Consider the following 114,658-nt stretch of genomic DNA (forward strand, 5'->3'; position numbering starts at 1 on the left):
CTCAAGAAGGGGCGGCCCGCCGCTCCATGACCTGCGCCAACTCCCCCTGAACACACCGAAGGCGGGTCATCCTGTGGGATGACCCGCCTTCGACTTCTGTGGAGCTAAGGAGAATTGAACTCCTGACCTCCTGCATGCCATGCAGGCGCTCTACCAACTGAGCTATAGCCCCTTGCGGTGTGCTACCGGGTCTCCCCGGCGGCGACGCCAACATTACCGGTCGACCCGGTGCACCACCAAATCGTTTCCGTCTCCCCTGCCGTGACCGTGATCGCCGGGACCTCCTCGCGGGGTCCCGGCCCGAGTCAAGCCGTGACGAACGAATAGAACCGTTTCAAAGTGCAGTGCTCTTCGAGGAGTCGGCCGTAGATCGGCTCGCCCTCAAGTTCGCGGTACGTCTCGATCGGATCGCCTTTTATGATCAGCGCCCGCGCGCACTCCTCGCACCAGTACTGGTAGTCGGGATTCACCGGTTCCATGTCGCGGACGATCGGTGTCCCACTGCCGCACCAGTCGCACTTTCGCCTGTGTGCACCCATCGATCAGCTCCAGCTGTGGCCGCAGGCCGTGCACACGTAGGAAACTCCGCCGTTGTCACCGAGGACTTGGGCCACGTGGGCGGAACCGCAGGAAGGGCAGCTCAGGCGGGTGATCGTATCCCGTATCAACGCCGCATCGAAGAGGTGGTCGACCTCCTCGATGATGCTCGCAGGCATCGCTACTCCCTCCCGTCGGGCCGCGCCCCCTTCCGGCCGTTTGATTCTGCCACGGCCGGACCAATACGGTCAGCGACGCCTTAGTACCAGTCCGGACACGGCACCCACCGCGGCCGTCCCCGCCAGCGCGAACATGCACGCCAAAAGCGCCTTCGCAGAGGTATACGCCCCCGGGGCCCCAAGTGACTCAAGCCGGTTCAAGAACAGTGTGCCGAAAACCGCGACCCCGAGCAGCTGACCCAGCTGTGCGACCGAGGAGAGCAGACCGCTGGCGTCCGCCGCGTCCTCGGGCCGCACGGTGGCGAGGGCCCGGGTCAGCGTCGGGCTGAAGGCGAGCGCGAGCCCGGCCCCCACGCCGACGTACGCCACGTACAGTACGGCCCCGCCGCGGTCGCCGCCTTCGAACGCCAGGCCGACCCCCAGGACGGACGGCATCGCGATCACGAACCCGAGCGGGGTCAGCGCACGTTGCCAGGCCGCCGGCCACCCGCGCCAGGTGAGGCCGACCACTCCGAAGACGACGGCGGTCGGCGCGAAGGTGAGGCCGGCGCGCAACGCGCTGAATCCGAGGCCGCCTTGGACGTGCAGGGTGAGCGCGAACAGGAAACCGCCGTTGACGGCCATGACCGCCATGATCCGGAAGACGGCGAGCCCCATGCCCGGCCGACGCAGCACACGCGGTGCGATCAGCGGGGCGCCGCCGCGCCGCGCGAGCCGGGACTCGTAGACGCAGAACGACGCGAAGAGCACCGCCGCCGCGACCAGCGACAGCCACGACCACAGCGGCCAGCCCTCCTCCTGCCCCAGCACCAGCGGCACCGTGAGCAGCGACACGGCCGAGGCGAGCAGCACCAGCCCCGGCAGGTCGAGGGGCCGCGCCCGCTCGGGTTGCGACCGGCTGTCCTTCGGCAGCACGCGCCTGCCCACGGCCAGCAGTACGACGCCCACGGGCACGTTGACGAGGAACACCGGCCGCCAGCCGGTGCCGAAGAGGTCGGCGCTGACGAGCACGCCGCCGACGATCTGCCCGGCCGCGGCGCCGACGGCGATGACCGCCGCGTACATGCCGAGCGCGCGTACCCGGGCCTCGCCGATGAAGTTCCGCTGGATCAGGCTGAGCACCTGCGGGATCATCAGCGCCGAGCCGGAGCCCTGGATCAGGCGGAACACGATCAGTGCGGTGGAGCCCTGGGCCAGGCCGCAGGCGAGCGAGGCGGCGGTGAAGACGGCCAGCCCGGTGAGGTGGACCCGGGCGTGGCCGAGCCGGTCGCCGAGCCGTGCGCCGGTGATCAGCAGCACCGAGTACGTGATGGTGTAGCCGGCGATCACCAGCTGCAAGTCGGCGCCGGACGCGTGGAGTTCGGTGCCGATGGTGGGGGCGGCGACGTTCACGATGAACACGTCGAGCAGGGCCATGAACTGGGCCGCGAGCAGGAGCCAGAGCAGCGGTCCGCGGCGATTGTCAGTGCCGGGGGCTTTACTTGTGGCAGGACTTGGAACGGGTGCGGAATCCGGTCCCGTCAAGGGTGTTGTCGTCATGCCGTCGAGCGTGGAGGCGCTCCGGTACGGGTGCCGAGAGCCCGCTGATGCTGGTACCGACAGCACCTGGCAGGGACCAGGTCGGGCGTCGAACATGGGGGATGTGACGATGGGGATGGGGACGACACAGCGCCGCCGACCTGAGCTGGCCGCGTTTCTGCGCACCAGGCGCGCCAGGGTGACACCGCACGACGTCGGCATGCCGCCGGGTTTCCGCCGGCGTACGCCGGGGCTGCGCCGCGAGGAGGTCGCCCAGCTCTCCGGTGTGGGCGTCACCTGGTACACCTGGCTCGAACAGGGGCGCCCGATCAACGCGTCCGCGCAGGTCCTGGACGCCGTGGCGCGCACGCTCCGGCTCGACGCGCCGGAGCGGGAGCATCTGTACCACCTGGCCGAGGTGCCGTACGCGCATCCGCCGGAGGTGATCGCGCAGTCGGTGGGGCCGGAGATCCAGGGCATCCTCGACGCCCTGGAGCCGCGTCCGGCGGTGGTCTACAACGCGCGGTACGACATCCTCGCCACCAACTCCCCCTACCGGACGATGTTCTGGCTGGAGCCGCTGGAGCCGGGCCCGATGCACAACGCGCTGTGGAAGCTGTTCACGGTGCCGGAGGAGGAGTGTCCGCTGCTGTACCGGGAGACGGAGCTGCCGGTGATGGTGGCGACCCTGCGCTCGGCCTACGGCGTCCATACCGGGGAGCCTGCCTGGGAGGAGTTCATACGCGGGCTGTCGGCGGCGAGTCCGCTCTTCGCGCGGCTGTGGAAGAGCGGGGACGTGGCGGAGCCGGGGCGGCGGGTGAAGACGTTCCGGCACGAGGCGGTGGGCGAGCTGCGGATGACGTCGGTGTCGTTGTCGGTCAACGGCATGCCGGAGTGCCGGATCGTGGTCTACACCCCCGCCGACGAGGAGACCCGGCGGCGCACGGAGACGCTGACAGCGACGAAAAAATCCCACCCCTGAAAGGGATGGGATCTCATCGATTTGATCTGTGACGACTCTCGATCCTTGACAACTCAAGAGTGTCGAACTGTGGAGCTAAGGAGAATTGAACTCCTGACCTCCTGCATGCCATGCAGGCGCTCTACCAACTGAGCTATAGCCCCTTGTGTTCTTCCCGCTCGGCGGGCGAACAAGAAGAACTTTAGCCTGCGACCTGCCGGAAAGTGAAATCCGGGGTCGGGGCCCTGGAGGGCCGCTCAGTCGTCGTCGCCGAGCACCGGTTCCGGGAGTGTGCCGGCGTTGTGTTCCAGCAGGCGCCAGCCGCGGGCGCCCTCGCCGAGCACGGACCAGCAGCAGTTGGAGAGGCCGCCGAGACTCTCCCAGTGCGGGGACTCCAGACCGAGGAGCCGTCCGATGGTGGTGCGGATCGTGCCGCCGTGGCTGACCACCACGAGGGTGCCGTCCTCGGGCAGCTTCTCGGCGTGCCGCAGCACGACGGGGGCGGCCCGGTCGGCGACCTCGGTCTCCAGTTCGCCGCCGCCGCGGCGCACCGGCTCCCCGCGCTTCCACGCGGCGTACTCCTCGCCGTGGCGGGCGATGATCTCCTCGTGCGTCAGCCCCTGCCAGACGCCCGCGTAGGTCTCCCGCAGGCCCTCGTCGTGGATGACGTCGAGGTCGGTGAGGGCGGCCAGCTCGGCGGCCGTGTTCGCCGCGCGCTTCAGGTCGGAGGCGACGATCGCGTCGGGCTTGAGGGAGGCCAGCAGCCGGGCGGCCCTGCGGGCCTGGCCGATGCCGGTCTCGGTGAGCTCGACGTCCGTGGTGCCCTGGAAGCGGCGCTCCACGTTCCACGCGGTCTGGCCGTGCCGCCACAGGATGACGCGGCGGCCCCGGCCCGCCTTGCGGCCGTCCGCGCCGGCGCTCACCGCACCTCCCCGAACTCGGAGGCGTCCTCCTCGGCGCGCAGCTTGGCGTGCTCGGCGGCCTTGCCGCGGGTCTCCTTGGCGTCGGCGGGCAGCTCCAGCTCGGGGCAGTCCTTCCACAGCCGCTCCAGGGCGTAGAAGACGCGCTCCTCGCTGTGCTGGACGTGGACGACGATGTCGACGTAGTCGAGCAGGATCCAGCGGGCGTCACGGTCGCCCTCGCGGCGTACCGGCTTGGCGCCGAGTTCCTTGCTGAGCCGCTCCTCGATCTCGTCGACGATCGACTTGACCTGACGGTCGTTGGGAGCGGAGGCCAGCAGGAAGGCATCCGTGATCGACAGCACATCGCTGACGTCGTAGGCGATGATGTCGTGCGCGAGCTTGTCAGCGGCGGCCTGGGCGGCGGCGGTGATGAGCTCGATGGAGCGGTCAGTGGCGGTCACTACGCGGCTTTCGGTCGGCGGTCAACAGACCTCAAGGGTCTCACGGACCGCGGACGGCACCCCACGTGAATAGCGGATCACGCCCCGGACGTCGGCCTGGACACCGGCTCCGGCCTCCGGGGCGTGCTCTCCGTCACAGCGACCGCGCCTTACCGCCACCGCGCCGTCGTCACGAGGACGACGACGGCTTGTAGTCGGTGCCCAGGATCACCGAGACATCCGCGTTCGCGGCGACTGTGCCCTTGGTCACCGTGCTGGTGGGCAGGCCCAGGGTCTTGGCGACCTCGGTGGCGTTCTCCTTGTCGGCCGCGTCGGAGTACGTGATCTTGGACTTGGCCGAGGACGCGGAGGCCGTGCCCGCCTCCAGGAAGGTGAAGCCGCCGTTGAGGAGGACGACGCGGGCCTTCTCGGTGTCGTCCTTGACGCCGGTGGCGTTCTGGACGGCGACCCGGACCGCCGAACCCTCGTCGGGGCTCTTCGCGGTGCCGCCCAGGACGTCCTTGACGACACTGGCGGAGGCCTGCGCGGTCAGGGTGCCGTCGTTCTGGACGGGCAGCAGGGCCGTCTTGTAGTCGCCGCTCTTGGCGAGGTCGGCGAGCTTGGCGAGGAAGGTGCCGAGGTCCTTGTCGGTGAGGGGCGGGTCGAGGATCTGGGCGAGGGTCTGCACGGTGGTGGTCGCCGCCGTCGGGTCCGAGGTCAGCTGCCGCAGCACACCCTGCATGACCTGCCCGAACCGCTCCAGCTGGGCGTCCTGGGCCTCGCCGGAGGCACGGTAGGTGGCGTAGGCGACGGCCATCTTGCCGCTGAGGGTCTGGTCCTTGCCCTTGTGGACGAGGGGCTCGGCGCCCTTCTTCGTCGCGGCCGGGTCGGGCACGTCGGCGTTGGTGTCGATGTCGATGTTGCCGACGAGGTCGACCAGGTTCTGCAAGTAGGGGGTGTCGAGGCGCCAGGTGCCCTCGATGTCGGTGCCGAGGACGGTGTTGAGCTGGTCGACGGTCCCGGAGGTGCCGTCGTCGTCGACCGACTTGGCGAGCGTCGTGGTGTTGCCGTCGTCGTCCGTGAGGGCGAGCGAGTTGGGCAGCAGCACGGTGGTGCCCTGCTTGAGGGTGGTGTTGTCGACGAGCAGTACCGAAGAGGTGCCGCCCTTCGCGGTGTTGTGCAGGTGGACGACGATCACATCGCGGTTCTGGGCGCCCGTGGCCGTCGTGGTGCCGGACTTCGAGGAGGGCGAGGAGACTCCGGGGAGCTTCCCGGCGTACCAGAGGTAGCCGACCCCGCCGGAGACGACCAGTGCCAGGACGACGACGAGGGCGACCATGCGGCCACGGGCGCGGCGCTTGGCCTCCTCGCGGCGCTCGGTGCGGTTCTCGGTGAAGTTCAGCCAGTCGATGACGTCCTCGGAGTCGTCGGTCGGCTCCTCCACGAAGGCGAACTGCTCGGTGCGGTAGTCCCGTTCACCCGCCGCCGGGGTCTTGGGGGCTTCCGTGTCCTCGGCCGGGCCGCCCTGCTGCGGGATGTAGGCGGTCTGCTCGGCGACCCTGGGTTGCTGTCCGCTGGTCGCGGTCTGCCCGTAGGGGTCGTAGGCCGTCGTCGTCCCGGTGGCGTACGGGTCGTAGCCGGCCTGGGGTGCCTGCCGGCCGGTGTCGTAGGACTGTTGGGTGCCCGTGTCGTAGTCGGGCGTCTGCTGCTGGGTGCCGGTCGCGTACGGGTCGTAGGCGTACCCCTGTTGTTGCTGCTGCCCGTACGGGTCGTACGGCTGCTGCTGCGGGGGCTGTTGGGTCGCCTGGGCCGGGACCTGGCGGTAGACAGGCTGGTTGTACTCGTCGTAGCCGACGAGCTCGTACTGGTCGCCGCCGTACCCGGCGTCGTATCGGTCGTTCACCGGTGCCCCTCTCGGCTCACTCGCCGCGGTACAGCTCGCGCTTGTCGATATAGCGCACGACTCCGTCGGGCACCAGGTACCAGACCGGATCCCCCTTGGCGACTCTCGCACGGCAGTCTGTGGAGGAGATGGCCAGCGCGGGAACCTCGACCAGTGAGACACCGCCCTCCGGGAGCCCCGGGTCGGTCAGGGTGTGGCCGGGGCGGGTGACTCCGATGAAGTGCGCGAAGGAGAAGAGTTCCTCCGCGTCGCGCCAGGTGAGGATCGCGCCGAGGGCGTCGGCGCCGGTGATGAAGAAGAGGTCGGCGTCGGGGTTGAGCGCGCGCAGATCGCGCAGGGTGTCCGTGGTGTAGGTGGGGCCGCCGCGGTCGATGTCGATACGACTCACCGAGAACTGGGGGTTCTCCGCAGTCGCGATGACCGTCATCAGGTAGCGGTCCTCGGCCAGTGCGACCTTGCGGTCGGTCTTCTGCCACGGCTGGCCGGTCGGTACGAACACCACCTCGTCCAGGTGGAACTGCGCGGCGACCTCACTGGCCGCCACGAGGTGTCCGTGGTGGATCGGGTCGAACGTTCCGCCCATGACGCCCAGACGGCGCTTGCCGGGGTTCGACGGGCCGTTGTTGCGCGGGCCGTTCACCATTCGGATCTCCGTGCCGCGCGTCGTGTCGTTCGCCGGACCGGTAGGCATGTCCTGCTCTCCCATGCGTGCAGACCCTACCGGCCCGGTGTGAAGGCCCCGTGACCTGTCAGGGGACAGACCCTAGCGATCGCGGTTGAAGCGGGTGGTGATCCACAGCAGGAGCAGCAGGATGATGAACGCGCTGCCACCGGTGACGATCGGCTGGAGGCTCTCGTGGTTGCCCCCGCCCTCCCCCTCGGCGGCAAGAGTGACCAACTGGGCAACAGTGCCGTGGTAGCTCATCTTCAGCAGAACCTATCCAGTGTGGGCGGGATAAAGATGTCGGCCCATGGTATGCGGGCACCCCGGCGGCGATCACGCCGACTCCGCCATTGGGAACCGGACACGCGACACGGACACCGGCAGGGAACTTCGAGGGCGTCTCAGTCGTCCTTCTGTTTGTACCCGCGCAGCAGGAACCACGCGGTCAGGATGCAGCCGAAGAACATGACGATCAGTACGACCTTGAGCAGGTCCCCCGATCCTTGCCGGGGGGCGGCGTTCGCGGCCTCTGCGAGCCAGGCGGCTGCGGAATGGGGCTCCATGCGTTGACTCCTTCGCTGTACTGCCCGTCCACGGTATCTCCGCCTAGGCTGGGCTCTGCTTCGGGGGCACTCAGCGCACACAGACGCACATGGGGGACCACATGTCCGAAGACGGCCACGAGCAGAACGCCCACGAGAACGTGCCGAGCAGGCAGCGCAGGCGCTTCCCGGGGATCTCCTCGCGCGCGTACGAGCACCCGGCGGACCGCTCCGCCCTGGTGGCGCTGCGCAAGCTGAGCGGGTTCGACACGGTGTTCAAGGCGCTCAGCGGGCTGCTGCCCGAGCGCAGTCTGCGCCTGCTGTTCCTGTCCGACTCGGTGCGGGTGTCGGACCAGCAGTTCTCGCACCTCAACGACATGCTGCGGGACGCCTGTTACATCCTGGACCTGGAGAAGGTCCCGCCGATGTACGTCACCCAGGACCCGCAGCCCAACGCGATGTGCATCGGCCTGGACGAGCCGATCATCGTCGTCACCACCGGCCTGGTCGAGTTGCTCGACGAGGAGGAGATGCGCGCGGTCATCGGTCACGAGGTGGGCCACGCGCTGTCCGGCCACTCCGTGTACCGCACGATCCTGCTGTTCCTGACCAGCCTGGCGCTGAAGGTCGCGTGGATCCCGCTCGGCAACCTCGCGATCCTGGCGATCGTGACGGCGCTGCGCGAGTGGTTCCGCAAGTCGGAGCTGTCCGCCGACCGCGCGGGCCTGCTGGTCGGCCAGGACCTGCGGGCCTCGATGCGCGGCCTGATGAAGATCGCGGGCGGCAACCACCTGCACGAGATGAACGTGGACGCGTTCCTCAAGCAGGCCGAGGAGTTCGAGTCGGGCGGCGACCTGCGCGACTCGGTCCTGAAGATCCTGAACGTGCTGCCCCGCTCCCACCCGTTCACCACGGTGCGGGCGGCCGAGCTGAAGAAGTGGGCCGAGTCCCGCGACTACCAGCGGATCATGGACGGGCACTACCCGCGGCGCAGCGAGGACAAGGACACCTCGGTCACGGACTCGTTCCGCGAGTCGGCGGCGAGCTACGCCAGCAACGTCAAGAGCTCCAAGGACCCGCTGATGAAGCTGGTCAGCGACATCGCCGGTGGCGCGGGCGACCTGGGCGGCCGGGTGCGGCGCGGCTTCGGCGGCTTCGCGAGCTCGACCCCGCAGGACGGCCCGCCGACCGAATCGGCCAACGGCACCGAGCAGCCGCCCACGGACGCACCGCCGCGCGACGAGGACTGACCCGACACGAGGACCGGCCCGACACGAGGACCGGCCCGGCCGATACACACCGACCTCACACCTACGGCACACCTACGGCGGCCGACGCACAGCCGCCTCCTGGAGCGCTTCCGGCGGCTCCTCACACCTTGGGCTGTGCGCCCGCCGCCAGTGAGCCGCAGAGGGCCGTGGCGCTGCCCGTGGCGAACGGGTCAGTGCCGGCCGGGCCGCCCGCCTTGGCGGTCTGGCCGGCGAGCAGGGGGCGCAGGTAGGTGACGGAGTCCTCGGCACAGGACAGCGGCCCGGCCTGGACGTAGGACGTGACGATCTGGGCCTGGTCCATGCGCAGGTCGTCGCGGTCGAAGCGGAACTGGAGCTCGCGGCGGACGGTGAACAGGGACGCCTGGGCCTTGTCGCCGGAGCCGGTCGGCCGGAGCGCGTAGACGAAGGTTCCGTCGGCGGTGACCTCAAGGGTGGACGAGTCGATCTCGGTGGCCTGGAGGGTGCCCTGGACGCGGATCTTGCGGTCGGCGAGTTCGGCGCGTGAGGGGTCGAAGCGAACCAGCCATCCGGTGGGCTCGTGCCGGCCGTCGGCGGCCGGGTGCTCGAAGCTCTGGTCGAACTGGTCGAGCTGGTCGGGGTCGACGAGGACGCGCGCGGGGCGGATCTGGCCGCCGGTGAGTACGGCCGGGTAGAGCGAGGACTCCACGATGTAGGCCTTGGCGGTGCTCAGGGCGGCCACGACCTGGCTGTCCGAGAAGTGCGCGGTGCGCCGCGCGGCCGGCAGCGGGATGCCGTCGCCGCCGACGTCGAACTGCGCGGCGGGGCTGTGCGCGAAGAGGTACTCCGCGTCGGTCGCCCCCGGCACCCTGCCCTGGGGGGACAGCGGGATGACGGTCATCCGCAGCGGCTCGGCGGGCTGCTGGGCCGTGGGGGTCGTATAGGGGTGCCGTACGCCCATGTAGATCGCGGTGCCGAAGGCGACGGCGATCAGCATGACCAGGATCAGTGCCTGGCGGGAGAGGCCGCGGCGCAGGGCCGGGCGGCGGCGGACGGCGGGGGCGTGGTCGGCCATGCGCTCCTGCGCGGAGAACTCCTGGAGCCGGGCAGCACGGACGAACGACTCGTCGAATACGACGGATCGGTACTCGTCCTCACCACCCCCGGGAGCGCCCTCGGGCGTCCCCTCGGGTGGGTCTCCTGGACCGCCCATACTTTCAGAGTAGGTCTCTGGAGCCTCAGGTAAACGCCCTGGTACACGACAAGTTCTGACAGGTTCTCACCGAGCCGGTCAGAGCGGCCGCGAGTCGCTCAGGGCGTGCGCGGTACGGCCGACAGCGGTGGCTGGGAGTTGTCCGCGGAGACGGAGGGTGCCGCCGCCGTACCCTGCTCGACACCCGTGGAGGCCGGGGGCGGGACGCGGTCCCTGCTGCCCGAGGATGCGCCGCGGTAGACCGCCGAGAAGGCCAGGGCGACCATGCCGATGCCCATCACCAGGGCGAGCAGCCAGGCGACGGGACGGTGCCAGCGGACCTGTTTGCCGTAGGTTCCCGGGGCGCCGTAACGGCCCTCGACGAGGTCGGTGTCGTCCAGGTCATCGAGTTCCGGATCATGGCCGAATTGGCGTCCGTAGGCGTCCTCGAAGAGGTCGTCGTCGCTACGTCTGCCTCTGCCGCGCTGGGCGCGCCGCGCTTCGGCCTCGGAGGCCTCGGCTCTGGCCTGCGCGGCGGCAAGGAGGCGCTCGACGGCGGTCGGCTCGTGTACTACGGCCGCCCGTACGAAGGCCTCGTCGAAGACCACGGAGTCGAATTCTTCGTCCGACATTCCGCGGTCGTGGTCGTCGTCGGGCTCCCAGCCGTCAGGGAACGGCGTGCCCCCCACGTCCTCCGGCACCTCTCCAGAGTAGACCTGGGGGGTCAATTTGGGCAGGCGGTAGGGAAATTCATCCGCAGGGTGAGATGTCTCTCCCTCCACGAGCCCCTATGCCCGGCGCATATGCCAGCAGCCCTTGGCTCAGCGGCGGATGTGCCCGTCGCCGGTGACGATGTACTTGGTGCTCGTCAGTTCCGGCAGGCCCATCGGGCCCCGTGCGTGCAGCTTCTGGGTGGAGATGCCGATCTCCGCGCCGAAGCCGAACTGGCCGCCGTCCGTGAAGCGCGTGGAGGCGTTCACGGCGACGGTGGTGGAGTCGACCAGCTGGGTGAAGCGGCGGGCGGCCTGCTGGGAGGAGGTGACGATCGCCTCGGTGTGGCCGGAGCTCCACAGCCGGATGTGCTGGACGGCCTTGTCGAGCGAGTCGACGACGGCGGCGGCGATGTCGTAGGAGAGGTACTCGGTGTCCCAGTCCTCGGGGGTGGCCTCGACGACGGTGGCCGCGGACTCCTTGGCGTAGGCGAGGACGCGTTCGTCGGCGTGCACGGTGACGCCGGCCTCGGCGAGGGCGTCCAGGGCGCGCGGCAGGAACTCGGGGGCGATGTCCTGGTGGACGAGGAGGGTCTCGGCGGCGTTGCAGACGCTGGGCCGCTGGGCCTTGGAGTTAATCAGGATGTCGATGGCCATGTCGAGGTCGGCGTGGGCGTCGACGTAGACGTGGCAGTTGCCGACGCCGGTCTCGATCACGGGGACCGTCGACTCGCTGACGACGGTCTGGATCAGGGAGGCGCCGCCGCGCGGGATGAGGACGTCGACCAGACCGCGGGCGCGCATCAGTTCGCGGACGCTCTCGCGGCTCTCGCCGGGCACCAGCTGCACGGCGTCGGCGGGCAGTCCGGCACCGCCGACGGCGTCGCGCAGGACGCGCACGAGGGCGGTGTTGGACTCGTAGGCGGAGGCGGAGCCGCGCAGCAGGACGGCGTTGCCGGACTTGAGGCAGAGGGCGGCGGCGTCGACCGTGACGTTCGGGCGGGCCTCGTAGATGATGCCGACGACGCCGAGGGGGACGCGGACCTGGCGCAGGTCGATGCCGTTCGGGAGGGTCGAGCCGCGGACGACCTCGCCGACCGGGTCGGGCAGGGCGACGACGTCCCGGACGTCGGAGGCGATGGCCCGGACGCGCTCGGGGGTGAGGGTCAGCCGGTCGATGACCGTCTCGCTGGTGCCGGCCGCGCGGGCCTTGGCGATGTCCTTGGCGTTGGCCTCGACGATTTCGCTCGTACGGACCTCCAGCGCGTCCGCGATGGCGAGCAGCGCGTCGTCCTTCTCGGCCCGGGGCAGCGGCGCGAGGTCGGCGGCGGCGGACTTGGCGCGGTAGGCGGCCCGGGTGACCGGGGACATGGAGTCGTACGGCGAGAGCGTGGTCATGAGGGAAGGGTAGTGCGCCGGGCGGAGGCGTCCAGCGGCTATCCCAAACCGCGAGACAAGCGCGGAAGGGCCCGAAGACGGCTCAAAAAGGGTGTACGCCGACCGGGGTGGCGGGCAGCGGGCCGTAGCCCTCGGAGATGCGCTGGTGGTAGGTCTCGCGGTCGATGACCTCCAGGCCGACGATCTCCCACGGCGGCAGCTTGGCGGTCTGGCGGTGCTCGCCCCACAGGCGCAGCGCGACGGCGGCGGCGTCGTGCAGGTCGCGGGCCTCTTCCCAGTAGCGGATCTCCGCGTGGTCGTTGGCGTAGCGGCTGGTCAGCAGAAAGGGGTGGTCGTGGGCGAGCTGTTCCAGACCGCGCCGCACCTCCTTCAGCGGGGCCTCGCCGCCGGAGACGCTGAGGGTGACGTGCCACAGCCGGGGAAGGTCCTTGGGTTCCTCGCCCTCGTACCGGGCGCCGGCGGCGACGCTGGTCAGCGTGCGTTCCTCGCCGGGCGCGCGGGAGGTGGCACCACCGCGGGACGCCGCCGCCCCAGGGCGCACTCGTCTCACGACGGCCTCCTTACGCAAGGGGCGAGCTGCTGTGCTCGCGCGGATGTGTCCCTGAGCAAAGTTGAGCAGGCCCAGGGCGTCCGTGTGGCACTTTTGCGGAACGTCCACCGAGGGAGGCGGACGTTTCGGTTGTTTTACGGGTGCAGGATCACCAGGTCGTCCCTGTGTACGACTTCCCTCTCGTACGACGGCCCAAGCTCCCGCGCCAGTTCCCTGGTGGAGCGGCCGATCAGCTGGGGGATCTCCTTGGCGTCGAAGTTGACGAGCCCCCGCGCGACCGGGTGCCCGGCGCCGTCCCGGAGTTCGACGGGGTCGCCCGCGCTGAACTCGCCCTCGACGGCGGCGATCCCGGCCGGCAGCAGCGACATCCGGCGCTGCACGACCGCGCGCACGGCACCGTCGTCGAGCGTCAACGAGCCCTGGGGCGTGGACGCGTGTTGCAGCCACAGCAGCCGGTCCGCGGAGCGTTTCCCGGTGGCGTGGAAGTAGGTTCCGGTGTCGCCGCCGCTCAGCGCGTCGGTCGCGTGGACCGTGCTGGTGAGCACGACGGGGATGCCGGCGGCGGCGGCGATCCGGGCCGCCTCGACCTTGGTGACCATGCCGCCGGTGCCGACGCCGGCCTTGCCCGCGCTGCCGATCTCGACGTGCGCGAGGTCCTGCGGTCCCCGGACTTCCGCTATCCGCGAGGTGCCCGGCTTGCTGGGGTCGCCGTCGTAGACGCCGTCGATGTCGGACAGCAGGACCAGCAGGTCGGCGTGGACGAGGTGGGCGACAAGAGCGGCGAGCCGGTCGTTGTCGCCGAAGCGGATCTCGTCCGTGGCGACGGTGTCGTTCTCGTTGACGATCGGCAGGGCGCCCATGGCGAGGAGTTTGTCGAGGGTGCGGGAGGCGTTGCGGTGGTGGGAGCGGCGGCTCATGTCGTCGGAGGTGAGCAGGACCTGGCCGACGCGGATGCCGTAGCGGGCGAAGGAGGCGGTGTAGCGGGCCACGAGGAGGCCCTGGCCGACGCTGGCGGCGGCCTGCTGGCGGGCCAGGTCCTTGGGGCGGCGGCGCAGTCCCAGCGGGGCGAGTCCTGCGGCGATGGCGCCGGAGGAGACGAGGACGACCTCTCTCTCGCCTCCGCCGCGACTCTTGGCGAGGACGTCGACGAGGGCGTCGACCCGGTCGGCGTCCAGGCCGCCGGCGGCGGTGGTCAGTGAGGAGGAACCCACTTTGACGACGATCCTGCGGGCCTCGGTCACGGCCTGCCTTGCGGCTGCCACGTGCGCGTTCCTCTCGGGTAGATCGGGCTGGCAATCTACGCGAACCGGGTTGCCCTGTGCACGTTGGTCCAGGTTGCGGACAGGGGGTTGAGTTCAGAGTGCGGGCCGGTGGGGGCTGGTCGCGCAGTTCCCCGCGCCCCTTGAAAGACCTGCGCTGGTCCAGCCTTTAGGGGCGCGGGGAACTGCGCGATCAGCCACGACGAACCCGCACCCGACGCACTCTCCGCGCCACCCTTCGCAAGAGCACCCCCATTCCCCCCTCCCGATACCCCTCCACCCCACGCGCCTCGCGAGGTTCGGCCAGGTAAAGGGAGTCGGGCAAACCCTCGGAGCGGAAGTGCGGATACGCCAGGTACACCCGCCGCCCCCGCCCCTCCACCACCGCTTCGGGGCGTTTCTTCGACTTGAGGAACTGGACGACCTCCAGCAGGAGTTCGGGACGTTCCGCGGCCACCAGATGCAACCGAAGCCGCTCGTCGACCTTGAGACGCAACGCCACCTCGTCCGTCCAGTGGGCCGCCATCAACGGCTTGGCCAGCTCGAACTTGTGGCGCCGTACCTGCTCGCTGTCCCCCGCGTACTTCGGCCCGAACTGCGGGAGCAGGGTCACCAGGAACGGCCGGAGCATCAGCTTGTCGCGCTCCACCCCCGGAGGGACCATCTCCGCGATGAGGTTCATCAGGGCGCGCGCCGAGTCGAAGCGCAGGGTGTAACTCCCGCTCTTCGTCACGTGTTTGCCGTCGTCGCGGCCGACCAGGTAGTAGCAGGTGTGGTCGGCGATCACGGAGACGCCGTCCGCGCGGAGATACGCCTCCATCGTGAACAGCGCGTCCTCGCCGGTGAAGAGCGACTCGTCGAAGCGCATGCTGTGCCGCTCCAGCAGGGCCCGCCGGAACAGTTTCTGGGCGCTGAGCGTGAACTTGATGTTGGAGTGGAAGACGTCGGTGCGCTCCAGCGTCTCGACCCACGCGGCCTTGGGCGGGACCCGGTTGACGCCCTCGACCTTGCCGAGCACCACGTCCGTGGCGTTGCGGTCGGCCATCGCGACCATGCGCTCCAGGGCCTCGGGGGCGAGCCGGTCGTCGGCGTCGAGGAAGAAGACGTAGCGCCCGGCGGCCTTGCCGAGGCCTACGTTGCGCGGGGAGCTGGGGCCGCCGGAGTTCTCCTGGCGGATCACCGTGACGTGGTTCGCGGCGCGGGCCGCGAACTCCTCCAGGTACTCCCCCGTGCCGTCCGTCGAGCCGTCGTCGACGGCGACGACCTCGATCCGGGCCGGGTCCAGGGTCTGTGCCTCGACCGAGCGCAGGCACTCGACGAGGTACGGCATCGCCTCGTACGCCCCGATGACCACGGTCACATCAGGCTGCGTCACGGTCACGCGCTCCCCTTCGTCCATGGAGTGTTTCCCCCGTATCGGCCGGATCGCCATCTGCAAGACGGCCGACCGGACCGATCGGTTGTCCTCCGTCAGCAGGGGATACGCAAAAGAGCCCGGTTTTCGAGGATCACTCCCCAAAAACCGGGCTCTTCTTGACCAAGTACTGACACGGTACTGACACGCGCAGGTCAGCTCGTCAGTTCGGACTCCGTCGCCGTCGCCCGCTCCTGGCCGAGGTTGCGCGCCTCGGACTTCAGCGCGAGGTTCTCGACCGCGGTGTTGAACTGCTCGATGGACGTGGGCTCGTCCGGGCCGAGCAGGTACTCCTTGAGTTCCTTGCGGTCCTCGGCCAGCGGGTCGGTGTCCGGGGCGCGGACCGCCGCGAGCAGCTCGCCCAGTTCGGCGGCCTTGTTGGAGAGGATCACCGCGGCGCGCACCGCGGTGTTCTGCCGCTTGAACTCCTCGACGCCGAGCTGCGCGGAGTCCGTGACCGCGTACGGCTTGCCGCTCGCGATGAAGTCGGAGACCACGCTGGAGATGTCGGAGACCATCGCGTCGGACACGTTGAAGCAGTCGTAGAGGCGCGGTTCGGCGCCGGAGATGACCCGGTGCTCGAAGGTGCCGAAGGACTTCCAGTACGCGTCGTTCCACTCGGCGCGCAGCCGGGCGATCTCCTCGTACTTGGCCAGGTCGACCACGCCGTCGCGGGTGAGTTCGGCCTCGTCGCCCTTGTCGGCGGCGCCGCCGGTCAGTTCGGTGATCCGGGCCTCGATGCGCGCGAGGTCGGCCTTGGCCTTCGTCTGCGCGGCGGCGTCGGCCGTGAAGCGCGGGTCGGTCGCGCGCTGGGCGGCGGCCTTCTCCACCAGGGCGGTGACCTTGCGGTGCGCGGAGCCGGCGGCGGAGCTGACGGTGCCGGTGAAGGGGTGCGGCTTGTACAGGACGCGGACCGGGGGGTCGGCCTTGAGCAGCTTCTTCACGATGTTCTCGCCGGCCAGCAGGAGGGAGGTGTTGCCGGGGTCGTTGTCCCAGCCCTCCCAGGTCGGCGCGTAGAGGACGGTCGGGATACGGCCCTCGGGCACGCCCTGAAGCGTCTCGATCGGGGCCAGCTGCGGGCGGCCGACCTCGACGATGTCGTCGTCGCGGACCCCGACGTCGGCGATGGCGTAGCGGTCGCGGCCCGCGCGGCCGGCGGTCCACACCTCGTCGTAGACCTTGCTGAACGGGTTGACGCTGGCCAGCTTGTCGCTGTCGCCGTGGCCGATGAAGACGTGCTTCATGGTGGGGACGCGCAGCAGGTGGATGTTCTTGCCGACGTTGGCCGCGTAGAGCGCGACGCGCACGCTGGAGAGGTCCATGTTCATCAGGTGCACGCCGCCGGGGACGCAGATGACGGGGACCTTGGTGGGGGCGAGGTTCTGGAGTATGACGCGCTCGCGGAGCAGGACCAGGGGCCGGGACTCCAGCTGCTCCATGGTCTCCAGCCACATGTTGACCTGGTAGGCCGAGTCCTTGGAGCCGGAGAAGCAGAGCACGGTCTGCGGCTGGTACTCGTGCAGCCAGTCGTCGACGGCTTCGAGGATGACCTCGGCGGTCGGCGGGATCTTCGTGCCCCTTATGTACGGCAGGAGCGCGGCGACGTAGAGGGTGCCCAGGAACAGGGTGACGCCGATGCCGATGAAGGCGGCGACGGCCGAGTCGAGCTGTGCGGAGATGAGCAGGCCGACGACGGCGAACAGGTCGAGGTGGAGCATCTTCTCGGCGGAGCGCTCCAGCAGGCCGAACGGCGGGGCGTCCGGGATGTTGATGCGTGAGCCGAGGTCGACGTTGCGGGTGGCGACCGGCATCCGGCGGCGGTTGCGGATCAGCGTGACGACCGCGCCGTGCGGGGCCTGAAGGCCGTAGAACGCGATGAAGCAGGCGATCGCGCCGTAGAAGATCAGGTGATCCGAGAGGTCCATGCGGGCCAGCAGCAGGATCAGCAGGAGCTGGCGGATCAGGAAGCGGATCGAGAGGCCCGCCCTGACCTTGCTGAGGCGGTTGACCAGGTAGCTGCCCTGGCGGTGCAGATAGTGGTCGGCGACGTAGGTCACGACGGCCGCGGCGGCGAAGGCCGGGACACTCGGGACGAGCGCGGCCAGCATGAGGGCGGGGAAGCCCAGCATCATGAGGACGGCCGCGGCGAGCTCGGCCGCGCTGCCCACCCGGGCAACACGGATGGCGGTGGAAATCACTGATAAACCTGCTCTTGGGGGTTTTGAGTAATTTACCGGGAACTCAGAGGCAGGCTTAATTAAACGCCGTCCTGGACGTCCAGCACCGAGGCGAGGGCGGCCTCGAAGCCGGAGGCCTTGGCCGCGCCGGCCGTCGGGTCCTGCTGGCGGACGTCGATGACGTGGCCGGTCAGCTCGGACAGCAGCACGTCGAGGGAGGTGCGGGCCACGGCCTCGGAGGAGAGCAGCGTGCCCGTGGGCTCCTGGCCGAAGGCCTTGGTGCGCATCGGGGTGGCGGTGCGCTCCGGGTTGATGCAGTTGACGCGGATGCCGTCGCCGGCCCACTCGTCGGACAGGGCCTGCGTGAGGTTCACCATCGCGGCCTTGGTCGAGGAGTACAGGCTGTACTCGGCGCGGCCCCGCGTGTAGCTGCTGGAGGTGTACAGGAGCAGCTGGCCCTTGGTCTCGGCCAGGTACTTGTACGCGGAACGGGCGATCTGCACGGGCGCCAGGTAGTTGACCTTCAGCGCTTCCTCGATCGTCGCGTTGTCCGTCTCGGCCAGCTTGCCGATGCGCAGCACGCCCGCGGTGTTGATGACGTGGTCGATGCGCCCGGTCTCGGCGTAGGCCTTGGACAGCGCGTCGTCGACCTCCTCCGGGTTCTCGACGTGCGTGCCGGTGGTGGAGCGGCCGAGCGCGTACACCGTGGCGCCGTAGCCCTGGGCGAGTTCGGCGATGTCCTTGCCGATGCCGTACGAGCCGCCGAAGACGACCAGGGTCTTGCCGGTGAGCAGCTCGCGGTAGGCGGCCTCGTCGACCTGCTCGGGGGCGGCGGTGGAGGCGAGCTGGAAGAGCTTGTCGGCGATGAAGACGTCGACGGGCTGGGTGACCTTCATGTTGTACTCGTCGCCCGCGACGACGTGGATCGGCACGTCCGGCAGGTACTTGAGTACGACCGAACAGTCGTCCGTGGCCTGGAAGTTGGGGTCTCCGGCGGCGACCTCGTAGGCGCGGCGGATCGTGGACAGCTTGAACGCCTGGGGCGTCTGGCCGCGGCGCAGCCGGGAGCGGTCGGGGATCTCGGTGATGAACTCGCCGTCGTCGCCGTGCGTGCGGGTCACGATGATGGTGTCCGCGGACGGAATGGCCACGTCCACGGCCTGGAAGCGCTCCAGGGCGATCACACAGTCGTCGATGACGCGCTGCGAGAGCAGGGGGCGCACGGCGTCGTGGAAGAGGACGTTGGCGTCCTCGCCCTCGGCCAGGCCCTCGCCGAGGGCGGCGATGGCGCGCTCGGTCGTCTCGTTGCGCGTGGAGCCACCCTCGATGATCCGGGTGACCTTCTTGAAACCGGCCTTGGCGACGATCTTCTCGACGTCGGGGACATAGCCCGGCGCCATCAGAACGATGATGTCGTCGATCGACTCGGCGTTCTCGAAAGTGGTCAGGGTGTGCTCGATGACTGCCTTGCCGGCGATCTTCAGCAGCTGCTTGGGGATCGAGAGACCCACGCGCTGGCCGGTACCGCCGGCCAGGATCACTGCGGTGGTGCGGGGCTTGGCTATGTGCGACACAGGCGACCTTGACCTACCTCGGGACAACGGGGGAACTGGCAAATGGTCCCACTCACGGTAACCGCAGTGCAAGGCGAGTGACCTCCGCCGCATAGGTGAGCGACACCTGTCATTCATCTTGCACTGCTGGTGACCGCGCGACGAGACCCCTCAGCGGCGCCGCAGCTTCTTCAGACAACGGTGACCGAGAACTCGTACGAGTTCCTTCGACGTCGTCTGGTGAACCGTCCGCGCCTTCGCCGCGGCGGTGTGCCGGACCGGCGCGGCGGCCACCGCGGCGAGCGCCCCGTACAGCGCCTGCGCGGCCACCTCGGGCGCGATCCGCGGCGCCGCGTGCGCCTGCTCGGACGCCTTCGGTACGGCGGACAGGAGCGCGGTGTCGCCGAGGATCCGTACGCCCGTGGCGGCGATGGTGCCGGCCATCTCGGCGCCGATCTCGCCCGCCGCCTCGACGGCCCACCGCGGTGTCGTGATCTTCACGTCCTGCGGGGTCGGGCTGCACGCATTCTTCATATGCATGACCGCGCCGTTGCGCACGAGCTTGGAATACAGCTCGTCGGGGAGCCCATTGCCGCGGAATTCCACATTGAGCTTTCGCAGCATTTCGGTCTCGGCGAGGGTGAGAGAGCGGTTGGCCGCGTCCGGAACCGGCCGCAGCAGATGCGCGGGCAGTCCCAGCAGCGCCTCGAAGGTGCGCAGCAGCCCGTCCCGGTCACTGTCGTCGACCACGACGACCGTGACCCGCTCGGGGCCCACGGCCCGGGTCCACCGCTCCACCAGCCGGTCGTGCCGGTGGCGGCGCCAGAAGCTGGGGTTGGGCTGCTCGTAGGGCGCCTTGCGGAGCATGTGCTCAAGCCAGTCGCCGTAGCCCATGCGCAGGCCGTTCTGCACGTACTGCTGCCACTGCGAGGGCATGATCCTCGCCAGCGGGCGCAGGGTGATCAGGATATGCACGCGCTCGCCGCCGAGCCGCTCCACGATCCGGGCGATCGTCTCGTCGTCCTCTGCGTCGGCGAAGAACTCGCTGCTGATCACCGAGGTGCGGTCGCCGGTGGCGCGCACGGCGTCGAGGAGGCGGGTCCAGTGCTTGTCGGTGGGCACGGCGTCGCCCATCATCGCGGGCCGGGCGCAGGCGGCGAGGGCCGCTTCCATCGGGTGTCTGCTGTGCGCGGGGAAGTCGACGCCGTGCTCGGGCATCGCGTCCTTCGCGGCGAACAGCGCGCCCTGGATGGCGGTGGTCCCGGTCTTGTGCGGGCCGATGTGCAGCAGCCGGGTCCCGGAGGGCAACGCTTCCTTAATACAGTCCGTCTCCATGGTTAACGGAAGGTAAGAGCTGTTCCTGAGTTTGCCCTGAGAGGAGCCTGGGACACAGATGAGTCCCAGGCTCCGGTCACACAGGGTTCACGAAACTCAGACCACCCGGACCCCGGGATCGCCCGCCTCGACGCGCAGCGAGGCGTAGGTGCTCGGCGTGGCCGTCGGCTTCAGCACGGTGTCCACGACCCGCACCTTCGCGTCGATCCGGTCCTGCCGGATGTCGAACAGGTGGTAGCCGCGGTGGGCGTCGATCACCTTCCAGTGCGGGTTGTCCGCCATCAGCGGGTCCCACTGGGCGTGGAAGGCGGCCTGGTCCTGGTCGCCGTTGCTGGAGATCGACGTACCGACGAACTCGGCGCCGACGACGGCGGAGCCGGGATCGGCGAAGTCCTCCTTGAGGTCGCTGATCATCGTCAGGTGCCGGTCGCCGCTGAGCACCACGGGGTTGCGGACGCTCCTGAAGTCCTCCAGCAAGGCGTTGCGTTCGACCTGGTAGCCGTCCCAGGCGTCGTAGAACCACTGCTTGCCCGCGCCGAGCAGGGTGTCCGTCTCGGCCATCATGATCTGCGAGGCGATGACGTTCCAGCGGGCGGGCGAGTTGCGCAGCCCGTGCAGCAGCCACTTCTTCTGCGCGGCGCCCATCATCGTCATCGCCGGGTCCTCGGCACCGGCCTGCGTGGTCGCCTGGTCGCTGCGGAACTGCCGGGTGTCCAGCACGTTGAGCCGCATCAGGCGGCCGAATTCGAGGCGCCGGTACATCTGGATGTGCGGCCCGTTCGGCACGGCGCTCGCACGCACCGGCATGTGCTCGTAGTACGCCTGGAAGGCCGCCGTCAGCCGCGCCACGAACGCGTCGTGCGACTGCTTGTCGGGGTCCTGCGGGACCTCCCCCGCCCAGTCGTTGTCCACCTCGTGGTCGTCGAAGGTCACCACCCAGGGGGTGTTGGCGTGCATCGCCAGCAGGTCCGGGTCGCTGCGGTACTGCGCGTACCGGTTGCGGTACTGCACCAGGCTGTACGGCTCCCCGGTCCCCTCGTGGCGGCGCGGCCCCGCGTTCGAGGGCGCCGACTCGTAGATGTAGTCGCCGACGAAGAGCACGAAGTCGGGGTCCTGGGCCAGCATGTCGGCATACGGCGTGAAGTAGCCGTTCTGCCAGTTCTGGCAGGAGGCGAGCGCGACGCGGAGCCGGCCGCCGGAGCTGTTCGCGTGCGGGGCGGTGCGGGTGCGGCCGGTGGCGGAGAGCTGGCCGCCGGCGCGGAAGCGGTACCAGTAGTCGCGGCCCGGGCGCAGTCCCCGTACATCCACGTGAACGCTGTGCCCGTACTCGGGCCGGGCGGGGGCGACCCCGCGGCGCACGGTCTTTCTGAAGCGGGCGTCCCCGGCGATCTCCCACTCCACCGGGACCACCTGATCCGGCATACCGCCGCCGTGCAGCGGGTCCGGGGCGAGGCGTGTCCACAGCACGATGCCTTCGGGCAGCGGGTCCCCGGAGGAGACGCCGAGGCTGAACACACCGTCGGGCAGCGGGGTTTCGGCCGCCCGGGCGGAGGTCGGCAGCCACAGCTGGGCAGAGGCGGCGGCCCCGAGCACCGCCGCGCCGGCCGCGAGAAAACGTCGTCGATCGGGTGATACGGCTCCGGTCATCGTGAACTCCCTTGCGACGTTGGCCTCTTGGGTCACTTGGAAGGTTCACAGTGCGCGGAGTCCCACCTGCTGAACAGTAGGTATCGCGTCCATGACAAATGTGCACACAGCAAGAGACCCGTTGCTCCGGGAGCAACGGGTCTCAGCCAGTTCGGGTTACGCCTGACGGTCCGTCAGAGTGAGTGCCGTGCCGACGGTTCAGAAGGGCTTGAACTCCTGGGTTCAGAAGGGCTTGAACTCCTCGAACTCCTGCGTCGCCTCGTCCCGTTCGGCCTGCTTGTCCCTACGACGCTGCGTCGCGGGCCGCGGCTCGTCGAGCCGGTGGTCCTCACCGCGCCTGCCCAGCATCTCCGCGCCGGCCATGACGGTCGGCTCCCAGTCGAAGACGACCGCGTTGTCCTCGGGACCGATCGCGACGCCGTCGCCGGAGCGGGCGCCCACCTTCATCAACGAGGCCTCCACACCGAGGCGGTTGAGCCGGTCGGCGAGATAGCCGACGGCCTCGTCGTTGTTGAAGTCGGTCTGGCGGACCCAGCGTTCGGGCTTCTCGCCGCGCACGCGGAAGAGGCCGTCCTCCTCCTGTACGACGGTGAAGCCGCTGTCGTCGACCGCCTTCGGGCGGATGACGATCCGGGTCGCCTCCTCCTGCGGCTTCGCGGCCCGCGACTCGGCGATCAACTCCGCGAGCGCGAAGGACAGTTCACGCAGCCCCAGGTGGGCGACCGCCGACACCTCGAAGACGCGGTAGCCGCGCGCCTCCAGGTCCGGCCGCACCATCTCGGCCAGGTCCTTGCCGTCCGGTACGTCGATCTTGTTCAGGACGACCATGCGCGGACGGTTGCCGAGGCCGCCGTACTGCTTCAGCTCCTCCTCGATGATGTCGAGGTCGGAGATCGGGTCGCGCTCGGACTCCAGCGTCGCGGTGTCCAGGACGTGCACGAGGACGCTGCACCGCTCGACGTGGCGCAGGAACTCAAGGCCCAGGCCCTTGCCCTGGCTGGCGCCGGGGATGAGTCCGGGGACGTCGGCGATCGTGTAGACGGTCTCGCCGGCCGTCACCACGCCCAGGTTCGGGACGAGGGTCGTGAAGGGGTAGTCGGCGATCTTCGGCTTGGCCGCGCTCAGCACCGAGATCAGCGAGGACTTGCCGGCGCTCGGGTAGCCCACGAGAGCCACGTCGGCGACCGTCTTCAGCTCCAGCACGATGTCCTGGAGGTCGCCGGGAACACCGAGCAGCGCGAAGCCGGGGGCCTTGCGGCGGGCGCTCGCGAGAGCCGCGTTGCCGAGGCCGCCCCGGCCGCCCTGCGCGGCGATGTACGAGGTGCCGTGGCCGACCAGGTCGGCGAGCACATTGCCCGCGCCGTCCAGCACGACCGTGCCGTCCGGCACCGGCAGGATGAGGTCCTGGCCGTCCTTGCCGGAGCGGTTGCCGCCCTCGCCGGGCTTGCCGTTGGTGGCCTTGCGGTGCGGGGAGTGGTGGTAGTCCAGCAGCGTGGTCACGGACTGGTCGACGATGAGGGTGACGTCACCGCCCCTTCCGCCGTTGCCGCCGTCCGGGCCGCCGAGCGGCTTGAACTTCTCACGGTGGACGGAGGCACAGCCGTGGCCTCCGTTACCCGCGGCGACATGCAGCTCGACGCGGTCCACGAAGGTGGTCATGGGATGTGCCTCCAGTTACGTACAACAGTGTTTCTAGGTCAACACGCGAAAGGCGGACCCGCTTCCCGGAAGGGAAGTGAGGTCCGCCTCGCGAAAGCTTCCGATCAGTTGCCCGAATCAGTCACCTGAGTCGGCTACCTGATGTGTCAGGCGACCGGAACGATGTTCACGACCTTGCGGCCACGGTGGGTACCGAACTCCACCGCACCGGCGTTCAGCGCGAACAGCGTGTCGTCGCCGCCACGGCCGACGCCCGAACCGGGGTGGAAGTGGGTGCCACGCTGGCGGACCAGGATCTCACCCGCGTTGACGACCTGACCGCCGAAGCGCTTCACGCCGAGCCGCTGGGCATTGGAGTCGCGACCGTTCCGGGTGGACGATGCGCCCTTCTTGTGTGCCATCTCTCCTCAGTCCCTTACTTCGCAGCCGCGGGGATCTCAGTGACCTTGATCGCCGTGTACTGCTGGCGGTGGCCCTGACGACGGCGGTAACCGGTCTTGTTCTTGTAGCGAAGGATGTCGATCTTGACGCCCTTGTGGTGGTCCACGACCTCGGCCTGGACCTTGATGCCGGCCAGGACCCACGGGTCGCTGGTCACAGCGTCGCCGTCGACAACGAGCAGCGTAGAGAGCTCTACGGTGTCGCCAACCTTGGCAGTGGAAATCTTGTCAACCTCAACGATGTCGCCGACAGCAACCTTGTGCTGGCGACCACCGCTGCGCACGATGGCGTACACGCGGATCTCACTCTCTCGCTCGGGAACGGCACCCCCGCAGTCCAGCCGCCCTGCAAGGCAGACGGCCTCTCCCGGTGGAACGCACCCGGGAGGAAGAGGTTTACGGGGATGTGGCGTGTCACCAGTGGACACGCCGACAGTCAAGGTTACGGGGCCACGGCCGAACGGGTCAAACCGGGCCCGTGGGGAGTGCGGCCGGTCACACGGACCGGCCGCACCCGCCCGGGGTTCAGTCCTCGTCGGTGGAGGCGGTGACCGAGGACGGGCTCGTCTGCTCCGCCGCCGCGGTCTTCTTCGACGTGGTCTTGGCGGCCTTCTTGGCCGTCGTCTTCTTCGCGGCCGTCTTCTTGGCCGCGGTCTTGGTGGCCGCCGCCTTCTTGGCGACCGCCTTCTTCGCCGGGGCCTTCTTGGCGGCCTTGCGCGCGGCCGTCTTCTTGGCCGGAGCGTCGGCCTCGGCATCGGCGGCAACCTCGGTCGCGGCCTCGGCGACCGGCGCTTCCTCCACCACGGCCGACGGTACGACCGTCACGGCCGCCTCCTCGGACGCGGTGGGCGCGGTCGCCTTGCGCACGGCACGACGCCTCGGGCGGGCCGGGGCCGCGCTCTCGGCGGGCGCCTCGGGCTGCTCGACAGCGGCCGGAGCCGGGGCGGGCGCCTCGACGACGACCGGCGCGGCGGCCTCGGTGACCGTCACGACGGCGGCCTCCTCGGACCCCGCCGGAGACCCGGCGGGCGCGGTCGCCTTACGGGTCGCACGACGGCGCGTACGCCCCTTGGGCGCGGCGTCGTCGACAACCGGAGCAACCGGGGCCTCGACCGCGGGAGTCTCGGCCACGGGGGCCGGGGTCTCCTCGACGACCGGCGCCTCGACGACCGGGTCCTCCACGGCGACGGGCGCGGCCTGCGCGACGGACACCGGCTCGGCCTCCTCGCGCGCCTCGTGGACCTCGCGCGGCTGCCGCGACTCACGGGACTCCGCCCTGGGCGCACCGGCCGGAGCCGATGCCCGTCGGCTCGTCCGGCGCCGCGAACGCCCGCCACGGGTGGCCGCGGCCTCCGCCTCGGCGGCGCTGCTGTACAGGTCCTCGTCCGGCCGGAACTCGCTCTCCGCGAACGGCACCGGCATGGCGACCTCGGCCGCCACCTCCGCCTCGGTCTCGACCTCGTCGGAGTCGTGGTCGTGGTCATGCGTCTCGTGGCCGTCGTGCGTGTCGTGGGCGTCCTGCCCGCTCCCGTCGCCACCACGCCCGCGCCGCTTGCGCTTGCCGCCGCCACCGACCGAGGTCGGCTGCTCCATGTGCACGATGACACCGCGGCCGTTGCAGTGGACGCAGGTCTCGGAGAAGGACTCAAGGAGGCCCTGTCCGACGCGCTTGCGGGTCATCTGCACGAGGCCCAGCGAGGTGACCTCGGCCACCTGGTGCTTCGTACGGTCGCGGCCCAGGCACTCCAGGAGCCGCCGCAGGACGAGGTCCCGGTTGGACTCCAGGACCATGTCGATGAAGTCGATGACGACGATGCCGCCCAGGTCGCGCAGCCGCAGCTGGCGCACGATCTCCTCGGCCGCCTCCAGGTTGTTCCTGGTCACGGTCTCTTCGAGGTTGCCGCCCTGACCGGTGAACTTGCCGGTGTTGACGTCGATCACGATCATCGCTTCGGTCTTGTCGATGACCAGCGAACCGCCGCTCGGCAGCCAGACCTTGCGGTCCAGCGCCTTCATCAGCTGCTCGTCGATGCGGTACGTCGCGAAGACGTCGACCTCGGACGTCCACTTGGACAGCCGGTCGGCGAGGTCGGGGGCGACGTGCGAGACGTAGCCGTGGATGGTGTCCCACGCCTCGTCACCGCTGACGATGACCTTGGTGAAGTCCTCGTTGAAGATGTCGCGCACGACGCGGACGGTCATGTCCGGCTCGCCGTACAGCAGCGTCGGGGCGTTCGAGCTGCCGCCGCTCCTCGACTTCTTCTGGATGTCCTCCCACTGCGCCTGGAGGCGTTCGACGTCGCGGCTCAGCTCGTCCTCGCTCGCGCCCTCGGCGGCGGTGCGCACGATGACGCCCGCGTCCTCGGGGACGATCTTCTTGAGGATGGTCTTCAGCCGGGCCCGCTCGGTGTCGGGCAGCTTGCGGCTGATGCCGGTCATCGAGCCCTCGGGGACGTACACGAGGTAGCGCCCGGGGAGGGAGACCTGGCTGGTCAGACGCGCGCCCTTGTGGCCGATCGGGTCCTTGGTGACCTGCACGAGGACCGACTGGCCGGACTTGAGGGCGGACTCGATGCGGCGCGGCCCGTTGGCCATGCCGAGGGCCTCGAAGTTGACCTCACCGGCGTAGAGGACGGCGTTGCGTCCCTTGCCGATGTCGATGAACGCGGCCTCCATGGAGGGCAGCACGTTCTGGACCTTGCCCAGGTAGACGTTGCCGACGTACGAGGTCGACTGCTCCTTGTTGACGTAGTGCTCGACGAGCACGCCGTCCTCCAGGACGCCGATCTGCGTGCGCTCACCGCTCTGCCGGACGACCATCACACGCTCGACGGCCTCGCGGCGGGCGAGGAACTCCGCCTCGGTGATGATCGGGACGCGTCGGCGGCCCTGCTCGCGGCCTTCGCGGCGGCGCTGCTTCTTGGCTTCGAGACGCGTCGAGCCCTTGATGGACTGCACCTCGTCGCTGGGGTGCTCGTCCTTCTTGGCGCGCGGTTCGCGGACCTTGACGACGGTGCGCTCGGGGTCGTCCGAGGACGAGACCGGCTCGCTCTCGCCGCCCGAGTCACCGGCGCGACGACGCCGACGGCGCCGGCGACGGCTGCTGCTCGATCCGGAGCCGCCCTGGTCGTCGTCCGCCTCCTCGGCGTCCTCCTCGACCTGCTCGGCGGTGTCCTCGGCGTCTTCGGCGGCCTGCTCGGCGGCGTACTCCTCGCCGTCCTCGGCCTCGTCCTCACCGGTGGCGGACTCCCCACGGCGACGGCGACGGCCGCCACGGCGACGGCGGCGGCGCGAACCGGTCTCCTCGGTCTCGTCACCGTCGGCGGAGTCCTCGGCGGCCTCGTCGGCCTCCTCCGGCTCCTCCTCGACCACGACGGTCTCGACGACGGCGGCGGCGACGGGCTCGGCCTCGAAGGCGGCACCCCGGCGACGACGCCGACGACGGCCACCGGTCTCTTCCTCGACCACTTCCACGGCCACGGGCTCGGCGACGACGACCTCTTCCTCGTCGTCCTCCACCGCCTCGGCAGCGGCGGCTGCGGCCCGCTCCGGCGTCTGGAACATCGGCTCGGTGAAGACGGGCGCGCGGAACACGGCCACGGCGGGCCGTGCGGGCCGACGCTGCCCCTCGTCCTCTTCAGCCGCGTTGCCGTTCTTGGGCGCGGGCGCGGAGAACCCGCCGGCCGCGGTCCGCACGACCCGGCGCCGACGACGCGGCCCGGAGTCCTCGGCGGGAGCGTCGGCGGTGGTGTTCGGCTCCGCGGCGTCCGCGGTGGTCTCGTCGTTCACAGGGGCCTCCTCGCCCACGGGCGTCCCGGCAGGCGCGGACACACGGCGCGTGGCGCGACGACGGCTCCTGCGCGGCGCGGCATCCTCGTCGGACGCGGCGGGCGCGGCACCTTCGGTCACTTCAGTCACAGCGGCGGCAGCGGGCGCTGCGCTCGCTTCAGTCTCTTCGGCGGCGTCAGCCACTTCGGTGTTCTCGACGGCCTGCGGCGCACCGGCGGGCGCGGAGGCGCGCCGGGTCGCACGACGGCGCGTACGCCCCGCGGGCGCCGCCTCCTCCGCCGGGGCCTCAACAGCCACGGCTTCCTCAGCTGCGGCTTCCTCGACGACGGCCGGTGCGGCAGGCGCCTCGGCCTGCTCCACGACGACCTCGGGAGCAACGGCCTCGGGCGCGGTCACCTTGCGCGTGGCACGACGGCGGGTCCGGCGCGGAGCCGCGTCCTCGTCGGACACGACAGGCGCGGCGGGCGCGGCCTCTTCCGCCACGGTGGTCTCTTCAGGCGCGGCAACGGCAACGGCCGGCACCACGATCTCGGCCGCCTCGGCCACCGCACTCGCCTCGGGCGCACCGGCGGGCGCGGACACCCGCCGGGTCGCACGACGGCGCGTACGCCCCGCGGGCGCGCCCTCTTCCACGGCCTCCACGGCTGCTACGACGACGGGCGCCTCGGGGGTCACCGCGGTGACCTCGACGACGCTCTCGTCGATCCCGTCGGTGTCGTTCTTCTCGTCGCTCACCTCGGCCGGTATGGCCGGAGCGCTGCTTTCGACCGCGCCCTCGGGGGCGGTCGGCGGTCCCGCCGGGCGGGACGCGGCGCGGCGCCTGCGGCGCGGCGGCAGCGTGTCGCTGGGGGTGTTCGGTTCGGAACCCTCGATGGGTTCGGTCGGTTCGAGCATGCGGGCGTTTCTCCCGTCAGGCTCCCGGGCGCCGCGCCTGGTCCGGCTTGGATGCCGGTGACGTCCGCGGCTCGCGCGTTGCGCGGTGCCGCCGTCCGGGGCGCGGGCGCCGCACGGGAGCTCTCTGTGTCCTGTCTCGCCGGTTCCGTACGCCCAGTTGCGGACGGCCTGGCGAAAGTCTTGTGGTCGGTGCGCTGCCCGACCCAGGTGGCTCCCGAGTCCGAGGGCTGCGCTACGACGTCCGTCCTACGCGGAACTTCCCTACGCCGGCGCCTTCGCGGCGGCAGCTTCGGCGACCGTGGGATTCCCGGTCACTGCTGCCTCGCGGTCGGGCGCGAGCGGGTCGGTCACCGTGCCGGTCTCTTCATCGAACAGCCCCTGCGCCAGCCTGGTCACCGCTGCGGCGACCGGCGGCGCCAGGTCGGCCACGGCGCGAAGACCGGACAGGACGTCGTCGGGTCGAACGGCAGGCGTCACGTGCCGAACAACCAGCCGCAGTATCGCACAGGCCTGGTCGGTAGGCCTATCAGCCTGGGGACTGTGCGTCTCGGAAACGGCTTCAAGGCTCGCTACGGCCGAACGGGCGTCGAACGTGCGCATGCCGTTCTTGGCCATGCGCTGGACCTCGACGGTCTCGGCCGCGTTGAACGCGGCCACCGCGCGCTCGACGTCCTCGGGAGCCACCCCGTCCAGCCGCAGCTCCCACACGGAAGCCGTGAGCCGGTCGGCGAGCCCGGAGGTACGGGCCTCGACCGCGTCGACGATGTCGAGCCCGACGGGCATCGACTCGTCGAGCAGCTCGCGCAGCTTGTCGGGGTCGCGCTCGGCGGTGAGCGCGATCTCCAGGTATTCCGCCTCACTGCCCGTGCCGGTGGGTGCGGCATTGGCGTACGACACCTTGGGGTGCGGTGTGAACCCGGCCGAGTACGCCATCGGCACCTCGGCGCGGCGCAGCGCACGCTCGAAGGCGCGCTGGAAGTCACGGTGGCTGGTGAACCGGAGGCGGCCGCGCTTGGTGTAGCACAGTCGGATGCGCTGCACCGCGGGTGCGGGCGGCGGGCCTTCGGGCTGTCGCTTGCCCAGTGTCCTAGTCCTTCGTGAGAACGGTCGTACTTCTACCAAGAGTACGTGTGTCGTCGCCCATCGGTTCCCGTCGTTCCACCGGCCGCGGCTGCCGGGGCTCGCCGAAGACCATGCGCCGGAAGTCGGCCCGCGCCTGCCGGGCGGACTCGCGCGCGGCGGTCAGCGCCTGCCGGGTGACGCGGCCCACGGCACGCGCGGCCTCGGCGGCGGGCCGCAGCACCAGGTCCCGTACGACGTGTCCGACCGGGGTGAGGACGGTCCGGTACACCCAGCTCACCGGCGCCACGAAGATCCACCGGAAGAGGGTCGCGAGGGCCCGCCCCACGGCGAGCGAGATGTGCCCGGCGACGCGCCAGGCGTGCCCGAGGGCGTCCCAGACCTCCCGTCCCACGACGGCGAGGACGCGCCCGACCGGTGCCAGGACCCAGCGCCAGAGCGCGATCGCGGGCAGTACGAGCAGGATCCGGGCCGTCCAGTACAGGACGACACCCACACCGGTACCGACACCCTTGGCCAGCCACAGCAGCCCCCGCCCGCACCAGGCGACCGCGCGCCCGACCGGGGCGAGCACCCAGGCGTACAGCCACCCGGCGGGTACGACGAGCAGATACCGCCCGAGCCAGGCCAAGCCTGCGGCCACCCCGTTGACGACCCACACGCACGCGTGCCCGACGGGAGTGAGCACGCGCGCGTACACCCACGCCAGGCCGCTCCCGATCTGCCGGGCGCTCCAGCCGAGGGCGTGCCCGACCGGGGTCAGCACATACCGGTACAGCCAGACCAGAGGCACCAGGAGAAGCGTGTTCACGAGCCACCCGACCACCTTGGCGCCGGGCACGACGACATACCGCCACAGCGCCACCAACGGCCACACGAGCAACGCCCGCCCCACCGGTCGCAGCACGGTCCGCCACAGGAACCGCCCGCCGACCACCAGCGCGTCCCACACCACCCGCACCGGCACGACCAGCACAAGCACGACGATCCGCACGGGAACACGGATCGCGACGACGAGACACCCCTCGGGCGACTGCGGCGCGGGCTGCGCGGCCGGTTTCTCGAACTTCACAGGGACGTCCATATCAGTCAAGACGCCTCAACACCCCATACGGATGCGGTACGGCACCCTCCTGATGGGTCACGGATAGGTGTCCGCGCGGGAGACCGAGTTCCCGGGCCCGGCCGAGCACCGCCTCCACGAGCCGCCCGCCGACCCCGCCGACCCCACTGTCCCGCGACGGCCTCCGGCACGGGAGTTCAGCGGTCGTCGGCAGGGGGCGTCAGCAGCGCGTCGACGATCTCCCGCAGGGGCGCGGCGAGTTGACCGGCGGTCGCGTCACGCAGGGGCCGCAGACCTACGGCGGACCGTACGACGGCGACGCCTACGCCGAGCGCGACCAGGAGCTGCGCGCGCAGCAGCCGTTCCTCGTCGTCCTCCCCCGCCGGTCCCCCGCCGGACGCCGCGAGGATCTGGCGGCCGAACTCGTCGAGGGCCTTCCGGCGCAGCGCGTCCACGCGCTCGTCGCCGGAACCGCGCAGCAGCATCAGCACGGGGTGTTCGCCGAACTCCGGCCAGGCACCTGCGGAGAGTTGGTGACTGAGTGCCTCGGCGAGGCCTTCGCGGTCCTGCGGGAAGTGCTCATCGCGCCCCAGAAACCGGGGAGTCGACGCCAGGGCCGCCTTGAAGAGCCCTTCCTTCGAGTCGAAGTACCGCTTGATGAGCGCCAGGTTGACCCCGACGTCGGCGGCCACGTCCCGCAGGGTCGTGCGGTCGTACCCGAGCCGGGTGAACCGGCTGCTCGCGGCCTCCAGGAGCGCCTGCCGGGTCGCCGCCGCGTCCCGCCGCCGGGGTCCGTCGGCCTCACTCGTCTCCACCGGCAGCCTCCTCGGGCAGGTCAAGTAATCACTCGTTGACATGACTACAGGGCATGGTTACGTTAAGCAAGTAATCACGTGATGACTTAGCCCGCCCCACCCAGTCGCGCTCACTCAGGCGCGCCCCCTCACGTGCGTCCTCCCCTCCCGTCCGAAAGGACAACGGTGTCCAAGCAAGCCCTTCTCGTCATGGACGTCCAGCGCGTCATCGTCGACCGCTACCCCGACCCTGCCTATCTGCCGCGCCTGCGCAAGGCGATCGACACGGCCCGCACGGACGGCGTCCCCGTGATCTACGTGACCGTCGGCTTCCGCCCCGGCGCCCCCGAGGTCAGCACGCGCAACAAGATGTTCGGCAGGCTCGCGGGCGTCCAGCTGCCGGCCGCCGCCGCCCAGGCCAATGAGATCCACCCGGACGTGGCCCCCGAGCCCGGCGACATCCTCGTCACCAAGCGCCGCGTCAGCGCGTTCGCCGGCAGCGACCTCGACATGGTGCTGCGAGCGGGTGACATCGACCACCTGGTCCTGACGGGCATCGCCACCAGCGGTGTCGTCCTGTCGACACTCCGCCAGGCCTCCGACCTGGACTTCACCCTCACCGTCCTGTCCGACGGCTGCCTCGACAACGACCCCGAGGTACAACGGGTCCTCACGGGGAAGGTGTTCCCGATGCAGGCGGACGTCACGACGGTGGCGGAGTGGGTCGCGGCACACTGAACTCCCTATATCGATCCCCGTACTTGACGCCGGTGCTCGATGTGCCGGAGTCAACACCACGGCTGCGGGACGCAGATGGCCCGTGACACGAACGGCGCGAACGACGCGACGCCGACCGGGTCGACCCCCGGGACCACGACGGAACCCTCCGCGGTCACCGCGACCCAACTCGCCGGGAATCAGCGCACGTTGACCCCGCACGCACGGGTGCCCGACGGCAAGCACCCGTGCGTGCGGGCGCTCCAGGCCGTACTCACCGCCTCCGAGCGGAACATCCCGTGGGTCCAGATCACCTTCAACTGATCGTGGACCAGGACACCCAATTCACCGCCGACGACACCGCGACACTGGCCCCGCTCCCGGCCTCCCCGCACCCGAGTTACCCGCCACCGTCCGCGACCGCCAGCCAACTCCCTTGAACCTCGCGGGACTTCAGCTCTGCGCCGTCGGCCGTACGACGATCTCGTTGACGTCGACCTCGGCGGGCTGGTTGACGGCGTAGACGATCGCCTCGCCGATCGCGGCGGCGGGGATCGCGACGGCCATCATGTCCTCGGCGACCGCGCGCATGCCCAAGTCGCTGATGCCGTCGGTCAGTTCGCTGCGGGTGAGGCCGGGGCTGACCACGGTGACGCGCAGGTCGCGGCTCTCCTGGCGGAGCCCTTCGGAGAGGGCCCGGACGGCGAACTTGGTGGCGCAGTAGACGGCCGCGGTGGGGTCGACGCGGTGTCCGGCGACGGAGGCCACGTTCACGATGTGCCCGGCGCCCTGTTCACGCATCACGGGCAGCACTGCGGCGATGCCGTGCAGCACCCCGCGGATGTTGACGTCGATCATGCGGTTCCACTCGTCGACCTTCAGCGCCTCCAGCAGCGCCAGCGGCATCACGCCCGCGTTGTTCACCAGGACGTCGACACGGCCGTAGGACTCCCGCGCGGCCTCGACGAAGGAGCGCACGCTCTCCAGGTCGGTCACGTCCAACTCGTGGTGGTCGGCCGTGCCCCCGTCCGCCCGGATCTCCTCGGCGACGGCTGCGAGGCGGTCGGCGCGCCGGGCGCCGAGCACCACTCGATGCCCGGCCGCGGCCAGCAGCCGGGCCGTGGCCTCGCCGATACCGCTGCTCGCGCCGGTGACGAGGACGACCTTGCCGGGACGGGAGTCGGACGGGACGGTGGTGGTCATGGGGAGCCCTTCGCAGCAGCGGAAACCGATCCGCGCGGCGGTGCTCCACCGCGCCCTGCGAGCATCGGCGGGATCGCGCCGAAGCGGCAGGACGGGCCTTCCTGGGTGCGCCACTCCCAGGAAGCGGGGGCGCCGTACGCTTTCGGAATGGACGGTACGGACGGATACGCGCTCGGTGAGTTCCTGCGGGCGCGGCGCTCCCGGCTGACGCCCGCCGAGGTGGGTTTCCCCAGTTCCGGGGTGCGCCGGGTGGCCGGGCTGCGCCGCGAGGAGGTCGCCGTCCTGGCCGGGGTGAGCGCCGACTACTACGCCCGGCTGGAGCAGGGCCGGGAACGCAGCCCCTCCGGCCAGGTGGTCGACGCCATCGCCCGCGCCCTGCACCTCGACATGGACGCCCGCTGGCACGCGTACCGGCTGGCCGGCCTGGTCCCGAGGCCGGTCTCCGCCGAGCCGTCCGACGAGGTGGACCCGGCGCTGCTCCGGCTGATGCACGCGTTCCCCACGGCGGCGGCGTACGTCATCAACCGGCGCCTGGAGGTCCTCGCCTCGAACGCGCTGGCCGACGCACTCCTCGCGCCCCTCGGAGACCCCCGCAGAATGGTCCGCACGCTCTTCCTGGACCCCGCCGCCCGCGATCTCTTCGCCGACTGGGAGCACGTGGCCCGCTGCTCGGCCGAGGCACTGCGCCTGGCCACGGGACACGACCCGCACGACCCCGAACTCACCGCGCTCATCACCGAACTCCTCGGCAGCAGCAAGGAGTTCACCGCGCTCTGGGGCAACCACAGCGTCAGCCGCCCGGGGCGCCGGTCCAAGACCTTCAACCATCCGGCCGTGGGCCGCATCACGCTCACGTACCAGACCTTCGACGTCCAGAGCGCCCCCGGCCAGTGCCTGCTGGTCGGTACGGCCGAGCCGGACACGGAGGACGCCACGTCACTGGCGCGGCTCGGCGCCCCGCATCCCGCGGGACACTGAACTCGCTTACAGCAGGCGGGAGTTCTGTCCCGGAGCCCGAGATCTCACTGTGCGCGACCCGTCCAAGCAGGTGTCAGACCATCATCGCCCAGTTCCGCGGAAAGCATGGGCCGAAAAGGATTGGCGAGATCACGCTCTTTTCGACTCACGTTCCAATAGCCCGCCAACAGAGATATCAGAGCCACGGTCAGGGTCACCAAGACAGCTTTCGATCCCACCCAGGCAATCGCAAGCTGAAGAGACAGAAACAGATAGGAAGGAACGAAGAATATACCCACCAAGGAGGCGGTTATCTCTATAGATTCCGACCGATAGTCCAACCTTAGATCCCAGATAGCGAGACCCAAGAGCACGGCCGAAGAGAAAAGAAACACGCCGATCACAAGTCTCACCGCGGCCGCCCAGGAGTCCCTCACCGACGGGACCCATCCCATTTGGTGCGGGAAATCGGTAGTGATCGAGAGTACACGTACAGCAGCTATACCGTACAGCACCAACAGAACGCCGAATGTTGCGAACTTGAGAACTTTTCTCAGCCGAACAGGGGGCCGAGGGGGATGTGTGTACGCAGCTTGCCAAAGATCCTTGCTCAGCGGAGATTCCGGGTCTTTCGCCATGACCAGACGAGCGATTATCAGGCTTTCCACCTCTCTCGGCAGCAGATGCGACAGACGGCGATAGATATTGGGAAGATGCCTGTGCTTGCGGAAGATTTCAGCAAATTCATCCCGCCGGGCCTGTCCGGCCAATGAACTCACCCAGCCATGCATATTCTGCGAGTCGAAGCCAGCGCGCCCTTGGCGAAGATTCCTCGGGATGGAATCCTGGTTGTACCGATGACGCTCAATCCCGAGAGCAGCGATCGGGATGCCGATTCTGCGGTCGATCATCCGTACTTCAATGGGCTCGTCCGCGATGGGCGGACTTGGCGCGCAGCCGTCCAAGTGGTCAACGCACCCTTCCAGGTGGCCACCATCCAGCAGGAACCCTATACGCCCGGCAATCAGTCGAAGCGACTTCGATCTTTCGCTGCCGTCCCAAATCCAGGCATACACCTGCGATATTTCGGATGCTGTACACTCCCGCAAGGCCTCCTCCACATCGGATACCCGAATCAATGAGGAGAGCAGCCATGCCGCACGGCGAGCCGCAGACGAATCGGTCCACAGAAGAGAAGCCAACTCGATGGCCGCTGCTGGAGTACCTACCCTCCCCAAAGCATCGATGGCCCAGATCTCTTGCCGCCCCCGGGCAGAAAGCGCTAGTTGCGGGATCGCGATCTCACCCATGGAGCGCAGAGCGGCACGAGCCCCCGCACGGCGATCTCCGTCCTCCTCAAGGACCGCCAGATGCAACGCCGCTTCCTGGCGATCCGATGCCGCCAAGGAAAGCATGGCCGCGGCTTGACGTTCGGAGTGATCTTCCCATGAAATTCTGTGCAGTAGTTCGAGGATTTCATTACCACGTGGAGTGTTGTTTGCGGCCAGCGCACCGAGCGCGTTGACTATCGCTGCGCCTTCATTTCCGCCCAAGTCCAAGCGCGCCAAGAAGTATTCAACAATTTCCTCCGCCAGGTTCGCATCCACGGAGGTGGTGTCCGAAAGGCTCTCCAGCGCCAGTATCTTGGCGTCGAGGCCTCCACCCCTAAAAACCGAAGAAATCAGCGACGTGCAGTCCACGCTGGCAACCGCACACCAAAACTTGACGACTTCACGCCAAGCATTCGGGTCACTGTGATACTTCCCCATCAGATTGCTCGGCACGTCATGGAGGGCCTGCGCGGTGAGAAATTCTTGCAGCGTCAGGTGCGCAAAGCCATACTGACTCCTCAGCGTATCCAACGGCCGCAACACCTGACTGCGGTCAACGATCTCCTCCATCAAAGGAAGGACATGATCGTTCCCTAAATCAAAATCAGGCAGCATCGCGCGGATGATCGACTCGACATTGACACCCGGTATCGCAAGCCTGTCCTCGCGCTCCATGGGAGCTTCGTGCATGGCAAGTGCAATACGTTGCAGAATCAGCAGTTTACGATTTCCGTGATAGTTCGATATTGCACTGCTACGACCCAGTTGCCTGTCACGATCCAGCAAGTGAGCAATAGCTGCTCGATAGAAACCGGCGCGAGAATTGGGCAGCGGACCGAACGCCTCCACCCGATCGCCCGACTGAAGATAAGCGATAATCGTCAGAAGCAACGGACGCCGAGCGATCCGCATCAGATCCCGGTTGCTCCGCAGCGACGCAATGACGCGGTCGACGTTCAGTGAATCTTCCGCCGTGTTCCAGTTGTTGAGAAGTCGACGCATCGATGCGTCATCAAACTCCGCAATCCGTGTCACGAAGTCAAAATCTGGACTCAACTGGCTGTCGTACACCGCAGTGCGGCAAGTCACGATCATGGGGCATCCGGCGTAAGTCCGCGAAAACTCTCGCAGCTCCAGCTCTATTCGCCCTCGATCTTCTCGACCCACTTCATCGAGACCATCAAAGAATACCTGTAAGTGGCCGGCGGAGAGCATTCTGTCCACAAGCGATGCGGCTCCACCCACACCAGCTTGATTGAACTCTGCAACAATGAGATCCCGGAAGCCATCCCGGGAGAAATTGCATTTATGCAGACCAACGATCACGGGTATGTGAGTATCGTCCCCCTTCTCCAGCCACCGAAGGAATTCGGTCTTCAGGAGCAGCGACTTACCGGCGCCAGGTTCACCCAGCACAACGACGCGCGTGCTATTGAGTAGCGTCTCGCTCATGTCGGCGCGTTCCGTCCCCATAGCAGATTGCAGAGGAACGTAAATACGACGGACGTCGATGTTGGTGGTATCGAAACCCAGCGGATGCTTCGCATGCCACTGTTCAGCTCGCTGACGATAACGGCGCAGCTGTCGGCCCCCGATGTGCCTCACGGCATTCCCACGCCGGAAGACGGCGTCAGCCGAACGCGATGCCAGCCCTTTCACCAACTCATTAGAGAAGAGAATCAGGAAAGCGACGACCACGACAACTACCGCAGGGATACCAACGCCATGCGTGAAAACCTTGCCAAATGGAGACCCCACAGGGGCATCTTAGAGTCCCCTGTGGCCAACTTGCGGCAATACCATAAATATCGCTACAAGTAATCAATCTCCAAGAAACACTGACTCTGCGTACTCACACGGTCCCGTCCAGCCACACAGACCACACAAGCCACACAGGCCACCGAACTCGCTTCACCCGCCTCAGTGCGCGTGCCCGCCACCCGTCCCCGCAGGCTGCTTCACCGTCAACGGCAGCAGCTTCTTGCCCGTGGGGCCGATCTGGATGGACGTGTCCATCTGCGGACACACCCCGCAGTCGAAACAAGGCGTCCACCGGCAGTCCTCGACCTCTGTCTCGTCGAGGGCGTCCTGCCAGTCCTCCCAGAGCCAGTCCTTGTCGAGGCCCGAGTCCAGGTGGTCCCAGGGGAGGACCTCCTCATAGGTCTTCTCGCGGGTGGTGTACCAGTCGACGTCCACGCCGAACGCCGGCAGCGTCTTCTCGGCGCAGCGCATCCAGCGCTCGTAGGAGAAGTGCTCGCGCCAGCCGTCGAAGCGGCCGCCGTCCTCGTAGACCGCGCGGATGACCGCGCCGATGCGGCGGTCGCCGCGCGAGAGGAGGCCCTCGACGATGCCCGGCTTGCCGTCGTGGTAGCGGAAGCCGATCGAGCGGCCGTACTTCTTGTCGGCGCGGATCTTGTCCCGGAGTTTCGTCAGGCGGGCGTCCGTCTCCTCCGCCGAGAGCTGCGGGGCCCACTGGAACGGGGTGTGCGGCTTGGGGACGAAGCCGCCGATCGAGACCGTGCAGCGGATGTCGTTCTGGCCGGAGACCTTGCGGCCCTCGGCGATCACCCTTGTCGCCATGTCGGCGATCTGCATGACGTCCTCGTCGGTCTCGGTCGGGAGGCCGCACATGAAGTACAGCTTCACCTGGCGCCAGCCGTTGCCGTACGCCGTCGAGACCGTGCGGATGAGGTCTTCCTCCGACACCATCTTGTTGATGACCTTGCGGAGGCGCTCCGAGCCGCCCTCCGGGGCGAAGGTGAGGCCCGAGCGGCGGCCGTTGCGCGTCAGTTCGTTCGCCAGGTCGACGTTGAAGGCGTCCACGCGGGTCGACGGGAGGGACAGGCCGATCTTGTCCTCCGTGTACCGGTCCGCCAGGCCCTTCGCGATCTCGCCGATCTCCGAGTGGTCGGCCGACGACAGCGACAGCAGGCCCACCTCCTCGAAGCCCGTGGCCTTCAGGCCCTTCTCGACCATCTCGCCGATGCCCGTGATCGACCGCTCGCGCACCGGGCGCGTGATCATGCCCGCCTGGCAGAAGCGGCAGCCGCGCGTACAGCCGCGGAAGATCTCCACCGACATGCGCTCATGGACCGTCTCCGCGAGGGGGACTAGGGGCTGCTTCGGGTACGGCCATTCGTCGAGGTCCATGACGGTGTGCTTCGACACGCGCCAGGGGACGCCCGACTTATTGGGGACCACGCGCGCGATACGGGCGTCCGGCAGGTACTCGACGTCGTAGAACGCCGGGATGTACACCGAGCCCGTCTTCGCCAGGCGGAAGAGGACCTCCTCGCGCCCGCCCGGGCGGCCCTCCGCCTTCCAGGTGCGGATGATCTTCGTCATGTCGAGGACGGCCTGTTCGCCGTCGCCGATGATCACCGCGTCGATGAAGTCCGCGATCGGCTCGGGGTTGAACGCGGCATGGCCGCCGGCCAGCACGATCGGATCGTCCAACCCACGATCGCGGGACTCCAGCGGGATGCCCGCCAGGTCCAGGGCCGTCAGCATGTTCGTGTAGCCGAGTTCGGTGGAGAAGGACAGGCCGAACACGTCGAAGGCGCCGACCGGGCGGTGGCTGTCGACCGTGAACTGCGGGACGCGGTGCTCCCGCATCAGCGCCTCCAGGTCCGGCCACACGCTGTACGTGCGCTCGGCGAGGACGCCCTCCTGCTCGTTCAGCACCTCGTAGAGGATCATGACGCCCTGGTTGGGCAGGCCGACCTCGTACGCGTCCGGGTACATCAGCGCCCAGCGGACGTCGCACGACTCCCACGGCTTGACCGTGGAGTTGAGTTCGCCTCCGACGTACTGGATCGGCTTCTGCACCTGCGGGAGCAGGGCTTCGAGCTGCGGAAACACGGACTCTGCGGCCGCAGCGACTTCGGCAGGCATCTCGCGAACCTTCGTGAGCGGTACTGAACGGACGGGTGACCATCCAGACTAACGCGATCCCGGACCTCACCCGTAACCCGTGCGCCCCGGCCGTCAGCCCCGCACGGCCCCCTCCGCCACGATCGCCTGCCACTCCTCGGGCAGCGCGGCCTCCACCGCCGCCGCCCGCTGCTCCTCCCGCCCGTACAGCACGCCGTACGTGAACGAGCTCTCCCCCGCCGCGTGCGCCACCGCGGACAGCTCGCGCAGGGTCTCGCGGACCATGACACTGTCCTGATGATCGCCGAGCAGACTGGTCAGCGACTTCATGGACTTGGCGAGCGCGCGGGCCGGGGCACCGAGGGCCGGAGTCGCCGCCTCCGCCGCATAACGCGTCCGCTTCGCCTTCTTGCGGGCCTCGTGCAGCGCGAGGTCGCGGTCCGCGCCGGGCGGGGCCCCGATCGCCTCCTCGACGAGCGCCGAGACCTTCCCGAAGTCCTTGCCTACGGCCTTGCCGATCACCTTCTCCGGTGTGCCGGCCGCGTCCGGCAGCAGGGGCGGCTCGGCCACCAGCGCGTCCAGGGTGTCGAGCAGCGCGAGATACCGCTTGGAGTCCAGGACGCCGATGAGCCGTCGGCGCGAGCCTCCGCGCCGGGCGTTGGCCCAGGTCCGCATCCGGGTGCGGATCGGGCCGGAGACAAGCGTGCGGGGCAGTTCACCGAGGACCTCGGTCAGGCGCTCGGTCATCACTTCCCGATCGCGGTCCACGCCCAACTCGCTTGCCAGCCACTTCAGTTCCTCGCCGACCGGGTCGGTGACCGTACGGTCGAGGACCTTGCCGTAGGAGCGGAACGTGCTGCGCAGCCGGCGGGTGGCGACCCGCATGCGGTGCACGGAGTCGTAGGCGTCCTGCCGTACGGCGGGGTCGAGTTCGAGGATCGTGTCGCGCTGCTCGCGGACGTAGGCGAGGACGTGGTCGCCCGCGGTCAGGGGTTCCTCGGGGGCCGGGGGCGCCTTGCGCTTCTTCGGCTGCTTCGACTGCTTCGACTGCTTCGGAGCGGTCTCCGCCAGCGCCCGCGCCAGCTTCGACGCGGACGACGACGGTCGTACGCCCGCCTTGCGCAACCGCTTCTCCACCTTGTCGAGGAAGGCCGGGTCGCCGTCGTCCGCCAGCTCGACCTCGATCTCGGTCCACTGCGCGGTGCCGCCGCCGTCGGCGAGGCGTTCGGCGTGTACGGCGTCCACGCTGACCTCGGCGAGCAGCGCGCCGGCCGCGTCCACGAGGTGGCGTACGTCACGGTCGGAGCGGAGCCGGACCACGGGCAGCAGTTCGGCCTCGCGGACCCGGGAGCGGACCAGCCCGGCGAGGCTGCGCGGCACGGTGTCGGAGAGCGGCTCGCGGATCTCGTCGCGGACCCCGGGCGCGACCGGCACCTTCAGGTGCCAGCCCGCGTCCGAACCGCCGGTGCGGCGGCGCAGCGTCATCGAGGCCTCGGCCAGGCGCTCGTCGGCCGTGTCGTAGTAGACGGCGTCCAGGTTCGCGACGCCCTTGTCGATGACGGTCTCGACCCCGGCGACGCCGGTCAGGTCGGGCAGACCGCTCTCGTCGGACTCGTACTTACGCTCGATCTCGCGCTTTGTGTCCGCCATGAACCGAATCTAGTTGCTGACGAGCCGGGATGGCAGGGGGCGTCCCAAATGAACCCCAGGGAAACCCTAGCGAATCCGCAGGTAACGCCCGCACGAAGGCGAGGGCTACGCCGACATGGGGCGCTGGACCCTGATCGACTGGAGCAGCCCCACCGCGATCCACACCGCGAACATCGACGTTCCGCCGTAGGACACGAAGGGCAGGGGCAGGCCGGTGACGGGCATGATGCCGAGGGTCATACCGACGTTCTCGAAGGCCTGGAAGGCGAACCAGGCGACGATTCCGGCGGCGACGATCGTGCCGTAGAGCTCGGTCGAGTCGCGGGCGATGCGGCAGGCGCGCCACAGGACCACGCCCAGGAGGACGAGGATCAGGCCCGCGCCGACGAAGCCCAACTCCTCGCCCGCGACCGTGAAGACGAAGTCGGTCTGCTGTTCGGGGACGAATTGCCCGGTCGTCTGCGAGCCGTGGAACAGGCCCGCACCCGTGAGGCCACCCGATCCGATCGCGATGCGGGCCTGGTTGGTGTTGTAGCCGACGCCCGCCGGGTCGAGGCTCGGGTTGGCGAAGGCGGCGAAGCGGGCGATCTGATACTCGTCCAGGATGTGCAGCTGCCAGACCGCGATCGCGCCGATCGCGCCCGCGCCGAGCAGACCGAAGATCCAGCGGTTGGAGGCGCCGGAGGCCAGCAGCACACCGAGCACGATGATGACCATGACCATGACCGACCCGAGGTCGGGCATCAGCATGACGATCATCATCGGGACGGAGGCCAGGCCCAGGGCCTGGAGGACCGTGCGGTGGTCGGGGTAGGGCTTGTCGCCCGCATCGACCCGGGCGGCCAGCACCATCGCCATGCCCAGGATGATCGTGATCTTCACGAACTCCGAGGGCTGGAGCGAGAAGCCGCCGCCGAGCACGATCCAGGAGTGCGCGCCGTTGACCGTGGAGCCCAGCGGGGTGAGCACCAGCAGGATGCCGAACACCGAGGCGCCGTACAGGAACGGGACGACGACGCGCAGGGTGCGGTGGCCGACCCAGATGACGGCGATCATCAGGGCGATGCCGATGCCGGTGTTCATCAGGTGCCGGATCAGGAAGTAGTACTCGTCGCCCTGGTTGATCTCGGTGCGGTTGCGGGTCGCCGAGAAGACCAGCACCGAGCCGATCAGGGACAGCCCGATCGCCGAGAGCAGTATCGGCCAGTCCAGGCGGCGGGCCAGCGAGTCACGGGCGAAGACCCGGGTCCAGCCGGCCCGCTCGGGGCCGTATCCGGAAACGGAGAAGCTGTTGCCGGTCATGTGAGCATCCTCCGGCTTCCCCTTCTGCGCGGGCGCCTGCGGGTGTTGCTGTTGGTGGTGGTCGGTGAGGGCGAGGTGGCGGGCGGCTGGGTATCGTCCGTGGCCGTGACCCCGCCCTGGGTCGCCTTCTCCTGCTGCTTCTCCAGCTCCTTGGCCGGGTCGGCGGTGATCTTCGGGGAGGCGATCGTGCCGTCGGCGCGGACCTTCGGGAGGCTGGTCTGCGGGGTGGGCAGCAGCGCCTTCTTCTTGTCGATGGAGCCGTCGGCCTGGACGCCGTACATCGCGTTGTAGATGTTGCGCACGGCCTCACCGGAGGCGCCCGAACCGGTACCGGCCTGGGCGATCGTCATGACGACCGTGTAGTCCTTGGTGTACGTGGCGAACCAGGAGGTGGTCTGCTTGCCGTAGACCTCGGCCGTACCCGTCTTGGCGTGCAGCGTGATCTTGTCCTGGGGCCAGCCCTGGAACTTCCAGGCGGCGGTACCGCTGGTGACCACGCCCGCGAGGGCCTTGTCGATGCCCTTGTGCGTGGCCGCGCTGATCGGCAGCTTGGCCTTCACCTGGGGCTTGATCTCCTGGACCGTCTTGCCGTCGGCGCTGACGATCGCCTTGCCGATGGTCGGGACGTACTCGGTGCCGCCGTTGGCGAGGGCGCCGTAGATCATGGCCTCCTGGATCGGCGTGACGAGGGTGTCGCCCTGGCCGATGGAGTAGTTGATCGAGTCGCCCTCACGCATCTTGTTGCCTTCGAGGCAGTTCTCGTACGCGATCTGCTGGACGTACGTGCCGCCCTTCTTGCCGGTCTTGCACCAGTAGGCCTTGTTGGCCTCGTAGGTCTCCTGCTTCCACTTGCGGTCCGGGATGCGGCCGGTGACCTCGTTCGGGAGGTCGACGCCGGTGGTCTTGCCGAGGCCGAACTGGTGGGCCGCCTTGTAGAAGTAGTCCTTCGGCTCGCCCTTCTTCGGGTTGATGCCGCCGTCCTTCTTCCACTGGGCGTCGGCGAGACCGTAGAAGACCGTGTCGCAGGAGACCTCAAGCGCGCGGCCCAGCGAGATGGGGCCGAAGTTCTCGCCCTCGAAGTTCTTGAAGACCTGGCCGCCCACCGAGTACGAACTCGTGCACGGGTAGCCGCCGTCCCACGTGTAGCCGGCCTCGACCGCGGCGGCCGTGGAGACCACCTTGAACGTCGAACCGGGCGCCGACTGACCCTGTATGGCCCGATTCAGCAGTGGGTAGTCGGAGTTCTTGCCGGTGAGCTTCTTGTAGTCCTTGGCGGAGATGCCACCGACCCAGACGTTCGGGTCGTACGTCGGCGCGGACGCCATCGCGACGATCCGGCCGGTCTTGGCCTCCATCACGACGACGGCACCGGAGTCGGCCTTGTAGTTCTCGCCGGTGATCTTGTCGAACTGCTCGCGGGCGGTCTTCATCGCCTTGTCGAGCTGGTACTCGGCGACCCGCTGCACCCGGGCGTCGATGCTCGTGACGAGGTTCGAACCGGGCTCCGGGGCATCGGACTTGGCCTTGCCGATCACGCGCCCGAGGTTGTCGACCTCGTAGCGGGTGACGCCGGCCTTGCCGCGCAGTTCCTTGTCGTACTGGCGCTCAAGGCCCGAGCGGCCGACCTGGTCCGAGCGCAGATACGGCGAGTCGGAGTCCTTGGCCTGGGTGATCTCGTCGTCGGTGACCGGCGAGAGATAGCCGAGGACCTGGGCCGCGTTGGCGTCGCCGGGGGCCGCGTAACGGCGGACGGCCTCGGGCTCGGCGGTGATGCCGGGGAAGTCCTCGGAGCGCTCCCGGATCTGGAGGGCCTGCTTGGCGGTGGCCTCGTCGGTGATCGGGATCGGCTGGTACGGCGAGCCGTTCCAGCACGGCTGCGGGGTCTTCGCGTCACACAGCCGGACCTTCTGGATGACGTCCTCGGGCTTCAGACCCAGCACGCCCGCCAGCTTGGTGAGGACGGCCTTGCCGTCGTCGGCCTGCTTCAGCAGGTCGGTGCGGGAGGCGGAGACCACCAGCCGGGTCTCGTTGTCCGCGAGGGGCACACCGCGCGCGTCCAGTATCGAACCGCGCACCGCGGGGTCGACGACCTGCTGGACGTGGTTGCCGGACGCTTCCTTCTGGTAGGCGGCGCCCTCACGGATCTGGAGGTACCAGAGGCGCCCACCGAGGGTGCCGAGGAGGGAGAGGACGAGGATCTGGATGACGACGAGCCTGATCTGAACCCGTGGAGTCCGTCCGGTCTCCGGGATGTTGGTCATTGGTGCTGCCTCCCCCTCTCGGTGTGTGTATGAGTCATATACGACCTACCTGTGTGGCCGTACGCCGACTCCCGTGACGCCAACTCCCGGGCCCTCAAAGCCGCTTGACCCCCTTGATGCGCCCGGCCCGGGCCACCCGCGCGCGAGCCGTCTTCATCCGCAGGCCGCCGCGCTGGCCGCCGATCTTCAGGCCGGTGCCGGAGGAGAGCCAACCCGAGGAGATGTCGGCCGACTTGGCGGCGTTCGTCTCCGCGAGGGGGTCGTTGTCGGCGCGGCGGGCCAGCGCCATGACACCGGGGACGATGAACGGGGCGAGCAGCAGGTCGTACAGGGCGGCCGTGAACAGCAGGCTGGGCAGGCCGACATGGCGGGCGGCGGTGTCGCCGACCAGGGCGCCGACACCGGCGTAGAGGAGGGTGGAGCCGATCGCGGCGGCGACCACGACGGCCATCGGGCCGGTCGCCGACTTGAGGCGGCCGTTCTCCGGCTTCGCGAGGCCCGCGAGGTAGCCGATCACGCAGAGCACGAGGGCGTAGCGGCCGGCCGCGTGGTCGGCGGGCGGGGCGAGGTCGGCGAGCAGGCCCGCGCCGAAGCCGATGAGGGCGCCGGTGACATGGCCGTAGACCATGGCGAGGCCGAGGACCGTGAGGAGGAGCAGGTCGGGGACGGCGCCCGGGAGGTGGAGGCGGGCGAGGACGCTCACCTGGATCACCATGGCGACGACGACCAGCGGCACGGAGAGCAGGATCCGGTTGACACGCATGGGGAAGGGCTCCTAGCTCCTACTGCTGTTGCTGGCCGTCGACCGGCGCGTTCGCGGACGGGGTGACCGTGACGGTCACCGTCGGGATCGGGGTCGGCTTGGGCTTCGCCGGCAGGACCGTGTCGCGCGGGTCCTTCTTCGGGGCCTCCACGACCACGCCGACGATGTCGAGCTTGGTGAAGTTGACGTACGGCGTGACGTAGAGCGTGCGGGTCAGGCCGCCGCCGGAGGGGTCGACGCGGGAGACGACACCGACCGGGACACCGGGCACGAACGGCTTGTCGGCCTGCGAGCCGAAGGTGACCAGACGGTCGCCCTTCTGCACCTCCGCCTTGCCGTTGAGGAGTTCGACGCGCAGCGGGCCGTCGCCCTCACCGGAGGCGAAGCCGAGTTCGTCGTTGCCCTCCATGCGGGTGCCGACGGTGAAGTCGGGGTCGTTGGCGAGCAGGACGGTCGAGGCGTCCGGCCCGACGGTCGTGACGCGCCCGACCAGCCCATCCCCGTTCAGTACGGTCATGTCGCGCTTGATGCCGTCGTTGGCGCCGACGTCGATGGTGATCGTCCAGGAGAAGCTCTGCGCGGCTCCTATGGCGATGACCTGGGCGCCCTTGATGCCGTACTGGCCCTCGCCGGCCACCTTCATCATCTTGTCGAGCTGGTTGAGGCGGCTGCGGTTGCGGTCGTCGCTGCCGAGCTTCGCCTTGAGAGCCGCGTTCTCCTTCTCCAGGAGCGCGAGCCGGTCGTGCCGCTCACCGGAGTCGCGGACCGCGGAGATCGCGTCGCCCACCGGGTTCACGGCGGACGACACGCCGTTCTCGATCGGGCCGAACACGGTGGCCGCGGCCCGGCGGGCACCCTCGACCGGCGAGTCCTGCCCTCCCCGGATGTCCACCGTGATCAACGCGAACGCGACGGCGATCAGCAGCACCAGGAGCAGCCGGCTCTCTCGTGTGTCCCTCACGTGCGGCGGCCGTGCCTTCCTCATAGAAATGTGCGGAGGTTCGGATATGCAGATGTGCGGGTGTGCGGGTGTGTACGAGGGCCCGTCAGATGTGAATGGAGGCCCATGACGGAGCCTATGCCTCCGTATCAACGATCCGCCGCACGAGAAGAGATCATCCCGTACGGCGGAATCGAAGCGTTACGTCATCTGCGCGGCTGGGCGTCCAGAACCTGCTGGAGCGCCTCGAACTCCTCGACGCATTTGCCGGAGCCGAGCGCCACGCTGTCCAGCGGGTCCTCGGCGATGTGGATCGGCATTCCGGTCTCCCGGCGCAGCCGCTCGTCGAGACCCTTCAGCAGGGCTCCGCCGCCGGTCAGAACGATTCCGCGGTCCATGATGTCGCCGGACAGCTCCGGCGGGCACTTGTCGAGGGTCGTCTTCACCGCGTCGACGATCGCGTTGACGGGCTCTTCGATCGCCTTGCGGACTTCGCCGGCGGAGATGACGACGGTCTTGGGCAGGCCGGAGACCAGGTCCCGGCCGCGGATTTCGGTGTGCTGGTCGTCGTCGAGGTCATAAGCGGAACCGATCGTGATCTTGATCTGCTCAGCCGTCCGCTCACCCAGAAGGAGCGAGTACTCCTTCTTGATGTGCTGGATGATCGCGTTGTCCAACTCGTCGCCCGCGACGCGGATGGACTGGGCGGTGACGATGCCACCGAGCGAGATGACCGCGACCTCCGTGGTGCCGCCGCCGATGTCCACCACCATGTTGCCCGTCGCCTCGTGGACCGGCAGGCCGGAACCGATGGCCGCGGCCATGGGCTCCTCGATGATGTGCACCTGGCGCGCCCCGGCCTGGGACGACGCCTCGATGACGGCACGGCGCTCGACGCCCGTGATGCCCGAGGGCACACAGACGACGACACGGGGACGGGCCAGATAGCGCCGCTTGTGGATCTTCAGGATGAAGTAGCGGAGCATGCGCTCGGTGATCTCGAAGTCGGCGATGACACCGTCCTTCAGCGGACGCACGGCAACGATGTTGCCCGGTGTCCGCCCGATCATCTTCTTGGCTTCGGAGCCGACCGCGAGAATGCCACCGGTGTTGGTGTTGATCGCGACGACGGACGGCTCGTTGAGTACGATCCCGCGACCCCTGACGTACACCAGCGTGTTGGCGGTCCCGAGGTCGACAGCCATGTCACGGCCGATGAACGACATTGAGTTCCCCATCAGGATTCGTCTGGCCTTCCCGGGAGCTTTTGAGGGCTTTTCAGGTCGGCGAAGTGGGTGCAGTGACGTGAAGGCTTCCATCGTAGACGCGCCATCACGAACACTGCGCGAGGGTCTTCGCCATTGTCAGCATGTGAGGCACCGCCTCGCTTGTGGAGACGGCCCAACGGGGGCACTCGTTCCCCCGATCGGCACGCATATGCCAAGAGACGGCCGGAAAATCGCGGCCGTCCCTGGTCAGGCATGTGGGTTACTGATGGAGATTCAGGAACGCCCCGGGAAGAAGATCTTCACCTCGCGTTCGGCGGACTCCTCCGAGTCCGAGGCGTGGATCAGGTTCTCCCGCACGATGACACCGAAGTCCCCGCGGATCGAGCCCGGCGCGGCGGCGATCGGGTCCGTCGGACCGGCCAGCCCGCGTACGCCCTCGATGACCCGCTCGCCCTCGACGATCAGGGCGACGACCGGGCCGGAGGCCATGAACTCCACGAGCGGCTCGTAGAAGGGCTTGCCCTTGTGCTCGCCGTAGTGCTGTTCCAGGGTGTCCTGGTCCAGGGTGCGCAGCTCCAGCGCGGTGATCTGCCAGCCGTCCTTGCGCTCGATGCGGCTGATGATCTCGCCGGTCAGGCCACGACGTACGGCGTCGGGCTTGAGCAGGACGAGGGTGCGCTGGGTCACGACGGGACTCCTTCTGATCATGATGGTGCGGGTCGGCTCACAACAAACCCGAGGCTACAGGGCGTGTCCATGCGCCCGTTACGCAGCGTCAGGTGTAGTGGGGTCGGCCTGCACGGCCTGTGCCGCGAACCGTGCCTTCGCCTCGTCGATCTTCCGGCCGTAGTGCACCGACGCCCACCACAGAGCCGCGAAGATCACTCCGAGGAAGAACATCGACGGGACCACGAAGCCCGCCGCGATCAGCGCGATCTGGAGCGCCCAGCCGAGCGCGATGCCGGCCGGCCGGGTCACCACGCCGCACAGCGCGACCGACAGGAACATCGCGATCCCGCACACCGTCCACACCGTGGACGTGGTCAGATCCGGGTCCTTCATGGCGACCAGACCGGCGAACCCGATCACGAAGAACTCGCCGAGCAGAGTCGAAGAACAGAGCGTACGCACGGAAACTCAGCCCCTCACGAGAAGCAGTCGGGCCTCACCCACGGTGATGACGGAACCGGTGACCAGCACACCGCCGCCCGCGAACTCGCCGTCCTCCTCGGCCAGCGTGATCGCCGCCTCCAGCGCGTCCGGCAACCGCGGCTCGACCTGCACGCGCTCGTCGCCGAACACCTCGACGGCGATCGCGGCCAGGTCGTCCACGTCCATCGCGCGGTGACTGGAGTTCTGCGTGACGACGACCTCGGCGAACATCGGCTCGAAGGCTTCGAGCAGCCCGCGCACGTTCTTGTCCCCGCTGGCCCCGACGACTCCGATCAGCCGACTGAAGTCGAAGGCCTCGGCCACGGCCTCGGCGGTCGCACGGGCGCCCGCGGGGTTGTGCGCCGCGTCCAGCACGACGGTCGGCGACCGCCGCACCACCTCCAGCCGCCCCGGCGAGGTGACGGACGCGAAGGCCTTCCGCACGGTGTCGATCGAGAGCGGATCGGGCCGCTGGGCCCCGACCCCGAAGAACGCTTCTACGGCCGCCAGGGCGACGGCCGCGTTGTGCGCCTGGTACGGCCCGTGCAGCGGGAGGTAGATCTCCTCGTACTCGCCGCCGAGCCCGCGCAGGTTGATCAGCTGTCCGCCGACGGCGACATGCCGCGACACGACCCCGAATTCGAGACCCTCCCGGGCCACGGTCGCATCGACTTCGACGGCCTTCTTCAGCAGCACCTGCGCCGCGTCCACCGGCTGCTGCGCCAGGATCACGGTCGCGTCCTGCTTGACGATGCCGGCCTTCTCGGTGGCGATCTCACCGGTCGTCCCGCCGAGGCGGTCGGTGTGGTCGAGATCGATCGGGGTGACGACGGCGACATCGGCGTCGATGACGTTGGTGGCGTCCCAGGTGCCGCCCATCCCCACCTCGACCACGGCCACATCGACGGGCGCGTCCGCGAACGCGGCGTACGCCATCCCCGTCAGCACCTCGAAGAACGACAGCCTGAACTCCTGCTGTGCGTCCACCATTTCGACGTACGGCTTGATGTCGTTGTACGTCTCGATGAACCGCTCGGCGGAGATCGGGGCGCCGTCGAGGCTGATGCGCTCGGTGATCGACTGGACGTGGGGCGAGGTGTAGCGGCCGGTGCGGAGTTCGAAGGCGCCGAGGAGGGCCTCGATCATGCGGGCCGTGGAGGTCTTGCCGTTGGTCCCCGTGATGTGGATCGAGGGGTACGAGCGCTGCGGGTCCCCCAGGACGTCCATCAGCGCGGCGATACGGGTGACCGAGGGCTCCAGCTTGGTCTCGCCCCAGCGGGTGGCCAGCTCTGCCTCCACCTCGCGGAGGGCGGCGTCCAGCCGGGGGTCTTCGGGGCGACCGGGTACGTCGGCCTGCGGGGCGCCGGTGCCCTGGGTACGGAGGGTTCGGCTGCCGGCCTCGATGACCGCGAGGTCGGGGTCGCGGTCTGTCTCGGCCTCGATGATCTCGTCGAACGGGTCGCTGTCAGTCACAGGGCCAGTTTAGGGGTGCGCCGAAGGATGGGCGTGGCTGGTCCTGGTTGGCGGGCGCGGGGAACGTTGTGGCTGGTCGCGCTCACGCGGCGGTAGCCGCAAATCGAGCACTGCCCCGCGCCCCTGGTGGGCTACTGCGGAGGCAAGCCGTCCAGCTGGGCCTTGATGCGGTCGATGTCCTCGTCGGCCTTGGACAGGCGGCCGCGGATCTTGTCGACCACGTTGTCCGGGGCCTTGGCCAGGAACGCCTCGTTGCCGAGCTTGGCCGTCGCCTGGGCCTTCTCCTTCTCCGCGGCGGCCAGGTCCTTGGCCAGGCGCTTCCGCTCCGCCGCCACGTCGATCGTGCCGGAGAGGTCGAGGGCGACCGTGGCGCCACCGACCGGGAGGGTGGCCGTCGCCGCGAAGGCGTCGCCCTCCGGCTGGAGGCGGAGGAGCTGGCGGATGGCGGCCTCGTGCGGGGCGAGGGCCGTGCCGGTCAGCGTGAGGCGGGCCGGGACGCGCTGGCCGGGCTGGAGGCCCTGGTCGGCGCGGAAGCGGCGGACCTCGGTGATGACCTGCTGGATGGTCTCGATCTCGCGCTCGGCGGCCTCGTCGCGGAAGCCCGAGTCCTTCGGCCAGTCCGCGACGACGATCGACTCGCCGCCCGTGAGGGTCGTCCAGAGGGTCTCCGTGACGAACGGGACGATCGGGTGCAGCAACTTCAGGGTGACGTCGAGGACTTCACCGAGAACGCGGCCGGAGACCTTCGCGGGCTCGCCGCCCGCCATGAACGTGGTCTTCGACAACTCGACGTACCAGTCGAAGACTTCGTCCCACGCGAAGTGGTAGAGCGCGTCGGAGAGCTTGGCGAACTGGAAGTCGTCGTAGAGCGCGTCGACTTGGGAGACCGTCTTGTTGAGCCGGGAGAGGATCCAGCGGTCCGTGGCCGACAGCCGCTCGGCGGGCGGGAGTTCGCCCTCGATCGTCGCGCCGTTCATGAGCGCGAAGCGGGTGGCGTTCCAGATCTTGTTGGCGAAGTTCCGGGAGGCCTGGACCCAGTCCTCGCCGATCGGCACGTCCGTACCGGGGTTGGCGCCGCGGGCCAGGGTGAAGCGGACGGCGTCGGAGCCGTACGCGTTCATCCAGTCCAGCGGATCGACCGCCGTGCCCGAGGACTTGGACATCTTCTTGCCGAACTGGTCGCGGACCAGACCCGTCAACGCGATGGTCTTGAAGGGGACTTCGCCGTCCATCGCGTACAGGCCGAACATCATCATCCGGGCGACCCAGAAGAAGATGATGTCGTGGCCGGTGAGCAGGACGTCGGTCGGATAGAACTTCTTGAGATCCGGGGTCTGTTCGGGCCAGCCGAGGGTCGAGAAGGGCCACAGGCCGGAGGAGAACCAGGTGTCCAGGACGTCGGAGTCCTGCGTCCAGCCCTCGCCGGTCGGCGGCTCGTCGTCGGGTCCGACGCAGACGACCTCGCCCTCCGGGCCGTACCAGACCGGGATGCGGTGTCCCCACCACAACTGCCGTGAGATGCACCAGTCGTGGAGGTTGTCGACCCAGTCGAAGTAGCGCTTCTCCATCTCCTGGGGGTGGATCTTGACGCGGCCGTCGCGGACCGCGTCGCCGGCCGCCTTCGCGAGGGGGGCGACCTTGACCCACCACTGCATGGAGAGGCGCGGCTCGATGGTCGTCTTGCAGCGGGAGCAGTGGCCGACGGAGTGGACGTAGGGCCGCTTCTCGGCGACGATCCGGCCGTCGGCACGGAGCGCGGCGACGATCGCGGAACGGGCCTCGAAACGGTCCAGGCCCTCGAAGGGGCCGTGGACGGTGATGACACCGCGCTCGTCCATGACGGTCAGCGACTCCAGGTCGTGCCGCTGGCCGATGGCGAAGTCGTTCGGGTCGTGGGCCGGTGTCACCTTGACGGCGCCGGTGCCGAACTCCGGGTCGACGTGCGTGTCCGCGACGACCGGGATGGTGCGGTCGGTGAGCGGCAGCTTGATGTGCCGGCCGACGAGGTGCTTGTAGCGCTCGTCGTCGGGGTGGACGGCGACGGCGGTGTCGCCGAGCATCGTCTCGGCGCGGGTCGTGGCGACGACGATGGTGTCGTCCCCCTCGCCGTACTTCATGGAGACGAGCTCGCCGTCGTCGTCCTGGTACTCGACCTCGATGTCGGAGATCGCGGTGAGACAGCGCGGGCACCAGTTGATGATGCGCTCGGCGCGGTAGATCAACTCGTCGTCGTAGAGCCGCTTGAAGATGGTCTGGACGGCCTGGGAGAGGCCCTCGTCCATGGTGAAGCGCTCGCGGGTCCAGTCGACGCCGTCGCCGAGGCGGCGCATCTGGCCGAGGATCCTGCCGCCGTACTCGTCCTTCCACTGCCAGACGCGCTCGACGAAGGCCTCACGGCCCAGGTCGTGGCGGGACTTGCCCTCCTTGCCGAGCTCGCGCTCGACGACGTTCTGCGTGGCGATGCCCGCGTGGTCCATGCCGGGCAGCCACAGCGACTCGAAACCCTGCATGCGCTTACGACGGGTCAGCGCGTCCATCAGCGTGTGCTGGAAGGCGTGCCCGAGGTGCAGGCTGCCGGTGACGTTCGGCGGCGGGATGACGATCGTGTACGGCGGCTTCTCGCTCTTCGCGTCCGCCTCGAAGTAACCCCGCTCCACCCAGCGCTCGTACAGCGGCCCCTCTACGTCGGCCGGCGCGTACTGGGTCGGCAGTTCGGAGTCGGGCGCTGATGGCTGCTGCTGAGCGTTCTCGGTCACGGAGCCAGTTTAGGGGTGTCGCGGGGGTGTCCCGAAACGCGTTTGTTCTGTAACGGTGCGGCCCCCGATGCCGTGTGGTTCCTGTGACTGAGCCAGGATGTCGGGAACACATAAGTATCTGGAGGGGAACCCAGAATGAGCTACAACCAGCCGGGCCCGTACGACGGGCAGCCTCAGCAGCCCGGGCCGTACGGTCAGCCGGGTCCCTACGGTCCGCCTCCGCAGCAGGCGCCGCAGGGCGCCCCTCAGCCCGGCTACGGCTACCCCCAGCAACCGCCCGCCCAGCCCGGTTACGGCTACCCGCAGCAGCCCCCGCAGGGCGTCCCGCCGCAGCCGGACCCCTACGGGCAGCAGCCCTACGGTCAGCAACCGCCTTACGGGCAGCCGCCGTACGGCGTTCCGCAGCCCCCGGCGCCCGGTGGCGGGAAGAAGAAGACGGGGCTGATCATCGGCGCGGTGGCGGTCGTGGCCGCCGTCGCGGTCGGGGCGTACTTCGTGATCGGTGGCGGCGGCGGAAACGGCGGTGTCGCCGACGACGGGGCGCACAAGCTGACGGCTCCGGCGACGGTCCTCAGCGGGACGTACAAGAAGTCCGGCAGCGCCGACTCCGAGGACTCGCTGACCAAGGACGACAAGGCCGACTTCGAGAAGTGGGGCGTGAAGAACCCGGTGGAGGTCGGCGCCGGCTACGAGAACGGCACGGGCCTGTCCCAGAAGTCCCTTTCCTTCGACGGTGTGTACGGCACGATCGACGACCCGGAGGCCGTCGTGGACGCCATGTTCGCCAAGGTCAAGACGGAGTCCGAGACGGACAAGACCACCGAGGGCAAGATGATCGGCAGCCCGGAGAAGGTCACTCCCGCGGGCTTCTCCAACGGCATCATGAAGTGCCAGATCGCCGAGATCCAGAACACCGACACGTCGAGCACCGGCGCGGGCGCCGCGAAGACCATCAAGATGCCGATGTGCATCTGGGGTGACCACAGCACCGTCGCCGTCGTCAGCGCGTTCGGGATCGCCGAACTCGCCGCGGGCAACGGCGGCACCGTCGAGAGCACGGCGTCCCTCGCCGCGAAACTCCGCGACGACGTCCGCGTCAAGGCCTGACAACCCGCCCAACCACGAAGGGGCCCCGGTCAGTTGGACTGACCGGGGCCCCTTCGCCGTAGAACGGGTTGTCGCTACGCCGTCTTCTGCTCGCCCGGGCCCCGGCCGCGCGCGTCGCGCGGGATGAGGGTCGGGTTGACGTTCGAGAGGACGACGTCCGCGGTGATGACGACGCGGGCCACGTCCTTGCGGGACGGGACCTCGTACATGACGCCCTGGAGGACTTCCTCCATGATGGCGCGCAGGCCGCGCGCGCCGGTCTGGCGGAGGATGGCCTGGTCGGCGATGGCTTCGAGGGCCTCGCGCTCGAAGTCCAGCTCCACACCGTCGAGTTCGAAGAGGCGCTGGTACTGCTTCACCAGTGCGTTGCGCGGCTCGATGAGGATCTGGAGCAGGGCCTCGCGGTCCAGGTTGTGGACCGAGGTGATGACGGGGAGGCGGCCGATGAACTCGGGGATCATGCCGAACTTGACCAGGTCCTCGGGCATGACGTCCTCGAACTGGTCCTTGGCCTGCAACTCCCGCTTCGAGCGGATCGTCGCCCCGAAACCGATGCCCTTGGCGCCGGCCCTGGACTCGATGAGCTTCTCCAGGCCCGAGAAGGCGCCGCCCACGATGAACAGGACGTTCGTCGTGTCGATCTGGATGAACTCCTGGTGGGGGTGTTTGCGGCCGCCCTGCGGCGGGACCGAGGCGGTGGTGCCCTCCAGGATCTTCAACAGGGCCTGCTGGACGCCCTCGCCGGAGACGTCGCGGGTGATCGAGGGGTTCTCGCTCTTGCGAGCCACCTTGTCGATCTCGTCGATGTAGATGATGCCCGTCTCGGCCTTCTTGACGTCGTAGTCAGCGGCCTGGATGAGCTTCAGCAGGATGTTCTCGACGTCCTCGCCGACGTAGCCCGCCTCCGTGAGCGCGGTCGCGTCGGCGATCGCGAACGGCACGTTCAGCATGCGGGCCAGGGTCTGGGCGAGGAGGGTCTTGCCCGAGCCCGTGGGGCCGAGCAGCAGGATGTTGGACTTCGCCAGCTCGATGGCGTCCTCGCGGCTCTGGCCGCCGCCGTTCTCACCGGCCTGGACGCGCTTGTAGTGGTTGTACACCGCGACCGAGAGTGCCTTCTTCGCCGACTCCTGGCCGACGACGTAACCCTCAAGGAACTCGTAGATCTCGCGGGGCTTGGGGAGTTCCTCCCAGCGCACCTCGCTCGTCTCCGCGAGTTCTTCCTCGATGATCTCGTTGCAGAGGTCGATGCACTCGTCGCAGATGTACACACCGGGCCCTGCGATGAGCTTCTTGACCTGCTTCTGGCTCTTGCCGCAGAACGAGCACTTGAGCAGATCGCCGCCGTCACCGATGCGTGCCACGGTGTGCTTCCCCTTCGCCTGGGAGCCGCCTGGGTACAGCGACTCCTGGTGCTGCCTTATGTCCGACGGTACCTTGCCGGGCCCCCCGTTCGGGCCCCCCTTGGCACGGTTCACTTCCACGTGGACCGTGCCGAGGGGTGGTGGACGATACAGGGTCCGCGTCAGCGGACGTCGGCGTTGTTCATCTTCCGGGTGGAGATGATCTGGTCGATCAGGCCGTACGCCAGGGCGTCCTCGGCCGTGAGGATCTTGTCGCGCTCGATGTCCTCGCGGATCTTTTCGAGCGGCGTGGTCGAGTGCTTGGCCAGCATGTCCTCCAGCTGACCACGCATGCGGAGGATCTCGTTGGCCGCGATCTCCAGGTCGGAGACCTGACCCCGGCCCGTCTCGCTGTAGGGCTGGTGGATCAGCACGCGCGCGTTCGGCAGCGCCATGCGCTTGCCCGGCGTACCGGCGGCCAGCAGGACGGCGGCGGCGGAAGCGGCCTGGCCCATGCAGACGGTCTGGACGTCCGGCTTCACGAACTGCATCGTGTCGTAGATCGCGGTCAGCGCCGTGAAGGAGCCGCCGGGGCTGTTGATGTAGATCGAAATGTCGCGGTCGGGGTCCATCGACTCCAGGCACAGCAGCTGCGCCATGACGTCGTTGGCGGACGCGTCGTCGATCTGGACGCCGAGGAAGATCACGCGCTCCTCGAAGAGCTTCGCGTACGGGTCGTACTCACGGACGCCCTGCGAGGTGCGCTCCACGAAGCGCGGGATCACGTAACGGGACTCGGCGGCGGGGGCCGTGTATTCGGCGCGTGCGTGGTCGTACAGGCCGTTGCCGGGGAAGTTGTTCACTGTCTCTCTCCTGGGGGCTGTGGCGGTCGGCTGGGGGCTGTCCTGGGGCCTCAGGCTGCCCCGGTGCCGCCGCCGCCCGGCATACCTGCGGCCGTGGGCATGATGTCGTCGATGAGGCCGTACTCCTTGGCCTCGATCGGGTCGAACCAGCGGTCGCGGTCCGAGTCGCGGGTGACCTGCTCGACCGTCTGGCCGGTGTGGAAGGAGGTCAGCTCCGCCATGCGCCGCTTGGTGTGCAGCAGCCGCTCGGCGTGGATCTTGATGTCCGACGCGGAACCGGCGAGGCCGGCGGAGGGCTGGTGGATCAGGATCTCGGCGTTCGGCAGCGCGAAGCGCTTGCCGGGGGTGCCCGCGCTGAGCAGGAACTGGCCCATCGAGGCCGCCATGCCCATGGCGATGGTCACCACGTCGTTCTTGATGTACTGCATGGTGTCGTAGATCGCCATGCCCGCCGTGATCGAACCACCGGGGCTGTTGATGTACAGAAAGATGTCCTTCTCCGGGTCGGAGGCAAGGAGGAGGAGCTGTGCGGTGATCTTGTTCGCGATGTCGTCGTCGACCGCCTGGCCGAGGAAGATGATCCGCTCACCGAGCAGTCGGTTGTAGACCTGGTCGCCGAGGCCACCGAAAGAGGGCTCGCCGGCGGCTGTAGGCATCAGATTCGTCACGTATCCACCTGCTCGTCTTTACGACGGCGCCGGGCCGTCTCACGTGTACTGCCGGGGGCAACGGGGACTCCCCTGCCCTCGTATTCATGGACCCTAACGCGCGGGTCCCTTCGGAGAATCCCGCAAAGGGAACTGTTCGCTGTGAGCGCATGTGCGGCGCTGGTGAGACCCCGGGTAAGGACGGCCGGTGAGACCCGGGTAAGGGCAGGGGCCCCGGGGAGCGATGTCCCCGGGGCCCCTGTGTGCCTGCTTACGCCTTGGTGGGCTCCTCGGCGGGCTCCTCGGCGGCGGCCTCGACGGCCTCGACGGTCTCGACCGTCTCCGTGGCCGTCTCGTCCTCGTCCTCGTCGTCCAGGTCGACGATCTCGCCGTTGGTGTCCTTCACCGTGGCGGCCTCGACCACGACGGCCAGGGCCTTGCCGCGGGCCACCTCGCCGACCAGGAGCTGAACCTGGTTGCCCTCGACGACCGCCTGGGCGAACTGGTCGGGGGACATGCCGGAGGAGGCCGCGCGCCGCATGAGGTGCTCGGTGAGCTCCTCCTGGTTGACGTTCAGCTTCTCCTTGTTGACCAGCTCGTCGAGGACGAACTGCGTCTTGATGCCCTTGACCGCGGCTTCCTTGGTCTCGGCGTCGAACTCCTCGGCCGTCTTGCCCTGGATCTCCAGGTACTTCTCCAGGTCGAGGCCCATCTGACCGAGCTGGTGGTGCTCCAGGTTGTGCTTGCGGGTGTTGATCTCGTCCTCAAGGAGCTTCTCGGGGACGGGCACCTCGACAAGCTCCAGCAGCTTGTCCAGGACGCGCTCCTGGGCCTGCGTGGCCTGGTCGTACTGCTTCATGTTCTCAAGGCGCTTGCGGCTGTCGGCGCGCAGCTCCTCCAGAGTGTCGAACTCGGAGGCGAGCTGGGCGAACTCGTCGTCCAGCGCGGGCAGTTCGCGGGCGGCGACCTGGCTCACCTTGACGGTGACCTGGGCCTCCTGGCCGGCCGCGGAGCCGCCCTTGAGCTCGGAGGCGAAGGTGGCCTCGCCACCGGCCTCCAGGCCGGTCACGGCCTCGTCGATGCCGTCGAGAAGCTCGCCGGAGCCGATGGTGTACGAGACGCCCTCGGCGACCCCGTCCTCCAGGACCTCGCCGTCGACCTTGGCCTCCAGGTCGAGGGTGACGACGTCACCGTCGACGGCGGCACGCTCGACCGGGGAGGTCGAGGCGAAGCGCTCGCGGAGCTGCTCGACGGACTTGTCGATGTCCTCTTCGCTGACCTCGACGGCGTCGACCTCGACCTCGATGCCCGAGTAGTCCGGGATCTCGATGGCCGGGCGGATGTCGACCTCGGCGGTGAAGTTCAGCGTCTCGCCGTCCTTCAGGTCCGTGATGTCGACCTCGGGCTGGCCCAGGACGTTGAGCTCGGCCTCGTTGACCGCCTCGGTGTAGAACTTCGGAAGCGCGTCGTTGACGGCCTCCTCCAGGACCGCACCGCGGCCGAACCGCTGGTCGATGACGCGCGCCGGGATCTTGCCCTTCCGGAAGCCCTTCACCGTGACCTGCTGGTTGATCTTCTTGTACGCCGCGTCGAGGCTGTCCTTGAGCTCCTCGAAGGGCACCTCGATGCTGAGCCGAACCCGGGTCGGGTTCAGGGTCTCCACGGCGCTCTTCACGGTTCGGTCTCCTTGGGGGCTGACTTCTTGGGTTGCGGACCCAGACAGGTCCGGCGGTTTCTGGTCGCCCGGAGGACTTCAGAGTGTGAGAGACACACGGGCGCGCAGCTTGCATAGTAGCCGCAGCGGCTGGACGCCCCAAAAGGCGATCGCGCGAGGTACTGGTGTGGTACCGGTCCCGAAGGTCCGGCAGGTGGTCGGGGTGGCGGGATTTGAACCCACGGCCTTCCGCTCCCAAAGCGGACGCGCTACCAAGCTGCGCCACACCCCGTCTGGTGCGACACGTAGGGTACATGGCCGCAGGCAGTGGAGCCGCCGCATTTCACGAGCGCCGGGGTACGGGGCGAGTCGAAGGGCGGGGCACGGAAAAGGCGGTGTGCGCCGAGGGCACCCGACCCGCTACGATGCCTTCTGTGCCGCGGTCGTCTGACCTGCGGTGCGTCATGTGCGGGCGTAGCTCAATGGTAGAGCACTAGTCTTCCAAACTAGCTACGCGGGTTCGATTCCCGTCGCCCGCTCCATGCATCTCAGGGCCAGGCCGGAGGATCGCTCCTCCGCCTGGCCCTGATCGTTTCCAGGGACTTCCGCACAGCAGGGACGGGGGCTCGATGTCGCAGCGGTGGGGTCTGATCGTCGAAGAGACGCGCGGGGTCTACAACCACAGCTATACGGCGACGGTGCTGGAGCACTTCGACGGCACCCGCGAGGAGGCCCTGTCCCGCCTGGAGGTGCTCGCCCGCTCCCATGAGCCGCGGTTTCTGTCGAACCCCCGGAGGTCCCGGCTGTTCCGGACCGGTGAGGGCTTCCTGCTGGTCAACGACGGTGACCTGAACGGCCTCGGCTGCCGCTTCACGGTCGCCGAACTGTTGCGGGACAGCGCCGAGGAGAAGGCGGCGGAGGAGGCGTCCCGTGCGGCGGAGCGGGAGCAGCGGGCGGCCCTGAAGCAGGCGGAGAAGGAAGCGAAGCGGGCCCGGCGCAAGCCTCGCGGGGACGCGTGAGGTCGGCGGCGCAGTCGACGCGTGCGACCGGTCAGGGCAGGCGGCGGAGCCAGAGCGTGGCGAGGCCGTAGGCGACGGCAGCCGCGGCGAGGCCGGTGAGTGTCGTGGCCCGGTACGCCCAGTAGGGCAGCGCGTGCCGGAAGTAGCCGAACGTGGCGTCGCGAGTGAGCAGGAACGCGGCGACGGCCGCGAACATGGCGCCCGCCGACTGTCTCGTGAAGCGGTGACCCATCAGAGACCGCGATCCATCAGAAGCTGATCTGGTTGATCGTCTCCGCTATCGAATTCATGAACCGGTTGATGGACGGTGCCATGCCGGTCGAGGCGAGGAAGAAGCCGAAGAGGATGGCGACTATGGCTGGGCCGGTCTTGATCGATCCCCCTCGGATCAACACCACCAGGATGATCGCCAACAGCAGCACCACAGACAGTGAAATGGCCACAACTGATCACACCCTCGGTCGGTCCGCTCTCCCGGCCCGGGGACGCGACCCCGCGCACCCCGCCAGAACCATCGTGCCACCAACCCGGCCCATCTATGCGGCGGGTGACGCATCGTTGGTCGCAAAGATTCGGAAGAGAAAGTGTTCACCGCCAGTTCGAATGATTGGCAGGAGCACACGAACGGGTGTTCTCGACATGGACTTTTGCGCCTTTTGTTCGGTATGAATCATGACATCTCAGAAACTTTTCGGACGCGCGTCCGATGGTTTCACTGATTCCCAGGGGCAACGCTAGGGTGCCTCAGATGTTCCACGCTCCCACGCCCTCCGGCCAGAACGAACAGAGCAAAAAGAACGAACAGACCGAACAGACCGAACGGCGCGAACAGGCCAGACAGCGCGACCCGTTCTTCGACAACGCGAAGTACCTGGCGATCCTGCTGGTCGCCATCGGGCACTCCTGGGAGCCCCTCAAGGGCGACAACAGGGTGCTTCAGGGCCTGTACATGGTCGTGTACAGCTTCCACATGCCGGCCTTCATCATCATCTCCGGCTACTTCTCCCGGAGTTTCGACCTCCGCCCCGACCGCCTGAAGCGGCTCATCACCGGCGTCGCGGTGCCGTACGTCGTCTTCGAGATCGCCTACTCGCTCTTCAGCCGGTACGCGAACGACGACCCGCACCAGAAGATCACCCTCCTCGACCCGCTGTATCTCACCTGGTTCCTCTGCGCGTTGTTCATCTGGCGGCTGACCACCCCGATCTGGAAACTGGTCCGCCACCCGCTGCCGTTCGCGCTCGGCATCGCCATGCTCGCCTCCTGCACCCAGGACATGACCGACGACTTCGACCTCCAGCGGCTGGCGCAGTTCCTGCCGTACTTCGTGCTCGGTCTGGTCCTCAGGCCCGAGCACTTCCAGTGGGTGCGCCGGCGTGCGGTACGCGTGCTGGCGGTGCCGGTGTTCGCGGGTGCCGCGCTGTTCGGCTGGTGGGCGGTGCCGCGGATGAACGCCGGCTGGTTCTACCACCACGACTCCGCGCAGGAGTTCGGCGCGCCCTGGTGGGCGGGGCCGGTGATGACACTCCTGATGTTCGGCTGCTCGCTGCTGCTGACCGCCGGCTTCTACTCCTGGGTGCCGAGCCGGAAGACCTGGTTCACGGCGCTCGGCGCGGGCACGCTGTACGGCTATCTGCTGCACGGGTTCCTGGTCAAGGGCGCCGGTTACGCGGGCCTGTTCCACCACGCCTGGCTGCACGGGCCGTACGGCGTGCTCCTCGTGAGCGCCCTCGCGGCCACCGCCGTCACCCTGCTGTGCACCCCGCCCGTACGGCGGGTGTTCCGCTTCGCGGTCGAGCCGCGCATGGAGTGGGCGTTCCGCCGCGACGCGACCGAACTGGCCCGAGGACGCGAGCAGTTCGAGCAGCGCCCAGCCGTACGCCAGAAGGTCGGCGTCTAGCCCGGGATCTCCAGGCCGAGAAGCGCGCGCATCCGTGCGTACTTCTCGGTCAGCCGGGTCCGGGTCGCCTCGTCGAGGACGGCGAGGCGGGCCGGGTCCGCGTTGTGCGCCAGGTCCGCTTCCTTGACGAGGAGCGCGCCGGGGGTCGCGAGCACGCGCCCGGCGTACACCTCCGGGGTCTCCCCCGCCCGCTTGGTGACCGCGAGCACGATGTCCTTCGTACGACGGCTCAACTCGGCCTCGCGCAGCCACCGTTCGGTGAGCGCGTCGTCCTCCACGGAGTCGTGCAGCCAAGCCGCCGCGATCTGTTCCGTGTCCCCGCCCCGCACCCGCACACCCTCCGCTACGGCCCTCAGGTGCTCGGCGTAGGGGCGGCCCGCCTTGTCGGTCTGGCCCTCGTGCGCGGCGCGGGCGAGAGCCTCGACCTCGGTCAGTGTGAGGAGCGGGGTCACCGGGTCAGTCCCTGTGCGGACGCCGAGGCCGACGCCGTAGGACCCTCCCGGCAGACCAGCAGCAGGGCGCGGTCGTCGTTGACGTCCTTGGCGACCGCCTCGATGAGGTGCCAGGCGGCGCCGTGGAAGCCGCCGGCGACATAGCGGTCGGCCTCGCCGGTGAGGCGGTCGATGCCCTCGACGATGTCCCGGTCGGAGGTCTCGACCAGGCCGTCCGTGAAGAGCATGAGCACGTCTCCGGGGCGCAGCGAGCCCTTCACGGGGTCGAACTGGGCGCCGTCGTAGACCCCCAGCAGGGGCCCTTCGGCCGCCTTCTCCTCCCAGCGGCCGCTGCCCGCGCTGAGCTGGAGGCCCGGCGGGTGGCCCGCGGAGAAGAGTTCGTAGTCGCCGGAGTCGAGGTCCAGGACGAGGTGGATCGAGGTGGCGAAGCCCTCGTCCCAGTCCTGGCGGAGGAGATAGCCGTTGGCGGCGGGCAGGAAGGCGTGCGGGGGCAGGGAGCCGAGCAGGCCGCCGAAGGCACCCGACAGCAGCAGGGCGCGCGAGCCGGCGTCCATGCCCTTGCCGGAGACGTCGGTGAGGACGACCTCCATGGTCCGACCACCGTTCGTACGGGCGGCCACGACGAAGTCACCGGAGAACGACTGGCCGCCCGCCGGGCGCAGCGCCATCTCCCGGTGCCAGCCCTGCGGCAGCTGCGGGAGCTTGCTCTGCACCCGGATGCGTTCGCGCAGGTCGAACAGCATGGTGCCGCCGCGCCGCCAGGGCACGCCCACCCGGCTGCGGAACTGGGCGATCAGCAGCCCGAAGAAGCCGCACGCGGCCACCACGAGCACCACGCCCGGGGTCACCCGCGCCGGGCCCTCGGTGTACGGGCCGAGCTTCACCGACTCCACGATCAGACCGGTGGCCGCCGCCGCGTACAGCCCGAGCAGGCTCGCGGGCCGCAGCAGCAGGCCGCCCGCGACGATCGGCAGGACCAGCGCGGCCGGTGAGAACCACACCGCGTTGGCGAGAGTCATGGCCGCGATCACCGGGATCGTGATCAGCAGTCCGGCCAGCGCGACCCAGTCCGAGCCGTCCCCGCGGAAGTAGTCGACGGCACTTCTGCGCAGGCCGGTGCGGACCCGGTGAACCAGCTTCCTCAACCGGGCCATGAACGTGTCGGCCTCCGCGCGCCGCTCTCGTCCTGCTGCCATTAGTTCGGGACCCTATCCATCCGACCAGCCGCTTGGCACGGGAGGTCCCACTTGTCCCCCCTGCGAGGTTCAACTTCACAGTGAACTTCACCAGAGGCTCCTGTGCGGGCGTGGAGTGGAAATTCCCTGGCTCGTCCCGCAATGCGCTGATAGGCATGGTCCATGGGGACAGACGCGAGAGACACACGGGCCGACCGGATCGAGCCGCGGGTGCTGCGGCGGGACGAGTGGAACACCTGGTACGACACCCTGATCACCGCGTTCGGCGGGACTCCGGAGGCGCCCGAGGAGCGTGAGCTGTGGGACGGGCTCACCGAGGTCGACCGCTCCCTCGGCATCTGGGACGGCGACGCGTGCGTGGGGACGGCGGGCGCGTTCAGCTTCCGGATCACGGTTCCCGGCGGCGCCTCCGTGCCGGTCGCGGGCATCACGATGGTCAGCGTGGCCGCCACCCATCGGCGCCGCGGCCTCCTGACGTCCATGATGCGGCGGCAGTTGGACGACGTACGGTCCTGGGGCGAGCCGTTCGCCGTGCTGACGGCCTCCGAGCCGGCGATCTACGGCCGGTTCGGGTACGGCGTCGCGACGATGCGGACGACCGCCGAGATCGACACCGACCGGGTCCGGCTCTCGGTGCCGCCGGGCACGGACGACGTACGACTGCGCTACGCCGAACCCGGCGCCGTACGCGAGCAGTGCGAGGCGGTGTACGCGCGGCAGGTGGCCGGGCGGCCGGGGATGCTGGCGCGGCGGCCCGGGTGGGAGAACCTGCCGCTGCTGGACCCGGAGAGCGAGCGGCAGGGCGGCTCCCCGCTCCAGTGCGTGGTCGCCGAACGGGACGGCGAAGTCGTGGGCTACACGCGGTACTTCGTCAAGTCCGAGTGGGACACCCAGGGCCCCAAGGGGACGGTGATGCTGCGGGATCTGGAGGCGCTGGACCCGGCGTCGTACGCGGCGCTGTGGCGGTTCCTCTTCGGCATCGACCTGACCCGGAAGGTGGCGCTGCGCAGCCGTCCCGTCGACGACTCATGGCAGCATCTGGTCTCCGACATCCGCCGGTGTTCGATCCGGCAGGTGGACTCGCTGCACGTACGGCTGGTGGACCTCGGCGCCTCGCTGGAGGCGCGCACCTATCAGACGCCCGTGGACGTGGTGTTCGAGGTCGAGGACGCCTTCTGCCCCTGGAACGAGGGGCGTTGGCGGATCACCGGTGACGCGAAGGGCGCGTCCTGCAAACGCACCGAGGAGCCGGCCGATCTCGCGCTGTCCGTACGGGAGTTGGGGTCCGCGTATCTCGGCGGGGTGTCCCTCGCGTCACTCGCGGGCGCCGGTCGGGTACGGGAGCTGCGGGCGGGCGCGTTGGCGGAGGCCTCGCAGGCCTTCGGCTCGGCGGTCGCGCCCTGGCTGCCGCACGGGTTCTAGAACGGCCTTACGCCCGCTGGCAGTTGGGGCACCAGAAGAGGTTGCGGGCGGCGAGGTCGGCGGTGCGGATCTCGCTGCCGCAGATGTGGCAGGGGCGGTTGGCGCGGCGGTAGACGTAGACCTCGCCGCCGTGGTCGTCGACGCGCGGCGGGCGGCCCATCGCCTCGGGGGTGTGTTCGGGGCGGACGGTGTCGATGCGGTTGTTGCGGACGCCCTCCCGCATCAGACCGACGAGGTCGGCCCAGATCGCGTCCCACTCGGCGGGGGTGATGTCCCGGCCCGCGCGGTACGGATCGATGCCGTGCCGGAAGAGGACCTCGGCGCGGTAGACGTTGCCGACGCCTGCGATGACCTTCTGGTCCATGAGCAGGGCCGCGACGGTCGTACGGCTGCGGGAGACCCGCCGGTACGCGGGAGTCGGATCGGAGTCCGGGCGCAGGGGGTCGGGGCCGAGGCGGTCGTGTATGGCCCGCTTCTCGGTGTCCGTGATCAGGGCGCAGGTGGTGGGGCCGCGGAGATCGACGTACGACGTGTCGTTGGCGAGGCGCAGGCGGACGGTGTCCGTGGGCGGGGGCGCGGGGGCGTCGCCGAAGTTCACCTTGCCGAACAGCCCCAGGTGGACGTGGACCCAGTCGGCGTCCCGGAACCCGAGGAACAGGTGCTTGCCGTGGGCTTCGGTGCGGGTGAGTTCCGTACCGTTCAGCAGCGCGGCGGAGTCACTGAACTTGCCCTGGGGACTGGTCACTTGTGCGGGTCGGCCACCGAACCGACCGCCGTAGTCCAGCGCAAGCCGATGAATCGTGTGCCCCTCTGGCACTACCGCATTTCCTTTCCCACCCGCCCACCCGTCTCGGTCACTTGACGGGTGGGCCTCGAAAAACCTTCTACCGCTGCGGGTGGTGCGCCGGGATCTCCGGCAGCTCACCCGTCGTCTCGTAGTCCGTCAGCATGTCGATGCGGCGCTGGTGCCGCGGGTCCTCGGAGAACGGCGTCGACACGAACGTCTCCACGAACTTCGTCGCCTCGTCCCGCGAGTGCATCCGCGCACCGACCGCGACGACGTTCGCGTTGTTGTGCTGGCGGCCGAGCGACGCGGTCTCCTCGCTCCAGGCGAGGGCCGCACGGACACCCTTGACCTTGTTCGCCGCGATCTGCTCGCCGTTGCCGGAGCCGCCGATCACGATGCCGAGGGCCTCGGGGTCGGCGGCCGTACGCTCGGCGGCGCGGAGGCAGAAGGGCGGGTAGTCGTCCTGTGCGTCGAAGATGTGCGGCCCGCAGTCGACGGGCTCATGCCCCGCCTCCTTCAGCCACTCGACGAGGTGGTTCTTGAGTTCGAAGCCCGCATGGTCGGAGCCGAGATACACGCGCATGGGTCGAGTGTGACACGGCTGTTTCGGGGCAGCAGCCCGGGGGCACCGCCTCCGCTCACAGCTCACAGCACCACAAAGCTGTTCTTGACCTTGTCGTAGGTCTTCAGGGCCCGAGGCTCGACGTCCGGCCGATACCAGGTGTTGATCTGGTACGACTTCCCGTCCGCGTCGAAGCCGAGCAGCCGGGCGTGCCAGGGGACGCCCTTGAGGGTGAACGTGTACTCCCAGACCACCGCCGGGTACCCGCGGAACGTCGTACTGACGAGGCGGATCTTCCGGTAGTCCTGCCCCTGGTGGGCGTTCCGCTCCGAGGCCTCCCACGTCTGCATCAGATCGCCGCGGGCGAGGGAGGACTTGCCCACGAGCTCCTGGCTGCCGTCCGGGGACGTGTAGTGGACCTCGGCCCCCGTCTTCAGATCCCGCCGCCAGCCGCTGGGCGTCGCCCACGCGAACCCGCCGGCCTCCTGGTGCGTACCCGGGGGCAGGCTCGGGGGGCGGGAGGTGCCTTCGACGGTGGGAGAGGGGGACGGGGATGGAGATGGAGATGGGGAGGGGGAAGCGGACGGGGAAGCGGAGGATGTCGACGATGCGGTGGTCGACCCCGTCGATGCCGTTGACGCCTTCGACGCCGAGCCCGTGGCACTCCTGTCGGCGGAGGAGCCGTTCCCGTTCACGAGGATCGCCGCGACCACCGCGCCCACCACGGCCACGACCGCGGCGGCGATCAGTCCGGCACGGCGGTGGGTGCGGGAGCGGGTGTGGGCGCTGAACGGCTCCGCGGGGCCGGGCAGACGGGCGGGGTGGGGGCCCAGGTCCGGGCGAGGGCTGTGAGCGGGTCGCGGTGGTGCCGGGCGCTCGGCGCGCGCAAGGGAGACGCCTGCCGCCGCCGGACGCTGAGTCGGTATCACGTCCTCGACGGCCGGGACAGGATCGGGATCCGGGTGGGGATGGGGTTCGGGATCCGGATCGTGCACACGGGGATCGCGTGCCGCCCGGACCACCGACGGTTCCAGGAAGACGGGGGTGGGCGACTCCTCGTAGGCTTCGGGCGGCGGCCCCTCCACCAACTCCGTTTCCACTGACCCCAGTTCCTCGGCCTCCGTCGGGAACGCGACCGGGCTCAACGCCTCCCCCACCTCCTCCAACCCCGGCCGGACCGAGGGCTCCTTCTCCAGCAGCGCGGCCAGTACCCCACGCAACGGGCCCGCCGCGGACGGGAGTTCGGGCTCCTCGTAGAGCACCGCGTGCAGGGTCGCGAGGGTGGTGTCGCGGGCGAACGGGGAGCGGCCGCCGAGGGCCGCGCACAGCGTCGCGCCCAGTGACCAGACGTCCGAGGGCGGTCCCTGCGGGCGGCCCGAGATCCGCTCGGGTGCCATGTAGTCGGGCGAGCCGACGAGCATGCCGACCATGGTGAGCGCCTTGGCGTCCTGGATCGCGGCGATACCGAAGTCGGTGAGTACGACGCGCTGCGCACGGCTCTCGACCAGTACGTTGCCGGGCTTGATGTCCCGGTGCAGGACGCCTCCCGCGTGCACCTGCCGTAGCGCCGCCACCAGGCCCAGCCCGATGCGGGCGGCCTCGCGCGGGCCGATCGGACCGTCCTCCGCCATGATCCGCTCCAGCGAGCGGCCGGCCACCAACTCCATGACGATCCACAGGCGTTCGCCCTCGTCCACGACGTCGTAGACCCGTACGACGTTGGGATGGTCGATCCGGGCGGTGGCCCTGGCCTCGCGCAGGGTGCGCTCGCGGCGGGTGCGGGTGTCCTCCGCGTCGAGGCCGTCGATGCGCATCTCCTTGACCGCGACCTGCCGGTCGAGCATTTCGTCGGCGGCCCGCCACACCCGCCCCATTCCCCCCTGCCCGATGCTTTCGACCAGTCGATAACGTCCGGTCACCAATAGCCCCGGAGTTCCGCCACTGCTCAAGCTCCCCGTATTCCCCGGCAATCCGCTGCACCCCCACAATGGTCACACTTCATGCCGTACCAGCATAGTGCGGAGAAATCTTGTGGTACCTCTTCAAGTACTGCGAATTCAGGCGCAGTCCCAGGGGGACACAGGGGAACGCAAGGGGGACGAACATGAGTTCTCGTCGCGCGACGGCCATCGCGACGGCCATCACAGGATCGCTGCTCACCGCATCTTTCTCGGCGGTGATGATCCTTTCCTACACCGCCTCGGCGGACGATCAGGGACCGGGAAGCGGCAAAGGCGGAAAGGCGATGGACGCGGCACCGGCGGGTGTGAAACTGACCACGCTCCTGCCGGAGAAAATTTCTGTCGACAACAGTTCGAAAAAGACGGCCATCACCGCCACGGTGAAGAACGAGGGGACCAAGGAGAGCGGCGAGCTCAATCTCCTGGTCGTCGGTTTCGACGGCCTCAAGGTCAATGGCGTGCAGGGTTGTTCGGCGATCGCCGAAAAGGATCTGCCGCCCGGTTCGAACAGTGGATTCACCTGCCCCGTCGGCACGCTCGCCGCGGGGAAGTCGAAGTCGTACGCCGTCGACGCGACGTACGACCTGAGCAAGGCCGGGAAGATCTGCCTGCCGGTGATGTCGGCCGACGGCAAGAAGACGTTCTGGCAGCAAGGCCCGGTCCCGTTCGGTACGACGAACCCGTCGCCGAACGCCCCGGCCACCCCGCTGCTGCTCGGCACCGACAACAAGCCGGTCGCGCCGGGCGGCGACACCCTGCCCAAGACCGGCGTCGGCAGTGACGTACTGCCGCTGGGCGCGGCCGGTGCGGCACTGATCGCGGCGGGCGCGGCGGGCCTGTACTGGTCGCAGCGACCGCCGAGGCGGCAGACCCAGCGGGGCTGAGCGGAGCCCGGACAAGGGAGGGCCGGGTCGCGGGAGCACCCGGCCCTTCCTGTTGGTCTTCCGGAGTAACTACGGCCCTACCGCTGCTTGTTGACGAACTTCCACGCGGTCGGCGTCGCGCCCATCGCCAGGGCCGCCTTGAGGGCGTCGCCGAGGAGGAAGGGGGTGAGGCCGGCGGCGATCGCGGCGCTCGTCGACAGGTCGAGGCTGACCGCGAGGTACGGGACGCCGACGGCGTAGATGATCGCCTCGCCCAGGATCATCGTGCCCGCCATGCGCGGGACCGAGCGGTCGGCGCCGCGGCGGGCCAGGGCGCCGACGGCGGCGGAGGCGAGCAGCATGCCGATGATGTAGCCGAAGGAGGCGCCGCTCCCGTGGGTGCCGCCGGCGAACCACGGCACGCCGGCCAGGCCGAGCAGCGCGTACAGCACGAGCGAGAGGAAGCCGCGGCCGGCGCCGAGGGAGGTGCCGACGAGGAGCGCGGCGAAGGTCTGGCCGGTGACCGGGACCGGGGAGCCGGGTACGGGCACGGAGAGCTGGGCGGCGAGGCCGGTGAGCGCGGCGCCGCCGAGCACGAGGGCGATGTCCCGGACGCGGGAGGCGGGCAGCAGATCGGCGAGGACCTGTCCGGGGCGGGCGGTGGCGACGGCGGTACTCAAGGGGAACTCCGCAGGTTGACGGGGGTACGGCGGGGACTCCGTGACGCTATCCCAGGCTCCTTCGGCCGATCACCGTCAGCGCTCGACAAAGGCTTCGGCGCGGACTTGGTGGGCTCCGCACAAAGGATGCCCGTTACACGCGCTCGGGGGTGATGCCTGTCACGCGCACCCCGTGCCGTCTCGCACACCGGTCACCGTCTGGGCAGCGCCGCACCGTTTTGCTAGCTTCGACCGCATGGTTGCCCAGGCCCGGAACTTCGCGTCGCGTCGCTATGTCGACCTGCGACGCCAGGCCGCGGCGACCTGTTACCGCCCCTGAGGCGGGCGGAGCGGATCCGGTGCGCCTCGACGTGTCTCTCATGCGAGACACACAAGACGACGGCGCACTGTCGGACCCGTTCCCGAGGAAGATCCCCATGCCCCGTAACGCGGCACCTCTTCTCCGTTCCCCCGTACCCCGCGCCGCCGACAGTGACCGGCGGCGCACCAACGCGAGTGTCATCCTGCGGTCCGTGCTGGAGCACGGGCCGGTGGCGCGTTCCACCATCGCCCGGCTGACCGGGCTGTCCCCGGCGTCGGTGACCGACTACTGCGCCCACTTCGCCGGACTCGGCCTGATCCATGAGTCGGCCACACCCGAACGGTCGGGAGGTGTGGGCCGCCCCCATGTGCCCGTCGACCTGGACGACTCACGGTTCATCGTGGCCGGGGTCCATGTGGCCGTGCCCTATACGACCGTCGCGCTGCTCGATCTGCGCGGGCGGGTGCTGGCCGAACGGCGCATCGGACACGCCACCACCGACCCCTCACACGTGCTGGCGCGGGCGGCCGAAGGGCTGGACGCGCTGCTCGCGAAGACGGCGGCCGGAGTCGCACCTCTCGGTGTCGGGGTCGCCGCCGGCGGCTGGGTCGACCGGGACTCCGGGACCATCGTCGACCACCCCCTGCTCGGCTGGCGGGAGGTGCCCGTGCGCGAGATCCTCGGCTCCCGCACCGGACTTCCGGTCCATGTGGACGGCCACGCAAGGGCGTTGGTGAACGGGGAGCGCCTCTTCGGGCGGGCCCGGGGCAGCCGCAGCGTGCTGCATCTCTTCGTCGGCAATGTGGTCGACGCGGCCTTCGCCACCAACGACGAGGTGCACCACGGGCCGCGCTCGCAGGCCGGTGCGATCGCCCATCTGCCGTTGCGCGGCGGCACCGAGCCGTGCGACTGCGGCCGGGTCGGCTGCCTCCAAGTGGAGCTGAGCGAACGGACCTTGTGCCGGCGGGCCCGGGAGGCGGGGATCGTCGACGGGGTGAACCCGACCCACGTGGTGGCCGCGGCCGAACGCGGAAACCCGGTCGCCGTACGGCTGTTGACGCAACGGGCGCGGATGACCGGGCGGGCGGCCGGGCTGCTGCTCGACATCCTCAACCCGGAGACGGTGGTCGTCACCGAACTCGGCGTCATCCACCGTGAGGACTGCCTGCGCGCGCTGCGCGAGGAGGTCGGTGACGCGCGGGCGTCGGCCGTCGTGCCGACGAGTTTCCCGGATTCCGTGCTGGCCGTGGCGGGCGGTTCGGTGATGCTGGACGTGCTGTTCCGGGATCCGCTGAGCGTGTCGCCAAGCGTTTCACCGGCGGCTATTTAATTCAGAAACTCGGAATATTGACAGGAGGCGCTCATGACCGAGAACATCCTGTTCATGAGCCTGCGGATGAGTTGTCGCACTTCTTGTTGCTGACCCGTTGACGCGCCCCCGGCGCCGGTCTCATCCTGCCCGCATTCCATTCTCCGGCTTTCCTCCGCCGTGAATCCCGCGCGCATTCCCGCGTTCCCGCGACTTTTGATCAGGGAGTACTCCCATGCCCAATTCCCGTGCGCCCGGCCTCGACCGGCGGCTTTTCCTCACCTCCGTGCTCGGTGCCGCCGCGGGCATCGCCGGCCTCAGTGGCTGCGCCACGAGCAGTGCCGCTGCCTCGAAGTCGGGGGCAGGTCTGTCCGCCCCGCTCGCCGAGAAGGTACCGACCGGCACGAGTCTGAAGATCTCCTCGTATCTCAACACCCAGCAACTCCAGTTCAAGCTGGCGAAGTTGCCCAAGTTTCCGTTCACCGTGTCGAGTTGGGTGAACATCGGGGCCGGTCCCGATGTCATCAACGCGTTCCGCGCCAAGTCCCTGGACCTGGCCAACAACGCGGGTATCCCGCCGATCCAGGCGCACTACCAGGGCTTCGACGCGAAGATCGTCGCGATCGACATCACCCGCAAGCCCAACTACCTCTTCGCCACCAAGCCCGGCAGCGACATCCACACGGTCGCGGACTTCAAGGGCAAGAAGCTGGCGTTCTCCCAGGGCCAGGCCCAAGGCGTCGTACTGCTGCGGGCGTTGAAGGAGGCGGGCCTGAAGTACGACGAGGTGAAGCTCGTCCCGCTGACCAGCAACCAGTTCTTCACGGCCCTCCAGTCGGGCCAGGTCGACATCGCCCCGCTCGCCAACAGCCAGGCACCGGCATACCTCAAGCAGTACGAGGCGAAGGGCGCCCGCGGGATCGCCACCGACGTCGTGGACCTGCTCAGCCTGCTGTGGGCGCCGTCCGCCGTGCTGGCCGACTCCGCGAAGGCCGCCGCGATCGCCGCGTACATCCCGCAGTGGGCGCAGGGCCAGGTCTGGCAGTACGAGAACCCGGACACCTGGAACGAGGAGTTCTACGTCAAGACCCAGAACCTGACTCTCCCCCAGGCCCAGTCGGTCACCGCACTCGCCAACAAGCCCTTGTTCCCGCCGAGTTGGGACGAGGCGATCAAGTGGGAGCAGGAGACCGCCGATCTGCTGGCCGAGGGCGGCTTCGTGAAGGAGTTCAGGGTGGACTCGCTCTTCGACCGGCGCTTCGAGGACATCGCGGCGAAGGCCGTACCGGCGGAGTACCGGAAGTGACGGCCATGACGACTACGACGACCACGACGACCACCGCAACCGCCGTGCCGGTGAAGGCCGTTGAGGCGAAAGCGGCCGTACGGCGGCGCGGGCGGCGCCGCGGTCTCGCCCCCGGCAAACGCCTCCCCGCCTCCCGGATCATCGGCCCCGCGCTCTTCTTCGCCCTGTGGGCCGTCGCCTCCGCCGCCGGACAGCTGGACCCGGCCGCGATCCCGGCACCCTGGACGGTGCTGAAGACCGCCGGCCGGCTGTGGACGTCCGGCACCCTGCCCACCGACGTGCTGACCTCCCTGGAACGCGCCGCCTACGGCTTCGCCCTCGGTCTCACCGCCGGTGTGGTCCTGGCGCTGGTCGCCGGGCTGAGCCGGATCGGCGAGGCCCTCGTCGACGGGACCGTGCAGCTCAACCGGGCCATCCCGACCCTCGGCCTGATCCCGCTGTTCATCCTCTGGCTGGGCATCGGCGAGACCTTCAAGATCGCCATCATCGCGATCGTCGTCTACATCCCGATCTACCTCAACCTGCACGCCGCGCTGTCCGGCATCGACCACCGCTATGTCGAACTCGCCGAGGTCCAGGGCCTGTCGAGGCTCCAGTTCATCCGCCAGATCGTCATCCCCGGCGCCCTGCCCGGCTTCTTCGTCGGCCTGCGCCTCGGAGTCACCGGCTCCTGGCTGAGCCTGGTGGTCCTGGAGCAGATCAACGCCACCAGCGGCCTCGGCTACATGATGTTCCAGGCCCAGAACTACGGCCAGTCGGACGTCATCCTGGTCGGCCTGCTGATCTACGGCGTGTTCGGTCTGGTCTCCGACAGCGCGGTCCGTCTCATCGAACGGAGGGTGCTGTCATGGCGCCGCACACTGAGCAGCTGACCGTCGCGCCCACCGTCCAACTCCGGGGTCTGACAAGGTCGTTCGACGGCCGTACGGTCCTGGACGACATCGACCTCGATCTGCCCGCCGGACAGTTCACCGCCCTGCTCGGGCACAGCGGTTCCGGCAAGAGCACCCTGCTGCGGGCCATCGCGGGCCTGGACCACGAGGTGGTCGGGAGCGGTCAACTCACCGCCCCCGAACGGGTGTCGGTGGTCTTCCAGGACTCCCGGCTGCTGCCCTGGCGGCGGGTGCTCGACAACGTGCTGCTGGGGACGGAGGGCAAGGAGGCAGCCGCGAAGGGCCGCGAGGCCCTCGCCGAGGTGGGCCTCGCGGGCCGCGAGCGGGCCTGGCCGAACGAGCTGTCCGGCGGGGAGGCCCAGCGCGCCGCCCTCGCCCGCTCCCTGGTCCGCGAGCCCGAACTCCTGCTGGCCGACGAGCCGTTCGGCGCGCTGGACGCGTTGACGCGGATCCGGATGCACGTGCTGCTGCGCGAGTTGTGGGAGCGGCACCGTCCCTCGGTGTTGCTGGTCACTCACGACGTGGACGAGGCGATCGTGCTCGCGGACCGGGTGCTGGTGCTGGAGGAGGGGCGGATCGGGCTGGACCTGGCGATCGACCCCGAGGTGCCGCGTGCGGAGTACCGGGAGCGGTTGCTGGCGGCGCTCGGTGTGACGTCGGATTCCCGCTGAACCCTGGCCGCACGGGCCGCCCAGGGTCCGCACCCCCGGACCCCCAACGGGCTGACTTCACGCACCCGGAACTCCCACTTAAGGAACCTGGCATGCCCCGCCGTCTCCTCCACCTCAACGCCTTCCTCATGAACACCGGTCACCACGAGGCCTCTTGGCGCCTCCCGGAGAGCAACCCCTACGCCCACGTCGAACTGGACCACTACACACACCTCGCCCGTATCGCGGAGCGCGGCACCTTCGACTCCCTCTTCCTGGCCGACGGACCGCAGCTGTGGAGCAACCTGGCCCAACGCCCGGCAGGCGCCCTGGAACCCCTCACCCTGCTCACCGCACTCGCGACGGCGACCGAGCACATAGGCCTGATCGCCACCGCCTCGACCTCCTACAACTCCCCCTACAACCTGGCCCGCAAGTTCGCCTCGCTCGACATCATCAGCGGCGGCCGGGCCGGTTGGAACATCGTCACCACGGCCGGTGCCGAGGCGGCCCGCAACTTCGGGCTCGACCACGAGCCCGCGCACGCCGAACGGTACGCGCGCGCCGCCGAGTTCCTCGATGTGGCGCTGAAGCTCTGGGACAGCTGGGAGGACGACGCGATCGTCGCCGACAAGGCGGCCGGGGTGTGGGGCGACGACGCGAAGATCCACCCGCCGCGCCACCAGGGGACGTACTTCAGTGTCGAGGGCGCCCTCAACGTCCCCCGCTCACCCCAGGGTTACCCCCTCCTCGTGCAGGCGGGTTCGAGCGAGGACGGCAAGACGTTCGCGGCCCGCTACGCGGAGGCGGTGTTCACCGCGCAGCAGACCCTCGCCGACGCGCAGGCGTTCTACGCGGACCTCAAGTCCCGTACGGCGGCGGCCGGTCGGGACCCCGAGCACATCAAGGTGCTGCCCGGCATCGTCCCGGTGATCGGCTCGACGGAGGCCGAGGCGCGGGAGAACGAGCGATTGCTTGAGGACCACATCGTGTACACGCACGGAGTGGATCGCCTGGAACACCTACTCCAACTACCCTCCGGCAGCCTGGAGTTGGACGCCCAACTCCCCGCCGACCTGCCTCCCGAGGAGGCCATCGAGGGCGCGAAGAGCCGCTACACGCTCGTCGTCGAACTCGCCCGCCGGGACAGGCTGACCGTACGGCAGTTGATCGGCAGGCTCGGCGGCGGACGCGGGCACCTCACCTTCGCGGGCACGCCCGAACAGGTCGCCGACGCGATCGAGACGTGGTTCACGCGGGGCGCCGCGGACGGCTTCAACATCATGCCGGCGGTCCTGCCCTCCGGCCTCGACGCCTTCGTGGACCACGTGGTCCCACTCCTCCGCTCCCGGGGCCTGCTCCGCACCGAGTACGGCCCGCGCACCACCCTCCGGGAGCGCTACGGCCTCCCCCGCCCGGCCAACCAATACACCGCCCAACCCTCCTTTGCCTGAAGGGACTTCACCATGTCCATCGAGATCCAGAAGGTCACCGCGCACATCGGCGCCCGCGTCTCGGGTGTCGACATCAACAAGCCGCTCGACGCCGAGCAGGTGGCGGCGATCCGCGAGGCCCTCAATGTGAACAAGGCCCTGGTCTTCGACGACGTACACCTCGACGACGAGGGCCAGGAGGCCTTCGCCCGCCACTTCGGCGACCTCACCACCGCGCACCCCACCGTCCCCGCCGTCGACGGTGCCCCGAACGTGCTGCCCGTCGACAGCGAGCGCGGCCGGGCCAACCACTGGCACACGGACGTGACCTTCGTCCTCAACCCGCCCCAGGCCAGCACCCTGCGCTCCATCACCGTCCCGCCGTACGGCGGCGAAACCCTGATCGCCAGTTCGGCGGCGGCCTACCGCGACCTGCCCGAACCCCTCCGCGCGCTCGCCGACACCCTGTGGGCGGAACACACCAACGACTACGACTACGCCGTACCGGACGAGGAGATCGACGGCGAAAAGGCGGCCCAGCGCGCCCAGTTCACGTCGATCAAGTTCCGCACGGTCCACCCGGTGGTCCGAGTCCACCCACTTACCGGCGAACGCGGCCTGTTCATAGGCGGTTTCGCGCAACGGATCGTAGGCCTCTCGACCGCCGAGTCCCGCAAGATCCTCGACATCCTCCAGGCGTACGTCACCCGCCCCGAGAACATCCTGCGCCACCGCTGGTCCCCCAACCAGCTCGTCCTGTTCGACAACCGCATCACCCAGCACTACGCCATCGACAACTACGACGACCAGCCCCGCCGCCTCAACCGCGTGACCGTAGCGGGCGACATCCCGGTCGGCATCGAGGGCAAGGAGAGCTACTCGATCGAGGGGGACGCTTCGCACTACACGTCGGTGGCCGAATAACCACGGTCGTCGTCGGATACGGCCGGCAGCGGGTGTGGAGGCGGGACTGATCAAGGCCGGGCTTCGGCCTGCCAGGTGGCAAGGCGTTCACGGTCCCCCACCACGATCGGGTGATCGGGGCCGAGCACTCGGTCCCGACCCTCGATGATCTCCTGGAGCATCTCGACAGCCTCGCCCGTTCTGCCCAGACCGTATGCGATCTCGGCGAGGAGATACCGTGCGGACAGCGCCATGGGGTGGTCGACACCGTGCAGGCGAATCCTGTCGGCCATTACCTGGAGCGCGAGGGGCTCCGCCTCTTCGCACCGGCCCAACTCCAGCAGCCCATGGGCATAGTTGTGACGTGCCACGACCGTCGAGTAGTCGCCCGGGGGCAACTCGCGTTCGCACAATCCGATCAACCGATGTCCCTCGTCCTCGAACTCCTCGGCCCGGCCAAGCTGTATCAGCAGCTCCAGCAAGATCGCCCAGGTGTACAGCGTGTCCCGGGAGGTCTCCCCCAGCACCCGCCGCTGCCCGTCGAGCACGCTGCGGAGCAACTGCTCCGCCTCCTCGTCCCGGCCGAGCAGATCGAGCGGTGCCTGGAGGCCGAAGCGGCTGCGCAGGGTGTCCGGGTGGTCGGGCCCGAGAACGGCTTCGCATCGGGCGAGGACCTGACGGTAGAGCGCCTCGGACTCGGCGTAGTGCCCCATCCGGAACAGCACTCTGGCCTGGGCGTCCCGGGCGTCCAGTGCCACCTGGTGGGAGGTGCCCAACAGTCCCTCGACGCGATCGGCGACACCGGGGGCAAGGGCCAGAGCGCCTGGGAAGTCCCCCGCCTCGATGGCCTCTCGGACGACATGCACGGCCAACACCGCGGTACGTTCACCAGGTCCGGCCTTCAGCAGGGCCGAGGCGTGCGGTGCGAGCAGCGCGAGTCCGCTCCGGGCCTCCGTGGGATCGACGTCTCCGTCGGGCAACGCCGCGTTCAGCAGGTCGGCCGCCAACTCCGCCAGGACTCCGCGCTGTTGCTCCGGCATCGTCGCCGCCACGCTGTCCAGCAGCACTCCGTGCGCCTGGACGCAGCGCACCCCGTCCGTCTGGACCAACTCGGCCAGTGAGTGGTCGAGCAGCCCCCGCAACGCGGGCTCCAACCGCGTTGCGGTCAGGGCCGGTTCGAGTCTCTCGGCAGCGGCTTCCCCCCGTGCCAGCGGTGCGAGCACACGCAGCGGCACCGGATCCGCCGCCAGCAGGGAGAGCAGCCGCAGCAGTGTCGTCGCCTCGGGGAGACCCTGCCGTGCCAGCGCGTCCAGGGACAACTGCCAGGTGCGCCCGACCAGATGGCGGGACCGGTCGCCGTATCCGTCGGCCCCCTGGTCCACGATCGCCGTCGACTCCTCGCCCAGCTTGCGGTCGTACTCGTCCATGGACCAGGACTCCAGCAGTTGATGGGCGAGATGGGAACCCGCGAGGGCGAGGGCGAGCGGCAGGCGTCCCAGGCGCTCGGCGACCTTCCGTGCCGAGTCCAGGTCCCCCGCGTCCGGCGCCAGATCACACAGGACCTGCGCCGCGTCCTCCAGCGGCAGGACCCCCAGAGCGTGGCGGGTCACTCCCGGCCCCCGCCACAGCGCGGAGGTGGCATGCCGTGTGGTGACCAGCACCGTGCCCTGCCCACTGGTCCGCAGCCACGCGCCGTCCTCCAGAACCGTCGGATCGTCGGCGTTGTCGAGGACGAGCAGCCAGGGCTCGGCCGAGTGGTCGAGGTAGTGCCAGACCAGGTCGGCCGCCGCACGCTGCCCCGCCGCCGCGGCCGCCAACTCCCCCGCCGCGGCACCCCGGTCGCCCGCCACCGCCAGCATCCCCGCACGCAGGGACATCCGCTCGGACGCGTTCACCCAGAAGCCGATCCGCCCTTCTTCGCGCACCGCCCGGGTGAACAGCCAGTGCGCCAGCGCGGTCTTGCCGCAGCCGCCCATTCCGTGCACGACGTGGACGGCGTGCCCCGGTGCGGCGACGGCCGCTCCGAGCAGCGCGCGCAGCTCCTCGCGGTTGCGCAGGATGCCCGGCGGGCGGCCCACCAATGGCATGCGCACAGAGTCCGGGGCCGCCGATCCGGCCGTCGACTCCGGGGGTACGACCCGTTCGCCGAAGAGCGGACCGGAGCCACCGCCGTCGTAGTGATGGTGATGTTCCTCGATGTACTGGTCACCGGAGGTCTGGAAGATCCGGCCCTGACCCGAGGCGCGGGCGCCGAGTTCACTCATCGTTCGGTGATGTGCTGGTCGCGTCCGGCCTGGTAGACCCGTCCGCTGCCGGACGCTTCGGCGCGCAGACGTACCTCCACCGAAGGACGCGGCTCCGGAGGCCCGGGGCTCAACTCGGCGAGGATGCGCCGCAGTTCGTCGGCGACCTCGGGTCGCGCAAGCAGCAGCCGACGTAGTCGGGCCTGCCATTCGGCGGTCAACTCGGCCTCGGTGTCCGTGTCACCGGCCGCACGGGCGAGGAGCAGATCCTCCCGGGTGGCCTCCAGCTCACCGCCGACCGCCTCGGCTCGGGCGGGCTGGAACCGCTGCCAGAGCGCGACCATCCCGTCCCGCGCCGACTCCCAGGCCTGACCGGCCATCAGCGTCACCATCGTCGTGCCCGCGCTGCTGGCGAGCTCGGCGATCTCGGGCCCCATGACTGCCACCCCCGTAGCTGTTGTGCGATCAGATCGTAGTTCGCCTGCCGTCGACCCGCACTCCCCATGGGCACGCCGACCCCCACACTCCGCCCTACTGCCGCTAATCTGCACCTGCAAGTAAGTCGCAATAAGAAGTGACGAAGTCCGGAGGGGATCGATCCGACATGCCCGTCTACACGCTGCCCGACCTGCCCTACGACTACTCCGCGCTCGCCCCCGTGATCAGCCCCGAGATCATCGAGCTGCACCACGACAAGCACCACGCGGCCTACGTCAAGGGAGCCAACGACACGCTGGAGCAGCTGGCGGAGGCGCGCGACAAGGAGCAGTGGGGCTCGGTCAACGGCCTACAGAAGAGCCTGGCCTTCCACCTCTCCGGCCACATCCTGCACTCCATCTACTGGCGGAACATGACCGGCGACGGCGGCGGCGAGCCCCTGGAGGCAGACGGCGTGGGCGAGTTGGCCGCCGCGATCACCGAGTCCTTCGGCTCCTTCACCGGCTTCAAGGCCCAGCTCACCAAGGCCGCCGCGACGACACAGGGTTCAGGCTGGGGCGTCCTCGCCCACGAACCCCTCAGCGACCGCCTCATCGTCGAGCAGATCTACGACCACCAGGGCAACGTCGGCCAGGGCTCCACCCCGCTCCTGGTCTTCGACGCCTGGGAGCACGCCTTCTACCTCCAGTACAAGAACCAGAAGGTCGACTTCATCGACGCGATGTGGGCGGTCGTCAACTGGCAGGACGTGGCCCGGCGTTACGAGGCGGCGAGGTCCCGACAGACGATCCTGCCCGTATGACCTCACCGAAACGTCCTGCCTCGTGATCGTCTTCTCACCTTTCACGCGGGCGGACGAACAAAGAGGAAGGCCCCCACGAGGACGTGACTCGCGGGGGCCTTCTTTGCCTGCTCTGGTCCGGGGTGAGTGCGGCGGACCTGAGCGCCTCGAAGGCGTGCAGGTAACCGGCCATGTCCTCATGATCTTCGAGGATGACGCTGTTGACCATCGTGTCCTGCACGATGACCTCCGGGGATGCTTCGTTCGCGTACGAGAGTGCGACGAACGCGGGCGCGACCCTGGCGGCGGCCCACTCACCGTGCGGAAGCACCTGAATGGTCACGTTCGGCTGCGCGGCCACCTTCATGAGATGCGCGAGCGCCTCACGATGGACCTGGGGCGACGGCATCGGACCGGTTAGCGCCGGCTCCCATACGACGGCCGCGAACCGCGCACCAGACTCCTCGAACACCCGGCGACGCTCCTGCCGGACTTTGACGATCTCGTCCGCCGCCGACTCGACGAACACCTCCGGGTTGGCATCGGTCAACGCCTTTGTGTATTCGGGCGTTTGCAGCAGCCCGGGAATGAACACGGGCTGCCGGCTCCGGATGTACGTCGCGTCCGCCTCAAGTGAGAGGTAGTCACCCAGGCGGTCGAGATTCGGCGGCTGAAACTGGAAGTTGAGCCACCAGCCCCTCTTGTTGCTGTTGCGTGCCAAGGCTTCGAGCCTCCGACGCGTGTCGACATCCTCGACCCCGTAGAGGTCGAGCAACATCCGCACATCGCCGACACGAGCGGCCACCGCCCCGGACTCCATGCGGCTGATCTTGGCTGTTGAGCACGCCACCGCCTCAGCCGCATGTTCCTGATCAAGGCGCGCCGCCAGCCGTAGACGCTTGAGAGTCGCCCCAAGCCGCCGACTACGGACCGTGGGCTTCCCACCCGCGGGCATGTCGCCTCTCCCTCTCTCCCCAAGCCAGTCCGCCTGCCGAGTGTCAGGTATAGCGCGGATTGCATCACTCAGGGTCGTCAATCTTCAGCTTCGAGTGACCTTCGACCGCCTGCCCACCGACCCTTGGGGGACGCATGTCCGGGCGCACGCACGTAACGAGGTTGCGGGTCCGCAGGGACTCCGTGGCGTCGCGTGACGGCACGTCAGCGAGATCCTGATCGAGTGGAGACTGAGCCACCTCGTCGAGGACAGCATCCTCATCACCAGCGAGTTGGCCACCAATGTCGTCAACCACACCAAAGGCACGGGCGATTACTTCGAGCTGGCCTTACGTCGGCGTGATGACGTCCTGGTGCTGGAGGTCTCCGACCCCTACCAGTGGCAGACGCCCGAACTCCGGAAGGCCACCCCGGAAGACCTGTGCGGTCGGGGGCTGTTCCTCGTCGACACCCTCGCCGAGAGCTGGGGCGTACGGCCACGCAGCACGGGCAAGACGGTGTGGGCTCGCCTGCCGGTCCACGCCGGGGAGCAGTCATGAGTCTGCTTCATCGATCCAAGGCCCTTGCACAGTCGGCCTGGTGGTGCGAATTCACGGCACACAGCCCGCGCGGCAACGGCATTCAGGCGCGCCGTGCCGACACCGCCGAGCAGGCCCTCGTATGAATGCGGCTCTCCGTACGCGCCCTGGTCTCCGCGCTCGATCCCGAGGACCAGGACCACGCGCTCCACTGGCTCGACCATGGGCAGTGGATGGCGGTCCTGCGCCTCAAGGCCGCAGAGCCCGGCACGTTCACCGCGAGAGCAGGCGAAAGCCAGGTCGAGTGGAGCGCTCGGCCGGTTGCCTTCCTGCTCGTCAGGCGGGCTTGTGCGGGCGGAAGTCGACTCCACTCGGCGAGCGCGCTCACGGCCCTCGCAGCGAGGTTCGTTCGTAACTCGTGAAACCTCGCCTCCGTCCAGTCAAGAAGCCCATTGGCTACGGCACTTCGTTTCCGCTGTGCGCCTGCCCGAAGGCGTATCGCACCAGCTTCCCGTCCACCTTGGTGACTATCAGGTCGAACGTCCCGTCCTCGGTGACGAGTTCGTAGCGCTCGAACTTCGGGCCCAGCCGCACCTTCTCACCGGGTTTGAGCGAGAACGGCGGCTTGAGGGTCGCACTCCGATCCCCCCGCCGATCACTCCAGACCGGCTCCCCACCGGCGGTGAGGCTCAGGTGCCCCGATCTGAGCCTCACGATCTGCTTGCCCTTCCCGACCTTGGCCGTAACTTCCCCCGCGATGGTCTTCGTCATCCCCATGACAAGCAGTGCCTGTCCACTCTTGAAGTCCTCGATGTCCTGCGCGGGCGAGCGTCGTCGGATCCACGTCCACCGCAACAGCACGTCCACCGCGGTCAGCGTCCCCGCAGAACGCCGTGCTCTCTGCATCCCCTGCCTCATCACTTCCTCATTCCGGTGCCACAGCCGCCGGCCACCGAACAACAACAGTGCGGGCGGCACGGTCGAATTGACTCACGTGGTACGAAGCACGGTCCTTGGACATCTGCGCCAAAAGGATCGCGCCGACCAAGATGTTCAGCACAGGGAGCGCCAGGAAGCCCCCACGATCGAACTCCCGAATGAACGCGTCCCTCCATGAGGGCGGGAGTGTCCCGTCCGACCACAGCCGAACAACTCGCAGCCCAAATATTCGCTTGCCGACAGTCGCACCCCACCAATGCACCATGGGCACGCAGTAGAACAGGCCGCCGGCCATAAACCCGACCGGCATAAGAACCACCAGTAGGGCGCCGTCAGTTGAAAGCACCACTGCGGCGAAGCCGAGGAACGCGAACACGGACGCGAACACTGTGTCCACCAAACGCGCCGCGATCCTTCGCCCGTGAGGGGCCAGCACCAACACCGGCCGGCCGGTCACACCCACTGCCGCACCCGAGTCCGCGACATACTCCACCAGCGCCCCGTCCGGCCGGGTTCCCCGCAGCGGATCCATGTCAGCCAGGTGATCTCTGTACCACTGCTTCCCCATCGTCCTGGAAACCACGGACGGGATCCTCTCGACACCATCACGGTTTACCGCGACCACGTCATGCACCCACTCCACTTTATTTTCAAGCCGCCCAGTCGGCTTACCGAGCACGGCTCCCACTCCTACACATTCCGAGAGGAGAGAAGTTCTCACGAAACCTCTCACTCAACCTGACCGATTCCTCGAATGAGTAGATACAAGCATCCACTGGTTCAATATCGAGAGACAAAGCCGGGGCCCGGGACACGGTCCTCCGAACTGACGATCGCCAGCCCCCCTCAATTCCTCCCAGATCTGGAGCGCCAATGGTTTTAAAGCGAACCCGACTCGCTCCAGAATTTCGACCCAGGCCGACGATTTTTACACCTACCCTTGCCGGATTTAATGCATCACGTGACCAATCTCACTTCATTCTCGCATTGCATAGCTTCTCGGATGCAGATTTGAGGTTTACTAACAGTGCGCGCCTTTCAGGCAAAGCCGAACCTGCTGCCCGCTGCGCCCTCGCATGCACTTGAGAAAAGTCGCACCACGCATCGTAAATCGATTCTAGTGCGGAACATTTTCACTGAAGCGTCCACTCACCCAATGAGACTGGACGGACTCCAGCCTTCATCATCGAGAACATCGCATTGCAATCTTCCCCATATTGGTAGACGGATGAATCGAACCCTGCATAGAACCTTCCACTACTTCCCGAATATACGGTCAGATGGAAGCTGTCCACTCCAATCGGGAACAGAGCGGTGCCGGCTACCTCTGCGCATCGGCGAGCCACGTCCGCATCACGGGGCGTGCACACGGGAGACGGATCGAAATGCGTCCAGCTTGAGACCCTCTCTCCAGCGATAACGAGGGCTGGACGGTGGTCGATCTTCAGGTCGAGATATTCACCCAAGAAGGTCGTTGCCTCCTCATGACAGGCGAAGCCCACACGCTCCAGACCTGCCACGATGGCATCTACTTCACGGCGCGCCCCAGCCACCGCCCAGCCAAACGAGCTGAGAAATTCCACTAGCTCCGACTCACGCATTCTTCTCACCTCGATAGGTCCATCGCTCCGCGTCGAACAAGAACACTCTGGCAGGATAGGCACGCCGCTTCCGGGACGCCTGTTGCACTGCGAACGGTCAAGAATTCGATGTCGCTCAATCGTAGCGAGCGTCCGACTTGATCCTCGAAATCGGCTCCATGTTCGGCGATGAGAGTATTGCAAGCCCGGATCTCTGCGCAGTTATCCGCTCCGCGGCCAGCGATCTGCCCACCATCCGCGAGAGCAGAATCAATCTCGGGCTCGAAATAGGCCGGGCTGGACGAATGTCCAGAGTGGCCAGTGGAAACCATATCGGTACCCCGGAACCGAGCTGCTGCGCTCATCGTGGCGTCCGCAGGCGCCGATTGCGCTGCGGCTCTAGCCTCAGATCCGCAATTGTGAACGAGGACCGGAGTGGCCCCCGCCAGCACATAGTACGTATGCGTGACAGAGACAGTCAGGTCGTGAGTGAGATGCTGATGGTGCCAGATCTTCACGGAAAAGATCGTGACGGCGGGACCTGAGGCTGTACGAAGTCGCATGCCAGGCTTGAGGTGACCGGCATCGATCCATGCTCCCTGGGACTCTGCCCAGAAGGGGTGGGTCACCGTAGCGACGATCTTCGATGATTTGCCGCCAGCGCGGATCGTGATGGTGGCGAAGTCCTTGTCGTCCTTCGTCGTGATCAGTTTCTTGACGGTACGAGCCTGGGTCTTCCCGGTCTCGGGGTCGGTGGCCCTGACCTTGTCGCCCTGCTTGATGTTCTTGATCTGCTTCTCGTGGCCGTCGGCCATGAGCACCTTTGTCGCGGGCAGGAAGCTGTGAGTACAGCCGCTGGCACCGCTCTTGGGCGCTGCGGTGTCCGCGCGTGCACCGCCCCTGGACGCGCCGGAGGCAGCAGTGCTTTCCGCCGCGTTGTCAGCCGCCTTGGCGCCGGAACTGGTCGCCGCCTTGGAGGCGGCGGCCGTTTCGGTTCCTTCGGCGACGGCTGCCGCCCCCGCGCCGGCGATGGCCGATGATCCGAGGACGACAGCGCCGCCTTGGCTGATGGCCCCGACGGATGCCCCGACCGCTGCAGCGCCGAGACTGCCTGCTTCGGCCCCCGCTGTGAAGCCTTCGGCAGCGGCCCCGAGGACGACCCCGCATCCGCCGACCGTTCCGACAACACAGGCGACCACTCCGACGACGACCGCTGTGGCCACGACAGCAGCGATCACCGGGTGCCGCTGGATGGTCTCGTAGGTCTTGTGCGCGATGTGGGACACATGGCAGGAGAGGGACCACCCGCAGCTCTTGTGGGAACTGCCACCACCACTGTGGTGGGTGCCGTTGTTGCCCCCCGAGCCGTCGAGAGCCTTCGCCGATTCCGTACCGTCGCCGCCGCCCGTTGTGGGCACGTTCATGAGCCCGGTCGGGTCGCTGCCGGTGATCGGGTTGTTGGCCGCGTAGGTGTAGCCGTCGATCTGCTGGGCGTCGGCGAGTTCGAGGACCGGGTCGTCGGAGACGAAGCGGCCGATCGTCGGGTCGTACTCGCGGGCGCCCAGGTGGGTGAGGCCGCTGGTGGTGTCCTGAACGCCGTTGACGAAGCCCTTGTCGCCCAGCCAGGTGGTGGATGTGGGCTGCGTGCCGCGGGCGTTGCCGAACGGGTCCAGGCGGCGGCGCGTCGCCGTCTGCGTTGTGGCGTCGACGGCCGTTTCCGCCGTGTCGTGCGCGTCCGTGACCTGCCACTGGAGGCTGCCCGTGCTGGAGCGGACCGCGATGGTCTGCCCGCCCCAGCTGTAGTAGCGGGTACCCGTGGTCGTGCTCGTGCCCTTGGCCAGGTGGACCTCGGTGTCGCCCAGGTAGAGCGTGGTGCCGGAGGCGTCGCGGGAGAGCAGTCGGTTGCCGTCCGCGTCGTAGAGGTACGACGCCGATGTGCCGTCCGCGTTGGTGACCTTCGCGAGGTGGCCTTCGGCGTCCCAGTCGAGCATCTGCGTCGTGCCGTTGAGGGTCCGGGTGTGGGTGTTGCCGGACGCGTCGTACTTGTACGAGTCGGTGGTCGTCGTACTGCCCGTGACCGTCGTCGACGAGGTCAGCGTGTGCGGCTGGTCGGCGCCCGCCGGAGGGTAGACGTACGACGTCGTGGTGTCGGAACTGCCCGATGTCGTCGCGTGGTTCGTCTGCTTGTCGCGGTTGCCCAGGTCGTCGTAGTGGTAGCTCTGCCAGTACGGCGCCGGGCCGCCGAGGACGGCTGTCGACGGGTCGGCGGAGCAGCCGTCGGTCGCGGTCCACGCCTCGGAGAGGCGGTCGTGGCCGTCGTAGCGGTAGCACTGCACGTCGTCGGTGGCGTCGGCGTGTGTGGCGACCTTGGTGGGGTTTCCGGCGTCGTCGTAGCTGTAGGCGGTGTCCTGGACGGGTGCGGTGTGCGTGTCGTCCGTGACCAGTTCGCGCTGCAGGCGGCGCGTGCCGTTCTCGTAAGTGTTCGTGATCTGGAGCCACTTGGCGGAGTCGGCGGAGGAGACCCCCAAGGTGATCTTGTCGACGTCGCTCAGTTTGGTGTAGCCCGTGTTCTGCACGTAGCCCGTCGCGCCGCTGAGCGTTGTCGGCATGCTCAGGTCGTTGTAGCCGTACTCCAGTGACTCGGAGGGCAGACCGCCGGCCGCCGGATCCGAGGTGAGCTGGACGGTGCCGTCGAGGTTGTAGCCGATTGTCGACGAGTAGGTGCCTGCCAGTGCCTCTTCGCCCGTGACGGAGGGGATGACGACCCGGGTGACGGTGGGCCGGTACAGGGAGTCGTAGGCGCCGACCTGGCTGATGTAGGCCTTGCCCGAGGTGCCCGAGCCACCGACGTAACGGATGGACGAGGTGGGCTGCCCCTTCAGCAGGGAGTCGTAGGTCCACTTGGTGAGCTGGTGGTCGGTGTCCTGGGTGGTGCCGTCGTACATCCCCGTCTTGCGGCCCAGCACGTCGTACGTGTAGCTGAGCGTCTTCTCGTCGCTGGTATCGACGGCCGTGGTCGTGGAGGTGACCTGGTCCAGCTCGTTGTACACCGTGCTGGACGTGCCGGCGTCCGGGTCCGTGGAAGTGGTCTTGCGGCCCATCAGGTCGTAGCCGTACGACCAGGTGTTGCCGTCGTCGTCGACGACCTCGTGCAGTCGGCTCTTCGCGTCGTAGTGGTACTTGATGGATGTGTAGGTGCCCGTCGGGGTGCCGTTGTCGTACTGACGGGTCTCGGTGGTACGGCCGAGGGTGTCGGTCAGGGTCGTGGTGGCGATGCCGCCATGGGGCGGGGTGACCGTGATGCGGTCGCCGCCGTATGCCGTGGAGGTCGTCCAGCGTTTGGTGCCGAGGGCGTAGAAGTCGGCCGCCGTGGCACGGCCAGCGCCGTCGTACGTGGTCAGCGTCTGGGACGGGACTGTCGAGGTGATGCTGACCAGGCCTCCCGACGCGGAGGTGGCGTCGGAGTAGTCGGCGTCCGACTCGACCGCCAGGCCGCGGCTGTCGTACTTCGTCTCCGCGATCACCCGGCCGCCACCCGGTGCGGGGGTCTGTGTCTGGCGGGGGCGCAGCATCGCGTCGTACAGCGAGTACGTGGTGTCGTACGTCGTGCCGTCGTTGTTGAGTTTGCCGGTGGAGACCGCCGAGGCCGCGGTGTTGGAGAGCGAGTAGGTGTAGACGAGGCTCGCGGTCTGCTTCGAGGCCTTGGAGCGGTTGGCCAGCCACAGGGCTGTCACGCGGCCCAGGCCGTCGTACGTGTAGTCCGTCCTCCTGTTGTTCGGGTCGACGACCGAGGTCGCGCTGCCGCGTGCCGGGTCGAAGGTCGTCGTGGTCGCGTACCCCTTGGCGTCCGTGGTGACCGTGCTGGTGAGCGGGCCGCCCGTGGCTGGGGTGTAGGCGGTGGTGCTGACCGTGTTCTGGTCGGTGTCCTTGACCGAGTCGACGCGGCCCTGGGCGTCGTAGTGGCTGGTCGAGACGGTCTGGTAGACCGGGCTGCCGCTGTTGTACGCGGACAGCCGCTGGGTCGAGGTCTCGTCACCGAGCGTCGGGGCGGTTCCGTACGCCTGGTTGTCGTAGAGGGTGCGTACGTCCGAGATCACGTCGTCGGGACGCTTGGTGGTGGCGTCGCATGCGACGTCGACTGTCTCGACCCGTACGGGGAAGGCCATCAGCCAGTTCGTGGTGTTGTTCGCGAGCGTGGTGCTTGTGCACTGCTCGTCGCCGGTCACGGCGGTGTCGCCGGCGTCGTCGACGAACGTGGCCGCGCCGGTCGTGCCGTCGTAGGTCGTGGTGACCGAGGTGTTCCGGGTGCCGCCCGAGGAGAGGTCCGTGCGGGTACGGACAGTCAGGGGCCGGGTGAAGGTGGCGTTCCGGGTGCCGTCCGTGGCGGTCTGGTGGATCCACTGGTCGGTGATCGTGCCGGACACCTCGGCGCTGCCGTTGTACGTGATCGCCTCACGTATCGCACCGGCCAACGGGTCGGAGTCGGTGACCGAAGTCCCGGTGGAATCGGTGACCTTGGCGCTGCGGGTGGTGCCGTCGGACTGCTTGTCGCCGTCCATGCCGCGGAAGTAGGTGGTGACCGTCCTGGTGCGAGTGGACTGGGCGTCACCCGATGTCGTGGTGACGCTGCCGTAGCCACGCCACTGGGACCAGGTCTTGCGCTTGGCCGGAGCGGTGACGTTGTCGCTGTCGTAGTGCCAGGCCGGAGACCCGTTGTAGGTGTAGTCGGTCTCCTTCAGCGGTGCGCCACCGGTCGGGTCGGACTCCGTGATCTGGGTGACAAGGTACTTGTGGAACCAGTCGAGTTGGGGGTCCGCCGTGAACGGTGGCTGCCAATACGTCGGGAAGCAGCGCAAGTTGTCCGAGTCCGGGCTGCCGGGCATCGTGGTGCCCGCGACGCACTGGGTGTCGGAGTAGTTGACGGTGAGCATCGAACCGGTCTCCGAAGTGACCGTCCGCAGCCGCCACTTGACCAGTGCGGCGATGTTGTCGTGCGTGGTGTCGACCCTGTTGAAGAGTTGGACTCCGGCGAAGGTGACCGGCGGCATGGCGGTGGTCGAACCGTCCTTGCCGGTGCGGGTGATGGACTTCAGCCACAGGCCCGCGGAGGTGCCGTCGCCCGGATCCGGGAAGGACTGGGCGAGCGCCCAGCTGTCGACGTCCCGGTAGCCGGGTGTGGCCAGACTCGCGTCCCAGACACTGGTGTTGACGCCGGTCAGGCGCTTGCGGGAGAAGAACGTGGGACCGGTCGCCGTACACACCTTGCCGGAGGCGCAGACCTGGTCGAACGGCACGTCCGGCCAGTGTGCGGCCGTGGTGGAGGTGAGCGAGGAGCAGTCCTCGCCGCTGGCCACCAGACAGCGTTCGGCGGTGGTGAAGGTGGCTTTCTCCGGAGCGGTGCCGAAGACGGTGGAGGAGGTGATGCCGTAGTCGATGCGGCTGAGGTAGCCGCCGCGGTCGTAGGCCGTGCCGTTGTCGGTCGTGGTGCCGTTCTTGGCGTAGTAGTTGGTCTCCTTGGTGTACCAGTACGACATCGCGTTGCCGTGCGGGTCCACGACGTAGTCCAGGTTCCAGCGCCAGGCCTGGGTCAGCGCCCGGCCGGAGAACGCGGTGCCCTGGTCGTAGCCGGGCTCGCCCGAGTCGTCGCCGAACACCGGGACCGTATCGGTGGAGTTGGTGACGGCGGCCCCTGTTGTCCAGCCCGGAAGGCGGTTCTTGCCGAAGACGTACTGGGTGCCGTCCTGCGTGGTGACGGTCCAGTACTCGCCGTCATTGTCGCCGTTGGTGGCCCCGGTGGAGTGGACGACCCGTTCACCGTCGTCGGTCTTGGGGTGCCATTCGCCGGAGCTGGTCTTGATCAGGGGGCTGGACTTGCCTCCGAGGATCAGGGTGGCGTTGTCGTTCGCCCAGCATTCGTCGTTCTTGCCGCTCTGGCCGTCGTCGTCGCAGGAGTCGTACGAGCGCTCGATGTAGGAGGTCGAGAGGTCGAAGCCCTCACCGACCCAGGACGGTTGGTTGTTGGTGGACGGCAGGCGGCCGTCGACGCTCTGGGAGTCGTACGTGATGGCCAGGTTGGGGGCCGGGCCGCCATTGGACGGAGGTACGGACAGCGGGTACGACCAGGTGAAGTCGCCGCTGGAGCCGCCGGCGTTCCAGGCTGCCGACGGGTTGAGGGAGGTTGCCTGGTAGGAACCCGCGCCGGACTTGGCGTCGGCGGTCGCGGCAAGAGTCGTCACTGCGGAAGCACTGACCGAGGTGGTGGCGGTCAGCGTGTGGTGCTCGACATCGTTCTGAGTGGCCACGGGAGTTGTGTTCCGGCACTTCTTCACCGTTGGGGTGGTCAGCGCGCAGTCGGGCAGGCGCACCAGGGAGAGCCGTGAGGCGTAGTCGCCGCCGTAGGCGTTGGCGAAGCCGGAATAGTCCAGGGTCAGCCGGGTCCTGCCGTCGGCCTTGCTCCCGTCGGCGCGGGTCAGGGAGAGCACGGTGCCGTGGATGCCGAGGTCGGTCGCGGTGTTGTGCGCCGCCACCCGGACCGCCACCTTGGCCGGGGCCGTGCCGGTGGTGGGGGCGCTCAGCTTGAGGGGCAGTCTGCCCACCGCGGTCGTCTTGGCGAGGGTCGGCCTGTCCGCCACGGACAGGGTGACGGAGGATGCCGTGGGCCAGACCGTCGCCTTCGCGAGTTCCGTGGCGGTACGGGCGGCAGCCGCTTTGGCCGGGTCGTTCTTCGTGACGCTCTTGGCCTTGAAGGCCACCGCGGTGCCGTCCTTGGCCGCCGGCACGGGCACCGTGTTGTGCCCGTGCCGCTCGGTCGCCCACACGGCCGGGGCAGTGCCCAGCCCCGTCGCCACCAGCGCGCTCGCTGTGACAGCGACGACCCACAGCCGTGTCCGCCGTAGCCCACCCATGACTGCACTCCCCGTTGTTGAAGGTCTGTCGATCCCGTGCCGGCGTTTGTGCGGCCCGTCGGCCGCTACAGCGGCTGAGGCAGTTCGTTGACGTACATCTGGTCAATGGCGGTGTCGGACGTGACGCCCGTCCACACCCGTACGTCGTCCACGAGGCTGTCGGCGTAGTCGCTGTACACACCCGTACTGATGCGTCCGCGACCGATGTTGAAGGTCCCGGTGGCCTGCCAGGGGGCGTCGAAGACGATGCCGTCGCCGGTGTCGTTCTCCGTGTCGGTGTCGCCCTGGGCTCCCTGGCGATTGCCGTTGACGTAGAGGAACAGCTGATGGTGGGCACCGTCGTAGACGCCCGTCAGGAACGTCCATTCGCCCGGATCGACCAGTTGGGCCGAGGCGATGTCGGCCGGAACCTTGACGACGGTTCCCGTGGTGGCGTCCGCGGTGGTCCGGCCGAAGACCCACATGCCCTGTGTGGAACCCGCGGCCTGGTCGTACCACAGGCCCCACGAGTCGCGTACACCACCGGATTGAGTGGCGATCCTCATGTGGTGGGCCACGGAGGTGTCGGCCAGCGCCGTCGCGTCGAGTCTGGCCCAGGCCGCCACCGTGAAGTCGCCCTGGGAGTCCACGATCGGACCGGCGGCGGTGGCGTTGGCCGCGGAAGTCCCGTTGAGGGAAAGGACGTTGCCCCTGCCGCCGTCGATGTCGTCGGTCCAGCTGCCGCCGGCTGCGACGGTGGCGGCATGGCCGTATCCGGAGGAGTCGGAGGCGCTGGTACCCGAGGTCTCGTCCAGACCCCACTCCGCGGCGAGGGCGGGCTGTGCCTGACCGCTGGTCGCGTCGGCCATCGCCTCAAGGTCGGCGATCTCCTCATCGGACAGGATCCGGTTCCAGGTGGTCACCTCGTCGATCTGACCCGGGAAGTAGTCGGTGAAGGCGGCGCCCGCCTGACCCCGCGCCATCTGTAGTCCACCGGTCGCCTGCCAGGGGGTGGTGAAGGCGACCGGATCACCCTGAGGTACACCGTTGACGGACAGTTGGATGGTCTGTTGCTGCGCGTCGTACACACCCATCAGATGAGTCCAGACGCCGGCTTCGGGAGTCATGGTCGAGATCGAGCGGACGATCGTCGGCGACGCGGAGTCGGAGGTGTACCGGTTGAAGATCCATGCCTGGTATGCCGTCGAGTAGTACAGGGCGAACGCCGAACCATTGACGCCGGACTGGGCGACGGCGACAGCGTTGTGGGAGGTGCCCGTCAGCCTGGCCCAGGCGGAGACGGTGAAGCTCTTGGTCGTGTCCAGCGCCGAGGACGTTGTGGCCGCGTAGGCCGAAGTCCCGTCGCCCTGCAACGCCTTGCCCAACCGCGCCTTGCCTGACCAGGTCGCTCCGCCGGCGAGACCGGCGCCCTTGCCTCCGACGGAGTCGGCCGCCGTGGTACCGGTGCCCTCGTCCATCGACCACTTGCCGACCGGCCCGGCGCCCGGCGCGACCTTGAAGAAGTATGTGTAGCTCCGCGACGAGTTCCCGGCCGAGTCCCAGGTCTGGACGGTGAGGGAGTTCACTCCGCGTACGTCGGGAACGAGGGTCTGGGTGAAACTGGTGGTGGCCGTTGTGAACGTCTTGGTCCGCACCGGGTTGTCGTTCAGCTGGTACGTGTACTTGACGACGTCGGACGCCCCGTTGGCCTTGAAGGTGAACGAGCCGGGCACACCCACTCCGTCATAGGGTGTGCACACGTCTGGTGTGTCCGGGGCGGCGCATTCCCCGTACGCCGACGAGTCGATGTCCGGAGGCACGGGCTTCGTCGAGTCGATTTTGAACCAGCACCCGGAGGACCAGCCCGAGTACATGTACCTGGTCGTGCCGTTGAAGGAGTACTTGTACTGGGTTCGGGCGCGGAACCAGTACGTCTGCCCGTCGGTCAAGGTCCCGGTCGTCCAGGTCCCCGCCGTCCCGGAAGTCGTCCACGCGGACGGACTGCCCGAACCGGCCGACGGATCGGTGGTGTTCGCGTCGTACTTGTACACCTCGAAGTTCGGCCGCAGGGTCGACTGCGAACCATCCGCGGACTTCGGCGCTGCCGTGAGCGTGGGGGTCTTGTCCGAGATGGCGACAGCGGTGGCCTGGGTCGAGGCACAGGCAAGGTTCGGGCTGGACATCTTCACAGCAGTCGGGGTACTGGGCTTGGACACGAAGGTCACCGACAACTTGGGCTTCTGATCCGACGGTGAGGCGAACTGCTTCCAGGCGACCGCGTCACCCTCGTCGCTGGCCCGCAGGCCTAGCGTGGTGGTCGCCGTCGCCTGTCCCGCGGTGTACTTGACCGCGTCCGTTGCGTCGAACTCCACGTTGTCGCCCGGGCAGGAGGAGGAGTAGCCCTTGGCGGTCGTCACGGTGTCGACGCGCGACCACCAGGAGAGCGGGGTCGCCCACGTCGTCGACGACGAGATCGAACCGGTACGCCACAACTCGACCGGCTTGTCGGTGCAGTTCGCCGACCACACCTCCAACGGGGTGAAGGACGCCGCCAGAATCGTCTTGTGGCCCAGAGCGTGCGTGTCGAACTGGTACAGCGAGCGGGCCTTCTTGTTGTCCACCCATGCGTCGTAACCGACACCCAGAGCATGCGAGGTCTTCCAGAAGGACGTCCCCGTCGCGCTCGACCACACCGTCGTCCACCCCGACAACGAGGCGCTCGTCGTCTGGGGGTCCAGCACCACGGGGTAGGTGGTGTCGGGGTCGTCGAGGAACGACTGGTCCGGCTTCAGGGTCAGTGCGTCGTCCGAGACAGTCACGTCCATGACCGTCGCCTTGGCCCCGGGAGCAGGGCCGTCCAACACATTCCGGTCCACGTCCGCGGCCTTGACCGACGTCTCCGTGACGGCGTGCGCCGCCTTCGAGCCCGCGCCGGCACTCGGCCCGGTCGCCGTCGACGAGTCGTACATCACCGCGTTGCCCGTGGTGAAGACGGACCGCCCGTGATCATCCAGGAGCGCCGCTCCACCGGTATGTGTGTCATACGCGGAGAGACCGTCGGCCGAAACGGGGAAGCGGATACTCGACAGATCCGCGGTCTGCGCCGCAGCCCGGGACTTCACCACGAGGTTCTCGCTGAAGCCGTCCGGCGTGGCCTGCACGACCAGGTCTGTCCCGGACATGACATCCGAGTAAGTGGCAGTGGAACCGGACAGCGTGGGCACCGGCAGCTTCCACGGCGAACTGACGCTGTACGTCTTGCCGCCCTGCGAGATCGTCGCGAGGGGAGAACTCGAACCACCCCGGGAAAAGGTGATGTCCGCCGCAGCCGCCTTCGGCGCCAACTCACCTGAAGGCGTTATCTCCAGGGCCGTGTCGACGGGCACCCACCCGGACCCCTGCTTCACCCGCACCGGGCCCGGATCGAACTCGGCCGTGAAGGTGCCATCCGGCTGAGCCGTCACCAGTTGCGTAGGGGTCGTTTCCTCACTCACCTCGACGGGCGAGCCGGACTCGGCGGCCTTCTGCGAGGCGGACGCTTCGGGAGACAGGCCGTCGGCACCGACGTTCGTCGGCGAAACGCCCCGAGCATCCGCGGCAACCGCGTGCGTGGCGCCAACTCCCAGCACCTGCACGATCAGAGCAGATGTGACCAGCAGACCCCGGCCGCGCATCGCACGCCTGACGCACCCCCTCGCGCCGACAGAACGGCGCACCCCAGTCCACCCCATGTCCCCCACCCCGTACTCACAGGTTCCTTACAGCCGGGTGATCGAACCTCACGGGATTACTTCATGTCAACCATTTACCAACAGGAACGAACTGGCCGAATCAAGCCGTGAGTTGACCTCACTTCAGTAAAGGAAAATTCAAGCACTCACCATCAACTGCCCCTTGGGCAGTCAACAAACGAACAGAGTATGCCCCTTACACACAAGGCACGTTGAGCGACAGCAGAGCGCTCTCCCCCCGCCCCATGCGAATTTCGGACACAGCCGCGTTCCGCAGCATGGGAAAAACGCGCCGGTATTCACCGAGCGGAATCGACAGCAATCGACACAGAACCAAACGCAGCAAGGTGTTGTGGGCGACGACCAGGACACGCCCGCCGGAGTGCGCGGCGGCGATGCGGTGCACAGCGGCCGCGCCGCGCGTTGCCGCTGCCGTCGGGTCCTCCGACTCCGGGAACGGATACGCCACCGGGTCGGCCCGGAAGGCATCCGCCGCCTCCCGATTCTCCGCCGCGAACTCTGCGAGCGTACGGCCCTCCATCACCCCGAAGTCGCATTCGGTCAGGGCCGGTTCGGTGTGCGGAGTGATGTGCAGGGCTCGGGCGGCGGGGGCCGCCGTGAGGACGGCTCGGGACAGCGGGGACGTCCAGATCGCGTCGACCGGATGCGCGGCGGCCCAGCGGCCGAGGGCCTCCGCCTGGGTGACGCCCGTGTCCGTCAGGGCGACGTCGCTGATGCCGGCGTAGCGGTTCTCGGCGTGCCAGACGGTCTGGCCGTGGCGGGCCAGGAGAAGGGTGGTGGTCATGAGGCGTCGGTCTCCAGGTTCAGCCGGTCGAGGGCGTGTGCCGCGACCGGTGCGGGCAGCCAGCCCCGTGACTCCAGTTCGGCCACGAGACGGGCGTACGGCTCCATGAAACGCTCCGTGCGGGCGGGATCGGGTTCGAGGACCGTGCGGATGCGGACCATGCGCTCGGCCGCCTCCGCGAGCGGAGTCCCGGTCGTTCCATGGACCGCCAACACCGCCATCCCCAGGGCCGGTTCGATCTGTTCCGGCACTCGGGCCGGGCGTCCGAGGACGTCGGCGCGGAGCTGGTTCCAGTACGCGCTGCGGGCCGCGCCGCCCGTGAAGGTGAGCGGCCCGTCTATCGGAGCGCCCAACTGGTGCAGGTAGTCGAGGCACAGGCGCTCGGTGAACGCCACTCCCTGAAGCACCGCCGCCCAGCCGTCCGCCTCCGAAGCCGGAGTACCGAGCGTGAGGGCGGTGGCCTCCGGGGCGAGAAAGGGGAACCGCTCGCCGGGCGAGGTGAGGGGATAGGCAAGCGCACCCGACGGTTCGTACTCGGCAGCCCGCCTGTCCATCTCCACCGGATCCACCCCCGCCGCCAACGCTCCCGCCCCCACGCTCGACGCCCCGCCCGGCAGCCAACTCCCGTCCGGCGCACGGTGGTTGTAGACCACCCCGGCACTGTCCCGGACGGGCCTCGCGGACGCCCCCTTGAGGACCAGCGTGGTGCCGAGCACCGAGTTCCAGGAGCCCTCGTACAACGCCCCCGAGGCGATCTGGGCCGCGCAGCCGTCCGTCATCCCGGCGATGACCGGCGTACCGACGGGAATCCCCGTAGCTTCGGCGGCGGCCCGACACACCTCCCCCAACCGAGCACCGGGCCGGACCACCTCCGGCAACACGTCACCCAGGTAAGCCAGTTGGGACGGCCAGACCTCCCCCTCCGCGTCGTAGCCCGTCTTGAGGGCATGACTGGAGTCGGTCGGGACCACCATCCCCCTCCCACCCGTCAACCGGGCGGTGATGACGTCGGGTTGATGGGTGATTCTCCCCCTCCCATAGGCCTCCACCAACCACAACACCTTCGGCAGCGCCCAACTCGGCTGCATGCCCACCCGCGCCGCCTCCTCCACCGCGCGCCCGTCGTCGTACATCACCCCCGGCGTCAGCGGACACCCCGCGCTGTCCGTCAGCAGCACAGTCCCCGAGGTGCCGCACACCGCGAGCCCGTCGAGCCGTACGCCCGCTGCCTCCTGCCCCGTCAAGGCAACCCTGGCCGCGACGCACACCGCCTCCCACCACTCCCCCGGGTCCTGCTCGTGCCGCACTCCGTCCCGGTGGCCGGTCAGCGGGGCGGTGCCGGCGCCGAGGACCCGCCCGTCGCCAGTGACCAGCAGCGCGCGGACGCTCTGCGTGCCCAGGTCGATGCCCAGCCACGCCCCACCGTCACCCTCGAACATCATCCGGACCTCCCACAGGGGTTACGCATTCGGCATTCCCCGTTCATCGTGGCAAAGAGGGAGGGAGCCCCACGATGACCGAGACCCTGCGTGTCGTCGCCGCCGGTGACCATTTCGTCCTGCCGTCGCTGATCACTTCCGCGATCTCCGAGGAACTGCGCGAACACCCTTTCAACGTAAGCGAGTTGACACTCGGCTGGCCCCTTGAACCCTTCGGGCGGGTAGCCGAGGTCGAGGAGGCGAGCGACGCCGAGGACGAGTTGATCAAAGCCTTACGGAGCCGCCAGGCCCAAGTCCTGGTCACCCAGATGGGGCCGGTCACCGAGCGCGTCCTCGCGGCCGCCTGCCCCGATCTCCAGCTGGTCGTGGTGTGCCGCGGCGGCCCCGTCAACGTCAACCTCGACGCAGCGAAGACCCACGACGTACGGGTGTGCTTCGCCCCCGGCCGCAACGCCGCCGCCACCGCCGAGTTCACCGTGGGGACGATGCTGGCCGTGCTCCGCCGTATCCCGCAGGCACACGAACTCCTTGCCGGACAAGGGAGTTGGGAGGCCGGGGCCGCCTACTACACCTACGAGCACAGCGGGTTGGAACTGGAGGACCTGCCGGTCGGACTCGTCGGCTACGGCGCGGTCGGCAGCCGCGTGGCCCGCGTCCTCTGCGCCTTCGGCGCCCGCGTGATGGTGTACGACCCTTATGTGCACGGCGAGATCCACGGACTGCGCGTCGCGACGCTGGACGAACTCCTGCGCCGCTCCCAGGTCATCACCCTGCACGCCCGCCTGACCCCCGAGACCCGCGGCCTGATCGGCCCCCGGGAGCTGGCATTGCTGCGCCCCGGCGCGGTCGTGGTCAACGTCGCGCGGGGCCCCCTCCTGGACGAGGAGGCACTGTGCGACGCCCTGGAGAGCGGCCAGGTGTCGGCAGCGGCCCTCGACACCTACACCCACGAGCCACTACCCACCGCATCACGCCTGTTCGGCCTGGCCGACAGGCTGGTCCTCACCCCTCACCTGGGCGGCGCCTCCCGCGCCGTAGCCGAAAAGGCGGCGCGAATAGCGGCAGAGGAAGTGGGCCGCTGGGCGCGAGGAGAGCCTCTTTCCCACCAACTCCGGTGAGGGCCCACCCACTTGCACTGTCCCCACGCCACCGGCCGAGAGGGCGCCGTAGGGGCGCGCCGGTGTCGAGAGGTCCAGCGCGCGGAGGCGCGCAGCGCCGAGCACGGTGGGGCTCTCGACACCGGCTTAAGGCGCCCCGTAGGCGACCGAACCAAAAGAGGTGCGCGCGACGGCGCCTTTTCAACTCAGCCCGACTTGAGCATTACCACCCAGCAGGAGGCCCCATGTACATCGGAATCGACGTAGGCACCTCCACCGTAAAAGCCGCCGCCTTCGACACCACCGGCCACCAACTCGCCGTAGCCTCCCGCCCGGTGGCCCTGTCCATGCACGGCGGCTACGTAGAGCAGGACATGGACGAGGTCTACGCCGCGGTAGTCGCCGTACTCGACGACGTCACGTCGGCCACAAGCGACCCCGTAGAACTGGCTGGCCTAACCGGCCAAGGCGACGGTGTCTGGCTGGTCGACGCAACTGGCCGCCCCATCCGCCCCGCCGTGTCCTGGATGGACGGCCGGGCGCACGAACTGCTCGACCAGTGGCTGGCGGACGGCACCTTCGAGACGGTGTTCCGGCGCACCGGAAGCGCGATGTTCCCGGGCTGCCCAGGCCCGGTGCTGGCCTGGTTCGAGGCGCACGAGCCCAAACCACTGGACGCGGCGGCGCATGCCCTGTTCTGCAAGGACATGGTCTTCCAGCGACTCACGGGAGTCCTTGCGGGAACCGACGTCTCAGACGCGTCGATGCCGTTCCTCAACCCGAAAACACGGACCTACGACAACGGTGTCGTAGAACTCCTCGGCCTGACCCGCCGTCGGCGCCTGCTGGCCCCGGTCAGCGACCCGATCGCGACAGCCACCACCCGCGGCGAGGGGCTGCCCGCGGGCACCCGCATCGCGAACGGCCCGTACGACCTCCCCGCCTGCGCACTCGGCGCGGGCGTGACGGAACCCGGGGACGGTCTCCTCATCGTCGGCACCTGCCTCGCGAGTCTCGTCGCGACCACGAACCTCGACCTCTCCGGCGAACCGGCCGGCCTGTACATCTCGCTCGACCGCCCCGGGCACTGGTTGCGCGCGATGCCGGCGATGGTCGGGACAGCCGCCCTGGACTGGGTGCTGTCGACGACGGGCGTCCGGCACGAAGAGGTGGACGCGCTGCTCACCGCGACCCCGCCCGGCGCGAACGGCGTGCGGGTGCTGCCGTACTTCGCGCCCTCCGGTGAGCGCGCGCCCTTCGTCGAACCGCGCCTCCGCGCCGAACTGACCGGTGTCTCCCTGGAGTCGACGCCCGCCGATCTGATCCGGGCGACCTGCGAGGGCATCGGTTACGCGGCCCGGCACTGTCTGGAGGCGGCGGGCCTGACGGGTTCCCTCGCGGTGTGCGGCGGCGGTACCCGCAGCCCGGCCTGGATGCGGCTCCTCGCCGACGTCCTGGGCCGCCCGTTGCGGGTGGTCGAGGGCGAGGTGGGCGCGCGGGGCGCGGTGCTCGCGGCGGCCGAACGCCATGGGGTCCCGCTGGACACGACGGCCTGGACGCGACCGACAGAGGTGATCGAACCGGACACCGGACGAGCCGCGCACTACACGAAGGGATACGAGGACCACCTCGGTCGTCTGGCGGCGGCGCGCAGGCGGAGCCGGTGATTTCGGGGGCGGGCGGCTGCGATTCGCGGTGTACTACCGGCCTGTCCCACCCCGTGCGGCGAGGAGGAGTTCATGGCGGTACTTCGACGGTGGTGCCCGAACTGTCTCGGGTGGCACGACTTCCAGAAGATGACCGACGCCGAGAAGGCGGCCGTCCGCGAGGCGAAGGGGCCCCGGCACTACGTGGGTGATCTGTGGCGCTGCGCGGTCAAGGGCTGTGTGCGGTACCAGCCGGCGTACAACGCGCGAGGCGGCGGCGATCTCCCCGAGAAGTTCCGTGAGGAGAAGGCCGCCGCCCCGGAGTGAGCGCCGCTGCGCTCGGAAGTTGCCGAGGTGCCGTGCCTACAGGTTGCCTACAGGTTGCTGAAGTCCGGCCCCTTGGTGCGCGAGCGCTTGATCTCGTAGAAGCCGGGGACGGAGGCGACCGCGACAGTCCCGTCCCACAGCCGTGCGGCCTCCTCGCCCTTGGGGGCGGGGGTGACGACCGGGCCGAAGAAGGCGATCTGCTCGCCGTCGGGGCCGGGGACGGCGATGACGGGGGTGCCGACGTCCTGGCCGACCTTGTCGATGCCCTCCTTGTGGGAGGCGCGCAGCTCGGCGTCGAACTCGAAGTCCTCCTGGTCGGCGTAGTCGATCAGGTCGGCGGGCAGGCCGACGTCCGCGAGCGCGCCGGCGATGGCCTCGACGGTCGGGCCCTCGCCGTTGTTGTGGATGCGGGTGCCGAGCGCGGTGTAGAAGGGGCCGAGGGCGTCCGCGCCGTGCTTCTGCCAGACGGCGGTGACCACGCGGATCGGCTTCCAGGCCTTGGTGGCGAGCAGCTCGCGGTATTCCTCGGGCAGTTCGTCGAGCTTGGGCTCGTTGAGCACCGCCAGGCTCATGATGTGCCAGCGGACCTCGATGTCGCGGACCTTCTCGACTTCGAGCACCCACCGGGAGGTCATCCAGGCCCAGGGGCACAGCGGGTCGAACCAGAAGTCCACGGGGGTCTTGGCGGTCTCAGACATGACGCTCCTCGGAATACGGCCGTTTCCTCACCGCAACACCGCCCCTCGCCACCTCATTCCCGGGTGCCCGCGGTCAGGGGCACATGGCAGGATCGGCCCTGACCGCACTGCGAACACCGTTGATCGAACACCATCCGAGGGAGTGCCCCCGTGCCCGGTGAGAATCTGTCCCGCGACGAGGCCCGGGAGCGGGCCGCACTGCTGTCCGTCGACGGGTACGACGTGTCCCTCGACCTGCGCTCGGCGGTGGGTGACGATGCCGGCGGCGAAGGCCCCCGTACGTTCCGCTCCGTGACCACGCTCCGCTTCCGCTGCGCCGAGCCGGGCGCGACGAGCTTCGCGGACCTGATCGCACCGGGCGTGACCGCGCTGTCGCTCAACGGCAAGGACCTCGATCCGGGCGAGGTCTTCGACGGCTCGCGCATCCAGCTGGAGGACCTGGCGGCGGAGAACGAGCTGATCGTCGACGCGCGGTGCGCGTACTCGCGTACCGGCGAGGGCATGCACCGCTTCGTCGACCCCGAGGACGGCGAGATCTACCTCTACACCCAGTACGAGCCCGCCGACTCGCGCCGGGTCTTCGCCAACTTCGAGCAGCCGGACCTCAAGGCGCCGTTCCGCTTCGAGGTGCGGGCGCCCGAGGGCTGGACGGTGTGGAGCAACGGCGCCGGTGAACTGGCCGACGGCGTATGGCGGTTCGCGGAGACGAAGCCGATCTCGACGTACATCACGGCGTTCCTCGCGGGCCCGTACCACTACGTCACGGACTCCTACTCGCGCACCTTCGACGACGGTACGACGCTGGAGATCCCGCTCGGCGCGATGTGCCGCAAGGGTCTGGCGCCGTACTTCGACTCGGACGACGTGTTCCTGGTGACGAAGCAGGGTCTTGACTTCTTCCACGACCACTTCGACTACCCGTACCCGTTCGGGAAGTACGACCAGGCGTTCGTGCCCGAGTACAACCTGGGCGCGATGGAGAACCCCGGACTGGTCACGTTCCGCGAGGAGTTCATCTTCCGGGGGAAGGTGACGCGGGCTTCGTACGAGAGCCGGGCGAACGTCATCCTGCACGAGATGGCGCACATGTGGTTCGGCGACCTGGTCACCATGGAGTGGTGGGACGACCTGTGGCTGAAGGAGTCCTTCGCGGACTTCATGGGGGTGTTCGCGAGCGTCGGCGCGACCCGTTTCTCCGACGCGTGGATCAGTTTCGCCAACCGCCGCAAGGCGTGGGCGTATCGCGCGGACCAGTTGCCCTCCACGCACCCGATCACCGCCGACATCCGCGACCTCCAGGACGCGAAGCTCAACTTCGACGGCATCACGTACGCCAAGGGGGCTTCCGTACTGAAGCAGTTGGTGGCGTACGTCGGGCAGGACGCGTTCCTGGAGGGCGCGCGCCGCTACTTCAAGCGGAACGCGTACGGCAACACGCGTCTCGGTGACCTGTTGTCGGTGCTGGAGGAGACGAGCGGCCGGGACATGGCGTCCTGGTCGCGGTCGTGGCTCCAGACGGCCGGGGTCAACTCCCTCACTCCGCAAGTGGTGTTGGACGTGGAGGGCGGCCGGATCGCCGAGCTGACGGTGCTTCAGGAGGCGGCCGGGTCGCACCCTGAACTCCGTCCGCACCGGGTGGTCGTCGGCCTCTACCGGACGGAGAACAAGCGCCTCGTCCGGTACGAACGCGCCGAGGTGGACGTCGACGGTCCGCGCACGGTCGTAGTGGAGCTGGCGGGTGCGGACGCGCCGGAGCTGGTGCTGGTCAACGACGAGGACCTGACCTACGCCAAGACCCGTTTCGACGCGGTGTCGTTGGCGACTCTGCGGGACCGGCTCGGGGCGCTGACCGATCCGATGGCGCGTGCGCTGTGCTGGTCGGCGCTGTGGAACATGACGCGGGACGCGCTGCTGCTCGCGCCGGACTTCATCGACCTGGTGATGCAGTTCGGGCGTCGGGAGACCGACATCGGTGTGCTCCAGATGCTGCACGCGTGGGCGAACTCGGCGCTGGTCAACTACTCGCCGCCGTGGTGGCGCGAGATCGGCGCGGAGATGCTGACGCACATCGCGGAGCGGGATCTGCGCGGCGCCGAGCCCGGCAGTGAGCAGCAGCTGGCCTGGGCGCGTTTCTACGCGTCGGTGGCGTCGGCGCCGGAGGAACTGGCGCTGTTGCGGGGCTTGTTGGACGGCACGGAGAAGATCGAGGGCCTGGTCGTGGACCAGGAGCTGCGCTGGGCGTTCCTGGAGCCGCTGACCGCGCACGGGGTCGCCGACGAGTCGGTGGTGGCCGCCGAGCTGGCCCGGGACGACACCGCGTCCGGCAAGCGGCACCAGGTCCGCTGTCTCGCCGCCCGCCCCTCGGCGGCGGTCAAGGCGCAGGCGTGGGCGCAGGTCGTGGAGTCGGACGCGCTGTCCAACGCGTTCGTCGAGGCGACGATCGCGGGCTTCGCGCAGCCGTCGCAGCGGGAGTTGCTGGCGCCGTACACGGAGAAGTACTTCGCGGCGATCGAGCGGGTGTGGGCGGAGCGGTCGATCCAGATCGGCATGGATGTGGTGCGGGGTCTGTTCCCGGCGTTCCCGACGCCCGAGGACGGTCGGGCGACGCTGGCCGCGACGGACGCGTGGCTGGCCTCGCACGAGGGGGCGGCGCCCGCCCTGCGCCGGCTGGTGCTGGAGTCGCGGGACGATCTGGCGCGGGCGCTGCGGGCGCAGGAGGCGGACAACGAGGGCCGGGGCGATCAGGGCTGACGGACCTGACCCTTGGCCTGCGTTCCGGGCGGTGAGCGCTGGCCTGCGTCCGGGCGGCGAGCGCTGGCCTGCGTTCCGGGCGGTGATCGTTGGCCTGCGATTCGTCGCTCCGTGACCGTTACCGAATACAGGTAATCGCAGCCGTAACCCCTGGTCCGTCCCATCCGGACCAGGGGTTTTCGGTGCCTACTCGGCATCCGAACGCCTGTCCTTTAGTGCCATATCGTCCGGATTTGTCGACGGGCGTGTAACAGCGGTTAGGGAGCGGATCCGGCGCGGGAAACCCCGTTGCATGAACCACAACACCCCCCTCTCCCCCCGCCCCCTCAGCCACCTCTCCGAGGTGCACCGCCGGGTTCTGACGACGGCTCAGCTCCGGGCGCACGGTGTCCCGGCCGCCGAGGTGAACGAGCAGTGCCGGCCCGGCGGCCCCTGGCAGCAGTTCCTCCCCGGTGTCGTCCTGCTGCACTCCGGTCCGCCCACCGGCGAGGAGCGGCTGCACGCGGTGCTGACGTACGCGGCGCGGGAGCGGACGGCTGGTGTCCCGGTCCAGCCCGGCGCGGAGCAGCCGCACCGGCCGACGTACGCGGAGACGATGGTCACGGGCCTGGCCGCGCTGGTCCTGTACGGCTTCGCGTCGGCCGGGCAGCTCGCCTCCCTCGACCACATCGACGTCCTGGTCCCCCGGATGCGCCGACTGCGTTCCACGGGCTGCGCCCGCATCGTCCGTACGGCGGCGCTGCCCGCCGCGCGGCAGGTGAAGGGCGTGCCGGTGGCCCCGGTGCAGCGCGCCCTCGCGGACGCGGTGGCCGGGCTGTCGGACGCGAACGCGGTGCGCCGGATGCTCACCGAGGCGGTACGCGGCGGGCACTGCGAACCGGCCGCGGTGGTACGGGAGTTGAACGACGCGAAGCTGCTGAGCCGCCCGCACGTGGTGGACGCGGTGGACTCGCTGCTGGCGGAGGGCCGCGCGATCGCCGAGGACCGCCTCTACCGGATGGTGAGCGAGTACGGCCTTCCCGACCCGGTGTGGAACGTGGACCTGCGGCTGCCCGGCGGCCCGCACCTGGGCGGCCTGGACGCGTACTGGCCCGAGCAGGCGGTCGCCGTAGAGCTGGACACGCGCGCCCCTCGCCAGGACGAGGACGCGCTGTGGTCGGAGTACGCCCGCAAGCGCGAGCACCTGGAGCGGCTCGGCATCACGGTCGTCCACATCACCCCCAGGAAGCTGCGTGACGGGCTTGAGCAGCAGGCGGCGGTGGTCCGTACGGCACTGATGGCGGCGGCGGACCGCGATCCGGCCGCGTATGTCGTGGTGCTGCCCCGGTAGTGACGGACCGGGGCGGGATCAGGAGGGGAGAGGAGGGGCCACCGGGGGGTCGGTGGTCCCTCCTCGTATGTTCCGTCTACAGGGGTTCGGGCAGGGGTGGCGGGGCCGCGGTGGTGCTCGTGTGTCCCGCGTGCAGGCCGTCGATGAGGGCGGCGTAGGAGGCGATCATGCGCGTACGGCTGAAGCGTTCGCGGCTGCGGGCGTGGGCCTTGGCGAACTCCGCGCGGCCGAGGACCGCCTCGGTCCAGGCCGACGCGATGGCGTCCGGGTCGGGGGGTGTGATGATGCCGTGCCCGGCGACGATGGAGGCGCTGTCGCCGATGTCGGTGGCGACGGGTACGGCCCCGCACATCATCCCCTCGATGAGGCAGAGCGGCGCGGCCTCGCCGAACGACGAGGTCAGCGCGACGACGTCCGACCCGGCGTAGACGGTCTCCATGTCCCGCCGCACACCGAGCAGATGAAGCCGAGAGGCGAGTTGTTCCCTCTCCGCCCCGAAGGCGGCGTCGATGTCGGCGGCGAGGGCGGGCTGGTTGTCGCCGGTCATGCCCGTGCCGCACATGACGACGTGGCCGGCGGGTTCGCGTCGTAGCCACTCGTGGGCGGCGCCGAGGAAGAGCGGGATGTTCTTCATCGTGGCGTAGCGAGCGGCGAACACCACGACGGGAGCGGTGTCCGGAATCCCCAGGGAGGCGCGGAACGCGAGCCGCCGGGCCGGGTCGGGCCGGAAGCGCAGCAGATCGACGCCGTTGGGGATGACGTGGAGGACCTCGGGCGGGATGCCGGCGGCCTGGTAGGCGTCGCGGGTGGACTCCGCGCAGCAGACGCAGGCGACGACCTTGCCGTCGGCGATGGCGGCCTTCAGTTCGTCGAGGGCGGCACCCTGGTGTTCGGGGTCCGAACGGTGCAGGCACACGACGACCGGGCGGCGCGGCAGGCCGCCCTGGTTGAGCAGGGTGAGCGGCTGCTCCTTGAGCGACAGGACGACGTCGGCGCCGGCGAGGGCGCGGGCCGCGTCGGCCAGCTCGGGTCCGGTGAAGCCGGTACTGACCTGCCCCTCACCACCGCCGAAACTACGCCCGAGGGTGGAGACGCCGACCCCGGCCGCGGTCAGCTGTTGATAGCAGGCATCGTTCTCCATGGCCTGCCGGGTCGCTTCCCGATGGACTTCGCCGTGGATGCTCAGCACCGAATGATGCTGGCCGCCCTCCACCAGTCCCAGAACGACGTCGCTGTGGACGATTCGGGCTCCTCCGGAGAAGAAGCCCTCGTAGACCGACAGCACGTGCAGTTCGTGTCTAGCGCGCACACGACCACCCGCCTTGCGTATGAATCGAGCCATCCCCGTGAACAGCGGGTTAGCCGTTATGAGGCGGCACGGAGATTTCGCATGAATGAACTCGGCGTCTCGTGTCTGAGTCCGGTTGGTTATCCCAGGGTCAATTGGTGGCGAGGCGGGCGCGGACGGTCTTGCCGACGTCGTCCCGCGGAAACCGGTCAAGTGACTCGGACACCCCGGAAACGACCAGAAGCCCGCGCCCGCTCTCCCCACCGGGGTCCTGCTTCACCACGGGAAACTCCAGCACCGGCTCCGACACATCGATCGTCAGCACGGATTCCTTTTCTTCGTCTACGGCGACCCGCGGCCAGACCTCGTGCCCGGGGAGCCGCCCGTGCCGTACCGCGTTGGCGACGAGCTCGGAGGCGACGGGGTCATGGGGTAGCTCATGGACCAGTCGGGGGTGGGCATGGGGGTCCTTTCGGGAGGGGGTGCCCAACCACGGTGACGGGGTTGCCGGTTGACCTGCAATCGAAACCCGCTCGAATATTCAACGGGGACGAAAGTGGACCATGCCGAGTTCTGCACAACCGACTGCACGCGCTGCACGCGGGATGCAAGACTCGGCGACCGCGGTGGCGGGCTCACCCGCAAGCAGGCCATCCAGGGAACGCGTATCTCGGAAGCCGCCCTGCAACGGATCGAGACCGGCTCCCTCAACTTCCGAAACGTGGGAGATCTCCGCAAACTGCTGACTCGGTACGGCGTGGCCGACGAAGCGGTCGTCGAGTCCCTGATCAACCTCAACCGGGAGTCGGCGACGCAGGACTGGCTGACCCAGTTCCGGGGCATCATGCCCGCCGGAATGCCTGGCTTCGTCGGGCTCGAACCCGAAGCGCGAGGCATGCGGGCGTACCACCCGACACTGGTGTACGGCCTGCTCCAGACGCAGCGCTACGCACAGGCGCTACTTGAACTGCACAAGCCCGTCGAGGAAACCACCTCGGAGTTCATCCGCAGTAGCGTGGAGCTGCGGATGAAGCGCCAGGAGGTGCTCACCCGGGAGGATCCGGTCAGGCTTCGCGTCATCCTCGGCGAGGCCGCCGTACGGTATCCAGTGGGCGGCGCCGATGTGATGCACGAGCAACTCGAAAGACTGGTGACGCTGAATTCCTGGGACCACATCACCATCCAGGTGCTGCCGTTCCGGACGGGCTACCGCTCCGCGCACGACTTCGCGATCCTCGAATTCGGCGATCAACTCCCGGCGAGAGTCCAGGTCGACAACGCCTGGGGAGCCCTCTCCACGTCCGACAAACCCCGTGAAGTGGACCGGTTTGCACGCCGGTTCGACTCCATGGTGGCTTCAGCGTTGCCCCCCGAGGACACAGCCGATTTCCTGCACCGACTGACACGAGAGCTGTAGGCCCATGCCCATTGTCCCCACCCCCACCGCCATCGCGATCCGCGACTCCAAGAACCCCACCGGCCCCGCACTGCTCCTCCCCGCAACGGCCTGGGAGCCGTTCGTCTCCCGCCTCCGCGAGGCGGACTCACACGGCTGACGAACGTCTTGGCCAGCCAGTTGCGCAAGAGGAGAGTGGATACGGAGTCGCCTCCCCCAGAGGCCCCCCTCCCCAGAAGCGTGACACTTCGACGCCAAGCGTCACATTTTCCGCGCCACCCTGCCGGACTGCCGAACGACCCCGCGAGCCGCTCGACTTTCGAACCCACCAGAACGAGAGCAGCAGGCCCATGCCGACACACCCGACCACCCTCGAACTCGCCCCGGAATACGCCTGGTTCAAATCCTCGTACAGCGGCACGAGCACGAACTGCATCGAAGCAGCCCACCTCACCCTCACCGCCATCGCGATCCGCGACTCCAAGAACCCCACCGGCCCCGCACTGCTCCTCCCCACGACCGCCTGGGCACCTTTCCTCTCCCACCTCCGCGAGACGGGCTCACGCGACTGACGAACGCCCGCCCTGCGCGGTGAAGACGAAGGCTGACGTATCACCGTCCAGATCAATGGTCAGCGAAGCGTCCAGCGCCTTGGCCAGTCGGGTGAGCAGGGGCAGGGTGGGGACGGAGTCGCCGCCCTCGATGTTGGAGATCTGTGGCTGGGTCATCCCCGCCCTGCGAGCCAACTCGGCCTGTGACAGGTTGAGTTCGGTCCGCCGGGTCTTCCACTGGGAGTGGTTCACGACTACTCCGCCTCGCCGTTTCCATCCATGAAAAATCGCAGCTCCCGCACTTTGTCACCGAGGTGCCGCGAGTACGGGCTCGATCTCGATCTCGATCCGTCAGAGGTCGCTCAGGGCGAGCACGCCTCGACGCTCCCCATCCGCAAACCACCGGTCAGGCGGCCGTGCGCTCCTCAGGCGTCCGGCGCCGCAGTGCGGCCCGCTGGATCGCCGGTGGGGCGTACGCCATGTCGAGCGTGCCGACGTCCGTGCCGGGCGGGACCAACTCGTCGATCTGGTCGAGGAGTTCGTCGGGCAGGACCGTCTCCGCGCCGGCCAGCAGGTCGTCCAGGTGGGCCATCGTGCGGGGGCCGATGATCGCCGAGGTGACACCCGGGTGGGCGATCGCGAAGGCCATCGCCAGGTGGGTCAGCGGCAACCCCGCCTTCTCGGCGAGGGCGATGAGTTGTTCGACCGTGGCCAGGCGGCGTTCGTCGCTGAGGTGTTTGAAGCCGAAGGCCGAGCGGTGGGTGTCCGCCTGGCCGTTCTTGCGGTAGCGGCCGGTCAGGAGGCCGCCCGCCAGGGGGCTGTAGACCAGCGTGCCCATGCCGTAGCGCTCGCAGACGGGGAGGACCTCTCGTTCGATGGCCCTGTTCAGGATCGAGTACGTCGGCTGCTCCGTGCGGAAGCGGGTCAGGCCGCGTCGCTCCGCCACCCACTGCGCCTCGACGATGTCCGAGGCCGGGAAGGAGGATGCGCCGACCGCCCGCACCTTGCCCGCGCGCACCAGGTCGGTGAGGGCGGAGAGCGTTTCCTCCACGTCCGTGTCCGGGTCGGGGCGGTGGATCTGGAACAGGTCGACATGGTCGGTGCCCAGGCGGCGCAGGGAGTTCTCCAGTGCGCGCACCAGCCAACGCCTTGAATTTCCGCGCTCGTTGGGGTCGTCGCCCATCGGGAGGTGTGCCTTCGTGGCCAGTACGACGTTGTCGCGGCGGCCCTTCAACGCCTTGCCGACGATCTCCTCGGACTCGCCGCGCGAGTAGGCGTCGGCGGTGTCGACGAAGTTGATGCCCGCGTCCAGCGCCCTGTGGATGATCCGGACGGAGTCGTCGTGGTCGGGGTTGCCGATCGCGCCGAACATCATCGTGCCCAGGCAGTAGGGGCTGACCTTGATACCGGTGCGGCCCAGTGTGCGGTAGCGCATGGCTCTCCTCGGGAAGACAGGAAACAGGCAAACGGAACAGCGTTCCGGAACACCATACGGAACGCCGTTCCGCTTACGCAAGCCAAACCCGCCGAGCCCGCTAAGCCCGCTAAGCCCTACTTACCGCAGAACTCCCCCACCACCACCGCCCCCGCATCCCCCGACCAATCCCCGTTGAAGTTGAACGCCAGCGAGTGGCGGCCGTCCGGCGTCGCCACCACCGCCGACGACGAGCCGTGGATACCGCCGTCGTGGCCCCAGAGATGGACACCGCAGGGCAGCTTGATGTCGGAGATGCCGAGGCCGTAACGCGTGGTCGGGCTGTCGCCCGCCGGGACCGTCGTCTGCATCTCCTTGAGCTGCTTCGCCGGGAGGAGCCTTCCGCCCAGCAACGCGCCGTAGAAGCGGTCCAGGTCGGCGGAGTCGGAGATCATCTCGCCCGCCGAGGAGCCGATGGACGGGTTCAGCTTCGTGACGTCGTACGTCGGGCCCGTCGTCTCCTCCGCCAGCTTGCTGTAGGCGCGGCTGCTCGGGCTCGGCACCGTCACCTTCGTGCCGGGGAGTGAAGTCGCCCTCAGGTGCAGGGGGTTGATGATGCGGTCACGGATCTCCGTCGCGTACGAGCGGCCGGTGACCTTCTGGATGACCATCCCGGCGAGCACGTAGTTCGTGTTGGAGTAGTGCCACGACGTGCCCGGCGCGAAGTCCGGCTTGTGGGACATGGCGATCGCCACCAGGTCGGCCGGGGTCTTCGTGTCGTAACGGTGCTGGAAGAAGCCGTCCTTGGTGAAGTACACGCGGTCGAAGTCGTCGTCCTCCGTGTAGTTGAAGATGCCGCTGGTGTGGTTCAGGAGCTGGCGGACAGTGATGTGCGCGCCGTCGTTGCCCTTGCCTTGGACCACGCCCGGCAGCCACTTCTCCACCGTGTCGTCCAGCGACAGGCGGCCCTCCGCCTCCAGTTGGAGCAGCACCGTCGACACGAAGGCCTTGGTGATGCTGCCGATCCGGTAGCGGTCGTCGGCCGAACGCGGCGCCCCCGTACGGAGGTTGCCGACTCCCGCCGTCGCCGACCAGGTGGTGCCGCCGTCCCGCACGGTGGCGGTCACGCCGGGTACGCCGTCCCGCACGGCCGCCTGGAGCGCCTCCCGCGTCGCCGCGTGGTCCTTCCCGGCCTTCCCTGCGGGCTCCGCCGCCAGCGCGGGTCCCGTCAGTGCGACCGACAGCGCCACCGCCGTCGCGGCCATGAGTGCCGTACGAACTGCCATGTCTTCCCCCTCTGTTGAGCCCGGTCCGGCTCAGTTCAGCTCGGTCGGGGGGAGTGACACAGACGCCCGATGCGAAGGTTGCTCCGCTGTGCGGCAGTTGAGTGAGTTTCGGCCGTTCTCTGAAGGGCTCAGCTCTTCTTGAGGATCAGCTCGGTGTTGCGGTCCTTCGCGTCGCCGCCCAGGACCGCGCTGGATCCCGGTGCGTTGTACGACAGTTCGCGGTAGAGGGCCGCGAGGCCGGTCTGGGTGAGGTCGGAGAAGTCGGTGCGGTGCGGGGCCGCGGACTCGATGAGCGTGGTGAAGAGGGACAGCGTGCCGTCCTTGTTGTCCACCAGCTCGATGACGCGGGCGAGTTGGGGGTAGTCGACGTGCGAGGCGGTGGAGATCTCCCAGAAGCTGCGGCCGTCGGGCGCCGAGTGCGGGGTGATGACGTTGCGGTGGATGTGGCCGTTGACCCAGGCCAGCACGTTCGGGTGGCTGCCGAGGAGCGCGACGACCGCGTTGCCCTCGTAACGGCGCTCCGTGGGGTGCGCCGGGTCGGGGCGGGTGTTGTCCATCGTCTTGCTGGTGTGGTGGCTGAAGATCACCGCGTACGAGTCCTTGTTGTCGCGCAGCGTCTTGTCCAGCCACCTCAACTGCGTTGCCCCGATGGACCCTTCGTAGTGGCCGCCCGCGTCCGTGGTGTCGAGGCTGATGCCGATCACGTCGTCGGCGATACGGAACGCGTAGTACTGCGTGCCCGCGTCGACGTTCGCGGAGGAGTAGCCGTGGCCGACCGGGCCGAGGCCCTGGTAGGCCGGGTCGAGGTGGGCCTTGAGGTACTCGGCGGAGGTGTACGGGGCGCGCTTCTCGTCCGGCGTGATCGAACGCGCGGAGCGGGCGTGCGCCTTGAGGAAGTCGCGGTAGCCGGAACCCTTGGGGTCCTTGGCGTCCCGGATCGAGTTCTGGAGCTTCTTCGCCTCGGCGGCCGTCGCGGTCATCAACTTCTTGCCGCCGATGGCGAGTTCGGTGAGGTACGGGTCCGCGTGCGAGCCGAAGCAGCCGAGCGGGAGCGCGTCGTGGTTGCCGACCGTCGAGTACCAGGGCAGGTTGAGGCCGGGGCTGCGGACCTCGCGGATCGCGGCGGCCAGGAAGCCCTGGAGGTGCGGGAAGCCGACCAGCTTGTCGCCGTCGCGCAGCGTGGAGTCGGGCTGCCAGTACAGCTTGAGGCCGCTGTTCTGGACGCCCTCGTAGTGGCGCGGGTCACCGGTGTTGGGGGTGAACCGGCCGCCGCTCATGATCTTCATGAACCATTCCAGCTCGGACTTGGCGTTGTTGTCCGTGTTGTCGCCGGTGGTCATCACGAAGTGCAGCGGGGAGCCGGTCACCGGGGCGCCGCGCAGCGCGTTGACCCGCTCGACCAGCGAGATCCCGCCCTGCACGGTCAGCGCCTCGTGCGGGCGCCAGGCGTGCTTGTCGGTCGAGCGCAGGTACTCCAGGCGCAGCGGATGCTGGCTGTCCATCAGGTGCAGGTCGGTGAACTGCACGAACGACGCGAGTGCCGTACGGCGGCCCGCGCGCCCGGACTTGGCGGCGGCGAGGTCGGCGCGCACGACGCGCTTCCAGCCGGCGCCGTCGCCGAGGCGGCGGTAGCCGGAGTGGGTGCGCGGGGCGGCGACCGTGGCGAGGGTGGTGCCCTTGGTGTACGGGGCCAGGGGTGCGGCCGGTGCCACGCGGGAGTGCGCCACGGGCGCCTCGGCGGCAGCATTGGTGCCCTCGACGCCAGTGGTTGCGGCCTGGCTGTCGGTGGGCCGTAGGGCGTAACCCACGCCCGCGGAGACGGACACGGCCGCGGTGGCGGCGAGGACGGTACGGCGGTTGACCCCCAGCACGGAGCTGGCGACAGAGCGTGTGCGCGACATGGCGCGATCTCCCCGAGTACGAACTGCGTCGGCAGTGGTCGCGGGTGTTCGCGTCGACCGGTTCTCGATCGCGGTCGCGAACTTCCCGCTCGTACTGGATGCTTGGCATCGGGGATGACCTGCGCGTAAACGAGACGGCAACGTGTAGCGCCGATCACCGTACGTGGATCTTGGCGCCCCCTGTGCGTTCGTGAACGCTCGTCGAGCCGCCGGGAGGCGGCTACTCAGCGTTCATCTGCCGGGGTACTGAAGCTATTCCGGGACCCGTTCGACCCGTCCTACGGCGGGCCGCTCGCGCCACAGCCGCAGCGCGACGTCGATCAACGAGACGCGGCGCAGGCCCGACACGTCGTCCAGCGGGTGCCAGGCGGCCATGTCGGTGGAGCCGCCGATCTCGTCGCGCAGCTCGCCTCCAGTGATCCGGGCCTCGTACACGAGCCGGAGGCCGTGGTGGTCGACCTTGCGTCGGTAGCTCCACGGGATGACGTGGTGGAGGGAGTCCATGCCGAGGAATCCGGTGACCTCGATGTGGTAGCCGGTCTCCTCCTCCAGCTCGCGTACGACCGTGTCGTTGGGGTGCTCGCCGTGGTCCATGCCGCCGCCGGGGAGGACCCACTCGTGGCCACCGCTCGGCGCTGGCGAGCGGGCTAGCAGGAGCTGTCCGTCGCGGACGCAGATGGCGTAGGCGGCGACCCTCAGTTTCTTGCGCACGTTGGTGAAGCTAGGCGCTTCGGTGGGGGTGGTGCAATGTGGATTTTTTCGGCTTGCGCGCCGTTGTGGCTGGTCGCGCAGTTCCCCGCGCCCCTGACGGGGCGCTCAGCGCGCCGGGGTTGGGTTGGCAGGTGAGTATTCGGGAGGCGACCAGCGCAGGGGGAGCGCCCCCGGAGTTTCTACAGCCTCTGTGAGGGTGAAACGGACCCTGCGCTCCCCGTCCTCCCCGAACTCCGTTCTTGCCTCGCCGGTTAGTTGGAGGGTCGTGCCCGTGGTCCAGTCGAGGAAGAGGAGGCCTGCGCGGGGGTCGGTCAGGAGGTTGCCCAGGCTCAGGAACATGGCGTTGCCCGGGTAGTCCGGCCAGGTCAGTTCGTGGGGTGAAACCGCTTGTACGAAGCCGGGGTTGCCGCCCCGGTGGCTGGCGTCGGCGCCGTGCTCGTGGACGGTGGCGAGGAAGAAGGTGTCGGCCGCCGCGATGAACTCGGCCTGGGTGGAGGTCAGTTCACTGCCGTGGCGGGCGGGTGCCGGCTCGCGGTCCGCGACCGTCTCGTACGACCCTCTGCGCTGGATGTACTTGGGGCAGTTGGAGAACACCCGCTCCGCTTCGATCGCGAATCCCCTTGTCGTGGTGCGGAGTTGGCCGTCGACTCGCATACGGCGGCGGGTGCGGGGGTCGAGGGCGATCGTGCCGACCGGGAGGTTCCGTGCGGTGGTGAGGGCCGGGGTGAGGGGGTCGGGTGGGCGCGGGGCGCCGGTGACCGAGATCTGGTGGGGGCCCGTCGCCCGTACGAAACCGGGTGGGCCGGTGAGGGGGGAGGCCCAGACCCGGTTCGTCGTCGGGTCGGCGGCGCCGAGGATCAGGAGGGGCTGGAGTTCGAGGAAGGCGGCGGCCACGGGTTTGATGCCCTGGCCGATGATCTGGCCGACGTGGTCGGCGATGTCCCGGACCCCTGCCCGGTCCTGCACGGCACGGGATCCGGCGTGGTAGGTCTGCATGGCGGCCATGGCTAGAAGAAGCCGCAGGTCGGGGCTTCGGTGTGCGGGGCGGGGGCGTGTTCGGCGCCGGTCGGCACGGAGATCTCCAGGCGGGTGCCGTCCGGGTCGTGGAAGAAGATGCCGCCGGAGGCCGCGCCCTCGCGGTGGGCGACCACGCCCTCGTACGCGAAGTCGGCGCCGTAGGCCTTGAGTGCCGCCTCGTAGCGCTCGACCTGCTCGATGGAGTCGGCCGTGAACGCGAGGTGGTGCAGGCCGGCGCGGTCGCCGCCG

98 protein-coding genes, 4 tRNA genes and 1 pseudogene (1 of these 103 cut by a window edge) are annotated in these 114,658 nt (G+C 68.8%); 29 read left to right on the forward strand and 74 right to left on the reverse strand.

The features are described 5' to 3' along the window. Window positions 1-99 precede the first annotated feature (99 nt). The 4 genes from ACWIHT_RS33525 to ACWIHT_RS33540 form a co-directional block, all read right to left on the reverse strand. Window positions 100-172: transfer RNA gene (locus tag ACWIHT_RS33525), tRNA-Ala, on the reverse strand. Between the two features lie 133 nt (window positions 173-305). Beyond that, window positions 306-539: a hypothetical protein gene (locus ACWIHT_RS33530; protein WP_003976229.1), complete on the reverse strand. Its 234-nt coding sequence runs from the start codon at window positions 537-539 to the stop codon at window positions 306-308. A 3-nt stretch (window positions 540-542) separates the two neighbouring features. Then, the gene (locus ACWIHT_RS33535) at window positions 543-716 is read right to left on the reverse strand and encodes a hypothetical protein (protein WP_019063265.1); all 174 of its coding nucleotides are present in this window, start codon (window positions 714-716) and stop codon (window positions 543-545) included. 69 nt (window positions 717-785) lie between these two features. After that, entirely contained in the window at window positions 786-2,255 is a 1,470-nt protein-coding gene (locus tag ACWIHT_RS33540; protein WP_456172078.1) for an MFS transporter, read from the reverse strand. Window positions 2,256-2,349: 94 nt separating this feature from the next. Between ACWIHT_RS33540 and ACWIHT_RS33545 the strand changes: the two genes are divergently transcribed. Beyond that, complete coding sequence (locus ACWIHT_RS33545) at window positions 2,350-3,216, forward strand: helix-turn-helix transcriptional regulator (protein WP_456172079.1); 867 nt, start codon at window positions 2,350-2,352, stop codon at window positions 3,214-3,216. 70 nt (window positions 3,217-3,286) lie between these two features. On the opposite strand, the gene ACWIHT_RS33550 is transcribed toward ACWIHT_RS33545, so the two are convergent. The 7 genes from ACWIHT_RS33550 to ACWIHT_RS33580 all read right to left on the reverse strand — a co-directional run bounded on the left by ACWIHT_RS33550 (window position 3,287) and on the right by ACWIHT_RS33580 (window position 7,667). Then, a tRNA-Ala gene (locus ACWIHT_RS33550) sits at window positions 3,287-3,359 on the reverse strand. A 93-nt stretch (window positions 3,360-3,452) separates the two neighbouring features. Beyond that, window positions 3,453-4,118, reverse strand: coding sequence for a histidine phosphatase family protein (locus ACWIHT_RS33555; protein WP_456172080.1), 666 nt, complete (start codon window positions 4,116-4,118; stop codon window positions 3,453-3,455). Then, complete coding sequence (gene rsfS, locus ACWIHT_RS33560) at window positions 4,115-4,558, reverse strand: ribosome silencing factor (protein WP_456172081.1); 444 nt, start codon at window positions 4,556-4,558, stop codon at window positions 4,115-4,117. The genes ACWIHT_RS33555 and rsfS overlap by 4 nt, the downstream gene beginning before the upstream one ends. Window positions 4,559-4,727: 169 nt before the next feature. Then, window positions 4,728-6,440, reverse strand: coding sequence for an LCP family protein (locus ACWIHT_RS33565; RefSeq protein ID WP_456172082.1), 1,713 nt, complete (start codon window positions 6,438-6,440; stop codon window positions 4,728-4,730). Window positions 6,441-6,456: 16 nt separating this feature from the next. After that, window positions 6,457-7,146 carry a nicotinate-nucleotide adenylyltransferase gene (nadD, locus tag ACWIHT_RS33570; RefSeq protein WP_456172083.1) on the reverse strand — a complete coding sequence of 230 codons (690 nt, stop codon included), beginning with the start codon at window positions 7,144-7,146 and terminating at the stop codon, window positions 6,457-6,459. A gap of 57 nt (window positions 7,147-7,203) precedes the next feature. Then, the gene (locus ACWIHT_RS33575) at window positions 7,204-7,365 is read right to left on the reverse strand and encodes a hypothetical protein (protein WP_456172084.1); all 162 of its coding nucleotides are present in this window, start codon (window positions 7,363-7,365) and stop codon (window positions 7,204-7,206) included. A gap of 140 nt (window positions 7,366-7,505) precedes the next feature. Further along, the gene (locus ACWIHT_RS33580) at window positions 7,506-7,667 is read right to left on the reverse strand and encodes a hypothetical protein (protein WP_327404136.1); all 162 of its coding nucleotides are present in this window, start codon (window positions 7,665-7,667) and stop codon (window positions 7,506-7,508) included. Window positions 7,668-7,768: 101 nt separating this feature from the next. On the opposite strand from ACWIHT_RS33580, the gene ACWIHT_RS33585 reads away from it, so the two are divergent. Continuing rightward, a complete protein-coding gene (locus tag ACWIHT_RS33585; RefSeq protein ID WP_456172085.1) occupies window positions 7,769-8,896 on the forward strand; it encodes a M48 family metallopeptidase in 1,128 nt (375 codons plus the stop codon). Between the two features lie 121 nt (window positions 8,897-9,017). Here ACWIHT_RS33585 and ACWIHT_RS33590 read toward each other — a convergent pair whose 3' ends face one another. The 17 genes from ACWIHT_RS33590 to ACWIHT_RS33670 form a co-directional block, all read right to left on the reverse strand. Further along, window positions 9,018-10,088 carry an SCO2583 family membrane protein gene (locus ACWIHT_RS33590; protein ID WP_456172086.1) on the reverse strand — a complete coding sequence of 357 codons (1,071 nt, stop codon included), beginning with the start codon at window positions 10,086-10,088 and terminating at the stop codon, window positions 9,018-9,020. A 98-nt stretch (window positions 10,089-10,186) separates the two neighbouring features. Then, a complete protein-coding gene (locus tag ACWIHT_RS33595; RefSeq protein ID WP_456172087.1) occupies window positions 10,187-10,768 on the reverse strand; it encodes an SCO2584 family spore wall biosynthesis protein in 582 nt (193 codons plus the stop codon). A 120-nt stretch (window positions 10,769-10,888) separates the two neighbouring features. Further along, window positions 10,889-12,175, reverse strand: coding sequence for a glutamate-5-semialdehyde dehydrogenase (locus ACWIHT_RS33600; RefSeq protein ID WP_201053713.1), 1,287 nt, complete (start codon window positions 12,173-12,175; stop codon window positions 10,889-10,891). A gap of 82 nt (window positions 12,176-12,257) precedes the next feature. Continuing rightward, a complete protein-coding gene (locus ACWIHT_RS33605) occupies window positions 12,258-12,716 on the reverse strand; it encodes a hypothetical protein (RefSeq protein WP_019063252.1) in 459 nt (152 codons plus the stop codon). Between the two features lie 143 nt (window positions 12,717-12,859). Further along, window positions 12,860-13,966, reverse strand: a complete 1,107-nt coding sequence (gene proB / locus ACWIHT_RS33610) for a glutamate 5-kinase (protein WP_456172256.1) — start codon at window positions 13,964-13,966, stop codon at window positions 12,860-12,862. A gap of 211 nt (window positions 13,967-14,177) precedes the next feature. Next, entirely contained in the window at window positions 14,178-15,365 is a 1,188-nt protein-coding gene (locus ACWIHT_RS33615) for a glycosyltransferase family 2 protein (RefSeq protein ID WP_456172088.1), read from the reverse strand. Window positions 15,366-15,553: 188 nt separating this feature from the next. Continuing rightward, on the reverse strand, window positions 15,554-17,596 hold the full coding sequence (locus ACWIHT_RS33620; RefSeq protein WP_456172089.1) for a hypothetical protein: 2,043 nt from the start codon (window positions 17,594-17,596) through the stop codon (window positions 15,554-15,556). 59 nt (window positions 17,597-17,655) lie between these two features. Beyond that, window positions 17,656-19,149, reverse strand: a complete 1,494-nt coding sequence (locus ACWIHT_RS33625) for an SDR family NAD(P)-dependent oxidoreductase (protein WP_456172090.1) — start codon at window positions 19,147-19,149, stop codon at window positions 17,656-17,658. A 150-nt stretch (window positions 19,150-19,299) separates the two neighbouring features. Further along, window positions 19,300-20,463: a hypothetical protein gene (locus tag ACWIHT_RS33630; RefSeq protein ID WP_456172091.1), complete on the reverse strand. Its 1,164-nt coding sequence runs from the start codon at window positions 20,461-20,463 to the stop codon at window positions 19,300-19,302. A gap of 96 nt (window positions 20,464-20,559) precedes the next feature. Then, complete coding sequence (locus tag ACWIHT_RS33635; RefSeq protein WP_456172092.1) at window positions 20,560-22,110, reverse strand: alkaline phosphatase D family protein; 1,551 nt, start codon at window positions 22,108-22,110, stop codon at window positions 20,560-20,562. A gap of 222 nt (window positions 22,111-22,332) precedes the next feature. Beyond that, window positions 22,333-23,769 carry a GTPase ObgE gene (gene obgE, locus ACWIHT_RS33640; protein WP_456172093.1) on the reverse strand — a complete coding sequence of 479 codons (1,437 nt, stop codon included), beginning with the start codon at window positions 23,767-23,769 and terminating at the stop codon, window positions 22,333-22,335. Between the two features lie 146 nt (window positions 23,770-23,915). Continuing rightward, window positions 23,916-24,170, reverse strand: a complete 255-nt coding sequence (rpmA, locus tag ACWIHT_RS33645) for a 50S ribosomal protein L27 (protein WP_019063244.1) — start codon at window positions 24,168-24,170, stop codon at window positions 23,916-23,918. A 14-nt stretch (window positions 24,171-24,184) separates the two neighbouring features. Beyond that, complete coding sequence (gene rplU / locus ACWIHT_RS33650) at window positions 24,185-24,505, reverse strand: 50S ribosomal protein L21 (protein ID WP_007381993.1); 321 nt, start codon at window positions 24,503-24,505, stop codon at window positions 24,185-24,187. A 229-nt stretch (window positions 24,506-24,734) separates the two neighbouring features. Beyond that, window positions 24,735-28,892 carry an Rne/Rng family ribonuclease gene (locus ACWIHT_RS33655; protein ID WP_456172094.1) on the reverse strand — a complete coding sequence of 1,386 codons (4,158 nt, stop codon included), beginning with the start codon at window positions 28,890-28,892 and terminating at the stop codon, window positions 24,735-24,737. A 261-nt stretch (window positions 28,893-29,153) separates the two neighbouring features. Further along, window positions 29,154-29,933, reverse strand: coding sequence for a TIGR03936 family radical SAM-associated protein (locus ACWIHT_RS33660; protein ID WP_456172095.1), 780 nt, complete (start codon window positions 29,931-29,933; stop codon window positions 29,154-29,156). Window positions 29,934-29,979: 46 nt separating this feature from the next. After that, window positions 29,980-31,056 (reverse strand): hypothetical protein, encoded by a 1,077-nt coding sequence (locus tag ACWIHT_RS33665; protein WP_456172096.1) that lies wholly within the window; start codon window positions 31,054-31,056, stop codon window positions 29,980-29,982. Between the two features lie 176 nt (window positions 31,057-31,232). After that, window positions 31,233-31,850, reverse strand: a complete 618-nt coding sequence (locus ACWIHT_RS33670) for a TetR/AcrR family transcriptional regulator (protein ID WP_456172097.1) — start codon at window positions 31,848-31,850, stop codon at window positions 31,233-31,235. Window positions 31,851-32,015: 165 nt separating this feature from the next. Between ACWIHT_RS33670 and ACWIHT_RS33675 the strand changes: the two genes are divergently transcribed. Next, entirely contained in the window at window positions 32,016-32,567 is a 552-nt protein-coding gene (locus tag ACWIHT_RS33675) for a cysteine hydrolase family protein (protein WP_456172098.1), read from the forward strand. A 75-nt stretch (window positions 32,568-32,642) separates the two neighbouring features. Continuing rightward, window positions 32,643-32,870, forward strand: a complete 228-nt coding sequence (locus ACWIHT_RS33680; RefSeq protein ID WP_456172099.1) for a hypothetical protein — start codon at window positions 32,643-32,645, stop codon at window positions 32,868-32,870. 129 nt (window positions 32,871-32,999) lie between these two features. Here ACWIHT_RS33680 and ACWIHT_RS33685 read toward each other — a convergent pair whose 3' ends face one another. Then, on the reverse strand, window positions 33,000-33,749 hold the full coding sequence (locus tag ACWIHT_RS33685) for an SDR family oxidoreductase (protein ID WP_456172100.1): 750 nt from the start codon (window positions 33,747-33,749) through the stop codon (window positions 33,000-33,002). A 147-nt stretch (window positions 33,750-33,896) separates the two neighbouring features. Here ACWIHT_RS33685 and ACWIHT_RS33690 point away from each other — a divergent pair, with 147 nt between their 5' ends. Further along, window positions 33,897-34,727, forward strand: coding sequence for a helix-turn-helix transcriptional regulator (locus tag ACWIHT_RS33690; RefSeq protein WP_456172101.1), 831 nt, complete (start codon window positions 33,897-33,899; stop codon window positions 34,725-34,727). A 44-nt stretch (window positions 34,728-34,771) separates the two neighbouring features. On the opposite strand, the gene ACWIHT_RS33695 is transcribed toward ACWIHT_RS33690, so the two are convergent. The 12 genes from ACWIHT_RS33695 to ACWIHT_RS33750 all read right to left on the reverse strand — a co-directional run bounded on the left by ACWIHT_RS33695 (window position 34,772) and on the right by ACWIHT_RS33750 (window position 53,436). Further along, on the reverse strand, window positions 34,772-37,735 hold the full coding sequence (locus tag ACWIHT_RS33695; RefSeq protein ID WP_456172102.1) for an NACHT domain-containing protein: 2,964 nt from the start codon (window positions 37,733-37,735) through the stop codon (window positions 34,772-34,774). A gap of 222 nt (window positions 37,736-37,957) precedes the next feature. Further along, window positions 37,958-39,931, reverse strand: coding sequence for a TIGR03960 family B12-binding radical SAM protein (locus ACWIHT_RS33700; protein WP_456172103.1), 1,974 nt, complete (start codon window positions 39,929-39,931; stop codon window positions 37,958-37,960). Window positions 39,932-40,024: 93 nt separating this feature from the next. Then, the gene (locus ACWIHT_RS33705) at window positions 40,025-41,560 is read right to left on the reverse strand and encodes a CYTH and CHAD domain-containing protein (RefSeq protein ID WP_456172104.1); all 1,536 of its coding nucleotides are present in this window, start codon (window positions 41,558-41,560) and stop codon (window positions 40,025-40,027) included. A 105-nt stretch (window positions 41,561-41,665) separates the two neighbouring features. After that, entirely contained in the window at window positions 41,666-42,862 is a 1,197-nt protein-coding gene (gene rodA / locus ACWIHT_RS33710; protein WP_456172105.1) for a rod shape-determining protein RodA, read from the reverse strand. After that, window positions 42,859-45,123: a penicillin-binding protein 2 gene (mrdA, locus tag ACWIHT_RS33715; RefSeq protein ID WP_456172106.1), complete on the reverse strand. Its 2,265-nt coding sequence runs from the start codon at window positions 45,121-45,123 to the stop codon at window positions 42,859-42,861. The genes rodA and mrdA overlap by 4 nt, the downstream gene beginning before the upstream one ends. A 94-nt stretch (window positions 45,124-45,217) precedes the next feature. Then, window positions 45,218-45,886: a rod shape-determining protein MreD gene (mreD, locus tag ACWIHT_RS33720; RefSeq protein WP_431250442.1), complete on the reverse strand. Its 669-nt coding sequence runs from the start codon at window positions 45,884-45,886 to the stop codon at window positions 45,218-45,220. A gap of 19 nt (window positions 45,887-45,905) precedes the next feature. Then, entirely contained in the window at window positions 45,906-46,847 is a 942-nt protein-coding gene (gene mreC, locus ACWIHT_RS33725; RefSeq protein WP_262058170.1) for a rod shape-determining protein MreC, read from the reverse strand. A gap of 185 nt (window positions 46,848-47,032) precedes the next feature. Further along, the gene (locus ACWIHT_RS33730; RefSeq protein ID WP_019065566.1) at window positions 47,033-48,052 is read right to left on the reverse strand and encodes a rod shape-determining protein; all 1,020 of its coding nucleotides are present in this window, start codon (window positions 48,050-48,052) and stop codon (window positions 47,033-47,035) included. A gap of 276 nt (window positions 48,053-48,328) precedes the next feature. Next, window positions 48,329-48,742, reverse strand: a complete 414-nt coding sequence (ndk, locus tag ACWIHT_RS33735; RefSeq protein WP_456172107.1) for a nucleoside-diphosphate kinase — start codon at window positions 48,740-48,742, stop codon at window positions 48,329-48,331. A gap of 78 nt (window positions 48,743-48,820) precedes the next feature. After that, on the reverse strand, window positions 48,821-49,186 hold the full coding sequence (locus tag ACWIHT_RS33740; protein WP_456172108.1) for a DUF4233 domain-containing protein: 366 nt from the start codon (window positions 49,184-49,186) through the stop codon (window positions 48,821-48,823). Between the two features lie 6 nt (window positions 49,187-49,192). After that, window positions 49,193-50,680: a bifunctional tetrahydrofolate synthase/dihydrofolate synthase gene (gene folC, locus ACWIHT_RS33745; RefSeq protein WP_456172109.1), complete on the reverse strand. Its 1,488-nt coding sequence runs from the start codon at window positions 50,678-50,680 to the stop codon at window positions 49,193-49,195. A 131-nt stretch (window positions 50,681-50,811) separates the two neighbouring features. Continuing rightward, on the reverse strand, window positions 50,812-53,436 hold the full coding sequence (locus ACWIHT_RS33750) for a valine--tRNA ligase (RefSeq protein ID WP_456172110.1): 2,625 nt from the start codon (window positions 53,434-53,436) through the stop codon (window positions 50,812-50,814). A 135-nt stretch (window positions 53,437-53,571) separates the two neighbouring features. Here ACWIHT_RS33750 and ACWIHT_RS33755 point away from each other — a divergent pair, with 135 nt between their 5' ends. After that, entirely contained in the window at window positions 53,572-54,543 is a 972-nt protein-coding gene (locus tag ACWIHT_RS33755) for a hypothetical protein (RefSeq protein ID WP_456172111.1), read from the forward strand. A gap of 74 nt (window positions 54,544-54,617) precedes the next feature. Here ACWIHT_RS33755 and clpX read toward each other — a convergent pair whose 3' ends face one another. From clpX to ACWIHT_RS33780, 5 genes are all read right to left on the reverse strand, one after another. Beyond that, window positions 54,618-55,904 carry an ATP-dependent Clp protease ATP-binding subunit ClpX gene (gene clpX / locus ACWIHT_RS33760; RefSeq protein ID WP_406459858.1) on the reverse strand — a complete coding sequence of 429 codons (1,287 nt, stop codon included), beginning with the start codon at window positions 55,902-55,904 and terminating at the stop codon, window positions 54,618-54,620. A gap of 161 nt (window positions 55,905-56,065) precedes the next feature. Further along, window positions 56,066-56,746: an ATP-dependent Clp protease proteolytic subunit gene (locus ACWIHT_RS33765; protein WP_307783226.1), complete on the reverse strand. Its 681-nt coding sequence runs from the start codon at window positions 56,744-56,746 to the stop codon at window positions 56,066-56,068. Window positions 56,747-56,796: 50 nt separating this feature from the next. Further along, on the reverse strand, window positions 56,797-57,402 hold the full coding sequence (locus ACWIHT_RS33770) for an ATP-dependent Clp protease proteolytic subunit (RefSeq protein ID WP_456172257.1): 606 nt from the start codon (window positions 57,400-57,402) through the stop codon (window positions 56,797-56,799). 262 nt (window positions 57,403-57,664) lie between these two features. Then, window positions 57,665-59,068, reverse strand: a complete 1,404-nt coding sequence (gene tig / locus ACWIHT_RS33775; protein WP_456172112.1) for a trigger factor — start codon at window positions 59,066-59,068, stop codon at window positions 57,665-57,667. A 194-nt stretch (window positions 59,069-59,262) separates the two neighbouring features. Then, window positions 59,263-59,339, reverse strand: a tRNA-Pro gene (locus ACWIHT_RS33780). 176 nt (window positions 59,340-59,515) lie between these two features. On the opposite strand from ACWIHT_RS33780, the gene ACWIHT_RS33785 reads away from it, so the two are divergent. Further along, window positions 59,516-59,589: transfer RNA gene (locus ACWIHT_RS33785), tRNA-Gly, on the forward strand. Window positions 59,590-59,676: 87 nt separating this feature from the next. Then, window positions 59,677-60,066 carry a hypothetical protein gene (locus ACWIHT_RS33790; RefSeq protein ID WP_456172113.1) on the forward strand — a complete coding sequence of 130 codons (390 nt, stop codon included), beginning with the start codon at window positions 59,677-59,679 and terminating at the stop codon, window positions 60,064-60,066. Between the two features lie 31 nt (window positions 60,067-60,097). Here the strand turns inward: ACWIHT_RS33790 and ACWIHT_RS33795 are convergent, their stop codons facing one another. Further along, on the reverse strand, window positions 60,098-60,298 hold the full coding sequence (locus ACWIHT_RS33795; protein ID WP_456172114.1) for a hypothetical protein: 201 nt from the start codon (window positions 60,296-60,298) through the stop codon (window positions 60,098-60,100). A gap of 16 nt (window positions 60,299-60,314) precedes the next feature. Further along, the gene (locus ACWIHT_RS33800; protein WP_456172115.1) at window positions 60,315-60,509 is read right to left on the reverse strand and encodes a hypothetical protein; all 195 of its coding nucleotides are present in this window, start codon (window positions 60,507-60,509) and stop codon (window positions 60,315-60,317) included. A gap of 305 nt (window positions 60,510-60,814) precedes the next feature. On the opposite strand from ACWIHT_RS33800, the gene ACWIHT_RS33805 reads away from it, so the two are divergent. Continuing rightward, window positions 60,815-61,966, forward strand: coding sequence for an acyltransferase family protein (locus tag ACWIHT_RS33805; RefSeq protein WP_456172116.1), 1,152 nt, complete (start codon window positions 60,815-60,817; stop codon window positions 61,964-61,966). Here ACWIHT_RS33805 and ACWIHT_RS33810 read toward each other — a convergent pair. Both ACWIHT_RS33810 and ACWIHT_RS33815 read right to left on the reverse strand, forming a co-directional pair. Continuing rightward, complete coding sequence (locus ACWIHT_RS33810) at window positions 61,963-62,418, reverse strand: HD domain-containing protein (protein WP_456172117.1); 456 nt, start codon at window positions 62,416-62,418, stop codon at window positions 61,963-61,965. The two genes, ACWIHT_RS33805 and ACWIHT_RS33810, sit on opposite strands and share 4 nt — an antisense overlap. Then, entirely contained in the window at window positions 62,415-63,614 is a 1,200-nt protein-coding gene (locus ACWIHT_RS33815; protein ID WP_456172118.1) for a PP2C family protein-serine/threonine phosphatase, read from the reverse strand. The genes ACWIHT_RS33810 and ACWIHT_RS33815 overlap by 4 nt, the downstream gene beginning before the upstream one ends. 162 nt (window positions 63,615-63,776) lie before the next feature. On the opposite strand from ACWIHT_RS33815, the gene ACWIHT_RS33820 reads away from it, so the two are divergent. Beyond that, complete coding sequence (locus tag ACWIHT_RS33820) at window positions 63,777-65,036, forward strand: GNAT family N-acetyltransferase (protein ID WP_456172119.1); 1,260 nt, start codon at window positions 63,777-63,779, stop codon at window positions 65,034-65,036. 7 nt (window positions 65,037-65,043) lie between these two features. Here the strand turns inward: ACWIHT_RS33820 and ACWIHT_RS33825 are convergent, their stop codons facing one another. The 3 genes from ACWIHT_RS33825 to ACWIHT_RS33835 form a co-directional block, all read right to left on the reverse strand. Beyond that, window positions 65,044-65,853, reverse strand: a complete 810-nt coding sequence (locus ACWIHT_RS33825) for an Fpg/Nei family DNA glycosylase (protein WP_456172120.1) — start codon at window positions 65,851-65,853, stop codon at window positions 65,044-65,046. 67 nt (window positions 65,854-65,920) lie between these two features. Further along, a complete protein-coding gene (locus tag ACWIHT_RS33830) occupies window positions 65,921-66,406 on the reverse strand; it encodes a ribose-5-phosphate isomerase (RefSeq protein ID WP_200717611.1) in 486 nt (161 codons plus the stop codon). 62 nt (window positions 66,407-66,468) lie between these two features. Beyond that, the gene (locus ACWIHT_RS33835; protein WP_456172258.1) at window positions 66,469-68,259 is read right to left on the reverse strand and encodes a serine/threonine-protein kinase; all 1,791 of its coding nucleotides are present in this window, start codon (window positions 68,257-68,259) and stop codon (window positions 66,469-66,471) included. 230 nt (window positions 68,260-68,489) lie between these two features. On the opposite strand from ACWIHT_RS33835, the gene ACWIHT_RS33840 reads away from it, so the two are divergent. Continuing rightward, window positions 68,490-69,230 (forward strand): LPXTG cell wall anchor domain-containing protein, encoded by a 741-nt coding sequence (locus ACWIHT_RS33840; RefSeq protein WP_456172121.1) that lies wholly within the window; start codon window positions 68,490-68,492, stop codon window positions 69,228-69,230. Window positions 69,231-69,307: 77 nt separating this feature from the next. Here the strand turns inward: ACWIHT_RS33840 and ACWIHT_RS33845 are convergent, their stop codons facing one another. Further along, entirely contained in the window at window positions 69,308-69,889 is a 582-nt protein-coding gene (locus ACWIHT_RS33845; RefSeq protein WP_456172122.1) for a biotin transporter BioY, read from the reverse strand. Window positions 69,890-70,305: 416 nt separating this feature from the next. On the opposite strand from ACWIHT_RS33845, the gene ACWIHT_RS33850 reads away from it, so the two are divergent. The 6 genes from ACWIHT_RS33850 (at window position 70,306) to ACWIHT_RS33875 (ending at window position 76,705) form a co-directional block, all read left to right on the forward strand. Continuing rightward, window positions 70,306-71,520 (forward strand): ROK family protein, encoded by a 1,215-nt coding sequence (locus ACWIHT_RS33850; protein WP_456172123.1) that lies wholly within the window; start codon window positions 70,306-70,308, stop codon window positions 71,518-71,520. Between the two features lie 214 nt (window positions 71,521-71,734). Further along, the gene (locus ACWIHT_RS33855; RefSeq protein WP_456172124.1) at window positions 71,735-72,805 is read left to right on the forward strand and encodes an ABC transporter substrate-binding protein; all 1,071 of its coding nucleotides are present in this window, start codon (window positions 71,735-71,737) and stop codon (window positions 72,803-72,805) included. 5 nt (window positions 72,806-72,810) lie between these two features. Further along, the gene (locus ACWIHT_RS33860) at window positions 72,811-73,677 is read left to right on the forward strand and encodes an ABC transporter permease (protein ID WP_456172125.1); all 867 of its coding nucleotides are present in this window, start codon (window positions 72,811-72,813) and stop codon (window positions 73,675-73,677) included. Continuing rightward, entirely contained in the window at window positions 73,653-74,369 is a 717-nt protein-coding gene (locus tag ACWIHT_RS33865; RefSeq protein WP_456172126.1) for an ABC transporter ATP-binding protein, read from the forward strand. The genes ACWIHT_RS33860 and ACWIHT_RS33865 overlap by 25 nt, the downstream gene beginning before the upstream one ends. Before the next feature lie 92 nt (window positions 74,370-74,461). After that, complete coding sequence (locus ACWIHT_RS33870; RefSeq protein WP_456172127.1) at window positions 74,462-75,802, forward strand: LLM class flavin-dependent oxidoreductase; 1,341 nt, start codon at window positions 74,462-74,464, stop codon at window positions 75,800-75,802. 12 nt (window positions 75,803-75,814) lie between these two features. Next, window positions 75,815-76,705, forward strand: coding sequence for a TauD/TfdA dioxygenase family protein (locus ACWIHT_RS33875; RefSeq protein ID WP_456172128.1), 891 nt, complete (start codon window positions 75,815-75,817; stop codon window positions 76,703-76,705). A 50-nt stretch (window positions 76,706-76,755) separates the two neighbouring features. Here the strand turns inward: ACWIHT_RS33875 and ACWIHT_RS33880 are convergent, their stop codons facing one another. Then, window positions 76,756-78,948, reverse strand: coding sequence for a tetratricopeptide repeat protein (locus ACWIHT_RS33880; protein WP_456172129.1), 2,193 nt, complete (start codon window positions 78,946-78,948; stop codon window positions 76,756-76,758). After that, the gene (locus tag ACWIHT_RS33885; protein ID WP_456172130.1) at window positions 78,945-79,364 is read right to left on the reverse strand and encodes a hypothetical protein; all 420 of its coding nucleotides are present in this window, start codon (window positions 79,362-79,364) and stop codon (window positions 78,945-78,947) included. The genes ACWIHT_RS33880 and ACWIHT_RS33885 overlap by 4 nt, the downstream gene beginning before the upstream one ends. Window positions 79,365-79,531: 167 nt before the next feature. Here ACWIHT_RS33885 and ACWIHT_RS33890 point away from each other — a divergent pair, with 167 nt between their 5' ends. Beyond that, the gene (locus tag ACWIHT_RS33890; protein ID WP_456172131.1) at window positions 79,532-80,167 is read left to right on the forward strand and encodes a superoxide dismutase; all 636 of its coding nucleotides are present in this window, start codon (window positions 79,532-79,534) and stop codon (window positions 80,165-80,167) included. A gap of 34 nt (window positions 80,168-80,201) precedes the next feature. Here the strand turns inward: ACWIHT_RS33890 and ACWIHT_RS33895 are convergent, their stop codons facing one another. Further along, the gene (locus ACWIHT_RS33895; protein WP_456172132.1) at window positions 80,202-81,101 is read right to left on the reverse strand and encodes a helix-turn-helix domain-containing protein; all 900 of its coding nucleotides are present in this window, start codon (window positions 81,099-81,101) and stop codon (window positions 80,202-80,204) included. 271 nt (window positions 81,102-81,372) lie between these two features. On the opposite strand from ACWIHT_RS33895, the gene ACWIHT_RS33900 reads away from it, so the two are divergent. The 3 genes from ACWIHT_RS33900 to ACWIHT_RS33910 are packed head-to-tail and all read left to right on the forward strand — an operon-like array spanning window position 81,373 to window position 82,040. Further along, entirely contained in the window at window positions 81,373-81,639 is a 267-nt protein-coding gene (locus ACWIHT_RS33900; RefSeq protein ID WP_456172133.1) for an ATP-binding protein, read from the forward strand. Next, entirely contained in the window at window positions 81,636-81,764 is a 129-nt protein-coding gene (locus ACWIHT_RS33905; protein ID WP_456172134.1) for a hypothetical protein, read from the forward strand. Before ACWIHT_RS33900 ends, ACWIHT_RS33905 begins: the two co-directional genes overlap by 4 nt. Continuing rightward, a complete protein-coding gene (locus tag ACWIHT_RS33910; RefSeq protein WP_456172135.1) occupies window positions 81,765-82,040 on the forward strand; it encodes a hypothetical protein in 276 nt (91 codons plus the stop codon). Window positions 82,041-82,074: 34 nt separating this feature from the next. On the opposite strand, the gene ACWIHT_RS33915 is transcribed toward ACWIHT_RS33910, so the two are convergent. From ACWIHT_RS33915 to ACWIHT_RS33945, 7 genes are all read right to left on the reverse strand, one after another. After that, entirely contained in the window at window positions 82,075-82,524 is a 450-nt protein-coding gene (locus ACWIHT_RS33915) for a hypothetical protein (RefSeq protein ID WP_456172136.1), read from the reverse strand. 19 nt (window positions 82,525-82,543) lie between these two features. Continuing rightward, window positions 82,544-83,236 carry an RDD family protein gene (locus ACWIHT_RS33920; protein ID WP_456172137.1) on the reverse strand — a complete coding sequence of 231 codons (693 nt, stop codon included), beginning with the start codon at window positions 83,234-83,236 and terminating at the stop codon, window positions 82,544-82,546. Window positions 83,237-83,690: 454 nt separating this feature from the next. Continuing rightward, window positions 83,691-84,158, reverse strand: coding sequence for an SUKH-3 domain-containing protein (locus ACWIHT_RS33925; protein ID WP_456172138.1), 468 nt, complete (start codon window positions 84,156-84,158; stop codon window positions 83,691-83,693). A 5-nt stretch (window positions 84,159-84,163) separates the two neighbouring features. After that, the gene (locus ACWIHT_RS33930) at window positions 84,164-91,042 is read right to left on the reverse strand and encodes a polymorphic toxin-type HINT domain-containing protein (RefSeq protein WP_456172139.1); all 6,879 of its coding nucleotides are present in this window, start codon (window positions 91,040-91,042) and stop codon (window positions 84,164-84,166) included. Between the two features lie 65 nt (window positions 91,043-91,107). Beyond that, complete coding sequence (locus ACWIHT_RS33935; protein WP_456172140.1) at window positions 91,108-94,695, reverse strand: LamG-like jellyroll fold domain-containing protein; 3,588 nt, start codon at window positions 94,693-94,695, stop codon at window positions 91,108-91,110. Between the two features lie 253 nt (window positions 94,696-94,948). Continuing rightward, entirely contained in the window at window positions 94,949-95,557 is a 609-nt protein-coding gene (locus ACWIHT_RS33940) for a histidine phosphatase family protein (RefSeq protein WP_456172141.1), read from the reverse strand. Beyond that, entirely contained in the window at window positions 95,554-96,999 is a 1,446-nt protein-coding gene (locus ACWIHT_RS33945; protein ID WP_456172142.1) for an FGGY-family carbohydrate kinase, read from the reverse strand. Before ACWIHT_RS33945 ends, ACWIHT_RS33940 begins: the two co-directional genes overlap by 4 nt. 71 nt (window positions 97,000-97,070) lie before the next feature. Between ACWIHT_RS33945 and ACWIHT_RS33950 the strand changes: the two genes are divergently transcribed. From ACWIHT_RS33950 to ACWIHT_RS33960, 3 genes are all read left to right on the forward strand, one after another. Further along, window positions 97,071-98,114 carry a 2-hydroxyacid dehydrogenase gene (locus tag ACWIHT_RS33950; protein ID WP_456172143.1) on the forward strand — a complete coding sequence of 348 codons (1,044 nt, stop codon included), beginning with the start codon at window positions 97,071-97,073 and terminating at the stop codon, window positions 98,112-98,114. Window positions 98,115-98,338: 224 nt separating this feature from the next. Continuing rightward, window positions 98,339-99,760 carry an FGGY family carbohydrate kinase gene (locus ACWIHT_RS33955; RefSeq protein WP_456172144.1) on the forward strand — a complete coding sequence of 474 codons (1,422 nt, stop codon included), beginning with the start codon at window positions 98,339-98,341 and terminating at the stop codon, window positions 99,758-99,760. Between the two features lie 72 nt (window positions 99,761-99,832). Next, complete coding sequence (locus ACWIHT_RS33960; protein WP_456172145.1) at window positions 99,833-100,066, forward strand: hypothetical protein; 234 nt, start codon at window positions 99,833-99,835, stop codon at window positions 100,064-100,066. Window positions 100,067-100,113: 47 nt separating this feature from the next. Here ACWIHT_RS33960 and ACWIHT_RS33965 read toward each other — a convergent pair whose 3' ends face one another. Then, window positions 100,114-100,764, reverse strand: coding sequence for a mycothiol-dependent nitroreductase Rv2466c family protein (locus ACWIHT_RS33965; protein ID WP_200715928.1), 651 nt, complete (start codon window positions 100,762-100,764; stop codon window positions 100,114-100,116). Window positions 100,765-100,914: 150 nt separating this feature from the next. Between ACWIHT_RS33965 and pepN the strand changes: the two genes are divergently transcribed. Both pepN and ACWIHT_RS33975 read left to right on the forward strand, forming a co-directional pair. After that, a complete protein-coding gene (gene pepN / locus ACWIHT_RS33970) occupies window positions 100,915-103,515 on the forward strand; it encodes an aminopeptidase N (RefSeq protein WP_456172146.1) in 2,601 nt (866 codons plus the stop codon). Window positions 103,516-103,807: 292 nt separating this feature from the next. Then, window positions 103,808-104,845: a hypothetical protein gene (locus tag ACWIHT_RS33975; protein ID WP_456172147.1), complete on the forward strand. Its 1,038-nt coding sequence runs from the start codon at window positions 103,808-103,810 to the stop codon at window positions 104,843-104,845. Window positions 104,846-104,921: 76 nt separating this feature from the next. On the opposite strand, the gene ACWIHT_RS33980 is transcribed toward ACWIHT_RS33975, so the two are convergent. Together ACWIHT_RS33980 and ACWIHT_RS33985 are read right to left on the reverse strand one after the other, a co-directional pair. Beyond that, on the reverse strand, window positions 104,922-106,130 hold the full coding sequence (locus ACWIHT_RS33980) for a glycosyltransferase family 4 protein (RefSeq protein ID WP_456172259.1): 1,209 nt from the start codon (window positions 106,128-106,130) through the stop codon (window positions 104,922-104,924). A 154-nt stretch (window positions 106,131-106,284) separates the two neighbouring features. Next, window positions 106,285-106,623, reverse strand: a complete 339-nt coding sequence (locus tag ACWIHT_RS33985; RefSeq protein WP_456172148.1) for an ATP-binding protein — start codon at window positions 106,621-106,623, stop codon at window positions 106,285-106,287. Between the two features lie 66 nt (window positions 106,624-106,689). Here ACWIHT_RS33985 and ACWIHT_RS33990 point away from each other — a divergent pair, with 66 nt between their 5' ends. From ACWIHT_RS33990 to ACWIHT_RS34000, 3 genes are all read left to right on the forward strand, one after another. After that, complete coding sequence (locus tag ACWIHT_RS33990; protein WP_456172149.1) at window positions 106,690-107,550, forward strand: helix-turn-helix domain-containing protein; 861 nt, start codon at window positions 106,690-106,692, stop codon at window positions 107,548-107,550. Window positions 107,551-107,554: 4 nt separating this feature from the next. Beyond that, window positions 107,555-107,689 carry a DUF397 domain-containing protein gene (locus ACWIHT_RS33995; protein ID WP_456172150.1) on the forward strand — a complete coding sequence of 45 codons (135 nt, stop codon included), beginning with the start codon at window positions 107,555-107,557 and terminating at the stop codon, window positions 107,687-107,689. A 190-nt stretch (window positions 107,690-107,879) separates the two neighbouring features. Further along, window positions 107,880-108,101: a DUF397 domain-containing protein gene (locus ACWIHT_RS34000; RefSeq protein WP_456172151.1), complete on the forward strand. Its 222-nt coding sequence runs from the start codon at window positions 107,880-107,882 to the stop codon at window positions 108,099-108,101. Here ACWIHT_RS34000 and ACWIHT_RS34005 read toward each other — a convergent pair. From ACWIHT_RS34005 to ACWIHT_RS34035, 7 genes and pseudogenes are all read right to left on the reverse strand, one after another. Continuing rightward, window positions 108,090-108,308, reverse strand: a pseudogene (locus ACWIHT_RS34005) (helix-turn-helix transcriptional regulator); the annotation flags it as partial. The gene ACWIHT_RS34000 and the pseudogene ACWIHT_RS34005 sit on opposite strands and share 12 nt — an antisense overlap. Before the next feature lie 178 nt (window positions 108,309-108,486). After that, on the reverse strand, window positions 108,487-109,515 hold the full coding sequence (locus tag ACWIHT_RS34010) for an aldo/keto reductase (RefSeq protein ID WP_456172152.1): 1,029 nt from the start codon (window positions 109,513-109,515) through the stop codon (window positions 108,487-108,489). A 116-nt stretch (window positions 109,516-109,631) separates the two neighbouring features. Further along, window positions 109,632-110,780 carry a serine hydrolase domain-containing protein gene (locus tag ACWIHT_RS34015; protein WP_456172153.1) on the reverse strand — a complete coding sequence of 383 codons (1,149 nt, stop codon included), beginning with the start codon at window positions 110,778-110,780 and terminating at the stop codon, window positions 109,632-109,634. 128 nt (window positions 110,781-110,908) lie between these two features. Continuing rightward, window positions 110,909-112,681, reverse strand: coding sequence for a TIGR03767 family metallophosphoesterase (locus tag ACWIHT_RS34020; RefSeq protein ID WP_456172154.1), 1,773 nt, complete (start codon window positions 112,679-112,681; stop codon window positions 110,909-110,911). Between the two features lie 252 nt (window positions 112,682-112,933). Further along, window positions 112,934-113,392, reverse strand: a complete 459-nt coding sequence (locus ACWIHT_RS34025) for an NUDIX hydrolase (protein ID WP_456172155.1) — start codon at window positions 113,390-113,392, stop codon at window positions 112,934-112,936. Window positions 113,393-113,497: 105 nt separating this feature from the next. After that, the gene (locus ACWIHT_RS34030; protein WP_456172260.1) at window positions 113,498-114,388 is read right to left on the reverse strand and encodes a pyridoxamine 5'-phosphate oxidase family protein; all 891 of its coding nucleotides are present in this window, start codon (window positions 114,386-114,388) and stop codon (window positions 113,498-113,500) included. Window positions 114,389-114,399: 11 nt separating this feature from the next. Continuing rightward, window positions 114,400-114,658, reverse strand: partial view of a VOC family protein gene (locus ACWIHT_RS34035; RefSeq protein WP_456172156.1) — the 3' portion only. 191 nt of this gene lie beyond the right edge of the window; the window shows 259 of its 450 coding nt (coding positions 192-450); its start codon lies beyond the right edge, outside the window — the gene reads right to left on this strand; its stop codon occupies window positions 114,400-114,402.

The sequence above is a fragment of the Streptomyces sp. NPDC002276 genome, from assembly GCF_053891435.1.

What these genes read in the sequence shown, in the direction of transcription:
- ACWIHT_RS33530 (WP_003976229.1), bottom strand. Translation starts at nt 539, where the DNA reads ATGGGTGCACACAGGCGAAAGTGCGACTGGTGCGGCAGTGGGACACCG.
- ACWIHT_RS33535 (WP_019063265.1), bottom strand. Translation starts at nt 716, where the DNA reads ATGCCTGCGAGCATCATCGAGGAGGTCGACCACCTCTTCGATGCGGCG.
- ACWIHT_RS33540 (WP_456172078.1), bottom strand. Translation starts at nt 2,255, where the DNA reads ATGACGACAACACCCTTGACGGGACCGGATTCCGCACCCGTTCCAAGT.
- ACWIHT_RS33545 (WP_456172079.1), top strand. Translation starts at nt 2,350, where the DNA reads ATGGGGGATGTGACGATGGGGATGGGGACGACACAGCGCCGCCGACCT.
- nadD (WP_456172083.1), bottom strand. Translation starts at nt 7,146, where the DNA reads ATGGGAGAGCAGGACATGCCTACCGGTCCGGCGAACGACACGACGCGC.
- ACWIHT_RS33575 (WP_456172084.1), bottom strand. Translation starts at nt 7,365, where the DNA reads ATGAGCTACCACGGCACTGTTGCCCAGTTGGTCACTCTTGCCGCCGAG.
- ACWIHT_RS33580 (WP_327404136.1), bottom strand. Translation starts at nt 7,667, where the DNA reads ATGGAGCCCCATTCCGCAGCCGCCTGGCTCGCAGAGGCCGCGAACGCC.
- ACWIHT_RS33585 (WP_456172085.1), top strand. Translation starts at nt 7,769, where the DNA reads ATGTCCGAAGACGGCCACGAGCAGAACGCCCACGAGAACGTGCCGAGC.
- ACWIHT_RS33590 (WP_456172086.1), bottom strand. Translation starts at nt 10,088, where the DNA reads ATGGGCGGTCCAGGAGACCCACCCGAGGGGACGCCCGAGGGCGCTCCC.
- ACWIHT_RS33600 (WP_201053713.1), bottom strand. Translation starts at nt 12,175, where the DNA reads ATGACCACGCTCTCGCCGTACGACTCCATGTCCCCGGTCACCCGGGCC.
- ACWIHT_RS33630 (WP_456172091.1), bottom strand. Translation starts at nt 20,463, where the DNA reads ATGGAGACGGACTGTATTAAGGAAGCGTTGCCCTCCGGGACCCGGCTG.
- ACWIHT_RS33635 (WP_456172092.1), bottom strand. Translation starts at nt 22,110, where the DNA reads ATGACCGGAGCCGTATCACCCGATCGACGACGTTTTCTCGCGGCCGGC.
- obgE (WP_456172093.1), bottom strand. Translation starts at nt 23,769, where the DNA reads ATGACCACCTTCGTGGACCGCGTCGAGCTGCATGTCGCCGCGGGTAAC.
- rpmA (WP_019063244.1), bottom strand. Translation starts at nt 24,170, where the DNA reads ATGGCACACAAGAAGGGCGCATCGTCCACCCGGAACGGTCGCGACTCC.
- ACWIHT_RS33655 (WP_456172094.1), bottom strand. Translation starts at nt 28,892, where the DNA reads ATGCTCGAACCGACCGAACCCATCGAGGGTTCCGAACCGAACACCCCC.
- ACWIHT_RS33665 (WP_456172096.1), bottom strand. Translation starts at nt 31,056, where the DNA reads ATGGACGTCCCTGTGAAGTTCGAGAAACCGGCCGCGCAGCCCGCGCCG.
- ACWIHT_RS33680 (WP_456172099.1), top strand. Translation starts at nt 32,643, where the DNA reads ATGGCCCGTGACACGAACGGCGCGAACGACGCGACGCCGACCGGGTCG.
- ACWIHT_RS33685 (WP_456172100.1), bottom strand. Translation starts at nt 33,749, where the DNA reads ATGACCACCACCGTCCCGTCCGACTCCCGTCCCGGCAAGGTCGTCCTC.
- ACWIHT_RS33690 (WP_456172101.1), top strand. Translation starts at nt 33,897, where the DNA reads ATGGACGGTACGGACGGATACGCGCTCGGTGAGTTCCTGCGGGCGCGG.
- ACWIHT_RS33700 (WP_456172103.1), bottom strand. Translation starts at nt 39,931, where the DNA reads ATGCCTGCCGAAGTCGCTGCGGCCGCAGAGTCCGTGTTTCCGCAGCTC.
- ACWIHT_RS33705 (WP_456172104.1), bottom strand. Translation starts at nt 41,560, where the DNA reads ATGGCGGACACAAAGCGCGAGATCGAGCGTAAGTACGAGTCCGACGAG.
- rodA (WP_456172105.1), bottom strand. Translation starts at nt 42,862, where the DNA reads ATGACCGGCAACAGCTTCTCCGTTTCCGGATACGGCCCCGAGCGGGCC.
- mrdA (WP_456172106.1), bottom strand. Translation starts at nt 45,123, where the DNA reads ATGACCAACATCCCGGAGACCGGACGGACTCCACGGGTTCAGATCAGG.
- mreD (WP_431250442.1), bottom strand. Translation starts at nt 45,886, where the DNA reads ATGCGTGTCAACCGGATCCTGCTCTCCGTGCCGCTGGTCGTCGTCGCC.
- ACWIHT_RS33730 (WP_019065566.1), bottom strand. Translation starts at nt 48,052, where the DNA reads ATGTCGTTCATCGGCCGTGACATGGCTGTCGACCTCGGGACCGCCAAC.
- ACWIHT_RS33755 (WP_456172111.1), top strand. Translation starts at nt 53,572, where the DNA reads ATGAGCTACAACCAGCCGGGCCCGTACGACGGGCAGCCTCAGCAGCCC.
- ACWIHT_RS33770 (WP_456172257.1), bottom strand. Translation starts at nt 57,402, where the DNA reads ATGCCTACAGCCGCCGGCGAGCCCTCTTTCGGTGGCCTCGGCGACCAG.
- ACWIHT_RS33790 (WP_456172113.1), top strand. Translation starts at nt 59,677, where the DNA reads ATGTCGCAGCGGTGGGGTCTGATCGTCGAAGAGACGCGCGGGGTCTAC.
- ACWIHT_RS33795 (WP_456172114.1), bottom strand. Translation starts at nt 60,298, where the DNA reads ATGGGTCACCGCTTCACGAGACAGTCGGCGGGCGCCATGTTCGCGGCC.
- ACWIHT_RS33805 (WP_456172116.1), top strand. Translation starts at nt 60,815, where the DNA reads ATGTTCCACGCTCCCACGCCCTCCGGCCAGAACGAACAGAGCAAAAAG.
- ACWIHT_RS33815 (WP_456172118.1), bottom strand. Translation starts at nt 63,614, where the DNA reads ATGGCAGCAGGACGAGAGCGGCGCGCGGAGGCCGACACGTTCATGGCC.
- ACWIHT_RS33820 (WP_456172119.1), top strand. Translation starts at nt 63,777, where the DNA reads ATGGGGACAGACGCGAGAGACACACGGGCCGACCGGATCGAGCCGCGG.
- ACWIHT_RS33830 (WP_200717611.1), bottom strand. Translation starts at nt 66,406, where the DNA reads ATGCGCGTGTATCTCGGCTCCGACCATGCGGGCTTCGAACTCAAGAAC.
- ACWIHT_RS33835 (WP_456172258.1), bottom strand. Translation starts at nt 68,259, where the DNA reads ATGGGGCGGGTGTGGCGGGCCGCCGACGAAATGCTCGACCGGCAGGTC.
- ACWIHT_RS33840 (WP_456172121.1), top strand. Translation starts at nt 68,490, where the DNA reads ATGAGTTCTCGTCGCGCGACGGCCATCGCGACGGCCATCACAGGATCG.
- ACWIHT_RS33850 (WP_456172123.1), top strand. Translation starts at nt 70,306, where the DNA reads ATGCCCCGTAACGCGGCACCTCTTCTCCGTTCCCCCGTACCCCGCGCC.
- ACWIHT_RS33855 (WP_456172124.1), top strand. Translation starts at nt 71,735, where the DNA reads ATGCCCAATTCCCGTGCGCCCGGCCTCGACCGGCGGCTTTTCCTCACC.
- ACWIHT_RS33860 (WP_456172125.1), top strand. Translation starts at nt 72,811, where the DNA reads ATGACGACTACGACGACCACGACGACCACCGCAACCGCCGTGCCGGTG.
- ACWIHT_RS33865 (WP_456172126.1), top strand. Translation starts at nt 73,653, where the DNA reads ATGGCGCCGCACACTGAGCAGCTGACCGTCGCGCCCACCGTCCAACTC.
- ACWIHT_RS33870 (WP_456172127.1), top strand. Translation starts at nt 74,462, where the DNA reads ATGCCCCGCCGTCTCCTCCACCTCAACGCCTTCCTCATGAACACCGGT.
- ACWIHT_RS33875 (WP_456172128.1), top strand. Translation starts at nt 75,815, where the DNA reads ATGTCCATCGAGATCCAGAAGGTCACCGCGCACATCGGCGCCCGCGTC.
- ACWIHT_RS33880 (WP_456172129.1), bottom strand. Translation starts at nt 78,948, where the DNA reads ATGAGTGAACTCGGCGCCCGCGCCTCGGGTCAGGGCCGGATCTTCCAG.
- ACWIHT_RS33885 (WP_456172130.1), bottom strand. Translation starts at nt 79,364, where the DNA reads ATGGGGCCCGAGATCGCCGAGCTCGCCAGCAGCGCGGGCACGACGATG.
- ACWIHT_RS33890 (WP_456172131.1), top strand. Translation starts at nt 79,532, where the DNA reads ATGCCCGTCTACACGCTGCCCGACCTGCCCTACGACTACTCCGCGCTC.
- ACWIHT_RS33895 (WP_456172132.1), bottom strand. Translation starts at nt 81,101, where the DNA reads ATGCCCGCGGGTGGGAAGCCCACGGTCCGTAGTCGGCGGCTTGGGGCG.
- ACWIHT_RS33905 (WP_456172134.1), top strand. Translation starts at nt 81,636, where the DNA reads ATGAGTCTGCTTCATCGATCCAAGGCCCTTGCACAGTCGGCCTGGTGG.
- ACWIHT_RS33910 (WP_456172135.1), top strand. Translation starts at nt 81,765, where the DNA reads ATGCGGCTCTCCGTACGCGCCCTGGTCTCCGCGCTCGATCCCGAGGAC.
- ACWIHT_RS33915 (WP_456172136.1), bottom strand. Translation starts at nt 82,524, where the DNA reads ATGCAGAGAGCACGGCGTTCTGCGGGGACGCTGACCGCGGTGGACGTG.
- ACWIHT_RS33925 (WP_456172138.1), bottom strand. Translation starts at nt 84,158, where the DNA reads ATGCGTGAGTCGGAGCTAGTGGAATTTCTCAGCTCGTTTGGCTGGGCG.
- ACWIHT_RS33930 (WP_456172139.1), bottom strand. Translation starts at nt 91,042, where the DNA reads ATGGGTGGGCTACGGCGGACACGGCTGTGGGTCGTCGCTGTCACAGCG.
- ACWIHT_RS33935 (WP_456172140.1), bottom strand. Translation starts at nt 94,695, where the DNA reads ATGCGCGGCCGGGGTCTGCTGGTCACATCTGCTCTGATCGTGCAGGTG.
- ACWIHT_RS33940 (WP_456172141.1), bottom strand. Translation starts at nt 95,557, where the DNA reads ATGACCACCACCCTTCTCCTGGCCCGCCACGGCCAGACCGTCTGGCAC.
- ACWIHT_RS33945 (WP_456172142.1), bottom strand. Translation starts at nt 96,999, where the DNA reads ATGATGTTCGAGGGTGACGGTGGGGCGTGGCTGGGCATCGACCTGGGC.
- ACWIHT_RS33950 (WP_456172143.1), top strand. Translation starts at nt 97,071, where the DNA reads ATGACCGAGACCCTGCGTGTCGTCGCCGCCGGTGACCATTTCGTCCTG.
- ACWIHT_RS33955 (WP_456172144.1), top strand. Translation starts at nt 98,339, where the DNA reads ATGTACATCGGAATCGACGTAGGCACCTCCACCGTAAAAGCCGCCGCC.
- ACWIHT_RS33960 (WP_456172145.1), top strand. Translation starts at nt 99,833, where the DNA reads ATGGCGGTACTTCGACGGTGGTGCCCGAACTGTCTCGGGTGGCACGAC.
- ACWIHT_RS33965 (WP_200715928.1), bottom strand. Translation starts at nt 100,764, where the DNA reads ATGTCTGAGACCGCCAAGACCCCCGTGGACTTCTGGTTCGACCCGCTG.
- ACWIHT_RS33975 (WP_456172147.1), top strand. Translation starts at nt 103,808, where the DNA reads ATGAACCACAACACCCCCCTCTCCCCCCGCCCCCTCAGCCACCTCTCC.
- ACWIHT_RS33995 (WP_456172150.1), top strand. Translation starts at nt 107,555, where the DNA reads ATGCCCATTGTCCCCACCCCCACCGCCATCGCGATCCGCGACTCCAAG.
- ACWIHT_RS34000 (WP_456172151.1), top strand. Translation starts at nt 107,880, where the DNA reads ATGCCGACACACCCGACCACCCTCGAACTCGCCCCGGAATACGCCTGG.
- ACWIHT_RS34010 (WP_456172152.1), bottom strand. Translation starts at nt 109,515, where the DNA reads ATGCGCTACCGCACACTGGGCCGCACCGGTATCAAGGTCAGCCCCTAC.
- ACWIHT_RS34015 (WP_456172153.1), bottom strand. Translation starts at nt 110,780, where the DNA reads ATGGCAGTTCGTACGGCACTCATGGCCGCGACGGCGGTGGCGCTGTCG.
- ACWIHT_RS34020 (WP_456172154.1), bottom strand. Translation starts at nt 112,681, where the DNA reads ATGTCGCGCACACGCTCTGTCGCCAGCTCCGTGCTGGGGGTCAACCGC.
- ACWIHT_RS34030 (WP_456172260.1), bottom strand. Translation starts at nt 114,388, where the DNA reads ATGCAGACCTACCACGCCGGATCCCGTGCCGTGCAGGACCGGGCAGGG.